This window comes from Xenorhabdus bharatensis, from assembly GCF_037996705.1.
In the GTDB taxonomy this organism is placed as follows: Bacteria; Pseudomonadota; Gammaproteobacteria; order Enterobacterales; family Enterobacteriaceae; genus Xenorhabdus; species Xenorhabdus bharatensis.
Genome location: NZ_JBBMXG010000005.1, coordinates 173014 through 259925, shown reverse-complemented (window position 1 = coordinate 259925; position 86912 = coordinate 173014). Strand labels below are relative to the sequence as shown.

General features: G+C 41.1%; 68 protein-coding genes, 1 tRNA gene, 1 other RNA gene and 1 pseudogene (1 of these 71 running past the window's edge). 33 read left to right on the top strand and 38 right to left on the bottom strand.

The features are described 5' to 3' along the window. Positions 1-444: 444 nt before the first annotated feature. The 14 genes from AAC855_RS07265 to tssK (AAC855_RS07205) all read right to left on the bottom strand — a co-directional run bounded on the left by AAC855_RS07265 (position 445) and on the right by tssK (AAC855_RS07205) (position 17738). On the bottom strand, positions 445-1506 hold the full coding sequence (locus AAC855_RS07265; protein ID WP_340608935.1) for a DUF6708 domain-containing protein: 1062 nt from the start codon (positions 1504-1506) through the stop codon (positions 445-447). Between the two features lie 140 nt (positions 1507-1646). Continuing rightward, positions 1647-2282, bottom strand: a complete 636-nt coding sequence (locus tag AAC855_RS07260) for a DUF6708 domain-containing protein (RefSeq protein ID WP_340608934.1) — start codon at positions 2280-2282, stop codon at positions 1647-1649. After that, complete coding sequence (locus AAC855_RS07255) at positions 2261-2623, bottom strand: hypothetical protein (RefSeq protein WP_340608933.1); 363 nt, start codon at positions 2621-2623, stop codon at positions 2261-2263. The genes AAC855_RS07260 and AAC855_RS07255 overlap by 22 nt, the downstream gene beginning before the upstream one ends. A 95-nt stretch (positions 2624-2718) precedes the next feature. After that, positions 2719-3321: a DUF6708 domain-containing protein gene (locus tag AAC855_RS07250; RefSeq protein ID WP_340608932.1), complete on the bottom strand. Its 603-nt coding sequence runs from the start codon at positions 3319-3321 to the stop codon at positions 2719-2721. Next, entirely contained in the window at positions 3269-3460 is a 192-nt protein-coding gene (locus tag AAC855_RS21600; protein ID WP_422824361.1) for a DUF6708 domain-containing protein, read from the bottom strand. The genes AAC855_RS07250 and AAC855_RS21600 overlap by 53 nt, the downstream gene beginning before the upstream one ends. Continuing rightward, complete coding sequence (locus AAC855_RS07245) at positions 3409-3774, bottom strand: hypothetical protein (protein ID WP_340608931.1); 366 nt, start codon at positions 3772-3774, stop codon at positions 3409-3411. Before AAC855_RS07245 ends, AAC855_RS21600 begins: the two co-directional genes overlap by 52 nt. A gap of 175 nt (positions 3775-3949) precedes the next feature. Then, complete coding sequence (locus AAC855_RS07240) at positions 3950-5011, bottom strand: DUF6708 domain-containing protein (RefSeq protein WP_340608930.1); 1062 nt, start codon at positions 5009-5011, stop codon at positions 3950-3952. A 25-nt stretch (positions 5012-5036) separates the two neighbouring features. Beyond that, positions 5037-7718, bottom strand: a complete 2682-nt coding sequence (locus AAC855_RS07235; protein WP_340608929.1) for a T6SS effector BTH_I2691 family protein — start codon at positions 7716-7718, stop codon at positions 5037-5039. Between the two features lie 56 nt (positions 7719-7774). Further along, the gene (locus tag AAC855_RS07230; RefSeq protein WP_340608928.1) at positions 7775-8635 is read right to left on the bottom strand and encodes a DUF4123 domain-containing protein; all 861 of its coding nucleotides are present in this window, start codon (positions 8633-8635) and stop codon (positions 7775-7777) included. 11 nt (positions 8636-8646) lie between these two features. After that, entirely contained in the window at positions 8647-11055 is a 2409-nt protein-coding gene (locus AAC855_RS07225) for a type VI secretion system Vgr family protein (RefSeq protein ID WP_340608927.1), read from the bottom strand. Beyond that, positions 11052-13727, bottom strand: a complete 2676-nt coding sequence (gene tssH / locus AAC855_RS07220; protein WP_340608926.1) for a type VI secretion system ATPase TssH — start codon at positions 13725-13727, stop codon at positions 11052-11054. The genes AAC855_RS07225 and tssH overlap by 4 nt, the downstream gene beginning before the upstream one ends. 258 nt (positions 13728-13985) lie before the next feature. After that, entirely contained in the window at positions 13986-15719 is a 1734-nt protein-coding gene (locus AAC855_RS07215; RefSeq protein ID WP_340608925.1) for an OmpA family protein, read from the bottom strand. Positions 15720-15726: 7 nt separating this feature from the next. Then, complete coding sequence (gene tssL, locus AAC855_RS07210) at positions 15727-16404, bottom strand: type VI secretion system protein TssL, short form (protein WP_340608924.1); 678 nt, start codon at positions 16402-16404, stop codon at positions 15727-15729. Further along, entirely contained in the window at positions 16401-17738 is a 1338-nt protein-coding gene (gene tssK, locus AAC855_RS07205) for a type VI secretion system baseplate subunit TssK (protein ID WP_340608923.1), read from the bottom strand. The genes tssL and tssK (AAC855_RS07205) overlap by 4 nt, the downstream gene beginning before the upstream one ends. 553 nt (positions 17739-18291) lie before the next feature. Between tssK (AAC855_RS07205) and AAC855_RS07200 the strand changes: the two genes are divergently transcribed. Further along, the gene (locus AAC855_RS07200; RefSeq protein ID WP_340608922.1) at positions 18292-19194 is read left to right on the top strand and encodes a hypothetical protein; all 903 of its coding nucleotides are present in this window, start codon (positions 18292-18294) and stop codon (positions 19192-19194) included. Positions 19195-19324: 130 nt separating this feature from the next. On the opposite strand, the gene AAC855_RS07195 is transcribed toward AAC855_RS07200, so the two are convergent. The 3 genes from AAC855_RS07195 to tssB (AAC855_RS07185) all read right to left on the bottom strand — a co-directional run bounded on the left by AAC855_RS07195 (position 19325) and on the right by tssB (AAC855_RS07185) (position 22275). Continuing rightward, positions 19325-19816: an Hcp family type VI secretion system effector gene (locus tag AAC855_RS07195; RefSeq protein WP_099124064.1), complete on the bottom strand. Its 492-nt coding sequence runs from the start codon at positions 19814-19816 to the stop codon at positions 19325-19327. 383 nt (positions 19817-20199) lie between these two features. Continuing rightward, the gene (tssC, locus tag AAC855_RS07190) at positions 20200-21750 is read right to left on the bottom strand and encodes a type VI secretion system contractile sheath large subunit (protein ID WP_340608921.1); all 1551 of its coding nucleotides are present in this window, start codon (positions 21748-21750) and stop codon (positions 20200-20202) included. 27 nt (positions 21751-21777) lie between these two features. Further along, a complete protein-coding gene (gene tssB, locus AAC855_RS07185; RefSeq protein WP_340608920.1) occupies positions 21778-22275 on the bottom strand; it encodes a type VI secretion system contractile sheath small subunit in 498 nt (165 codons plus the stop codon). Positions 22276-23192: 917 nt separating this feature from the next. Here tssB (AAC855_RS07185) and AAC855_RS07180 point away from each other — a divergent pair. Both AAC855_RS07180 and AAC855_RS07175 read left to right on the top strand, forming a co-directional pair. Beyond that, positions 23193-24263: an AMP-binding protein gene (locus tag AAC855_RS07180; RefSeq protein WP_340608919.1), complete on the top strand. Its 1071-nt coding sequence runs from the start codon at positions 23193-23195 to the stop codon at positions 24261-24263. Positions 24264-24368: 105 nt separating this feature from the next. Beyond that, a complete protein-coding gene (locus tag AAC855_RS07175) occupies positions 24369-24692 on the top strand; it encodes an AMP-binding enzyme (RefSeq protein ID WP_340608918.1) in 324 nt (107 codons plus the stop codon). 150 nt (positions 24693-24842) lie between these two features. Here the strand turns inward: AAC855_RS07175 and oppF are convergent, their stop codons facing one another. The 6 genes from oppF to AAC855_RS07145 form a co-directional block, all read right to left on the bottom strand. Further along, entirely contained in the window at positions 24843-25844 is a 1002-nt protein-coding gene (gene oppF / locus AAC855_RS07170; protein WP_340608917.1) for a murein tripeptide/oligopeptide ABC transporter ATP binding protein OppF, read from the bottom strand. Next, entirely contained in the window at positions 25841-26848 is a 1008-nt protein-coding gene (gene oppD / locus AAC855_RS07165) for an ABC transporter ATP-binding protein (RefSeq protein WP_340608916.1), read from the bottom strand. Before oppD ends, oppF begins: the two co-directional genes overlap by 4 nt. A 9-nt stretch (positions 26849-26857) precedes the next feature. Continuing rightward, positions 26858-27766 (bottom strand): oligopeptide ABC transporter permease OppC, encoded by a 909-nt coding sequence (gene oppC, locus AAC855_RS07160; RefSeq protein WP_340608915.1) that lies wholly within the window; start codon positions 27764-27766, stop codon positions 26858-26860. A gap of 14 nt (positions 27767-27780) precedes the next feature. Next, a complete protein-coding gene (gene oppB, locus AAC855_RS07155; RefSeq protein WP_086953278.1) occupies positions 27781-28701 on the bottom strand; it encodes an oligopeptide ABC transporter permease OppB in 921 nt (306 codons plus the stop codon). Positions 28702-28785: 84 nt separating this feature from the next. Then, the gene (oppA, locus tag AAC855_RS07150) at positions 28786-30426 is read right to left on the bottom strand and encodes an oligopeptide ABC transporter substrate-binding protein OppA (RefSeq protein WP_340608914.1); all 1641 of its coding nucleotides are present in this window, start codon (positions 30424-30426) and stop codon (positions 28786-28788) included. Between the two features lie 123 nt (positions 30427-30549). After that, positions 30550-32190 (bottom strand): ABC transporter substrate-binding protein, encoded by a 1641-nt coding sequence (locus AAC855_RS07145; RefSeq protein ID WP_340608913.1) that lies wholly within the window; start codon positions 32188-32190, stop codon positions 30550-30552. Between the two features lie 893 nt (positions 32191-33083). On the opposite strand from AAC855_RS07145, the gene adhE reads away from it, so the two are divergent. Next, a complete protein-coding gene (gene adhE, locus AAC855_RS07140) occupies positions 33084-35729 on the top strand; it encodes a bifunctional acetaldehyde-CoA/alcohol dehydrogenase (RefSeq protein ID WP_340608912.1) in 2646 nt (881 codons plus the stop codon). 113 nt (positions 35730-35842) lie between these two features. Here the strand turns inward: adhE and AAC855_RS07135 are convergent, their stop codons facing one another. Continuing rightward, complete coding sequence (locus tag AAC855_RS07135; protein ID WP_340608911.1) at positions 35843-36439, bottom strand: thymidine kinase; 597 nt, start codon at positions 36437-36439, stop codon at positions 35843-35845. A 644-nt stretch (positions 36440-37083) separates the two neighbouring features. Between AAC855_RS07135 and hns the strand changes: the two genes are divergently transcribed. Further along, on the top strand, positions 37084-37485 hold the full coding sequence (gene hns / locus AAC855_RS07130; RefSeq protein ID WP_340608910.1) for a histone-like nucleoid-structuring protein H-NS: 402 nt from the start codon (positions 37084-37086) through the stop codon (positions 37483-37485). A gap of 226 nt (positions 37486-37711) precedes the next feature. Here the strand turns inward: hns and AAC855_RS07125 are convergent, their stop codons facing one another. From AAC855_RS07125 to galU, 3 genes are read right to left on the bottom strand one after another with little or no spacing between them, the layout of a single operon-like run. Next, positions 37712-38722 carry an NAD-dependent epimerase gene (locus tag AAC855_RS07125; RefSeq protein ID WP_340608909.1) on the bottom strand — a complete coding sequence of 337 codons (1011 nt, stop codon included), beginning with the start codon at positions 38720-38722 and terminating at the stop codon, positions 37712-37714. An 8-nt stretch (positions 38723-38730) separates the two neighbouring features. After that, positions 38731-40074: a UDP-glucose dehydrogenase family protein gene (locus AAC855_RS07120; RefSeq protein ID WP_340608908.1), complete on the bottom strand. Its 1344-nt coding sequence runs from the start codon at positions 40072-40074 to the stop codon at positions 38731-38733. 24 nt (positions 40075-40098) lie between these two features. Further along, positions 40099-41016 (bottom strand): UTP--glucose-1-phosphate uridylyltransferase GalU, encoded by a 918-nt coding sequence (gene galU / locus AAC855_RS07115; protein WP_340608907.1) that lies wholly within the window; start codon positions 41014-41016, stop codon positions 40099-40101. 450 nt (positions 41017-41466) lie between these two features. Between galU and AAC855_RS07110 the strand changes: the two genes are divergently transcribed. From AAC855_RS07110 to AAC855_RS07095, 4 genes are all read left to right on the top strand, one after another. Beyond that, positions 41467-41928, top strand: coding sequence for a YchJ family protein (locus tag AAC855_RS07110; protein WP_340608906.1), 462 nt, complete (start codon positions 41467-41469; stop codon positions 41926-41928). Positions 41929-41988: 60 nt separating this feature from the next. Beyond that, entirely contained in the window at positions 41989-42837 is an 849-nt protein-coding gene (purU, locus tag AAC855_RS07105; protein ID WP_340608905.1) for a formyltetrahydrofolate deformylase, read from the top strand. A 132-nt stretch (positions 42838-42969) separates the two neighbouring features. Beyond that, a tRNA-Tyr gene (locus AAC855_RS07100) sits at positions 42970-43054 on the top strand. Positions 43055-43094: 40 nt separating this feature from the next. Continuing rightward, positions 43095-43227, top strand: a non-coding RNA gene (locus tag AAC855_RS07095) — RtT sRNA. Positions 43228-43624: 397 nt separating this feature from the next. Here the strand turns inward: AAC855_RS07095 and AAC855_RS07090 are convergent. Next, a complete protein-coding gene (locus AAC855_RS07090; RefSeq protein WP_099108094.1) occupies positions 43625-44488 on the bottom strand; it encodes a LysR family transcriptional regulator in 864 nt (287 codons plus the stop codon). 648 nt (positions 44489-45136) lie between these two features. Here AAC855_RS07090 and xthA point away from each other — a divergent pair. Then, the gene (gene xthA / locus AAC855_RS07085; RefSeq protein ID WP_340608904.1) at positions 45137-45943 is read left to right on the top strand and encodes an exodeoxyribonuclease III; all 807 of its coding nucleotides are present in this window, start codon (positions 45137-45139) and stop codon (positions 45941-45943) included. A gap of 62 nt (positions 45944-46005) precedes the next feature. Here the strand turns inward: xthA and AAC855_RS07080 are convergent, their stop codons facing one another. After that, on the bottom strand, positions 46006-47934 hold the full coding sequence (locus AAC855_RS07080) for a DNA topoisomerase III (RefSeq protein ID WP_340608947.1): 1929 nt from the start codon (positions 47932-47934) through the stop codon (positions 46006-46008). A gap of 151 nt (positions 47935-48085) precedes the next feature. Beyond that, positions 48086-48637 carry an NAD(P)H nitroreductase gene (locus AAC855_RS07075; RefSeq protein WP_340608903.1) on the bottom strand — a complete coding sequence of 184 codons (552 nt, stop codon included), beginning with the start codon at positions 48635-48637 and terminating at the stop codon, positions 48086-48088. 167 nt (positions 48638-48804) lie between these two features. On the opposite strand from AAC855_RS07075, the gene sppA reads away from it, so the two are divergent. The 3 genes from sppA (at position 48805) to pncA (ending at position 52559) form a co-directional block, all read left to right on the top strand. Further along, a complete protein-coding gene (gene sppA, locus AAC855_RS07070; protein WP_340608902.1) occupies positions 48805-50703 on the top strand; it encodes a signal peptide peptidase SppA in 1899 nt (632 codons plus the stop codon). 139 nt (positions 50704-50842) lie between these two features. Then, positions 50843-51862 carry an asparaginase gene (gene ansA, locus AAC855_RS07065; RefSeq protein ID WP_340608901.1) on the top strand — a complete coding sequence of 340 codons (1020 nt, stop codon included), beginning with the start codon at positions 50843-50845 and terminating at the stop codon, positions 51860-51862. Positions 51863-51923: 61 nt separating this feature from the next. Continuing rightward, on the top strand, positions 51924-52559 hold the full coding sequence (gene pncA, locus AAC855_RS07060) for a bifunctional nicotinamidase/pyrazinamidase (protein WP_340608900.1): 636 nt from the start codon (positions 51924-51926) through the stop codon (positions 52557-52559). Between the two features lie 307 nt (positions 52560-52866). Here the strand turns inward: pncA and AAC855_RS07055 are convergent, their stop codons facing one another. After that, on the bottom strand, positions 52867-53430 hold the full coding sequence (locus AAC855_RS07055) for a hypothetical protein (protein WP_340608899.1): 564 nt from the start codon (positions 53428-53430) through the stop codon (positions 52867-52869). Positions 53431-53448: 18 nt separating this feature from the next. On the opposite strand from AAC855_RS07055, the pseudogene AAC855_RS07050 reads away from it, so the two are divergent. After that, a pseudogene (locus AAC855_RS07050) lies at positions 53449-53743 on the top strand (transposase); the annotation flags it as partial. Between the two features lie 115 nt (positions 53744-53858). Here the strand turns inward: AAC855_RS07050 and AAC855_RS07045 are convergent. Then, a complete protein-coding gene (locus AAC855_RS07045) occupies positions 53859-54128 on the bottom strand; it encodes a YeaC family protein (RefSeq protein WP_340608898.1) in 270 nt (89 codons plus the stop codon). Between the two features lie 121 nt (positions 54129-54249). Further along, positions 54250-54657, bottom strand: a complete 408-nt coding sequence (gene msrB / locus AAC855_RS07040) for a peptide-methionine (R)-S-oxide reductase MsrB (RefSeq protein WP_340608897.1) — start codon at positions 54655-54657, stop codon at positions 54250-54252. A gap of 341 nt (positions 54658-54998) precedes the next feature. On the opposite strand from msrB, the gene gapA reads away from it, so the two are divergent. Together gapA and AAC855_RS07030 are read left to right on the top strand one after the other, a co-directional pair. After that, the gene (gapA, locus tag AAC855_RS07035; protein ID WP_340608896.1) at positions 54999-55994 is read left to right on the top strand and encodes a glyceraldehyde-3-phosphate dehydrogenase; all 996 of its coding nucleotides are present in this window, start codon (positions 54999-55001) and stop codon (positions 55992-55994) included. A 182-nt stretch (positions 55995-56176) separates the two neighbouring features. Beyond that, entirely contained in the window at positions 56177-57052 is an 876-nt protein-coding gene (locus AAC855_RS07030; RefSeq protein WP_340608895.1) for a D-hexose-6-phosphate mutarotase, read from the top strand. Between the two features lie 104 nt (positions 57053-57156). Here AAC855_RS07030 and alr read toward each other — a convergent pair whose 3' ends face one another. From alr to fadR, 3 genes are all read right to left on the bottom strand, one after another. Continuing rightward, positions 57157-58224: an alanine racemase gene (alr, locus tag AAC855_RS07025; protein WP_340608894.1), complete on the bottom strand. Its 1068-nt coding sequence runs from the start codon at positions 58222-58224 to the stop codon at positions 57157-57159. A gap of 21 nt (positions 58225-58245) precedes the next feature. Beyond that, positions 58246-59547: a D-amino acid dehydrogenase gene (locus AAC855_RS07020; protein WP_340608893.1), complete on the bottom strand. Its 1302-nt coding sequence runs from the start codon at positions 59545-59547 to the stop codon at positions 58246-58248. Between the two features lie 669 nt (positions 59548-60216). Continuing rightward, on the bottom strand, positions 60217-60939 hold the full coding sequence (gene fadR, locus AAC855_RS07015) for a fatty acid metabolism transcriptional regulator FadR (protein WP_340608892.1): 723 nt from the start codon (positions 60937-60939) through the stop codon (positions 60217-60219). Between the two features lie 363 nt (positions 60940-61302). Here fadR and nhaB point away from each other — a divergent pair, with 363 nt between their 5' ends. The 3 genes from nhaB (at position 61303) to ttcA (ending at position 64729) form a co-directional block, all read left to right on the top strand. Beyond that, positions 61303-62853 carry a sodium/proton antiporter NhaB gene (gene nhaB / locus AAC855_RS07010; protein WP_340608891.1) on the top strand — a complete coding sequence of 517 codons (1551 nt, stop codon included), beginning with the start codon at positions 61303-61305 and terminating at the stop codon, positions 62851-62853. A 265-nt stretch (positions 62854-63118) separates the two neighbouring features. Further along, entirely contained in the window at positions 63119-63637 is a 519-nt protein-coding gene (dsbB, locus tag AAC855_RS07005; protein WP_340608890.1) for a disulfide bond formation protein DsbB, read from the top strand. Between the two features lie 150 nt (positions 63638-63787). Continuing rightward, entirely contained in the window at positions 63788-64729 is a 942-nt protein-coding gene (ttcA, locus tag AAC855_RS07000; RefSeq protein ID WP_340608946.1) for a tRNA 2-thiocytidine(32) synthetase TtcA, read from the top strand. A gap of 245 nt (positions 64730-64974) precedes the next feature. Here the strand turns inward: ttcA and zntB are convergent, their stop codons facing one another. Continuing rightward, positions 64975-65958 carry a zinc transporter ZntB gene (zntB, locus tag AAC855_RS06995; RefSeq protein ID WP_340608889.1) on the bottom strand — a complete coding sequence of 328 codons (984 nt, stop codon included), beginning with the start codon at positions 65956-65958 and terminating at the stop codon, positions 64975-64977. A gap of 19 nt (positions 65959-65977) precedes the next feature. Further along, on the bottom strand, positions 65978-67603 hold the full coding sequence (locus AAC855_RS06990) for a peptide ABC transporter substrate-binding protein (protein WP_422824360.1): 1626 nt from the start codon (positions 67601-67603) through the stop codon (positions 65978-65980). 165 nt (positions 67604-67768) lie between these two features. On the opposite strand from AAC855_RS06990, the gene tpx reads away from it, so the two are divergent. The 14 genes from tpx to AAC855_RS06920 all read left to right on the top strand — a co-directional run. Next, on the top strand, positions 67769-68272 hold the full coding sequence (gene tpx / locus AAC855_RS06985) for a thiol peroxidase (protein ID WP_340608888.1): 504 nt from the start codon (positions 67769-67771) through the stop codon (positions 68270-68272). 614 nt (positions 68273-68886) lie between these two features. Then, a complete protein-coding gene (locus AAC855_RS06980) occupies positions 68887-70839 on the top strand; it encodes a type VI secretion system Vgr family protein (protein WP_340608887.1) in 1953 nt (650 codons plus the stop codon). A 30-nt stretch (positions 70840-70869) separates the two neighbouring features. After that, a complete protein-coding gene (locus AAC855_RS06975; protein WP_340608886.1) occupies positions 70870-73302 on the top strand; it encodes a DUF2169 family type VI secretion system accessory protein in 2433 nt (810 codons plus the stop codon). Positions 73303-73391: 89 nt separating this feature from the next. Continuing rightward, a complete protein-coding gene (locus AAC855_RS06970) occupies positions 73392-74006 on the top strand; it encodes a DUF3540 domain-containing protein (protein WP_340608885.1) in 615 nt (204 codons plus the stop codon). Positions 74007-74015: 9 nt separating this feature from the next. Beyond that, positions 74016-74405, top strand: a complete 390-nt coding sequence (locus tag AAC855_RS06965) for a PAAR-like domain-containing protein (protein ID WP_340608884.1) — start codon at positions 74016-74018, stop codon at positions 74403-74405. Then, positions 74347-75036 carry a type VI secretion system lipoprotein TssJ gene (tssJ, locus tag AAC855_RS06960; protein ID WP_340608883.1) on the top strand — a complete coding sequence of 230 codons (690 nt, stop codon included), beginning with the start codon at positions 74347-74349 and terminating at the stop codon, positions 75034-75036. The genes AAC855_RS06965 and tssJ overlap by 59 nt, the downstream gene beginning before the upstream one ends. Further along, a complete protein-coding gene (tssK, locus tag AAC855_RS06955) occupies positions 75029-76375 on the top strand; it encodes a type VI secretion system baseplate subunit TssK (protein ID WP_340608882.1) in 1347 nt (448 codons plus the stop codon). The genes tssJ and tssK (AAC855_RS06955) overlap by 8 nt, the downstream gene beginning before the upstream one ends. 8 nt (positions 76376-76383) lie before the next feature. Further along, positions 76384-77661 carry a type IVB secretion system protein IcmH/DotU gene (icmH, locus tag AAC855_RS06950; protein ID WP_340608881.1) on the top strand — a complete coding sequence of 426 codons (1278 nt, stop codon included), beginning with the start codon at positions 76384-76386 and terminating at the stop codon, positions 77659-77661. 10 nt (positions 77662-77671) lie between these two features. After that, positions 77672-81361, top strand: a complete 3690-nt coding sequence (gene tssM / locus AAC855_RS06945) for a type VI secretion system membrane subunit TssM (RefSeq protein ID WP_340608880.1) — start codon at positions 77672-77674, stop codon at positions 81359-81361. A gap of 5 nt (positions 81362-81366) precedes the next feature. Further along, positions 81367-82533 carry a type VI secretion system protein TssA gene (gene tssA, locus AAC855_RS06940; RefSeq protein ID WP_340608879.1) on the top strand — a complete coding sequence of 389 codons (1167 nt, stop codon included), beginning with the start codon at positions 81367-81369 and terminating at the stop codon, positions 82531-82533. Positions 82534-82726: 193 nt separating this feature from the next. Next, on the top strand, positions 82727-83281 hold the full coding sequence (gene tssB / locus AAC855_RS06935; protein WP_340608878.1) for a type VI secretion system contractile sheath small subunit: 555 nt from the start codon (positions 82727-82729) through the stop codon (positions 83279-83281). A 3-nt stretch (positions 83282-83284) separates the two neighbouring features. Beyond that, the gene (gene tssC, locus AAC855_RS06930; protein ID WP_340608877.1) at positions 83285-84787 is read left to right on the top strand and encodes a type VI secretion system contractile sheath large subunit; all 1503 of its coding nucleotides are present in this window, start codon (positions 83285-83287) and stop codon (positions 84785-84787) included. Positions 84788-84946: 159 nt separating this feature from the next. Continuing rightward, entirely contained in the window at positions 84947-85444 is a 498-nt protein-coding gene (locus tag AAC855_RS06925) for an Hcp family type VI secretion system effector (RefSeq protein WP_340608876.1), read from the top strand. 87 nt (positions 85445-85531) lie between these two features. Further along, positions 85532-86912 carry the 5' portion of a type VI secretion system-associated FHA domain protein gene (locus tag AAC855_RS06920; protein WP_340608875.1) on the top strand. The gene runs 449 nt beyond the window's last position, so the window shows 1381 of its 1830 coding nt (coding positions 1-1381); its start codon is at positions 85532-85534; its stop codon lies off the right edge, out of view.

Below are 86912 nucleotides of genomic sequence, written 5' to 3'. Positions count from 1 at the left end.
GTGTGGCTGCCATATCTGTAATCCATATTGCACCTCTCGTGCAACACAGTATCGCAGCTAAAGCTGACCGACTAAAGTCGGTGGTTTTAACCTTTCATATGGAAAAATAAAATATAAGTACCAATCTATGTCTTACCATTGAAATCATCAGGAAGAGAATGTATGACATAAATAATATTGAAACAATAGTGTTCGACATTATATAATTCCCTTTAGAAAAGGCCTTCACCATTTTTTATTTTCATAGATAAAGATAAAAAATCATCAATAGTAAAATAACATACTTTTATAATTTACCATCTTAATACTTTCCTTTTATTATTTTTTTTAATACATATGTAATTCCATCAAAACTTATATCTTTTTTCTAGTAAAAAACATCTCATATAAAATTGGATATGCATTAAATAATTAAATAACTATCAAATGCATACCTATATACAACTATGTATTCTGTATTTTATGTCGCTTAGCCACTCGTCTTTTTATACGTTTTACCGCTATCATTTGCTGCTTATAATATTTTACATGATCCTTCATTTTCAAATTAGCCAAAAAATATCGCCATACATATGGAATATTATTTTTATAGCTCACATTAACTGGGTCATCAACTGCAATCTCACATTTTTCCTCAACCTCTTCTGGCCACTGAGGTATCTTACTGGTTTGCATTGCAATATACCGAGAGAATGATTCCAACAGATAGTATGGAACAAGTAGCAATTTATAGAACCAATCCCATTTAGTGTCAACGCGAAGAATGTACTGAAGGCCATAAATGTAGCTTTCTTTTTTTTCAGAAATTGGATGACATAAAAATATAGTTTTAGGAAGTTCATCCAGTACATCTTCTTCCATATAGCAGCGAATAAATTCCCAATAACCCGGAATATTAACTTTGCTATCGTAAATTCCCAAACTAAATGTCTGCAATACAGTTTCTTTATCATCAGCCAGAATATGGCCATCAATTCCCCATCCCAGCCCTATTCCCTTTCCTTGATAAAGTGTAAAAAAAATATTACTCCAAGGGGCTACTAACACAGTCCCATTCACTTGATAAACATATACCATCTGTGTTTTTCGATTAAATCGAATAGGATAATGGGTTTTTCTGAACCACTCTTTTAAAAAAACGCTCGAAGTGGCACATACAGTAAAAAATAAAAAAATAATACAAAACACTATAAGATAAGAATCACCAGATTCTAACGGTTCATCACGTAGAACATGCCTTAAAAAGGAAGTAATGGAAAAACAAATTAGGCCTATAAGAAAAACAATGGTCATCAAAAATGATATAAGGCTAGGGAAACCTTTAAATGTATAATATCTGTCCACAGTTTCCAGATACGTTGAATTCATTTTAATCACTGTATCATCATTAGTAACCAATGGGTTGTCAGGATGTGGCTGGCCTTGACAAAGCCTATCTCTTTTTTCTTGTTCAGTCAGCTTGCGATTAAGTAAATAAGGGGTAAATAACCCCTTGTAAATTGACATAATGTAAATCCTAATTTTCCATAAGCATCAAAGTAGATATTTTTTAAACTATTTTTCCTGAGTTTCAGCGCGTTTAGAAACTATCTTATCTATACGTCTTGCCGCTCTTTTCTTCTTTCTATACAGCTTAATATAGCTATCTAGCTTTTGGTTAGCGAATGTAACCGCCATAAATCTGGGATATTATTTTTATAACTAACATCAACATCAACATCAACATCAACATTATCATTGGGGGAAATCAGACAAGCCTTCTCAACTTCTTTTGTCCATTGAGGGATTTTGCTTGTTCGCATAGCAATATAGCGAGATACTGACTCCAATAGGATCATCGGTAATACAATAAAGCGGATCCAATCGAATCTTGAACACAAGCGAAAACTATACAGTAGTCCAAATTTGTAGCCTTCTTTTCGATCTGCTATCGGAGGACACATAATAATAGTTTCAGCTAATTCTTTTACAACATCTTCCTCCATATAACAGCGGATAAATTCCCAGTAACCTGACAGTTCACGTCTGCTACCGTAATAACCTAAGCTAAATGTTTGTAATACAGTTTTCTTATCCTCTGCCAATATATGCCCATCAATACCCCACTCTGGAAACACCCCCTTTCCTTTAGCATAAGTAAAAAACACTTTATTCCAAGAGATAGATAATACATTACCGCTAACTTGGTAGACATATATCATCTTATTTTTTCTATTAAAACGAATAGGATAGTACGTCTTTTTGAACCATTCTTTTAGTGTTAATTTAAGACAAAAATACAAAATAGGAAAAAAATAGCAAGAGGAAAAACCATATCAAATGTTGATGGCAATTCTTTTCCCCAATAAAAATAACGTTCAAAAACGACTAAATTTCCATATATAAGTCCTCCAAATAAAGATGCGAATATAATAGAGGTAACTAAGCTTGCATTGCCTTTATCAGCATAATACCTATCAACTGTTTCCAGATAGGTTGAATTCATTTTAATGACAGTATCTCCATCTCTGATAAATTTACTCTCACAATGTGCTTTACCTTGATGCAACTGATCTATTTTTTCTTGTTGAGTTAACGGCCGGTTAACTGAATAAGAAGTATATAATCCTGTTAAATGTGACATGATGATTTTACTAAAAAACTCATGGACACTATTATATACAAATTAGACATGTATTCAATACAGAAAACCGATTAAATACATGCTAAAACATATGATTAATAATTTTCTTTATAACGTATTGCTAATTTCTTTCTTATACGCTCTACAGCATCCATTTTTTGTTTATAATCTTCCTCAGTCATACATGCAAAGGTATATCTCCATAAGTTAGAATTGCGAGTTTTATAACTTACATCAATCGGATCATCAGGGCTAATTTCACACAAATTTTCAATTTCCTCTGGCCATTGTGGAATTTTACTGGTTAGCATAGAAATATAACGGGAAAAATTCTCCATTAACGTGAATGGGAGCCCCAATAATCTAATATATTCTATCTTAGATGAATAGCGAAATTGATATTGAAGACCAAATATATAACCTTCCTTTCTATTCGCAACCGGAGGGCACATATAAATAGTTTTAGCAAGATCTTCCAATACATCTTCTTCCATATAACAGCGGATAAACTCCCAATAACCTGAAAGATCTTCCCAATGACTATAATAAGGTAAGCTGAATGTTTTTAATACCGTGATATTATCTTCCGCCAGAATATGGCCATCAATTCCCCAGCCTCTCATATCACTTGTTTTACTGACACCATCATAACATGTAAAAAAAAATCTTGCTCCATGGTGCGGATAAAATAGTGCCATCAACCTGATAAACATGAACCATTTTTGTTTTTCGATTAAATCGAATAGGGTAATGGGTTTTTCTGAACCATTCTTTTAGGGTAATACTTAAACAAAACCATATACCAAAGATAAATATAATCGAAAATATCCCCCCCATAAAATATCATTTAAATTCCAATGATATGTATCAGATAAGATAGAGCGATTAAAAGCGATAGCACAAATTAAAATAAACCCACCAATTAGAACCATAGCAGGAACCCCCATCATTAAGCTAGGGAATCCTTTAGGTCCATAGTATCTGTCAACAATTTCCATATACGTTGAATTCATTTTAATCACCGTATTATTATCATTAACAAGAGGAAATTCAGGGTGAGGACTCCATTGATGAAGTTGGCAGGCCATTTCTTGTTCAGTTAACGACCGATTAATGGCGTAGGGGGTAAATAACCCTTTATATACTGACATTCTAATTCAATCCATTTATAATTTTTTTATTTAATTACGGATATATATTTTAGGTTCAAAAAATACATATGTAATTCTATCAAAAATTATATCTTTTTCCAGTAAAAAATATCTCATATAAAATTGGATATGCATTAAATAATTAATATATTATCAAATGCATACCTATATACAACTATGTATTCTTTATTCTATGTCGCTTAGTCACTCGTCTTTTTATACGCTTTGCCGCTATCATTTGCTGCTTATAATATTTTAAATGATCCTTCATTTTCAAATTAGCCAAAAAATATCGCCATACATATGGAATATTATTTTTATAACTCACATTAACTGGATCATCAACTGCAACCTCACATTTTTCCTCAATCTCTTCTGGCCACTGAGGTATCTTACTGGTTTGCATTGCAATATACCGAGAGAATGATTCCAACAGATAGTATGGAACAAGTAGCAATTTATAGAACCAATCCCATTTAGTGTCAACGCGAAGAATGTACTGAAGGCCATAAATGTAGCTTTCTTTTTTTTCAGAAATTGGATGACATAAAAATATAGTTTTAGGAAGTTCATCCAGTACATCTTCTTCCATATAGCAGCGAATAAATTCCCAATAACCCGGAATGTTAACTTTGCTATCGTAAATTCCTAAACTGAATGTCTGCAATACAGTTTCGTTATCATCTGCAAGAATATGACCATCAATTCCCCATCCCTGCCCTATTCCCTTTCCTTGATAAAGTGTAAAAAAAATATTATTCCAATGGGCTACTAACACAGTCCCATTCACTTGATAAACATATACCATCTGTGTTTTTCGATTAAATCGAATAGGATAATGGGTTTTTCTGAACCACTCCTTTAAAACAACAGTTGAAAACGCGCATACGGCAAAAATTAATAAGGCAACAAATGGAATTATAAAATAAATATCGTCAGATTCTAATAATTCATCACCTAAAACATGTCTTAAAACATAAGTAATACAAAAAGCAATTAGGAACACAAAAAAAATCACTGTCATCATAAAAGACATAAGGCTAGGAAAACCTTTGAATGTATAATATCTATCAACAGTTTCCAGATACGTTGAGTTCATCTTAATCACTGTATCATCATTAGTAACCAATGGGTTGTCAGGATGTGGCTGGCCTTGACAAAGCCTATCTCTTTTTTCTTGTTCAGTCAGCTTGCGATTAAGTAAATAAGGGGTAAATAACCCCTTGTAAATTGACATAATGTAGCTCCTAACTTTCCATTATTTAGCTTAAATCCAAAAAGGCTTCTTTTTCTTGTGCCTCTGTTGACCACATATGAGGAATACTTCTCGTTTCTTTAGGAATCTTTCTCCACATGCATGATAATAACCATTTTTCTATATCATCTTGTCCCTTCAATGCAATATAAATTGCAGAAGCAACAAGTATTGCAGTCAAAACAACTATAGCGATAGGACCACCTAATGTTAACCATCCAACAGCATATAACACAAGTAAACCACTAGAGACTCCTGAAGCACCATATGCTATTACTAATTTATAATCCTTTTTCTCTTTCTCACCCCAATACTCATCAGCAGCATGATAAATATCCCAAGTCGCACTCACGAAACCAGCCCAAGCAAAAAATCTTGCGCCACGTTGCAAATGAATTGACCATTTTTCTAATTTTACCTTATTATCTAACCCTAACCTAGCCGCAAACCTGCCATTTGAATTCTTAGCTAAATAGCGATCTGTCCAATCTGCTAATGTTCCTATAGCTCCCAAAACATTACCACCAAATTTAGTTAAATTTTCGACATTTTTTGTTGCTGCTTCCCACGATGCCAATATAGCATAACTTTGAAAAATAAGTGATGATGCACTCCCAAAATATTGTTTATCTTTTAATTTACCTAAAACCGGTTCACTTTTTGTGTAATTCTGAAATCTCTTAGCCTTGTCACTGTACTTCGCTTTAGTGGTATCTATTTTTGGTTTATAATGTCCATCCAATATATCTTTTCTAAATTCTTCATATGATCTAAATACCCTGTTTAATTTTTTCATTCTTTCTAATTCTGGCATTAATCTTAGTTTATCCGCTTCCTCTCTATCTATCATTAAATAGTAATAAACCTTCCCATTTTGGTTTATCTGTGCATTATTTAACTCTAATCCTCCCATTTGTCTATATAATCTTTCATATAAACGGTCACGCCCAATCCTATTATCCATATCAAAAAGTATTGCACACTCTTTTGCTACTGCTTTAATAAAATTCTTATATTGCCCTGTGCAAGAAACCTCCACAACTGCCTTTCCTCTATTAATTGAAACACCAATCATTAATGGCATTGGGTATTTATTCACTCCTATTTTTGCTGCTTTAAATATAACTCCAAATATATTTCTTATATAAACATCCACTTTATCCACCAACTCTAAATATTGGCTTATACTATCAGTAATAGAATCAAATATTTTATTCCACGGTAAGCCACCATAATTTACACCATAATTTAATGACACATTTATACTTTCAATTAATGAGTCATCATTTTTAAATATTGCACGAAGAAAAAAGTTATCTTTTGAGACCTTTTCTTGCTTTAGTTTATCAACAAGATAGTCCATAACTTCATTCTTCTCTGTCATACCCTCTATACAATCATTTACTGCTTGCACGTATAGCAAAGAACAAACAGCATTATTTGAATCGTAATTATATAAAAACCTTTTTCTTAATACTTCACTATCCAACCAATTTAAATACATAGTAAGCATAGGAGAAAGAACCGACTCAAAATATGAAGAAAGCTTCTTTTTATATTCCATTAAAAATGCATCTTCCTTTTCTCTGTCTATATATTTTTCATATTTTTCATTCCAATAACTCTCTACTCTTTCATCCAAAGATTTTATGTTATCCTTTCTTTTTTTCTTTTTAGATTCCCAAGAGTCATATCCTTCTATTTTAACTCCACCTGCTCTAGATCCTGCAGCCCAAATAATTGCATCTTCATCTTGAATATCTTGTTCTTCACATACCACTCTATACTGAGAACATACAGATTGTTTTAATGATGATAGCATTGAGGATAATGCTAATCCTCTAGAATATTTAGGGTTACTATGAAATGTATGTTTAGCTCTATAATTATAAAGATTTGTGATACTTACTAATATAGCCACGGGGTCAGATAAAAATAAAACTGCCCCTTTTTCAGGATAAAGCTGATTAGCCTCATTAATTACATTATCAGCTTCTTTTTTAACTTTACTTTGAAATTTTTCCCATATTAATTTTTGAATAGGTACAGTAAAAGGCATTAATGCTATATGAGACACATCTGTTATCGTTGATACCAATCCTTTTACAATTTTTTTCGAACCTGTACTATATTCAGCAACTGTATTCTGTAAATTATTTAAAGATTCAACATTTTCATGTTTACTACTACTTAACCATAAATCAACATCAAACGGCTGCATATTTTTGATTCGCTGATCTTGATCTTCATGTCTTTTTTTCATTTTCTCTGACCAAGGAGCATCTGACCATGCAAACCAAACTACACCATTCTCTTGCCCTTCAGGCATAATATATAACGTAATAAAAGACGCTCTAGCCACTTTACTTTCATCATCCATGCATACTGTTTTTTTCTCGGAACTTAAACATTGCGGAGCCCCACCAGCTCCTGGATGTAAATAATAATGACCTTTAGAAGTAACCGTGTAGATCTCCCATAAATTAAATTTTTCATAATAAACATATAAAAAACCTTCCCGTAAAATACGAGCTGTATAAGCGGTTTCACCTTGAGGTTCAACAGGCATTTTGACATTACTAGTCAATATAGGGAATGTATCTGTTTTATCCATAATAGCAGGCCTGGATAAAAATACTGGCAACCCTTTACTACGCTGACAAAAACCACAACCAATTTCCGTATTCATAATTAACATTCCTTTTTATTTTAAAAAATAATTTTCATTTCAGTAAAAATTAACTTTTATGATAATATATTCAATTGCAATAAGTTTTCTTTTACTTCTTTCAACTTAGGATCATTAACATTCAACATTACTCTGGAAAAATATTCTTCATACTCAGCGCTATCTATCAATAATGCTTTAAAATATTTATGTTCATAAAACGACAAACTCACCGTTACACCATAAAGTACAAATGCAACCAAGTCATTCCTATGAGTTAATTTAAATCTCTCAGTCGCCACCTGAAATAATCCTTCAATCTCCACGCTGATTCTTTTGCGTTCTTTAACATCAGAAATTGGTAGCATTTTTACCAGAACCTGATTAATCATACCAATTCTATGAATTCGACTAATCTGAATATGCGCAGGTAAAATTTGATAAGGTTCTTCCTGCGAAAATGAAAGTGTGTGCCATTTACCGGCTAAATAAAATGTCCAATGCTTAATAGCATCAACTGATAATTGATGACGAAAAGTATTGATATCCCATATCCATGATAAATTAAATAAAACTCTGGGATCGTAATAGCGCAATATAAATCCTTTTCTAGATTTATCCTGAATATATAACCCATGCACCAGCCGTTTTTTCATTTCTTCTGGTGGTAATTCACTGTCAAAAAATAAGGAAACCATCGGTTGTCTCTGTTCTTCTATCGATTTATTGATAGCAGAAAATAGATTTACCCATTGCGTTGATGACAATTCATGCATAGAAATTAGCCATGGATATAATTCTGCCTGCGGAGCTAATAATGGAGAGACAACTTCGATAACCGGCAATTCATCATCAAGTTCAGGAAATAATGCCCTGTCAATTAGGGCATATCTGTGATTTTCCAGAGGAAGGGATTCTGGTAGATAAGTTGCGTACATAACGTAATACCTTAGCTTAAGGGAACAGTTGCATCACCACGGCCTGCTGCTTCTGAGGACAGGGTTTCACAGGCGGTAAAGTTAGGATGTGGCACACTGATTGTTGCTGGCCCTGCGTAGTCGAAGTTTGCACTCTGTACTTTGAAATCGCCTTCTGTGCCACTTTCTATCTTGGTCGGATCAATCGTGATATAAGAGCCACCGCACTCAAATGTGATTTTCTTTTTGGCTGAGATAACGATTTCATCATCGGTGCTCGTAATACTGATATTTTTTTTGGCTGTGATTTCCAGCGCATCAGTCTGAGCCTGAATCTGAAGTTTTCCTGCCACTGCGACTAATTTCATACCTAATTCATGGGCCAGAATAGAAACCGCTTTTTTTGCCGCTATTGCAATACGTTTCAGGGCAGAAATTTCGGTATTTCTGCCCGATGTCATCACAATGTTGTTGTTAGCACTGTGTTGAATGTGGTTAGGTGTTGATAATGCAATTCCCCCCGGCGCACTTGCGGCAATCACAGGCTCATTGATGCCATCAACATAACCTTCCAAAAAACGTTCCTGATTGCTGGTATCTAATGGCTCAATTTGCGCTGTTCGCATAATATTTGACAATGACTCAGCCATATCGAGAGCATCAGCTAACTGCTGTTTTATCTGGGTTAGATCCAGCTGTTCACCAAATGCGTGCTCCTGTTCGTCTGCACTAATAAACAACCCTCTCCCCGCCCGAATTGCGCCCCAGCTATCGGTACGTAGTTCGAAGCCTTCACCGCGTTTCTTCTCATTTGAGTCAACAAGATGCCCCAGATTAAGCTGGCTTTTACCGCCATACTCCGTACTCAGTTTGATATGCTCTTGCCCACGGCGGTCTTCCATTCGCAGTTTATTATTGGTCGGGGTACGAATGACGTTGCGTGTACGGTTACGGGCGGTAATGTGATCCGGGTGGTAGGAGTCATGTAATGCATGAGCAATGTAAGGCCGATCAGGATCGCCTTCGTGGAAGGCTATTGCTACTTCCGTACCCTGAATCAACGGGAAGTGAAAACCGTATGTATCACCACCATAAGGTTTAGCCAGCCGTACTGGCATGCTTTCATAACCTTTCTTTTTCTCATCATTATCTGCATCGAATTTAACCCAGTACAATCCATCCAGATTCTGGTGAGCATAGGGATCATTGGCTATAGGGCTGGTTACGCGAGCTGTCAATGTGCCACTGATAACAGGACGTGGTTTTAATGACGGACGCCAGCACAGGCCCTCGGTGTACGGTACTGCTGTTATTTTGACTAATAGCGCTTCTGCCCGGCTACCTGTGAAACGTAGTTGAGTCATTAAGATTTTGGATTGGAACGCTGCCGGCAAGGTAGATGGAAAGGTTCTGTCTTCAATTTCCAGAACTTGTCCCGCCATCAAAGTCGCATCAGTACTCTGCCCGTACAGCAGCGTCTGACGTGCCAGAAAACGCTCGTGGTCAAGCTGTGCCCAAAAATTAGCAGTTTCTGGTTCAGGTGAAAGTCTATCCCCTGTCGTCAGATGGCGCAGTTTATAGTAACTGACATCACCATAAGTGATTTCTTCACCGTCACCACGGGTCATATCAGCCTGTGCCGAGTTCAGAATATGCTGTGCGGTACGAAAGTTATAATCTTTGGTCTGAACAGAATGTTCAACTACCTGATGACGCTGGGTCAGCCCCCAAATGGAAGCCTCACCGTTATCATTCATTCCTGACGGGCTGTTCAGCGGTAGTGTTTTACCGTATTCATAACACCGCTGTTTATCACCAAAATGCATAACTTCTGTTTGTGTATCCGGTTGTAAACGGAAGGTGTAGAAAATTCCCAGCTCCGATAGCAAACGTTCGATAAACTCCCGATCACTTTCATTGACCTGATTAATTTGCTCCCGTTTCGGATAGGTGTTTTTCAGGTTAAATTCAAACTCCCATCCCTTGAAATTGTGTTCCCGTAAAATTTCTTCGACGATTTCCGGTACGGATTTATTCAAGAAGAAACGGTAAGAACGTTTTTGATTGCGTAACAGAGCAAATTTCGGCTCCAGAATAATCTGGTACTGGGCTTCATCACGGGAGCCTCCCAACCGTTTGAAGTCCGTTACAACACCATGCACTACACGCTGTGTCTGTGGTGGCGTGTTGATACCAAAAACAGTTTCGCCCAGTGTTCGCAGGGTGAATGTAGCACTGCGACGCAACATCTGTTGTGGCTGAATATCCTGCTCTGAGCTGGTGAAGGCTATACGGTAGCGATAGGTATCACTCATGGCTTCACGCCCGGTAAAATCCTCCACATCTAGTACAGCATCACAGCCCTGAATCCCCAGAGTGTAACGGTTCAGGGTATTTGCCAACACTGTTCCTGCTTTTTTAGCGGTATCTAATAAATTCATGACCTATCCTCCCCTGATAAGATCTCTTTATCAAATGTTAGCGTGATACCTTCTTCGTCATAACCCAGTGTTAGCGTATTAGCTGCCTGTTGAGTAGCCTGACGCATCAGCAGTTGTTGGCTCAGTACCGGTAGGATTTGCTGGTTCAGCAGGCTATCGATATTACGTGCACCTGTATCTGGTAGCAGGCAGGCTTCCACCAACGTGTTATACAGAGATTCTTCTACTACACAGTCCAATCGGTAATGCAGTTTCAGACGTTTTGCCACCTGTGCCAGTTTCATCTCCACGATGGTGCGCAGCGCTTGTGCTCCCAGCGGACGGTAAATGACTGTTTGAAAACGCGCTAATAATGCTGGCTGGAAGTGATCTCGTAATATCGGCCGCAACAATTCATGCAATGTACTATCCGTTGACTCCGGCTGTTCGTCCAGCAACTGCATCAGATGATCACTGCCCAGATTAGAAGTCATAACGATAACGGTGTTGCGGAAATCGATTTCCCGCCCCTCGCCATCACGCATAAAGCCCCGGTCAAACACTTGGTAGAACAGGTTCATCACGTCACGATGTGCTTTTTCTACTTCATCCAACAACACTACGCTGTAAGGCCGCTTGCGCACCGCCTCGGTCAGAATTCCTCCCTGACCATAACCCACATAGCCCGGTGGTGATCCTTTGAGCTGACTGACCGTATGTGGTTCCTGATATTCCGATAGGTTGATTGTTATCAGTGATTTTTCGCCACCGAACAGGCTGTCTGCCAGTGCCAGTGCTGTCTCAGTTTTGCCAATTCCACTCGGCCCCACCAGCAAAAATACACCCAACGGCCCGTTTTCCGATGCCAGCCCAGTTTTCGCAGCCCGCAAGCGTTGTGCCATACTTTCCAAAGCAGCAGATTGACCAACAACCCGTTTTTCCAGATGCCGTTCCAGTGACAATAGATCGACCTGTTCATCTTTCATCAGGCTGGATAATGGAACGCCAGTCCAGTCAGCGATAACCGTAGCAACCGTGCGCACATCTACATCCAGCCCCAGTAACGGTGCTCCATTCTGAATTTCTGCCAGTTGTTGTTGCAGTTGAGCGTTTTCTCCGGCGTTACTCCCTGCCTGACGATAAGCCAGTAACTGTTCAGTCAGCACTTTTTCTTGCTGATATTGTGCTTCAGTCAATTGAAGCTGGTTTTCCAGTGTTTCTCGCTGTTGGGTGATATCAATCAGGCGACTAACTTCCACTGCATTACCGACAGAATGATCTTCCTGCAAGGCTTCCGCTTCTAAATCCAGTGCTGCCAGCGATGAGCGTAACCGTACCAGCTCATCTGGCTGGGTATCGAGGCTCATTCTGACCCTCGCACTCGCCGTATCCAGCAGATCAACCGCTTTATCCGGTAACTGGCGACCAGTCAGGTAACGGCGGGATAAAGTCACTGCGGCTTTCACTGCATCATCGGTAATATGCACTCCATGATATTTGGCATAACGGGGTTTCAGGCCTCGCAGCATCAGGCTGGCTTTTTCATCATCCGGTTCATCTACTTTGACAATCTGAAATCGACGTTCCAGTGCAGCGTCCCGCTCAAAGTACTGTTTATATTCTGACCATGTGGTTGCTGCGATAGTACGTAGTTCACCACGAGCTAAAGCTGGTTTCAGCAGGTTGGCAGCATCCGCCCCACCAGCCTGATTACCTGCACCGATAATGGTATGAGCTTCATCGATAAACAACAGAATTGGCGTCGGGGATTGTTGAACAGCATCAATGATATTTTTCAGCCGTTGTTCAAATTCCCCTTTTACTCCCGCTCCTGCCTGTAATAATCCTAAATCCAGAGTACGCAGACTGACAGTTTTCAGGCTTTCAGGAACATTACCCTCGGTAATGCGCAAGGCTAACCCTTCCACCAGCGCTGTTTTACCGACTCCCGGCTCTCCCACCAGTATCGGGTTATTTTTACGACGGCGGGATAGAATGTCGATCATCTGGCGGATTTCATCATCACGACCAAAAACGGGGTCAATATTGCCGGCTTTAGCTTTCGCTGTTACATCTAAGGTGAATTTATCCAGTACAGCCAGTAGTGCATCGGATAACGGTTTGTCGGTCAGCGGAGTGGTTCTCGCGGGAGAAGTGGATGGGGGATCCGGAGAGAATGTAGTGCTATCATGGCCTAGCATTGCTTGTTGCTGTACTTCCGGGCGCTCTTCAGACTGGGCATCCAGCACTGGGCGCAGCCGTTGTAACTGAGAAGTTCCTACTGTCAGTAAAGGCCATGCACCTTCGCAACTCACTAATGAAGGCGTTTCCAGCAGGGCTGAAAGTAAATGGATGCTGCGGATATGCCCTTCTCCCTCTTCCAGTGAAGCAGATAACCAGGCATTTTTTATCAAAGTTAATAACGGAGAAGAAAGTTGCGGACGGCTGTGAACGGTTCGGGGATAAGCATCAATATGATCTAACAGAGACTGCCACAAAGCCCCCATATCCCACTCATAACGGCGAGCCAGCACTGTGATATCACTTTCACCCCGCTCCAGAATTTTGAGCAACCAGTGCTCGACGGTGATTTCAGCATGTGCCCGTGTCTGGCACAGGGAGGCTGCGGCTTCCAGTGCCTGTGCGCAGTATGGGTTTAACCGACGCAATAACATTGCAGATGAATTTTCCATAGTTCTTTTCTCCTTGGCTTACTTGTCACGCTTATTAGGCTTGTCGAATGAGCTTCCCGATATTCCGGCACGCTACCGCCATAGCCGTTAACCGAGGCCCATAGGGTGACTAAGATTGATTGTTGCTCCCTTTGCCAAACCTCCGCGTCTGAAATTTTGCAAAAACAGAGGGTTGGCAAAAATAGCCGCTAAAAAAACTGTGTGATGATAAAAGTAAAAAAGCAGGCGGTTTCCCGCCTGCTGAAGATGCCATAGAAATTATTTCTCCATACCTTTACGCGCTTCCGGTGAGGATAAGGTTATTACTACCTGACAGGTATTCTCCTGCGGCACGAGACTGATTTCGACACGGCGGTTCGCTGCACGGCCAGCTTCTGTTTCATTGGATGCAACGGGCTGCTCTGCTCCATGCCCCTGCACCGCAAAACATGCAGCCGGAATATCACTATTTTGTAGCATCCAGTCACGTACCGCTTCAGCACGTTTAAGGGAAAGTTGTTGATTAAATTTAGGATTGCCGGTGTTATCGGTATAACCCGAGATCACAATTTTCTGATCAGGTTTGCCCTTAATTTGCACAAGTGCATTTACCAATACTTTGGTGGCATCTGATTTCAACGTTGATTTACCCACACCAAATAAGGCTAAACTCTCCAAACTGACAATCTGAGCTTTAGGCATAACCGGTGGAGGTGTTGATTCGACAGGCTCTGGCGGTGTGGGTGGTGCCCAGCTAGCAATCGCAGCTTGTACAATCAGGAATACTTTCTGCCCCTGATACAAGCCAAGCGAATGAGAAAGAGGCTCTCCTCTGCGATGCCAGTCAGATAATAAAACTGCATCATCTTTCAGTTGATTCCAGGATTGCGTTTTCGGCTCAGAGGGTTCTTCTACTAAACGTTCAAATAACACCAGATCTCCCTGTATCTGCGTCAATAGATTCCGGTTATTACCATAACTTGCGAATAAAGCCAGCAGTAAGAAAACACCACTCATTGCTCCCGCAACACCGGTATAAATTTCCATATTTGTCAGGCGACTATTTCGGGGTAATTGCGTCAGAAGTACATCCGGAAAGGGCAACTGAGTCGCAATATCTGCAACCATAGGCACTGTTAAGGTCGTTGTATTTTTTAATTGTTGTAACCAAAGATTGTTAGCTACCCCTTGTAATGGCGAAAAATTCAGCGCCATTGCGCAAGGTGCTAAAACGGGTGTCCCCATTTGAGGTAAGGCCAATAGAGGTAAGAAGTGTGTATTCAGCCATTGTACAAACTGATCCAGCCAAACCATTTGAGAACAATGTGTCAGATATTCACCCTGCTTAGGAACCGACCAGACTGACAAGGACTGAATTGTTTGGCTCGCACTTCTTACCTGAACCCCTGCCGTAGTGTCATGTAAGGTAAACCATGTTGCTTCTGCCTGAGATGACACTGCATCTGATGTGACTAACGGGTTAAGATAACCACATAACCAAAATGGCGGCAGATGACCCATCCACTCCTTGCTTTCACCCAGTGCTCGCCGCCATTCCAATACGGATTGCTGTAATTTATCCTGATTATTTAACTGCTCAGGAAGAACACAAAACATAACGGAAAGATTGGCTAAAAGCGCAGGAGAGTTTTCTGCAATATGTTGCACTGCATGAATAAATGATTTTGGCTCTGGCGTCGCAAGATACCATCCCTGTAATGCTTCTCGATGGGTAGAGTCCTGACTGAACAGTCCCTGAGAATAGCCACATACTAGCACCAGTGAACCGCGAAAATCCTCAGCAGGTAAAGAAAGTTGATTAAAATCGCTACTCTGTTCCCGATATTGTTTCGCCTGATGACGCCAACGGAAGATTAAACAGCCCGCTACCGCTAATGCCATTAACGATAAAAGCAGACGTATACCGGTTCCTAATGACCAAAAACCCCATATGAGCCAGAAAATCAGTAAGACAGCCAACAGACACAGCCCTTGTTTGAACAAGATTCGCATCGAGGGATTATCCTTGGTTAAGCAATTGATGAGCGAGTTGCTGTAATGATGCTGAAAGTCCCCACCATAATGCCCCTAACGCAATCATGCCTGTGAGCCAACCCATCCAATACATCCGACGACGGCTGAAATAGCGGGCTGGCTGGACAACTAGCGGTTGAGAAGCAACGAGTGCATAAGGTGGGACTTGGCGCGTTAAGGCGGTCAAAACATCTTCCCTATGATCATTTTCCGGCGTTTGATATTTACCGCTGAATCCCAAGGTCACTACACGGTGAAAACAAATTAGAACAGCCGGATCCGGGGCTGGCTCATGTAATACCGTACGAATGCGATCCCACAGTTTGTCCCCTGCTTCCAGCGTATTGAAATATTTGGTCTGAAGCGGTGATTGCAGCCACTGTGTGTAACCTTCATCCTGCACACCACGATTCATTACACTTTCATCCAATAGTGCGCATTGTGCATACGACATATGCTCAACCGCTGATTTGGGAAAACCCGCCTGCTCCAGAGATTCGCGTGTTTTATCTATCTGTTCACAGGCTCGGCGATAAAGTGCCTTACCGTTTTCGATCGATACCCCATTACGCAGTTGGCATACCATAAGCCAAGTATCAGCAAACAAAGTATCGATAGTGACAGCTATGTCCTGATTTTTATCTGGTTGTATAAAGTTAGTCATGAGCGCAGCACAGCAAATAATTCAAGTTGAACATCACCCAAAGTTCCGGGTACGTAGAAAGCACAATGCCCCGAATCCAGCATGGATTTCGCGGAAATATTATTGAGTTCTAACGCGAAGTATTGATTTTCAAGCCGCATCGGGATCGCTGCCGGAACGTGAGAAAGTGCCTTGAGTGGTACTCCGTTCAGAGCCACATTAACCACATTTGCGACCTCATCCGGGCTACCCACCTTACATAACAATGGAAATTGAGTTTGTAACAGATGCGCTGACAGAGAAGAACGTACTGACAGATAAAAATCGGCCTCTTCACGCAGACGGCTATCATTGAGATCACCTTTCCAAAATTGACCATTTTTCGCCAATTCAATCGGAATAACCCGGGAAGGCAGACTCGCCTCTAACAGTTCATTTAACAAAGCAAACAAAGGTGGGAAAACAGTTCCGGGAGAAAGATGCTGATAGGCAGGAATACCTTCAGGTTGATGCTCGAGTGAAAAAGTCAACAAACTACCCGCCAGACGAACCAGTTCACGGTAAAGTAATTCCGGATGACGAGTCGGGCTTGCTAAGAGTTCAGCTAACACGGGTTCAGCACTATTCAGCGCATTAAGCAGCCAAAACAGTGAAACATCCGCCACTGCAAAATCAGCCATTCGTTCGTTACTTTCCCGACGAATACTCATCAGACGACGACGTTTTGCTTTCAGACGATGCATCAAGTCTGTTAGTGACTCTATGAGTCTTTGGCTGGCTGAACACGCTAACATGGGGGGAATAAAATGACGATCAAAAGTCCACTGCCCTTGAGAGTTACGAATAAGGCGAGCTACCGGACAGACCAGATAAGCCCCATTTTCTTCATGGGCATAACGCAAAGTGATGGCATAACGTTCAATCGCAATATCCGTCAATTCGTTACCAATTAAGTCTTGTACAGGTATCCATTCCTGCTTATAACGACGCGGCCGATCATGATGCCCATCCTGTGCCAGATTACCGCCATTGGCCTGCAATAAAGGTAAGGCGAGCACGATATCAACACTTTCTTTTCCTTCAATAGAAGAGAGATCAACCGCTGGAGGAAGATTATCAGCAATGGTGGTATCAATAACGGAACCATCAGGAAAACGAACGATCAATTTGATTGCATTCAAGCGAGAAATCGCCAATGCACCTTCATCAAATTCTGCTTCCAATACGCCCCAGGGGTTAGCGATAGCTAATTGTGCAACAGTATCCGTCAGATACGATTCCCAACGAGCCTGCTGCTGAAATTGCTGTGGAGCTAAAAAGGCACCATCACTCCATAATGGGCGGTAAATTTTCATATTTGTTCCCGCTTACAATCATTTGTATATGGAAAATGACTCATTTTCACTTGCAGAACTTATTACACTTAACACAATGTAAGATAGTTAATTAAGTGATATTACCAATGAGATATTTAAAAAGGACTGCTGTGGTGCTATATAACAATGCAACAATAAACAATCTATCCAAAATTAATAGAGAATGATTTTCCTCCCTTACGATATTCAGTTAATCATTATGATAAAGTTAAATTATTCTGCGACTCTGAATTCAGAATAAAAAACCCATCGTAACCACTAAAATTAAAGCATATTATTAGCATTTTTAATCAATAGAACTAATTATAAATATCATTGCATTCTTTCCTATTGATAAAATGTAAACCATTCCTCACACAAGACTATTTTTTTTGGGGGTTTTTCATGCAGCCTTCAAGATAGGTGCTAGTTTTAATTACATACACCACGAATTTCAAGTAATTGTGATGAGATAAAACGAATCTTAAATTAACTTAAATGGTGTGAGGATGTCTTTCATAAAATATTAACTCATTATTTTTGGAGAGAAATCATGGTTAACAGTAGACCTAATTCCCCAATTAATTCTCCTGATTCACCACCATCATCATCTTTCGTTCTTGTAGATGGACATGATTATCAAGTTGCATACGACAGGAATACTATGAGAATAATAGACTTTGATTTATTATATGATGTAATGGCAAGAGCTGGTATGCATAAGGATCGCAAAAGTGATCAAAATAAAATAATAACTTTATTAACCTACCACAATCAAATCATCGATCTTATTAAAACAGCTCCAACAACAAAAAATGGTTTTTATGAATTAACTAAATTAGCTAAATCCACAAGCGGACAACATAGCAACCTACTATATAATGTTGTCTTGGGGGTTTCGGCTGCTGGCTCGTATTTAAATAATAATGCTGAATCAATTGGAAAAGGGATGGTTGGCTTAGTGACAGATACAACAATAGGCCTTGCAAATATTGCCTTTGGAGCAAAAGTTGGTCTGATAACTACTGTAATGAACCATATTAGTTCTACTTTTGTTTCACAACCTTCTACTGTTAATAGGGTACTAGGGGTGGTTGGTGATAACGCTAAAAATGGAGTTGGGAGAGCTGCTGTTGCAATAGCAGAGGATGTAACTGCTGCTAGTTTTAGATCACTGGGGGAATACATAACAAATCTTCGTCATTCTTATAATAAATATAATATTACTCTAACATCTAATGACTTTAAAGCTATAGAAGAGCTTTTTGTAATACTAAAACCCAGTAAAGATGAATTGTATAAAGCTGTTTTTCATGTTAAGAAACAGCCACTAACTGATACTCCTTTTGTATTTTTCCCTACAGTGGAAGGTGACGCTTTAGACGAAATCAAAAAGGTGTATTTTAATGACAACTGGGAGTTAGTGGCAGAACAACTTCCTCATCAACCTATTTAAATAATTCATAAATCCCTAAATGGATATTTTATTGTATTCATAAGATATTATCCAAAAATTCGTTCAACAAGGGAAAAATGTCTCTGTTTATAAAAGCAGGCGATTTCCCGCCTGCTAAAATGCACCTTAATTAGGCCGTAGTACGCTCATTCCATGCGTCGGAATGAATGATGTTACCGTCTTTATAAGTCCAGGTGATTTTTTCATAACGCAACTCGATTTCTTCCAGATGGTTATGTTTTTCTTTCGCTGGATCTTTTATGTCGTGCATCTTCGGTGCGACTTTCACGACTTTTACATTTTCCAGAGTGGTATTGAAATATTCCACTTCCTGACCTGCATCATCAATGCGGTACCATTTGAATTCTGCGGTTTTCAGCGTCTGGCCAGTGGTAACCGCTTTATACAGATATGGGCTGGAGGCATCGATTTCTTTAACAAAAATAAATGGGGTGTGGATACGAGTACCTGTCAGTTTGCCGGTATTATTATCCGTTGGGATGTACAGGTTATGATCCTGTGCAACAACTTCGATACTGCCTTCGCGGCTTTGCACATCAACAGAGCCTTTAATATCCGCGCCGCCATCATCTTTCAGCCATAAGTAGACAGGAATTGCCATTTTTATTTCTCCATAATTTAAATAAATTCTTCACAAAGTTCCGGTGAAGATATTCACTTGTTATCTGACAGTGCTAACCTGTAATAACAAATTAATTTTTAATACAATAGGTTGATACAACAACTAACCTCCTGTCAGATGCCGTATCTTTAAATGCAATCGGATAACATCAAAACCGTAATCCCGTATTGCAAAGTAAGTCAGTAAAGTTTCTACTGCTCTTTAATAATTTCAGCCAGTTCCATTCCTAAGAATGCAATGACTAAAATTATTAAGGCGCTCATCTATCCATGATAAGCATCCATTTTTCGTAATATCCCTATCAGTTTTCAAACAGTGACTTTGCTAACCGCACTTTGAAATCAACGGGGTACAATCTTTAATTACGCTTTGGCTTTCGGCATCTGAGAAACCAGTGACAAGTTAATGTCCATTCCCTCAACCTGGAAGTGAGGTACTGCATACAGTTTCACACGGAAAAAACCCGGGTTATCGTCAATATCTTCTACTACAACTTTCGCATCACGCAACGGATGCGATGCCTGTAAGTCATCACTCGGGTCAGTCATTTCTGTTACCAGCCCACGTACCCAATTATTCAGCTCCAACTCCAGCAGGCGTCGATCTTTTGTCGTGCCGATATTTTCACGCTGGATCAGTTTCAGGTAATGTGCTATCCGTGATAACAGGAAGATATATGGCAGGCGCGAGTTAATGCGACTGTTAGCTGTTGCATCTGCCGTATCGTACAATGCTGGTTTCTGGCTGGAGTTAGCAGAGAAGAAACATGCGTAATCACGGTTTTTGTAATACGACAGTGGGATAAAGCCCAGATTAGAAAATTCAAACTCACGAGTTTCTGGGATCATCACTTCTGACGGAATTTTCACCTGACTGCCCGTACCTAAATCGTACAGATGGATGGGTAGATCTTTCACCGCGCCGCCCGCCTGCGGCCCGCGAATTTGTACACACCAACCGTTATTGATGAAGCTTTTCACCATATTCGCGGCAAACGCAAATGTCGCGTTAGTCCACAAATACTTCTCGTGATCCGGCCCTTTTACTTGTTCAACGTAATTGAAATTGCGTACTGGAATTGTATCCGGCCCATATGGCAGACGACCCAATACTCGTGGCATAGTCAGCCCGATATAACGTGCGTCGTCTGAATCGCGGAATGCTTTCCATTTCAGATATTCTGCACGATCAAAGTAGTTACCGATATCCTTGATGGCTGCTACTTCTTCCATTGTTTCCTTGCCAAAGAAGGCAGGCCCTACTGAGCCAATAAACGGCATATGCGCCGAAGCGGACACTTTGGCAATATTACGTAACAGAGCCACATCCTGCGGACTACGATTAAACTCAAAGTCGGATATTATCGCTGCTATCGGTTCACCGCCCGGAGTGTCATACTCCTGAATGTAGGTGTGGTGATACAGTCCGCTTTGAATGATTTCAGGACTATCTTCAAAGTCTTGGCGTAGATCATCTTTCGCCACGTCCAGCACTTCTATTTTCACGTTCTGGCGAAAATCCGTCCGATCCACCAAAAATTTCAGCCCGCGCCACGCTGACTCTACTTTCTGAAATTCCGGATGGTGCATTACTACATCCAACTGGTGACTGATTTGCTGATCCAGCTCCGCAATATGATAGTCCAGCAGGGTCTTATCCAGTCGTTCCACTTTCTGACCCGCAGCCTTCAGACGCTCCAGAAATACCTGCACCGCCGCCGTCACGCGCTCATCTGCTGTCGCATCCGCCAGAGCCGCATTATCCTGGTATACATTGATATCCCCCAGCGTTGAAACTGGGTTCAAGTTGATTTTCTCAAACAACGCCGCATATACACCTTCCGGCACTGTTCCCTGAGCCAGCACCGTCTCTTGTGCCCCTTGCATAGTTTCAGTATTTACAGACATCAGCATAATCCTGTAGTCAAGGTATCCATTAAATTAGTCATGTTTCGGGGCCAGACCGGCCAGTTCACTGCGTAGTTCGTCGCTCAGAGACGGATCTTTCAAAATCGTTTCTAGTTCACGTCGGAATTCTACGTTATCCAGTAGATTGGATTTCAGATCGCGTAGCAGATTACGCATCGCTAACATAGCCCGCAGCTGTGGTATTTGACGGGCTACTTGTTCAGGTTCGAAATCTTTCATGTCCTTGAAGGTCAGGGCCACGTTTTCTTCGCTACCATCACCCGCCAGAGTGTTCTCAACAGTTAATTTAACGCCGGGATGAAAATCAGCAAGTACACTGTTAAAGTTGTTTTTGTTGATGTTGATTTTTTCACGCTCGGAAAGGGGGCGCTGCTCTTGCCCGTTGCTATAATCACCCATCACTAATAATTTCAGGGGCAATTCCACTTTCTTTTGTGCCCCGCCCGTGTGTAAATCGAGCTTAATATTAACGCGAGCCTTGGGAACTTCATTCTGGAAACTGTCTGACATGGTTTTTGTCCTTTAAAACATGTGGCTGTCCGCTGCCCAATAGCAATGACTTTCTTGTTCTCAATCATTTCCTGACTATTCAAAAAACGTAGCTTTAAAACACAAGCAAGCCATAGCACCCTAAGTAACAGGAACCTTATGAGTCATAACTAATTTAAATATCAGAAAGAAATCAAAATTAACAAAACATTAGTTAAATTTATTTTTTCAAATTAAATGAAATTAGCCTCCTGAATGAACATATGTAAAACCTTACCCATTATGGCTTAACATCATACAAAATAATTAACTAAGTGATACTAACTCTTATTCCTTTATGGTATTACTCTCCGCCAATTCAGATAGAAACAGCCTGTAAATGAATACGTTCTATAAAAAAACGCAGCAATATGATACAAAAATTATATCAACCACTCTCAAACCATACTGATAGGGTTAAAATAATCTGTATTAATTACCACACCTGTAAAGATAAATCAGATCATCAAAACAGTTAAGATTAAAGCATATATTAAACATATGTAATTAGTAGATTTAATTAAGTATATACCTGTATTCTTTCCTATTGTTTCGTACAGAAACATGCGATAGGAATCATCATCAAACTCACCTAAATACAATAATAAAACAGATATTTTTTTAATTTAAAAGATGGCCTTCATTATCAAACCAGCAAAAAATATTTATCCAGTGGATTTAGAAAATACACAGATAAATTACAATTTTGACGTTTTCTTTCAAGCTACGTGATTTTTTCATAATTACTCAGAAGTTCGTTTTCAAACTATGGGTGAAAGGAAAATCAGACTTGTATTCAAAATTGATAACATTAATATTGAAATTATAATAATAAGTGATAATTTCAAATTGAAATTAAAAGTTAATATTATCATCCCATCGCCTTATAGGGGGTTAGAATGCTGTCTCATTTCCTGAAGCAAGTCAGTAAGTACCCAGCTAAAGCCGCTATCCTAACGCCTGAAAGAACAATCGATTATCACACGCTTAAACAGCAAGCTGCGACTATAGCGAGTTCACTGCAACTACTTGGAATAACACATGAAGAACCTGTTGCCATTCTGTTACCGCCGGGAATTGAGCAGATCACAAGCCAACTTGCTATCCTTATGGTTTATGGTAGCTGTGTACCTCTCGATCCATCTATGCCCCCCGCACGACTGAATAGCATATTGGAAGATCTGTCAATAAAATGGACTATTACCGATTCTTCAGGCAAATTCCCTCAATTACACACTACATTCATTTCATTTTTTGATCTTTTGGTCGAGGGAGAAGACTTAACTGAAATCAATGCAGAAATAGCTTGTTTGGCTCCACACCATCGAACTCACATTCTTTTTACCTCTGGCACAACGGGTAAACCAAAAGGTGTACAAATCGAGGGGAAAAGTATCATAAGGACCGTCATCGATACGACATATATACGCTTAACGTCAGAAGATCGTATTGCCTGTATAGCCAACCCAATATTTGATGCTTCGTTATTCGAAGTCTGGGGAGCAATCCTCAATGGTGCAACTGCTGTCGTTATCCCCAAAAAGGACTTACTGGACATAGAGTATTTTCAAGCCGAGCTAGCGAGGCGAGCCATTTCTATCATCTTTATTACAGCGACACTCTTCAATCTGGTTGCATCAACATATCCTCGGGCATTCCGTAACATTCGCTATCTCCTGATTGGAGGTGAAGCACTCAACCCCCACATGGTGAAGCTGGTTCTGAAAGCCGACTCTTTACCTCAACATACTCTAAATGCTTATGGCCCAACAGAAAGCACTATATTCGCGCTTTCACATAATATCAGTCCAGATGATCTGGTCGATGGTAGCGTTCCTATCGGACAACCAATCGACCATACCTGTGCATTCATTTTGAATGATAATCTGGAGCCTCTGGCAACAGGCAATATAGGGCAACTCTATCTCGGTGGTGAAGGTCTTTCACGAGGGTACTGGAACCAGCACTAGCTTACGACTGACCGTTTCATACATGCATCTATCCCCGGTTATCCTCAGCCAATGCGCCTTTATAAGACTGGTGATTTGTGCTGGCAACGTGACGATGGTGCTTTCATGTTTTCAGGTCGCATCGACAATCAGGTAAAAATATGCGGTCATCGTATCGAATTGGAAGAAATAGAAGCTCGGATTTTAAACAGCAAAGAAATTCTCTTAGCCAAAGTCTGCGCAGTGAAAAATGAAGGTGAAGATGATTTTCTTGCCGCCTTTGTTATCCCTCGCTCACAAGATACGTTCAACCGAAAACAACTAGCACAAGAATTGGCTGAGTATTTACCTACATACATGCTGCCCCGTCTTTTTATCATTGATAACCTTCCTATGACAGCAAACGGAAAGATAGACTTACATAAACTAATGGCATTGACCTCAAAATGAAAAACTCTTATTTCGTTTCAACGTTTCAGAATGCTGATTTTCCAATTACCTGCCAAAATTGTTTCACAGGATATTTCCACCAAAAATAAGCAAAATCCGCTCGCATAAATGCGAGCGGTATTATTTATCTATTTTTTGTGATGTTGGGTTCTACAGCGGATCAACCTTCAAACAAGAAACGGCATGTTTAAAGCTACCTTCTAGCAATGGCCGGGTTTTGGCGCATTCCGCGTCTGCCAATGGGCAGCGAGTACGGAATACACATCCGGATGGCGGATTGATGGGTGAAGGCAGTTCCCCTTCCAACAATTCAATTTGTTTGTAGCGCTCTTTATCAGGGTCAGGAATCGGTACTGCTGACATCAATGCACGGGTATAGGGATGCAGAGGATTGTGATAAACCTCATCATAAGTCCCCAATTCAACTGCGTTCCCCAGATACATAACCAATACGCGATCGGAAATATGCTTCACTATCGAAAGATCGTGAGCGATAAAAATCAGGGAAAGCCCCATTTCTCGTTGCAAATCCTGCAACAAGTTTACAACCTGAGCCTGAATAGAAACATCCAGCGCAGAAACAGGTTCGTCGCAGATAATCAGTTTAGGTTCCAATATCAAGGCACGGGCAATTCCGATACGCTGGCACTGCCCCCCTGAAAATTCATGAGGATAACGGTTAATCAGGTTCGGTAATAAACCCACCTTCATCATCATTTTTTTGACTTTTTCTTTTATCTCCGCATCTTTCATTTTGGGATAATACGTTTTCAGTGGCTCGGCGATGATGTCACCGATAGTCATTCGCGGGTTAAGAGAGGCCAAAGGATCCTGAAAAATCATCTGGATATCATTGCGAATATCCCGCCACTGTCTGTCATTGAGATCAAAGAGATTCTGACCAAGCCAGGTTACTGAACCACCTGACGCTTTGACTAATCCAATAATTGCTCTGGCAAGTGTTGATTTACCACAACCGGATTCCCCCACTACACCCAGAGTTTCCCCTTCGTATAATCTCAGGGTAACACCATCTACGGCTTTCAGTTCTTTAGAAGGCTGCCAAAACCACTGCTTACCATCTTTGATATCAAAGTAAACTTTCAGATCATCCACTTCCAGAAGGACTTTTTTTTCAGTAACTGTATTCATACTAATTCCTCCTGACGTCTGAAGCAGGCACGCAAGCGTCCGGGATTAAATAGTTCCAGCGGGGGTTCTTCACTCACACAATGTTCAGTAGCAAACTGACAACGAGGCTGAAATGGGCAACCCTTTGGTAAGCGCAGTAAGTTTGGTGGGTTACCCTGAATTGTAGCCAAAGATTCTTCATCGCCATCCAACCGCGGAACAGCATTAAGCAAGCCAATCGAATAAGGGTGTGTCGGGTGGTAAAATATGTCGCGGGCAGTACCATATTCCATCGTTCTGCCTGCATACATAACCAATACCTTATCACAAATACCAGCAACAACGCCCAAGTCATGGGTGATCATAATAATGGCGGTATTCAGTTCTTTTTTAAGTTCATTCAGCAATGTCATGATTTGTGCCTGAACAGTGACATCCAGTGCAGTCGTCGGTTCATCTGCAATCAATAATTTAGGTTGGCACAATAATGCCATTGCTATCATGACGCGCTGACGCATTCCGCCAGAAAATTCATGCGGGAACATTTTCATCCGCTTACGGGCTTCAGGCATCTTAACAGCATCCAGCATCCGAACAGATTCTTCAAAGGCCTCACTTTTGCTCATATTTTTATGTAGCATCAGCACTTCGATAAGTTGCTCGCCTACACGCATATAAGGGTTAAGAGATGTCATCGGGTCTTGGAAGATCATTGAGATTTCTTCCGCCCGCATTTTATTCAACGCTTTTTCGTGCAGGTTAAGAATTTCACGCCCGTTAAAAACTGCAGAACCACTAACATTACCATTACTGGCCAGTAACCCCATTAGTGCAAAGGCTGTCTGAGATTTACCTGAGCCGGATTCACCAACAATACCCAGTGTTTCTCCGGCCTGTAAGTCAAAATTTAGTTTATTCACTGCTGTTACGTTGCCATCAGGCGTACTGAATACCACATTTAAATCTTTCACCGTTAATAGTGATTCAGCGCTTTTAGCATGTTTTATTGTTTCTACGCTATTCATAGGCTCTCCTTAACGGTCTTTAGGGTCGAGGGCATCTCGCAGGCCGTCACCAATAAAGTTAAAACAAAACAGGGTTAACACCAGAAAGCCCGCAGGAAACAGGAGTAACCACGGAGCCACTTCCATTGAGTTGGCACCATCGCTTAATAATGCCCCCCAACTACTGAGCGGCTCTTGCGTTCCCAAGCCAAGAAAGCTCAGGAAAGATTCAAACAGGATCATGCTTGGCACCAACAATGAAGCATAAACCACCACCACACCCAACACATTCGGTACGATATGGCGCAGAACAATGTTCCGGCTGGATACACCACACACCAGTGCAGCTTCAATGAATTCCTTGCGTTTGAGGCTCAATGTCTGCCCCCGGACTATACGCGCCATGTCCAGCCATGACACCATGCCTATCGCAACAAAGATCAGCAGAATGTTTTGTCCAAAAAAAGTCACTAACAGGATGACGAAGAACATAAATGGGAAGGAGTTCAGAATTTCCAACAGGCGCATCATGACCATATCGACTTTACCACCAAGATAGCCTGACATAGCACCATATAATGTGCCGAATATCACAGCAATCAGCGCCGCGGCTATCCCAACCATAAGTGAAATACGCCCACCAATAGCAACACGGACTAACAAATCACGGCCTGATGAATCGGTACCAAAATAATGGTGTGATTCAAAATCAGGGGGCATGGTCATCATGTTCCAGTCAGTATCATCGTAGGTATACTGAGACAACATAGGCGCTAAAATGACAAACAATGTGATGACAAATAATACACATAAACTTGTAATTGCTGCTTTATTATGAATAAAACGACGACGTGCATCCTGCCACAAACTGCGGCCTTCAATTTCCAGCTGCTCAGAAAAATTTTCCAGAGCTTCGCTATTTTTCTTATTCAGTAACATTGCGTGCTCCAGTCTTAGTAACGGATTTTCGGATCGATGACGGCATACAACACATCAACGATAGCGTTAAACATAATGGTTAACCCACCCACCAGAATCGTCAGGCTGAGCACCAATGAATAGTCACGGTTTAAAGCACCATTAACGAACAATTGCCCCAGACCGGGCAAACCGAAGATGGTTTCAATAACCATTGAGCCGGTAATAATGCCGACAAAGGCGGGCCCCATATAGGAAATGACAGGAAGTAAAGCTGGTTTCAGTGCATGGCGGAAAATAATCTTGCGTAATGGCAGCCCTTTGGCTCTTGCTGTTCGGATAAAGTTGGAATGCAGAACTTCAATCATGGAGCCGCGAGTGATACGGGAAATACTGGCAATATAAGAAAGGGATAACGCAACCATCGGCAAGAGCATATATTTAGGCGCCCCACCATTCCAGCCGCCTCCCGGCAACCATTTTAATGTAATTGCGAATATCAGAACCAATAAGGGAGCGACGACAAAACTGGGGATAACAACCCCTGTCATGGCAAACCCCATGACCGTGTAATCCCATTTTGTATTTTGATTCAGTGCCGCAATGACCCCCGCACTGACACCAAATATCACTGCCATAATAAAGGCAGCAGCACCTAATTTAGCAGAAACGGGCAACGCCTCTGCTACCAAATCATTTACACTGTAGTCCTTATATTTAAATGAAGGGCCAAAGTCCCCTTTCGAAAGTTGAATCAAGTAATTGAAATATTGTTTATAGATAGGATCATTTAGATGGTATTTCGCTTCGATATTCGCCATCACTTCAGGCGGGAGTTTTCTTTCTCCGGTAAATGGGCTGCCCGGTGCAAGACGCATCATGAAAAACGAAATGGTAATAAGAATGAAAAGTGTCGGGATCGCCTCTAAACAACGGCGTAAAATAAATTTCAGCATTGCCCGTTCCTATTGTCTGACCAAACCGTGGTCATTAATTATCTGATACACAGGTGGTTTATAACTTAAACCACCTGCTGATTCCTAATGTTTGATAATATAAAGATTTTTGGTATGGAAATTATCCAGCGGATCTTTGCCGGTATAACCACCTACGTAAGGTTTCAATAAAAAAGAGTTTGTATAGTAAAAGAGAGGTACAACAGCAGAATCTTTATCCAATTGTGCATTCGCCTTAGTATAAATTTCGGCGCGCTCTTCATCTGTCTTAGCTTGCAGTGATTGTTTCATTAAAGCATCAAATTCTTTGCTCTTATAATGTGCGGTATTGTTGCTGCTATCAGATAACATCGGATTCAGGAAGGTAGAGGCTTCGTTATAATCAGCACACCAGCCAGCTCGGGCGACGTCGTAATTGGCCTGATGACGGGAGTCCAGGAAGGTTTTCCATTCCTGATTTTCGAGAGAAACTTCAACTCCGATATTCTTCTTCCAGATGGAGGCGGCAGCAATCGCTAATTTTTTATGCAGATCGGAAGTATTATAAAGTAGCTTAACTTTTAACGGATTATCTTTGGTAAACCCGGCTTCTGCCAGAAGTTTTTTTGCTTCTTCATTACGTTGTTGCTGAGTTAATTTAGTATACCAATCCGGTTTTACATCTTTAAAATCAGCAATATAAGGTGGGGTATAACCATAAGCTGTTACATCTCCCTGATTTTTCACCTTATGAGTCATCAGCTCACTATCCATACCCAATTTTAGAGCAGTACGTACCCGAACATCATTAAATGGTGGTCTTTCGTTATTTATTTCATAGTAGTAAGTGCATAATTTCGGGCTAAAACGCAATTGTTCAGGGATCTCTTTTTTTAGTTTTTGAAATAATTCGACAGGTAAATTGGTATAAGTCATCTCGATTTCGCCAGCGCGATAACGATTAACATCAGTAACTTCAGAAGATATAGGTAAAACAATGGTTTGATCAATAACGGTATTTTTATTATCCCAATACATCGGGTTACGTTCGAAAACAAGGCGTTCGTTAATCACCCAGCTTTTCACTTTATATGCACCGTTGCCGACAAAATTCTGTGGTTGCGTCCATCTTTCCCCATATTTTTCAACCGTCGCACGATGGACTGGCGAAGTCGATGTGTGAACCATTAATCGGACTAAATAAGGTACTGGTTCACTGAGTGTTAATTGGAATGTGTAGTCATCTAGTGCCTTAACTCCCAATGTTTCTGGTTTTTTCTTACCTTTAATGATGTCATCAACATTAAGAAGATGGGCATATTGCATATAACTGGCATAAGGGGATGCTGTATTTGGATCGACTGCCCGTTGCCAACTATAAACAAAATCCGGTGCAGTGACAGGATCACCATTTGACCATTTAGCATCTTTACGGAAATGGAATGTCCAAGTTTTAAAATCCGGGCTGTGTTCCCAACTTTCCGCAACACCGGGAATAATGTTGCCATCAGGATCATTAATTACCAGCGTTTCAAACAAATCACGGGCAATATTTGATTCCGGTACGCCTTCTATTTTATGGGGATCCAGTGATTGTGGTTCAGAACCATTGTTGCGCACCAGCGTTTGTTTTTCTGCCAGCTGTACTCCCGCAGGAACCTCCGCTGCAAATGCCTGTGCTCCGATCATCATGCTTAATGCTACTGCAACGCCAGCAGCAATCTTCTTTCTTGTTGTGTTTACCATCTTCTTATTACTCCTATTGATTCATCTGGCTTTCGTAAAAGCCTCCCATTTTCAGGGCTAATTATTTTCTGCATTCCAAAAGGAATCGTTTTATTTACAGCAATAGAATATTTTTAATAACAATCAGTTATCTAATTTCTGAATATATAAATTCTTAAGATCAACATAATCGAGAGGATCCTTTCCTGTCATGCCACCGACAGTCGGGCGAATCAGACGTGTAGAAACCCGGTAATACACAGGAATTGTTCCTGAATCAGCATCAAGATGAGCTTCCGCCTTCTGATAAAACTCTTTACGGTTTTTTTCATCTTTGGCTGTCAGAGCCTGATTGAGGTAATTATCAAAGGCTTCACTGTTATAAAATGACGTATTATTACTGCTATCTGATAAGTAATAATTTAGGAAGGATGAAGGTTCATTATAATCGCCGCACCATGTTGCTCTTACTATGTCATAATTTCCCTGATGACGATTTTGCAATGACGTTTTCCATTCCTGATTTTGTAACGTGACTTTTGCACCAATATTCTTTTGCCACATGGATGCAGCGGCAATAGCCTGCTGTTTGTTTTGTTCTGAAGTGTTATAGAGCAGGCTGAATTTGAGTGGATTACTGGCATCAAAGCCCGCTTCTTTTAATAATTCTCTTGCCCGTTGATTACGCTGTTCCTGTGTCCAACTAGCCCATTCTGGATTAAAAGTCAGGCCACCACCAATAAAGGTAGGAGTGAAGCCGTATGCCGGAATTTGCCCCTGCCCCATAATCTTTTCAGTGACAATATCTCTGTCAAGGCTGAGTTTAATGGCTTCACGCACTCGTTTATCTTTAAATAACGGATTTTTGTGATTAATTTCGTAATAAAATGTGCATAAAAAAGGTACTGTTCGAAGTTGCTCGGGAATATCTTGTTTCATTTTCCGATAGAGTTCTGGCGGAATAGCATCATTAGTAATATCCACTTCCCCACTACGATAGCGGTTTACATCACTAACACCTGAAACAATAGGTAATAAAATACCTTTTTCGATAATAGATTCTTTATTATTCCAGTAATGTGGGTTGCGTGTTAAAACCATTCGCTCATTAATAACCCACTCCTTTAATATATAAGATCCATTGCCAATAAAATTTTCTGGGGAAGTCCATTTAATGCCAAATTTTTCTACAACATCCTGCCGCACAGGTTTCAGTGGAGTATGGCTTAACATGTTAATAAGATAAGGAACAGGGCGACTGAGTGTTACCTGAAAACGCTGATCATCCAGCGCCTTTACACCCAGCTGTTCAGGCGATTTTGTTCCTTGTAAGACATTATCTGCGTTTAATATATAGGTATATTGCAAATAACTGGCATAAGGGGAGCCTACTTTTGGATCAGAAAGCCGACGCCAGCTATAGACAAAATCCTGTGCTGTGACTGGTTTGCCATCACTCCATTTAGCATCTTTACGTAGATGAAAGGTCCATACCTGATAGCCTTCATTTTCCCATTTTTCGGCTACTCCCGGCACAGTTTCGCCATTAAAATCAGTAGTCACCAACCCTTCAAATAAGTTACGAATAACATTGGTTTCTGGACCACCTTCAACGACATGAGGATCTAGTGATACCACCTCAACACCATTATTAATGGTAACTTCCTGTTTTTCTGCTAACACTACCCCCGCGGGAACTTTCGCCGCCATCCCTTGCGCTATGGGAAACGATAATAAAACGATAGAAGAAATCAACTGACTCAACTTTGATGGTGTTTTTCTCATTATTCTCTCCAAGTGATAAACAGCAAATTAATCGTTTTTTAATCTAACAATCCCGATAACCTATTTTATTAAATAAATATAATTTATATGTCTAAAATTCAACCCACACCAAGTTTGTTATACTATTTTTTATAATATGTTTATTAAATCATTAAAGTAATTGTTTGTTCTTAGATATAAGATGTAAACAGAGAAATCAATAACACTTTGATAAAAATAATTTTTCTCATTTGATTTTATCAATCGAATCACACTAAGATTCAAACAAAAAAAGAAAATAAACATTATTTTAACAAAATGCAATCATCACAGATTAAAAGACCGTCCTCATCACAAAATATTGCAACAACATCCAGTAATAGACGGTTGTGGTATGAAATGTAGGTGTAAAAAACAGTATTGCTCAACCCAAAAAAACAAACACTTAAATAAATAATGAGGAGATTTCTAGTAGAAAATAGAAAGGATTTTATTAACTAACCATACTCTTTATTGGATGTCTGTTAATTATTTTTCACTTATTTTATCATAAAATATATTACTAAAATTTATTTAACAAATAATACCGTAAAAGTTAAATAAATATTTAAAATATTCTCTAATAGTTTTTTGATAATCATTATCAAAAAACTATTAGCTGAATGCTATCAGCTTGCTGTTTCCATGATCTAAATCACTATTCAAAAACCATCCGATGATAAGCTGTGTTCAAAAGTCCTTCTTAGAAAAAATACATAAGCTGTTTTTAACAATATGAATTATTAAAGTTTTTTAAGGTAATTGGCACTATTTGTGTGAGTATGTCAGTAGAGAATTTCACGACATGACTTTCAGTACAATAATCGAACTGCCAATTCCCTGAAAAAATTTAACTTTTATTAGGAGTAATCTTTATGGCTGTCACTCAGGTTGCTGAACTGAACGAATTAGTTGCTCGTGTGAAAAAAGCTCAACGAGAATTTGCCAGCTTTTCACAGGAACAGGTTGACCAAATATTTCGTGCTGCTGCTTTTGCTGCTGCTGATGCCCGTATCCCGCTGGCAAAATTAGCTGTCTCTGAATCGGGAATGGGTGTTGTAGAAGATAAAGTCATCAAAAACCACTTTGCTTCTGAATACATTTATAACGCCTATAAAGATGATAAAACCTGTGGAATTTTATCTGAGGATGATACTTTCGGTACGATCACGATTGCGGAACCTGTCGGTATTATCTGTGGTATTGTTCCGACAACCAACCCAACTTCAACCGCCATTTTCAAGGCGCTTATCAGCCTGAAAACCCGTAACGGTATTATTTTTTCGCCACACCCACGAGCCAAAAATGCCACAAATAAAGCAGCCGAAATCGTTTTACAAGCGGCTGTCGCTGCTGGGGCACCAAAAGACATTATCGGTTGGATAGATGAACCTTCTGTTGAACTCTCAAATGCATTGATGCACCACCCTGATATTAATCTCATTCTGGCAACAGGCGGCCCCGGAATGGTAAAGGCCGCCTATAGCTCAGGTAAACCCGCTATCGGCGTTGGAGCAGGTAATACCCCTGTTGTGATAGATGAATCTGCTGACATCAAACGGGCAGTTGCATCGATTTTAATGTCCAAAACTTTCGATAACGGTGTGATATGTGCTTCCGAACAATCCGTTATTGTGGTTGATAGCGTTTATAAACAAGTCCGTGAACGTTTTTCTAGTCATGGCGGTTATATTCTACAAGGGAAAGAACTGAAGGCAGTTCAAAATATTATTTTGAAAAATGGCAACCTGAATGCCGAAATTGTCGGTCAGCCCGCCATCAAAATAGCAGAAATGGCAGGTATCAGCGTTCCTGAAAATACAAAAATTCTTATTGGTGAAGTGACAATCGTGGATGAAAAAGAGCCATTCGCCCATGAAAAATTATCGCCTTTATTAGCCATGTATCGTGGAAAAGATTTTGAAGATGCTGTCGGAAAAGCAGAAAAATTAGTTGAAATGGGGGGGATTGGTCACACCTCTTCACTGTATATCGACCAAGACAACCAAGCTGCTCGTATTAAATATTTCGGCGATAAAATGAAAACGGCACGTATTTTAATTAATACTCCGGCATCTCAGGGTGGTATTGGTGATCTTTACAACTTTAAACTTTCCCCTTCCCTGACGCTCGGATGCGGCTCTTGGGGCGGAAACTCAATTTCAGAGAACGTCGGACCAAAACATTTGATCAATACCAAAACTGTCGCGAAAAGAGCTGAAAATATGCTGTGGCATAAAATCCCTAAATCTATCTATTTCCGTCGTGGCTCATTACCGGTTGCTCTGGAAGAAGTGGCAACAGATGGGGCCAAACGCGCCTTTATCGTGACAGATTCTTTCTTATTTAATAATGGTTATGTCGATCAAGTCATCAGAGTTTTAAAATCTCATAATGTAGAAACAGAAGTATTTTTTGAAGTTGAAGCTGACCCTACTTTAAGTATTGTCCGAAAAGGTGCTGAACAAATGCGTTTGTTCAAACCAGATATCATTATAGCTCTCGGTGGTGGTTCACCGATGGATGCAGCCAAAATCATGTGGGTAATGTATGAACATCCTGAAACTCATTTTGAAGAATTGGCATTACGCTTTATGGATATCCGGAAACGTATCTATAAATTCCCTAAAATGGGCATAAAGGCAAAAATGGTCGCGATTACAACCACCTCTGGCACGGGATCAGAAGTCACACCGTTTGCTGTTGTGACTGATGATATCACCGGTCAGAAATATCCATTGGCAGATTATGCACTAACACCAGATATGGCTATCGTTGATGCAAACCTTGTCATGGATATGCCCAAATCATTATGTGCTTATGGTGGCTTAGATGCTGTAACCCATGCACTGGAAGCTTATGTTTCTGTTTTAGCCAATGAATACTCTGATGGACAGGCTTTACAAGCGCTCAAATTACTGAAAGATTTTCTCCCTGCCAGCTATCAGCAAGGTGCCCAGAACCCAGTGGCCCGTGAACGTGTCCATAATGCTGCAACTATCGCCGGGATCGCTTTTGCCAATGCCTTTTTAGGTGTCTGTCATTCTATGGCTCACAAGCTGGGTTCTGAATTCCATATTCCACACGGATTAGCAAATGCCCTGCTTATCTGTAATGTAATACGCTATAACGCCAATGATAATCCGACCAAACAGACTGCATTCAGTCAATATGACCGCCCTCAAGCAAGACGCCGTTACGCTGAAATCGCAGAACATTTAGGATTAAGTCAAGCAGGCGACCGCACTGCGACTAAAATTGAAAAATTGCTGGCATGGCTAGAAGAATTAAAATCTCAACTTAATATTCCAGACTCAATCCGTGCAACCGGGGTTCAGGAAAGTGATTTCCTGGCAAAAATTGATAAACTCGCAGAAGATTCCTTTGATGATCAATGTACCGGTGCTAACCCTCGTTACCCGTTAATTAGTGAGTTAAAACAATTGTTACTGGATTCCTTCTATGGCCGTAAATTTACAGAATCGCCCATATCACAGGAAGGCGAAAAAGTTGAAAAATAATAAGAAATAATAAACTAATGTAATCTAAAAGGCATCAGAGTATATCCGATGCCTTTTTATTAATTCATTTTTCTAACTTAATCGTATTACCCATACACACGGGCTATACCTGTTCAGCTTTTTTTGGCTTTAGCTTCATGAATGACATCATAATAGTGCCTGCGGCACACTGAGACATATTTTTCGTTACCACCAATATCAACCTGTGCCCCATCATAAACAACATTCCCATCGCTACCAAAACGCAGTACACGGCTTGCTTTTCTTCCACAATGGCAAATTGTTTTCAATTCAACTAATTTATCTGCCCAGGCAAGAAGATATTGGCTGCCTTTAAATAATTCGCCCTGAAAATCTGTTCTTAATCCATAACAGAGAACGGGAATATCATCGTAATCAACAATTTCACAAAGCTGCTCAACATGTTCTTTTGTTAAAAACTGACACTCATCAATCAAAATACAATGAATCTTTTCTGCATCATTCTCACGTCTGATGAGCTCAGCAATATTAATGCCTGGTGAAAACAGTAAGGCATCCGCAGATAGCCCAATACGGGAACTGACCTTCCCTTTTCCAAATCGTGTATCTATTTCTGCTGTAAAAATCAACGTCCTCATTCCTCTTTCGTTATAGTTATAGGAAGACTGTAATAATGAAGTTGATTTCCCTGCGTTCATAGCAGAATAATAAAAATAAAGCTGAGCCATTGGCCCTTCCGTCCTCTAGTCAAATTTAACCAAGCAATATATCCCCGCAAGTTTACCACAAACTTAACTCAAGGTTATCCTTTGTTATTGGCCAAATGGAGTATGAAAGAAAAACGGAATGAAAGTAAAAGAAATATTTTTATGATAGCTATCACATTTGTGCATATAAAATCAGCACGATAAGCGCTTACTGAATGACAAATGAACAAAATTAATATCAGAAGTAAATATCGATTTTATATTCCACAATTTGCATATTAATAATCAAAACGGTTTACTTTTACTCGTTCCACATCGCTATAATCATAACCAGTGGATTACCCATAAAAAAAATTTCATCTCACACTTGAAAACCAACTTATTTTCAGATGAATAGTTAGCATATCTTACAGATTGACTATAAATTAGTTTTATATGTCTAAGTTAATCCTTGAGCAGCTCTGAGTAATCTACGTCTAACCGTTATCGAGAAATGATAAATCCAATAGTAGAATTAAAACACAATATATCGATTATCAAAAAAATTGCATTTTAAAAATGGATCTTTTAGCCTTAGAAAGTAAATTCACTATTGCAGAAAATAAAATAGCATTCTATTATTATCCATACATCAGCCATCATCATTATAATTTGAGACCAGGACAATGAGCGAAAATTTAAAATCCCTAAATAACATCCGTACTTTGCGCGCACAAGCAAGAGAATGTGAACTTGCTACTTTAGAAGAAATGTTGGAAAAACTGACGATTGTTGTTGAAGAACGTCGTGATGAAGAAAGCCAGGCGCGTGCTCAAATAGAAGAGCGCACTCGTAAACTTCAAGAATACCGTGAAATGCTGGAAAAAGACGGTATTGAATTAAGCGATTTAGTAGACGCTTTAAGTGGTAAAGCTTCTGGTAAATCTAAGCGTGCTACTCGCCCGGCTAAATATTCATATCTTGACGAAGGCGAAACTAAAACCTGGACTGGCCAAGGCCGTACCCCAGCAGTAATCAAAAAAGCAATTGAAGAAGAAGGCAAAAGTCTGGAAGATTTTCTGATCTAATCAGTTACTTTGTCGTCTAATAACAAAAATACCCTATGAAGGGTATTTTTGTTTTATGCTTAATAAACCAAACTAAGTTAATTATGGGCTGATGTACGAACACAACCGATTATATGCTTCTTTGCATTCTCGGTGTGAAAAAAACAATTTAACATTAACTTAGTTTTTTATTAACATAGAATTAAAAAAGGAGCTAATAGCTCCTTTTCTTATTATTAGACTAATGTTAAGACATCTGATAAAAATCCAGATACCAATCAACAAATTGTTTCACACCCTCTCTCACTGGTGTATTAGGAGAAAAACCAATTTTCTCGTACAGCGCACTGGAATCCGCGCAAGTAGACAGCACATCGCCATCCTGAATTTCCATAAAGTTTTTCGCTGCTTTTATCCCTAATGAAACTTCAATAGCCTCAATAAAATTACCCAATTTTGTCGGCTGACCATTGCCAATATTGTAAATACGATATGGCGCTGAGCTAGCAGAGACCTGACCAGTTTCAACTGACCAATCTTTATTAGGTTCGGGAATAATAGCCTGTAATCTGATTATAGACTCGACAATATCATCAATATATGTGAAATCCCTTACCATATCTCCATGGTTATAAACATCAATAGGCCGCCCCTCTAACATCGCTTTAGTAAACTTAAATAAAGCCATATCGGGACGTCCCCACGGACCATATACCGTAAAGAATCGTAAACCTGTGGTTGGTAATTTATAAAGATGTGAATAACTGTGAGACATTAATTCATCAGCTTTTTTGGTCGCTGCGTATAAAGAGACCGGATGATCAACCGAATCATCAGTAGAAAATGGTTGTTTCTTATTTAACCCATATACTGAGCTTGAAGATGCATATAATAAATGCTCAACATTGTTGTGGCGACACCCTTCAAGAATATTCATGTGACCAACAATATTGGCATCAATATATGCCATTGGGTTTTGTATTGAATAACGCACACCTGGTTGAGCCCCCAAATGGATAACTCTCTGAAATTGGTGCTTAGTAAACAATTCAGCGATCCCGACTCTATCAGCCAAATCTAGTTTTTCAAATTTAAAACCTGAGTGAGGGAGTAATAAATTTAATCTTGCCTGCTTCAAATTAACATCATAATAATCATTGATGTTATCAATGCCGACAACTTCATAACCCATATTTAATAACCGCTGGCTTACATGAAAACCAATAAAACCAGCGGAACCTGTTACTAAAAATTTCATATCACAACTCAAATAACTGGATTGATAGAGTCACCACGGCCAATGCCATAATAGGTGAACCCTCTGGCTTGCAGGCGCTCCGGATCATAAAGATTACGCCCATCAAAAATAACCGGAGTGTTAAGCGAGTCTTTTATCAGATCAAAATCAGGGGCTCTGAAGTTTTGCCACTCTGTGCAAATAATCAAAGCATCAGCACCTTTTAAGGCAGCTTCTTTTGTTCCCATTAAAGCAAGATCATCGCGTTGCCCATAAATTCGCTGAGTTTCCTGCATTGCTTCCGGATCATAAGCCTGTATTTTAGCACCACTTTCCCACAAGGCTTCCATCAATACTCGACTTGATGCTTCTCGCATATCATCGGTATTAGGTTTAAATGATAGTCCCCATATGGCAAATGTTTTATCAGATAAATCGGCTCCAAAATGATGTTTAACGAAAGAAGGTAATTTTCTTTTTTGTTTTTCGTTAACCAACTCAACTGCCTGTAAAATCTTTGGTGTATAGCCAATTTGCTCCGAAGTACGAATAAGTGCCTGGACATCTTTTGGAAAACATGAACCACCGTATCCACAACCCGGATAAATAAAGTGATACCCAATGCGTGAATCAGAACCAATACCCTGACGTACATGTTCGATATCAGCACCCAGCATTTCTGCCAGATTAGCAATTTCGTTCATAAAGCTGATTTTTGTCGCTAACATGCAATTAGCTGCATATTTTGTCAGCTCTGCACTACGAATATCCATAACTATCATACGATCATGGTTACGATTGAACGGCTCATACAGCTCTCGGATAACATCAACCACACTATCGTTATCACAGCCAATGATAATACGCTCAGGACGCATACAATCAGCAACTGCAGCACCCTCTTTCAAAAACTCAGGATTAGACACAACATCATATGGAATACTCATCCCACGCTCAGCCAAAACAGCCTGCATCACGGCTTTGACTTTATCTGCAGTGCCTACAGGGACAGTTGATTTATCAACCACCACTTTATAACTATCCATATTTTCTGCGATGGTACGGGCTACGGCAGTGACGTACTGTAGATCTGCCGAGCCATCTTCATCAGGAGGTGTTCCGACAGCGATAAACTGTAATTTGCCATGTGCTACACCCGCTTTAGCATCTGTCGTAAAACTCAGACGCCCTTGTGCATAGTTTTTCTTAACCAGAGATTCCAATCCCGGCTCAAAAATAGGGATCTGCCCATTTTTCAGGTTTTCAACTTTTTTTGCATCAACATCAACACAAAGTACGTCGTGCCCTACCTCAGCAAACACAGTTGCCTGGACCAAGCCAACGTAGCCAATACCAAATACAGTTACTTTCATCTCACATCCTAAATTACTAATAGATTATTTTTCAATCTGATCCTGCAAGGTCATAATCCAGTCTCTGAATGAGTCTCCCAACTGCTTATGCTTCATTCCATATTCAACAAATGCCTGCATATAACCCAGCTTGTTACCGCAATCATGGCTACGGCCTTTTAAGTGGTATGCTTCAACCGGCTCTTTTTCCATCAGCATAGCAATAGCATCAGTAAGCTGGATTTCATCCCCTGCACCCGGCGCAGTTTTTGCTAATAATGGCCAGATTTTTTCAGATAGTACGTAACGACCTACAATAGAAAGATTCGATGGTGCCTCTTCAGGTTTAGGTTTCTCAACAACGCGGGCAATAGGCTTACTATCACCAGGCTGTAAATTTTTTCCAAAACAGTCGACAATACCATAGTCAGAAACACTTTCATAAGGAACTGGCTCGACCAGTATCTGACTCGCACCATTCTCGTTAAAACGTGACAACATTTCACTCAGGTTATATTTAGATAAGTCTGTACTGTACTCATCCAAAATAACATCAGGCAGGATAACAGCAAACGGCTCATCCCCAATTAATGGCTTCGCGCATAACACGGCATGCCCCAACCCTTTGGCAATTCCCTGACGGGTTTGCATGATGGTCACGTGGCTCGGGCAAATAGACTGGACTTCATCCAATAACTGACGTTTAACCCTTCTTTCCAGCATCGCTTCCAATTCAAAACTGGTATCAAAATGATTTTCTATCGAGTTTTTGGATGAATGTGTAACCAAAATAATCTCGTTAATTCCTGCTTTAATACATTCATTAACAACGTATTGAATCAGCGGCTTATCAACCAAAGGTAGCATTTCTTTAGGGATAGCCTTGGTCGCTGGTAACATCCTAGTTCCCAAGCCGGCAACAGGGATCACAGCTTTGTTCACTTTGTTATTTGTGACTGACATTACATTGTCTCCTATGGCTATTTGTTACGAAAAACTCCTTTTTGCAGTTTAAACAATAGCACCGACTCTTTAAAAAAACGTATGTATGAAAAATTGAATATGTGAAAAAAATCACATAGTAAAAAATAGCGCGCAAGAGTATATCAGCTAACCTAACCAGATATACAGTTAATGGAAGTTTAATTATATTTTTTATATGACAAAGCATAACATTACCGTAGCAAATATACATATAAGATACATATAGCTAACAAGTACCCGCTTTATTATAGCGAAAGCTGGACATAACAGATCTCCGGCAATTATAGATAATTATGGCTAGGGACGTGCTGGGTAGACATTGCGACTAAGCTCTGTCTTCAGGTATTATCTTGCTAGTTATATTCTTAGTATTCCTACACCCCCTTACAATATTGTTCACATTAACCTTTTTAATTCACCGGAGTTATTTTGACAACAATATGTCCCTGCGGTAGCAACTCATCTTTTGCAGACTGCTGCGCCCCTTATCTTAATAATCATCGCCCTGCCCCGAATGCTGAATCTCTGATGCGTTCCAGATATAGCGCTTATGTAACAAAAAATATTGATTATCTTATTGCAACCTGGCATCCAGATTGTAAAGCAGAAACCTGGAGCTCAGAAATAGAACAAAGTTTTATTGGTGTCGAGTGGCTGGGGTTAAATGTGCTCAGCGCAGATAAAGGGCTGCATAATGACGAAGCCTATGTCGAATTTTCAGCTTGCTTTATTGAACAAGCAAAGCAAGATAGACAACTTATACACGAGCGCTCCCGTTTTTTACGCATTGAACAACATTGGTTCTATATTGATGGTATTCGCCCTCAGATTGGACGCAATGATTCGTGTCCATGTGGCTCAGGGAAAAAATATAAAAAGTGCTGTAGTTAAAAACTATAAATTTCAAACACAATCATTCACACAGTAAAAAAATTTGAGGTTATATCAGTCATGAAAAACGCAATCATACAAAAAAAAATCTTGCGTACAATTTGTCCCGATTCTAAAGGATTAATCGCGAAAATCACCAATATTTGCTATAAACATCAATTGAATATTGTTCAGAATAGTGAGTTTGTTGACCATCTAACTGGCCGTTTTTTCATGCGTACAGAGCTGGAAGGCATCTTTAATGATGAAACATTCCTAACTGACCTAGATGATGCACTTCCTACCGGCTCACGTCGTGAATTACATACAGCGGGCCGACGTCGTATTGTTATTATGGTAACAAAAGAAGCGCACTGCATTGGTGATATATTAGTAAAAAGCGCTTACGAAGGATTGGATGTGGAGATAGCCGCAGTTATCGGTAACCACACCACTCTGCAATCATTAGTTGAGCAATTCGGTATTCCCTTCCATCATATCAGTCATGAAGGTTTAAGCCGGGAACAACATGACAAAGCGCTAATGGCTCAGATTGATCAATATAACCCCGATTATGTTGTACTTGCTAAGTATATGCGTGTTTTAACACCGGAATTTGTTCAGCATTACCCGAATCAAATTATTAATATCCATCACTCATTCTTGCCTGCATTTATTGGAGCCCGCCCTTACCATCAAGCCTATGAGCGTGGAGTTAAAATCATTGGTGCGACTGCACATTACGTCAATGATAATTTGGATGAAGGCCCTATCATCACTCAGGATGTGATTAATGTGGATCATAGTTACACGGCTGAGGATATGATGCGAGCAGGGCGAGATGTTGAGAAAAATGTACTGAGCAAAGCACTACACTCTGTTCTTTCCCAGCGAGTATTTGTCTATGGCAACCGCACTGTAATCTTATAAATGGAATGAAATTTACTCTCAGGGATTAAATAACCAGCACTTGATGCCTGATTTTAAAATATTTACTTTACAGCGGCGGTTCATTTGATATGATTCCGTCCGCTGACAACAACAGCATACAATCCAAAATTTGGTGGGGTTCCCGAGCGGCCAAAGGGAGCAGACTGTAAATCTGCCGTCACAGACTTCGAAGGTTCGAATCCTTCCCCCACCACCATCTAATGATGCGCTTAAATTTATCAGTAAATAAAAAATCAAATAAATCCTCAGCGGGAAGGACGATAACCTTCGACCAAGGTTCGAATTGAGCATAGCGAAATAACAGTACGCGCAGCGTATTGACCCGCAGGGTGAGGAACGAAGTGACGAATCATCCTTCCCCCACCACCATCCAAATAATCCGTTTATCAACTACCTCATCCCTCAGTAAAGTTATTTCCTACTTCATGAAGAGCTATGTTCGCGAATTTCGTTAGGGAATATATTGAAACCATTGGAATACATTCAGATAAACGTAGTGGAATCACGATATGTGCAGCGTTCTGAGCTGAGAGATAAAAAATGTAAGGTGGGTATAAATTGTAGTAGTGCTTCATCCTTCCCCCACCATATTCAAAGTTATATTCCATTATTTGCATTTACTGTCAAAGCTAACAGATATATTGCTTGGGGGAAGAACCATCTAATTTACTCAATGAGTAAATGAATATTATAAAATCGGCGTATTAACAGAACACCAATAGCGGAGCTCTGGAGGGTCTGCAATTCGCTCCGCTTATGCAATCGGTTACTCCATATCACTAACAGAATCGATAAAACGATTCAACACGCTTGAGTGTGACTTAGATTTATAGACGTAACACTGATTAACTGCATCAGCTCGTGAAATTGGAATAAAGCCCAAACTTTTTCCTTCCTCCAATGCGCCAGAACGGGCATCTGTAATAAAAATATAATCTTTAGACTGAATAAAATTAAGACAACACTCCATATTGTCCATTTGTCTTATATTAGCCTTTTCTCCATTTTTCTGCATATCCTCTTCCAAATTCTTTATAAAATCACTTTTATAGAGAACTGGATCGCATAACCATGTTTTATTTTTCAATAGCTGAGTTAAATCACCATTGGATTCATCAATTAACTCCTGACGACAACAAACGCCTAAATTCTGGCCTTCAATTTTCCGCACCAGGCTGAATCTATCACTGAGAATTTTTTCAGAACTTAGGATTATGGTATTTCCCTCATAATCAACTATTTCATCGATGTTATCATAACTGAATCGTAATATATTGACTTGAGCATTATTTCTATCTGCGGCTTTATACAGTGAAATCAGATGCCTATCTTTCCCCCAATCATAGTAAATATTAACACTATTACAAATAGTCCCACTAAAGTGTTTCTTTGTAATTTCTTTTTCTTTCAAGTAAAGTTCTTTTAAGTCATTATATAGTTCCGCTCCGTCTTTAGTCAGTATCATCCCAAACTTCTCCCTTTTAAATAAGCGCTTTCCTAACGTCGCCTCAAAGTCTTTAATTGATTTAGCGACTGGGGGAGTCGTACGGTTCATCACTCTTGCCGCTTTGCTTAAAGAACCCATTTCCACCACCGCCATGAATGCTTCTAATTTACGAGAAAAAAACATAATTCACCGTTCCTATGTAACTTGTGGCTAAAATAATATCCTTGAAATGGCCTTCTCATCAGGTAACCGCTAAATCAAACTTGATATTGTGAAGGTATAATTTTGTACAATAAAAATAGCTATTTTTCAAATGGCATTTATATGAAATGCCAGCCCCTGATGCAAAAATGCGGTTCAGATGAACTATATTATTCACCTGTATCATGATGAATATTCCATCGTGAATGTAAACCATTAATAAATATAAACATGGCCTACAGGTTCAATTTTCTATCAGAGATTGATTAACTCTTCTACTTTTTCATTAATTATTTTTTGTAACGCGTGACATAGAATAAATTTCAAGAATAAAAAATCTCACCTTAAAACATAATATCGAATGTGAATATAACAGAGCATGACTAATTAAATAAGCATTTATTTATTAAATCACAACTTATTAATTGTATGCTTTCTATTATTTAACATGATTACATTCTTAAAATTTGAACAATAAGAGAATTATATTCAATATCACATTACATATATGAGTAAAATAGTGAAACATCTAGATAATCCACCTAAATTTATTATTTAATAAATGGTTACATTCTTATTTATATCTGATAAGATTGAAAATAAAAATATTATTTAGGTGATTATAACAATATGAAATTTGTATCATTCAATATTAATGGACTGCGAGCGCGTCCTCACCAACTTGCTGCGATTGTTGAACAACATCAACCTGATGTTATCGGATTACAGGAAACAAAAGTTCATGATGAAATGTTTCCTTTAGAAGAAGTCAGTCAACTTGGCTATCATATCTTCTACCATGGTCAAAAATCTCATTATGGTGTTGCCCTACTGACACGCCAACAGCCAACTGCTGTCAGAAAAGGTTTTCCAACTGATGACGAAGATGCTCAACGCCGTATTATCATGGCAGATATCGAAACCCCTTCCGGCTTACTGACTGTAATTAATGGTTATTTTCCACAAGGTGAAAGTCGTGATCATGAGGTAAAATTCCCTGCAAAAGCAAAATTTTATCAAGATCTGCAAACCTATCTGGAAACAAATCAATCTCCGGAATCCAATATTCTGATTATGGGCGATATGAATATCAGCCCGGCTGACCTTGATATCGGAATAGGAGAGAATAACCAAAAACGTTGGTTAAAAACCGGGAAATGTTCTTTCCTACCTGAAGAAAGAGAATGGATGGAGCGCCTAAAGCGCTGGGGGCTGGTTGATACATTCCGGGCTCATCATCCGGAAATCAGTGACCAATTTTCATGGTTTGATTACCGCTCAAAAGGGTTTAACGATAATCGTGGGCTGCGCATCGACTTGTTACTTGCAAGCCAGCCATTAGCAGAAAAATGCGTCTCTGCTGGTATTGATTATGATATCCGGGCTATGGAAAAACCTTCCGATCACGCACCAGTCTGGGCTGAGTTTACAATTTAAAATAAAATACAGCATCGTACAATTTCGTTCGGTGCTGTATTTTTCTCTCTGTATTTCTTAAATTATTCAGCTTTATTCGCCTGCTTGGCTTTAGCTTGCTTACTTTTCCCTTTTTTACCTTTCACAGGGGCAGGAGGGAGATCCCTGAAAGCCTTCAAATTTCGATACTGCTTTGCCTGCCAGATCAATTGTTGCAATGTTTCATGAAGAGGCGACATAAAATCCTGATAACGGAATTGCTTCTCACTGATCTGAGTCAGTTTGGATTCCCAATGCGCAGTCATATCAGGCAATACCGCCATATCGGGTAAAACATGGATTAACGCACGACCTGCTGGTGTTGCATGAATATAGCGGCCCTTTTTATACAGAAATTCCCGCTTGAACAATAATTCAATAATTCCGGCTCTTGTTGCTTCCGTCCCCAAACCATCTGTTGCCCGTAACACTTTTTTCAGCGCCTTATCCTGAACAAATCTAGCGATCCCGGTCATAGCAGATAATAAAGTGGCATCAGTGAAATGGCGTGGTGGCTGAGTCTGCCTTTCCACGACTTCTCCTTTCTCACACAAAAGTTCATCACCTTTAGCAACAATCGGCAATGGTGTTCCCTCATTCTCCTCATCCCGCTCTTTGTTGCCCAATAACGTTCGCCAGCCAGCTTCTGCCAGAAATCTAGCTTTAGCGATGAACTTTCCACCAGCAATATCCAGTTCAATTGTGCATTTCCGGAATATAGCATCCGGGAAAAACTGCATCAGATACTGTCTGGCTACCAATCCATAAATATGCCGCTCATTTTCTGTCAGATTGACCTGACTGCTTCGTGCTGTAGGAATAATTGCATGATGCGCATCAACTTTTTTATCATCCCAGCAACGATTCTTTTTTTCCATATCAAGCGCATCTTGTGGCAACAAGTGAGTAGCATGTACCGAAATAGCATTTAAAACAGCCTGACGCCCCGCAAAGTGTTCTTCTGGTAGATAACGGCAATCTGAACGCGGGTACGTAATCAATTTATGGGTTTCATACAGCCGCTGACAAATATCCAGCACATCCTGAGCACTCAGGCCAAAACGCCTGGCGGCTTCGATCTGTAATGAAGAAAGAGAAAATGGCAGAGGCGCTGTTTCTGATTCCCGTTTGTCCTGATAGGCAGCAACATAGGCAGGCTGCCCCATAATACGCATTACTACATGTTCTGCTAAAGGCCGATGAATAACCCGCCCTTCTTCATCCTGAAAATCAACACAGGATTCACTGGGTTGCCATACAGCGGTGAACCGCTCTTCTTTCAGAGTAACAATATGAGCTTTAACCTCAAAGAAATCCTTTGGTACAAAATGTTCTATTTCTTCATCACGACGAACAACCAAACCCAGTACAGGAGTCTGCACTCGGCCAACCGATAATACGCCCTGATAACCCGCATTCCGCCCCAATAAGGTATAAGCCCGGGTCATATTGATCCCATAAAGCCAATCAGCTCTTGCTCTGGCTAGCGCTGAAACACACAGGGGGATAAATTCGCGGTTACTCCTCAGGCGTTCAACGGCTTTAAGTACTGCCTGAGGATTTAAATCGTTAATCAGACAACGTTGAACGTTCTGCTTTTTATTGTCTTCCAGCTGCAAAAAATCCAGCACTTCATCCACCAGCAACTGCCCTTCACGATCCGGGTCTCCGGCATGAATAATTTCATCAGCCCTTGCCAAAAGAGATTTAATCGTATTGAGCTGTTTAGCAACCGCTTCTCGTGGTTTTAACTGCCATTTTTCAGGAATAATGGGCAAATCAGCCAAGACCCAGCGACCATAACGGCTATCGTATACATCTGGCTCTGCTTGTTCTAACAAATGGCCTACACACCAGGTAACTACCTGACTATCACCACACTCAATAAATCCATCTCCCCGACGATGAGGTTTCGGTAAAATATCGGCAATAGCACGTGCGAGGCTGGGTTTTTCTGCAATAAAAAGACGCATGGAATTTGTAATAACTTCAATCAATGCCCTGTCTGAGTGTGGTTAATTCAGTTTACCTAGGCAATAAATTAATGGGATAAGCTGATGTAGTGGTGTTTATCCCGTCCACCACATCAGATAATGATATATCTAGTAACTCTAACAGTAATTTTTAAAAATAGCTGACAAAATCAGTTAAATCTGGTGAAGAGACCTTCATCGGTGATTTAAGTTCTGGTGTACCCAGATAGAGGAACCCAACAATTTTGTCGTGTTCTTCACATCCCAATCCGGCTCTGACTGTTGAGTCTTCAGTCCAAGAACCAGAACGCCATATTCCACCAAACCCTTGAGCTACGGCAGCCATTTGCATGGCATGTACTGCACAGCCTGCTGCTACAACCTGCTCCCATTCTGGCACTTTTACATGTTCAACTACTTTGGCAATAACAGTGATAATCATCGGTGCACGATAAGGGGCATTTTTTGCTTTTTCTGCCACATCTGCACCCATTTCACCATTAATAGCTGCCTGTTCGAGCAATTTGCTGAATTTATCTATTCCTTCCCCTTCCATGACAATAAAATGCCAAGGACGTAATGCGCCATGGTCTGGGGCTCTCATCCCGGCAGCAAGGATATTCTGCAATTCATCCCCCGCAGGAACCGGATTAGTTAAACGTGAAACAGAACGACGATTCAATAAGAGTTCTAAGGCTTTCATAGTTTCCTCCTGAATAAGATTATCTCTCACGACCGGACATTCTCTGTTTATTCGTTACCGAATGAAAGTGTAAATATTATTTTTTCAATTATTTTCGTGATTTCTGGCTGACATTTATCAATTAGCTGATTAGGATCATCTTATTTGATCTCATCATCGGAGATAGTATGCATACTTTATGGAGGCTTATAGCAGGGCTACTTAAATGGAGCTGGAAACTGCTAAATTTCGTCCGCCAATTTATTTCCAATCTATTGTTTATTGTGTTTATCGTATTAGTTGTCATTGGCGTTCTTATTTATAAAGAACAGTTCCCCGCAGATGATAGTGATTACGGTGGAGCATTATACGTCAATTTGTCTGGCACTATCGTTGATCGGGTATCTGCCCGAAATCCGCTGGATCAACTGGGCTGGGATCTTGTCTACCCTTCCAGCAGTACCACTCAACAAACTTCGCTATTTGATATTGTTAACAGTATTCGACGAGCAAAAAATGACACTAAAATTACCGGTATGGTGTTGAAACTGGATGATTTTGCAGGGGCTGATCAAGCATCGATGCTTTATATCGGCAAAGTCATCAACGAATTTAAAAGCTCAGGTAAACCCGTTATAGCTATCGGGCAGAGCTACAGCCAGCCACAATACTATTTAGCCAGCTATGCTGACAAAATACTCCTTACCCCTCATGGTGGTGTCTCACTTAAAGGTTATTCAAATAATCATTTGTTCTATAAATCATTATTAGAAAATCTGAAAATTTCTACCCATATTTTCCGTGTTGGTACATACAAATCAGCCGTAGAGCCAATGATGCGGAATAATATGTCAGACGCTGCCCGCTCAGCCGATTCCCTCTGGCTGAATAAACTTTGGAATAATTACCGGCAGGATATCGCTACCAATAGAAAAATTCCTGTCAGTCAGGTACTCCCTGAACCTTCAGTATTGATTGAAAAACTCCGTAAAGCAGGTGGAAACAGTGCACTCTATGCGCTCCAGAATGGTCTGGTAGATAGAATCGCGCCTCTGAATGTCATTGAACAGAAACTGGAAAAGAAATTCGGCTGGGATCAGAAAAACCAGCATTTCAACTACATCACTATCAGTGATTATATTGCTAAAGAACCCATCCAAGATGCTTATCAGAACGATGGTAATATTGCCGTGGTCGTGGTTGAAGGGGAAATCATGGATGGCAAACAATCCGGCAGTATAGCGGGTAGTGATACCATCGCAGCACAACTCCGTGAAGCGCGTCTGAACCCTAATATTAAAGCCATTATCTTGCGGGTAAACAGCCCCGGCGGCAGTATCAGTGCATCTGAACTTATCCGCAGTGAACTGGTAGCCATTCGGGAAGGTACTGATGCAAATGGCAAAAAAATCAATCAAAAGCCGATTGTTGTTTCCATGGGAGGGCTTGCTGCATCAGGCGGTTACTGGGTGTCCACACCGGCTAACTACATTATCGCCTCCCCGAATACCTTAACGGGCTCAATTGGTGTTTTTGGGGCTATCACGACTTTTGAAAAAAGTCTTGATTATCTAGGCGTAAATACAGATGGTGTTTCAACTTATCCACTGGCTGATATTTCTACAACAAAAGGGATAAACCCTCTGTTTTCTGAAGTCATACAAATATCAATTGAAAGCGGCTATAGCCAGTTTATCGGGTTGGTAGCAAATTCTCGCCACAAAACAACCGCCGAAATTGAAAAAATCGCTGAAGGCCGTGTCTGGAGTGGTAGTGATGCTAAAAAGAATGGTTTGGTTGATCAGTTAGGCGATTTCGATGATGCCGTTAAGAAAGCCGCTGAACTGGCAGGCCTTAAAACCATATCACTAAGCTGGATGCACCCTGAACTTTCATTTACTGAAAAATTGATGTTGGAATTTTCTTCATCAGCACAAGCAATTATGCCGAATCCTTTACAGACAATGCTGCCAGCTCCATTTACTCAGGCAACACAGGATATGAAAAAGCAGGCGGCATTTTATAGCCGCATGAATGACCCACAAAATATTTATGCTTATTGTCTGAACTGTAGCGATATCCGCTAAGCATTCATCATCAGAGCGGGATAATCACAATTAAATATAAAGCCTGATTGCTATATACCAATATCAGGCTTTTTTTATTCCTTATACTCCCTATAATCGGCAGAGAATTTTATTAAAGTACTGTTACTGGGTTCCGACCATGCAGAAGAAATCTATCTATGTTGTTTATACGGGTGGAACAATTGGGATGCAGCATTCTCCCAATGGTTATATTCCCGTTTCCGGCCATTTACAGCGGCAACTGGCACAAATGCCGGAGTTTCATCGCCCAGAAATGCCAATATTCACTATCCGTGAACATCATCCCCTTATTGATTCTTCTGATATGAGTCCAGATGATTGGGGAATTATTGCCAGTGATATTTACCAGAATTACCATGATTACGATGGTTTTGTGATCCTGCATGGTACAGATACTATGGCTTTTACCTCCTCAGCCCTCTCTTTCATGTTTGAAAATCTTAACAAGCCAGTTATCGTGACAGGGTCACAGATTCCGTTAGAAGCCCTGCGTTCAGATGGTCAGACAAATTTACTCAATGCCCTGTATCTGGCAGCCAACTATCCCGTCAATGAAGTCAGCCTGTTTTTCAACAATAAATTGTATCGAGGGAATAGAACTGTCAAAGCCCATGCCGATGGTTTTGATGCCTTTTCTTCGCCTAATTATCCTCCGCTTATCGAAGCGGGTATCAATATTCGGACATTTAATACTGCTCCACTGCTTATCGGTCATGGTGATTTTGTCGTACATCAAATCAGGTCACAGCCAATTGGCGTAGTCACTATCTATCCGGGATTGTCCAGCCAAGTAGTGGAAAATATTCTGATGCAACCTGTCAAGGCATTGATTTTGCGTTCTTATGGTGTTGGCAATGCTCCTCAACGCCCTGATTTATTGAAAATTTTAAAAGAAGCGACTGAAAGAGGCATCATTGTCATCAACTTAACTCAATGTATTTCCGGGCGGGTCAACATGGAAGGTTATGCTAACGGTCATGCACTGGCTGCATCAGGTGTGATCAGCGGCTATGATATGACATTTGAAGCAACGCTGACGAAACTTCACTACCTGTTAAGCCAGCACTATGAAACAGAAGAAATTCGTTCTCTGATGCAGCAAAATCTACGCGGAGAATTGAGTTACTCCGACAAATAATAAGCATATTCAAAATATTAACGGACAGGCTATAAGACGAAAGTATGAATTGAGGAATAGAATGAAAACCGCACTATTACTTATCGATCTACAAAATGACTTCTGTACAGGTGGCGCACTGGCGGTAAAAGAGAGCGAAGAAGTTATCGCCGTGGCAAATGAAGCGATGCAATTATGTCAACAATTCAATGTCAGCATTATTGCAAGCCAAGACTGGCATCCGTCTAATCATATGAGTTTTGCAGTGAATTCAGGCCAGCCAGTTGGCGAGTTAGGCACGCTGAACGGTATTCCTCAAATATGGTGGCCTGTACATTGTGTACAGGGGCAATCTGGCGCAGATTTCCACTCACTCTTAGACCAAACTGCTATCCGGAAGGTTTTCCGTAAAGGTGAAAACCCGCAGATAGACAGTTACAGTGCGTTTTTCGATAACGATCGCAAAAATGCAACCCGATTACACAGTTGGCTATCAGATCAACATATTAATCGCTTGCTTATTCTTGGTATTGCTACCGATTACTGCGTAAAATTCACCGTATTAGATGCCTTAGCACACGGGTATGACACTTACGTCATTACAGAGGGTTGCCGAGGCGTTAATATACACGCGGATGACAGCCAGCAGGCTATTGAGGAAATGGCAGCTAAAGGTGCCAAATTTACTTCATTGAGGGAGATCACGGCCCTTTTTTAACTGTATTTTTCATCCGCTGGCCACCATAAATACATATCCGACATCAGATTAGCCTCGTTCTTCCCTATTGATTGAGCATAAAGAACGAGGTTACCAACTTAATCGACAGGCTCATTCTTCTGATTATGGCTTCAATCTGGCAACCATCTGACTAACATATATTCATTCATTAAAAACAATGAAAAAGCCCCGCGAGTGCGAGGCTTGGATTTATTCCAACCTCTCAGCCTGATTGGTTGAAGTCCCAGACTTAAATCTAAGTAACCAACTGGGGGAAATCGATAATGCAAATTCAGCCATATTTTGCTCACCTAATATTGCCCCAGAAACGACCACCAGAGGGTGGACCGCAGGAAGCAAATGATTGAATGCTATTTTGGGCATCATCTCTTACAATATGGCAAGCAGGGAGATAATTATTCCCGGGCTGTAGATTGATCACAATATTCCCAGCCGGTGAAAAAACAGGCACACCAAAACAATCTGCCAGATCTTGTGGATAATCACGTTGCAAAGCGATACGAGATATAGCGAGAAAGATAGCTTTAATGCGTGTATTTCCATTATTTCTTGCTCTTCTGCTGTGATCGATTGCGTTCCTAATGCTTGCAGAAAACTCGCTCGGAGTTACGGGTATGTTTACATTGATTGTAGGTGTGCGCATAGTCACAAATATATCTGCATCATTTTCTATTGTCTTATCAAGGAAATATGTCAATCCACCTGCCACGTGCCCAGAGGAATCAAACATCGAATAGAAATTTAACTCAGCATAATTTGCATTATTGGCATAAGAATAATGAAGCATACTCTTATAATATTCAGGAATAAAAAGTCTTCCTATAACATTCTCCTTAAAGTTATAAATCATACATAATTCCTCGCACAATCTCCGATTTCCGATTTCGTTATTGCAGATAAAGGGTACGATAATGTAGCCGTCAGGAAAATCGTCAAACGAAAAGGCGCGACATCGGTCCATTCCCTACCGGAACAACAGCCAAGAATCGAATAAAAAGATTGATAAGAAGTTATATCGTTATCGTCATTTAGTGGAAAATGCGTTTGCCAGAATCAAACATTCTCGCGCAATTGCAACAAGATACGATAAATTAGCACGGAATTATGCCAGTATAGTGGCACTGGCATTTATCATCGTCTGGCTACCCGTGTGGTCAGAATAAATGATGAGCACAAAGCGTCAACAGACCCTAACTATCAAAATAAAAAACAAGCTAAATTAAGTCTAAAAATCAATGTATTAATAAAAAGCACATGACTGCACGTGACCATAGATAACTAGAGATAACTAATGAAGTCTATTTCAGATTGAAACATCGCCTTCAGTTCTTGTTTGCTTTTTACAGCAATTTGGCCGTCTGTGCCAATCGTCATATGTTCGGGATCATGATTATGTCTGGCTTGCCAAAGCATTACCATTTGTAGGCTATGCTCTTTTTGCTCAGGTGTTAATGGAACGCCATCCTGCCATTTCCCTAATTCAACAGCCTGAACCAGTCGCTGGTAAATCTCAGGTGTCATGGCAGAGAGTAAATCATCTACATTCATCGGTATTTCCTTAAGGCTATTATTTCTTTAATGCTATATACTAATACCAATAGCTGAATCGATTCGATTTCACTTACCGATTCTCATCATCTTTGGTCAAAAAATGTCGCTATTCATCACATTAACCGGCGGTTTCTTCGCCTGAGTCTTCATCAATGAAGCATAACGCAGCCGAATTAATACAAAAACGCTCTCCTGTAGGTTTGGGGCCATCAGGAAACACATGCCCTAAATGAGCCTGACAATGGCTGCAACGCACCTCTATCCGATGCATACCATAAGAATAATCATCAATATAATTAATGGATTTATCATTAATCGGCTGATAAAAACTTGGCCACCCACACCCGGAATCAAATTTTGTGTCGGAAACAAATAACGGCTGAGAACAGCACAGGCAATGATAAATACCACTTTTTTTGTTGTGTAATAGTTTTCCTGAAAATGGCGGCTCTGTACCTGCTTCTTGCGTTACATAACGCTGCATTTCACTGAGCTGCTCAAGAGGAGAAGAGATATCTTTAGCCATGGTAACCACCTTTTAAGGCCAGTATTTTCAACAAAAGGTACCGGAAACAACAAAAAGTAAAGAGTAAACTGTTAAATCGCATTTTAACCCATTCAACATGATGATTTACTTTACTAATTGTGATAAATCTCACATATCTCATTAATGGTAACTTTAAATATCTCCTTATACCCCGATAATGGTGAGCGTAAAGATTGTTGCAGTTGTATAGCGGGTATTCAAATAGTGGTTTTAAAATTGATCTTTTTCAATTGTTGACACGATTCCGCTTGACGACTGGCAAGATTTTGGTAACTTTAGAAACAACTTTTAATTCACTAAAAAATAGCTGGTGGAATACTATGACTATCAAAGTAGGTATTAACGGTTTTGGTCGTATTGGCCGTATTGTTTTCCGTGCTGCACAAGAGCGTTCTGACATTGAAATCGTTGCAATCAATGACCTGTTAGATGCAGATTACATGGCTTACATGCTGAAATACGATTCAACCCATGGCCGCTTCAAAGGTACAGTTGAAGTTAAAGACGGTCATCTGGTTGTTAACGGCAAAACCATCCGCGTTACATCTGAAAGAGACCCAGCTAACCTGAAATGGAACGAGGTAGGTGTTGATGTTGTTGCTGAAGCAACCGGCATTTTCCTGACCGACGAAACTGCGCGTAAACATATCGCTGCCGGTGCGAAGAAAGTTGTCCTGACTGGTCCTTCAAAAGACGATACCCCAATGTTCGTTATGGGTGTTAACCACAGCGCTTACGCAGGTCAGGATATCGTTTCCAACGCATCCTGCACAACTAACTGCCTTGCTCCACTCGCTAAAGTTATCAACGATAAATTTGGCATTGTTGAAGGTTTGATGACAACTGTTCACGCAACAACAGCGACTCAGAAAACCGTTGACGGCCCTTCTGCAAAAGACTGGCGTGGTGGCCGTGGTGCGGCACAAAACATCATCCCATCTTCTACCGGTGCGGCAAAAGCAGTAGGTAAAGTTATCCCTGAACTGAACGGCAAACTGACTGGTATGTCTTTCCGTGTACCTACTCCTAACGTTTCTGTAGTTGATCTGACTGCTCGTCTGGAAAAACCAGCAACTTACAAAGAAATCTGTGAAGCAATCAAAGAAGCTGCTGACGGTGAACTGAAAGGCATTCTGGGTTACACTGAAGATGACGTTGTATCCACCGATTTCAACGGCGAAAAACTGACTTCTGTCTTCGACGCAAAAGCAGGTATCGCTCTGAACGATAACTTTGTAAAACTGGTTTCTTGGTATGACAACGAAACAGGTTACTCAAACAAAGTTCTGGATCTGGTTGCACACATCTCTAAATAATTGAACCTATCTACCTTATAAATTTCAGGTTGCCGACAACAAAATCTCAACCTGAAAGATAACGGGTATAATCATTGTTCAATAAGCCACCTTTTACGGTGGCTTTTATTTTACCACTCTCTCACAATAGGCTATTCTTGCCTTCATTGACCATCAATACAAGTTTATATAAGGTAATGATAATGCTTGATAAAATTTTCTCTTTGCCAATTGTAAAGCAGATATCTCCTCATATCAGTCAACGGGATATTGATGGATTTCCATTAATTGTAATTACCCATCCTAAAGTCCGCAGCGCAATCAGTATTCAGGGCGCACATCTTATGGCTTGGCAACCCAGTGGTGAAAAGCCGGTATTATGGCTAAGCAATAATACAAAATTCCGAGCAGGAACAGCTATCCGTGGTGGCATCCCTATCTGTTGGCCATGGTTTGGGCCTCAGAACACGCCGAGTCATGGGTTCGCCCGGATTTTACCGTGGGAATTTAAAGGGCATCATGAACATGAAAATGGTGTTATCTTGATGTTCATACTACAAAATAGTGAATATACCCAGCAATTATGGCCACATGAGTTTACACTTATTGCCCGCTTTAAATTAGGTGAAACCTGTGAAATAGAGCTGGAATCCTACGGTGATTATCAAACCACATGTGCTCTCCACTCTTACTTTAATATCAGTGATATAGATGAAATTCAAGTCAGTGGATTAGGCCATCACTTTATCGATTCGATAACAAACAAAAAACAGCAATCAACGAGTGAAAAACTGACGTTTCAGGGGCGAACCGATCGTATTTACACCGACCCAGAAGATTTCAACCTAATTAGCGATAAACAATGGAAGCGTACCATCGAAATTCATCACTACCATCACAGTGATATCGTTTGCTGGAATCCCGGTGCAGAATTATCAGGCAGCATGCAAGATATGGAGAACGAAGGCTATAAAAATATGGTTTGTGTTGAAACTGCCCGTATCAGTAACCCCTTGCATGCCAAAAATGGAAACCCCGGCAAGCTATCTGTCGTTCTTCGTTGCCGCCAAACAAGTTGAATATAACTGATTGTTCAGAATTAAAATTGGATGGACAGGCATTGATTCAAATTGCACGGAAGCAGTACGAAAAAATGCCTGAGAAAATAATCAATCTCTTATCATTAATCAACAATCACCGGAACACGTCTGGCTAAAGCGCACAACAGCTCATAGCCTATCGTTCCTGCAAATTCTGCCACTTCATCCACCGGTAGTTTTTTTCCCCATAGCTCAACTGTGCTACCGATTTTTGCCTCTGGACATGGCGTCAGATCCACCGTCATCATATCCATTGATATAGCGCCCAACACCCGGGTGCGGATACCATCAACAATCACTGGTGCTCCTGTTAAGGCATGACGAGGGTAGCCATCAGCATAACCGCATGCAACAGTACCTACACGGGTTGGAGACTGTGTGGTATAGCGGCCGCCGTAACCAATTTTTTCCCCTTTAGCAAGTTCATGAACCGCAATAATTTCACTCGTCAGGCTCATCGCTGGCCTCAACCCCGAATCGGCAATATCACGCCACTTTCCGCTGGGAGATGCTCCGTATAGAATGATCCCCGGTCTGACCCAATCGCCATGCGTTTGCGGGTGCCATAGAATGGCACCAGAATTAGCCAGACAATGTGGGAGTGCGCCCATTCTGAGCTCTTTAACCACTGTAAATTGCTCACTAACGCCTATTTCATTATCGGAATTCGCAAAGTGAGTCATTAAAGTGACTGAGCTAATATTCTTTATCCTATTTGCCATTGATACTATCTGTGGATATTCAACGGAAGTGAAACCCAGACGGTTCATGCCACTGTTAAGTTTTAAATAGACATCCACAGGTTTATCAAATTCTGCCTCTTCTATTGCCTGAAGCTGCCAGCGACTGTGTACTGTCGTTGTCAGATTATATTTATTGATTACCTGCAAATCTTCGGCTTTGAAGAAACCTTCCAACAACAGGATAGGCCGTTGCCACCCCTGTTCTCTCAAATAAATAGCTTCATTCATATCAAGCAGAGCAAAACCATCCGTCTGCGTGAGTGATTGCCATATTCTATCCAACCCGTGCCCATATGCATTCGCTTTCACTACCGACCAAATTTTACTGTGGCCGACCTTCTGACGGATCGTTGTCAGATTATGGTGGAATGCATCAAGGTGGATCGTTGCCAAAATAGGACGTGGCATGCTGACCCCTTCTAATTAACTTTACGCAGTATGTAAGCGATGCTTCGTCCGAAGCACTTTGGTATTAAACCCATCGATATATCTGAATACAGAAAGATCATCCGCAGCAATATCCGTTTTTTTGCCTGAGATTAAATCAGATAACAGCTTTCCTGAACCACAGGCCATCGTCCAGCCTAATGTCCCATGCCCGGTATTCAGATAAAGGTTAGCGTATTTAGTAGGGCCAACAATAGGTGTACCATCCGGGGTCATCGGACGTAATCCAGCCCAGAATGAAGCTTCAGCAATATTACCGCCGTTGTGGTAAAGATCATTAACGACCATTTTTAGTGTTTCACAACGGCTTTTTAATACATCCAAGTTAAAACCGACGACTTCTGCCATACCCCCAACCCGGATACGATTATCAAAACGCGTAATAGCAATTTTATAAGTTTCATCCAGTATCGTTGACGTCGGTGAGCGAGTTTCATCCATGACCGGCATTGTCAACGAATACCCTTTCATGGGGTAAACCGGAATTGTGACAAGGCCTCTCAATAATTCGGTGGAATAAGCCCCCATCGCTATCACATACTGATCCGCAGTCATCACACCATCATCACACTGAATACCAGTAACCTTATCGCCATCCATCAGAATTTGTTTAACCTGCCGGTTAAATATAAATCTGACGCCCGCTTTTTCTGCCATTTTGGCTAATTCTTTGGTAAAAATCTGACAATCGCCAGTTTCATCATTGGGAAGCTGCAATCCCCCCGTCAATTTATGGGAAGAGTGGGCAAGCGCGGGTTCCACTGATGCTAATTGCTCCGCAGTCAATAATCGATAAGGGACACCTTCCTGCTCCAGTACCGCAATATCTTTAGCTGCACTATCAAACTGCTTAGCCGTTCTGAACAGTTGTAATGTTCCTCCCAGACGCTCCTCATACCGAATACCTGTATCCGCTCTCAACTGCTTAATACAATCACGACTATATTCAGCCAAACGCACCATTCTGCTTTTATTCATCGCATAATGGTCAGCATCGCAATTGCGTAGCATTTGCCACATCCAGCGCAACTGAAATAGTGAACCATCAGGACGAATAGCTAGCGGAGCATGGCGCTGGAACAGCCATTTGAATGCTTTTAACGGGATACCCGGAGCACCCCAGGGGGTGGAATACCCCGGTGAAATTTGCCCGGCATTACCTGCGCTCGTTTCTTCGGCAGCACTCTGCTGACGATCTACGACGATAACTTCATGGCCTTCCTGAGCCAGATACCAGGCGCTGGTGACGCCAATAACGCCACTGCCTAAAATAAGGACTTTCATTCTGCCACCTGCTGATAAGAAATATACGAAGACAAGCATAATATGCTAAATAGAAAAATCCAACCCAGAATAATAGACCACAAAATGATTAATTGAATTTTAGGATTTAAATCACAATTTCATTACAAAATATTGATAAAAATCATTTCTATTATCAGGTGATAAATTGAAAAATAAAATAAAATACAATCATATAGCAAAGAATTAAATGCTATTAATTGATTGTATAAGTATTATAAAAAGTGATTTTTATGGTAAAAAAGCAACATTAAGCTCACAATATGCGAATTTATTTAAATCCAAGATAATATTAAATTTAAGCATTAAATTTTTAACCAATGCAAACTGAACAGTATAATAATTTAAAAATTTGAATTTTACAGCTTAGGTGGGTTTTCATCATTTATGAAGAAATGAGGGAATACCTCATTATAGGTATTATTTTTGAAGGACGGGAAGCAGCAAACTACGCAAAGCAGTTCGCCTTTAAAGAATAAGCTAGATTAAGAAATCAACTTGCTCATTGGATAATGATATACACAATGCGTTTCAAGATGCATCGCGGCGACAAGGAATTAAATCCCCAGAAGCATAGATAACTATGTGACTGGGGTGAACAAGCGTAGCCAACAAAGAGGCAACTTGAAAGACGAAGTGTATATAATTTGATTAATTCTGACGTGCTGCTGTTAAGTCATTGAACATGATACCTTGCATTCCATGCCAAATGGTTCCGCTTTCTTTACCATAATTGCGTACGCATTCCATGATATTATCGTAGGCTTCTTCCCGGCACAGTTCACTCAGTTGCTGATAAAAATTCAGAGCCAGTTTACGGGCCTCGGGGTTCGAAAAATAATAACGACCAACACGAGTATAAAGCCCTTTTAATCCGTTAATGATCAGACCATAAATAGGGTTCCCTGACGCAAACGCTAATCCACGGAAAATATCATAATCCACAGAACTGAAAGACTCCGCAGTGTCTTCTGCTTTATCTTTTTCAGCCAGAACTTCCAGTGCTTTTTCCGGATTATGTCTGAATGCAGTACGGATAAAAATAGCCGCAATATTTGTGCGCACTGATAATAAATTATCGACCAACTGAGGCACACGATCATGATCTAAACGGGCCAGAGTTTCCAGAATATTAAGACCTGATGTTTCCCAGAAATTATTGACCTTCGTTGGTTTTCCATGCTGAATAGTCAACCAGCCATCACGAGCAAGGCGCTGTAATACTTCACGCAAAGTGGTACGAGTGACACCGATTAATTCAGATAATTCACGCTCTGCTGGCAGTATGGAGCCTGGTGGAAAACGATTATTCCATATACTTTCAATGATATACTCTTCCGCAAAACTCGCAGGACTCTGAGCCTTAATTACCATATTTTAACTATTCCAAAACTGTTTTCTTGGCTAATAATAGGTACTGATCATACCAGAATGCGCCAGATCGACATAGTTACATAGTAAATAAACAGTGAAAGAGTGAAAGAGGTCATAAAAAAATATAATTATTACCCAATTAATTATGAGATTATTCCCTTAAATTACGACCAGTTAGAGCGTACGATACTCAATGTATTTCATGTTGCATCAAGGCGGTCAGGAAGCATCCCCAAGGGGAATAACTCACTATATGGCTGGGATAAGTGAGCGCAACCAACCAAGAGTCAACCGGAAAAAACAACGGGTATGTTGTGCTTTAGAAATGTCTCATGTATCCACAGAAGAGGAATATTAATAATAATGGAAATCAGTATCCGACGTGCAGTGGTGAAAAACTTTCTCGGCAATTCGCCGGATTGGTACAAATTGGCTATCATTGTTTTTCTTATCATCAATCCACTGGTTTTTTTCTATGTCAGTCCCTTCGTTGCAGGCTGGATGCTCGTTGTGGAATTTATCTTCACACTGGCAATGGCGTTAAAATGCTATCCGTTGCAACCGGGAGGCTTACTTGCTATTGAAGCTGTGCTTATCGGCATGACCTCACCAAAACAGATAGGACATGAAATCAGCAATAATCTTGAAGTTATCCTGCTGCTGATTTTCATGGTTGCCGGCATTTACTTCATGAAGCAACTTCTGCTATTTGTTTTCACTAAGCTACTTTTAAGCATTCGTTCCAAAAAAATGCTGGCATTGGCCTTCTGTCTGGCAAGTGCGTTTTTATCTGCTTTTCTTGATGCTCTGACAGTTATAGCCGTTGTTATCAGCGTGTCTGTTGGTTTTTATTCTATTTATCATCGTTATCTTTCCAGCCAGAATAATGGCGGCACAGATCTTAACGATGATCAATTCATTGATAATGAAGATAAAAGACAGACACTGGATCAATTCCGGGCATTTCTGCGCAGCCTGATGATGCATGCCGGAGTCGGTACGGCATTAGGTGGTGTAATGACAATGGTTGGTGAACCACAAAACCTGATCATTGCAAAACATGTAGGCTGGGATTTCGTAACATTCTTTATCCGTATGTCTCCTGTGACCATACCTGTTTTTATCTGCGGCCTACTAGTCTGCCTGCTGGTTGAACATTTCAAGCTGTTTGGTTATGGGGCCGAACTACCTGAGCGTGTCCGCTCTGTTTTGGAAGACTATGCAAAAAAAGCGGGTGAAAAACGAACCCGTCAGGAAAAAGCTCAACTTGTTGTTCAGGCCTTAATCGGTATCTGGCTGATTGTGGCTTTGGCGTTCCATCTGGCTGAAGTCGGGTTGATTGGCCTGTCAGTGATTATTATGGCTACTGCTTTTTGTGGTATCACTGAAGAACATGCACTAGGCAAAGCCTTTGAGGAAGCGTTACCGTTTACTGCATTACTGACTGTTTTCTTTTCTGTGGTTGCGGTTATTATTGATCAACAACTCTTTACCCCATTTATTCAGTTTGTACTGCAATCCTCACCCGCTTCGCAACTCTCCCTGTTTTATCTGTTTAATGGCTTGCTTTCCGCCGTATCTGACAACGTATTTGTAGGTACTGTTTATATTAATGAAGCTCTGACTGCACTTAAAAGTGGTCTTATTTCACAGCAGCAATATGAATTTTTAGCTGTAGCCATTAATACAGGTACTAACCTGCCATCAGTCGCGACACCAAACGGGCAGGCCGCTTTCCTGTTCCTGCTGACATCAGCGCTATCGCCACTGATTCGCCTTTCTTATGGTCGCATGGTGTTAATGGCTCTACCTTACACAATTGTAATGACCCTTGTGGGTCTGCTGTGTGTTGAATTTTGGCTACTGCCTGCTACTGAATATCTTGTAAAACTTGGCTGGGTCATCCCACTATAATCCCTTACATTTATTATTAAGGAATTCTGCCGGATAGGGTGTAAAATCCCCCTATCCGGTTTTTTTATCCATTCGAATATCTAATCGATTTCACATTGCTTCCGGCGGAAAAGGAACGAATTTGCACCGCCAATAAAGAGGCTACTTGAAAAAGGATGGGGATAATTTAAAAAAACAACATAATTGATCTTAAATTGATTCTGTTGTGATTTCAGAAACGGCAGAATAAATAGCCACCTATATATACGATACGGGAAGAAGAAGAATGTTACATTTTCTAAAATGGAGTTCCCAAGGGCGGAGCGCATGGTTGTTAATGGCGCTGACAGCTCTTTTATTGGAGTTTGTCGCTCTTTACTTTCAACATGTTATGCAGTTACAGCCCTGTGTAATGTGCATTTATGAGCGTGTTGCTCTGTTCGGTATTTTCGGAGCGGCCCTACTGGGAGCTATCGCCCCCAAAACCCCTCTGCGCTGGCTGGCTATTTTACTCTGGCTGTACAGTTCATGGCACGGATTACAACTGGCATGGGATCATACCATGATGCAGTTATACCCCAGCCCTTTTAATACCTGTGATTTTTTTGTCAGATTCCCGTCATGGCTGCCATTAAATGAATGGCTACCTTCCGTATTTCAGGCTTTTGGCGATTGTTCAATAAAACAGTGGTCATTTCTGACATTAGATATGCCGCAATGGTTAATTGGCATTTTTGCTGCCTATCTATTAGTGGGTGTTCTGGTTCTAATCAGCCAGTTTTTCCGGCTGAAAAATAAGTATTAAGAACAAAAAGGCTGCCTTTTCTGCATGGGGAAAGCAGCCTTTTTCGCTAACTCTAATTGATAATCCCTTCCTATCCGCTATTATTGTTTCCTTTTCATGTTCTCCGCCATAAAATCATCGTAATTTTTAAGGGCCTTTAGCCGAACAGCCATCAGAAACAATAAAGAACAACCAGAAATGAATACTCAAAAAGAACAGTATAATTTTAATAAATTACAAAAGCGCCTGCGTCGTGATGTCGGGCAAGCCATTGCAGATTTTAATATGATCGAAGAAGGCGATCGCATTATGGTCTGCCTTTCTGGTGGCAAAGACAGCTATACCCTGCTGTCTATTTTGCAGAACCTGCAAAAAAGTGCCCCTATTAACTTTTCTCTTATCGCCGTCAATCTGGATCAGAAACAGCCGGGTTTTCCTGAGCATATCCTTCCGGTTTATCTGGATGAACTGGGTGTCGAGTATAAGATTGTTGAAGAAAATACTTACGGTATTGTCAAAGAGAAAATCCCGGAAGGAAAAACAACCTGCTCTCTTTGCTCCCGACTGCGCCGTGGTATTTTATACCGCACCGCTACTGAACTGGGCGCTACCAAAATCGCTCTGGGGCATCATCGGGATGATATCCTGCAAACTGTCTTCCTGAATATGTTTTATGGCGGCAAATTAAAAGGCATGCCACCTAAACTGATCAGTGATGATGGTAAACACATTGTTATACGTCCGTTAGCTTACTGCCGGGAAAAAGATATCGAACGCTACGCAGAAGCAAAAGCATTTCCAATTATCCCTTGTAATTTGTGTGGCTCACAACCGAACCTGCAACGTCAGGTTATCAAGGATATGCTGCGTGACTGGGACAAACGCTATCCCGGACGCATTGAAACTATGTTCCGAGCGGTACAGAACGTGGTTCCATCACATCTCAGCGATTTTAATCTGTTCGACTTCAAAAGCATTAATCACGACAGTGAAATTATTGGTGGGGGAGATCTGGCGTTTGATCGGGAGGAATTACCCGTACAACCTGCTATTGAACCTGATGAACAAATTGATTTTCAAGCAGATCGGCTGGATGTTATCGAAATAAAGTAATAAAAAAATAGCCGATGCTAAGGATTTTAGTATCGGCATAATGTCAATTATAATCGGTATAAAACTCAATATGAGAAACACTACAATCATGGAGCACAACGTTCATCGCTCAACGTTGTATTCACCTGCAGGGTTATAGTGCCTCAACTTGAAAGACTGATTATTGATATATCTCAAATCCGAATGAATTAACCATCAGATTCAATGAACATTCGGTTCAGAGCTCACGACAATCGCAATTTTCCCTATAACCACTTACTTCGCTTTAACCACCATGCGAACCCCGCAATCAATAACGACAGCAGCAGGCTGAATAAACCAAAGCCAAATTCATCCTTATTGCCGGGGATCCCGCCAAGGTTAACGCCAAATAATCCGGTTAAAAAAGTACTTGGCAAGAATATCATTGTTAACAACGACATCATGTAAATACGACGGTTCATCGCATCCGCCATAATCGACGTAATCTCGTCCGCAAGAACCGCCGTCCTTGCAATACAGCTATCCAAATCATCCAGACCACGCCCCAGACGATCAGAGATTTCCTGAATCAGATGACGAGCCTCATCACTCATCCAGGGTAACTTCTCACTGGCTAGCCGTGTCAAAACATCACGTTGGGGTGCCATATACCGACGGAGAACGATCAATTGCTTACGTAATAACACTAACTCACCTCGTCCGGGGATCTTCTGCTCCAGAATGTTATCCTCAAACTCAATCAGGTTATCATGTAACTCTTCAATAAAATCGTTCACTTCATCGGTAATAGCATCGGCGATTTCAACCAGCCAGTGCCCTGTATTTTTTGCGCCTACGCCATTATTTAAATCAGCCAGAACCTGATCAACTGAATAAACTTTTCTATGGCTGCTGGAAATAATTATCTTGTCATTAATGTAGATACGAAATGATACCAAATGATCAGAGCGGGCATTGTCATTGCGATTAATGGTCCGCAACATAATCATCGCCCCTTCACCGGTACGAATGAGTTTGGGCCGAATACTCTCACCCACCAGCCCTTCTTTTACCGGAACGGGTAGTTGGTTCGTTTTCATAATCCATTGATAACTGCCCTGATTTTTATAATCAAGATGCTGCCAGAATGGTTGCCCTGCTGTCGCAGATACACTTTCGCTAAAACCTGTAGTACCACCCTTCCCATTCAATTGGCAGGCATACACAGCATTTGAACCTTTAAATGCTGAGCCATAAATCGTTTCCACATCCGCTCCTGTTCAACATTTAATGTTTTTTAATGATATACATAGTATGGCTATAAGCCACATCTTCAGGATTGGTGATCGGGTATCCTTTTAACCATTTTTTGATTAACCGACCATTGGTGTACTGATAAATAGGAACAATCGGAGCCTGTTCTTCAATCATTTTTTCAGCCTGATTGTAATCCCGGTTTCTGGCTTCATCGTCTGTTTCCAGACTGGCTGCTTTTAACAAAGCGTCATAAGCCGGGTTATGAAATTTAGCCAGATTTCCGCTATGTGTTGATGTCAAAAGAGATAAAAAACTTGATGGTTCATTATAATCTCCAGTCCATGATGCCCGGACTACATCAAAATTACCGGTATTCCGGTTATCAACGTAAGTTTTCCACTCCTGATTGACTAACTTCACCTCAACACCCAGTTTTTTCTTCCACTCTGAGCTGACTGCAATGGCAATACGTTGGTTATTCTCTAAATTGTTATAGAGCAAAGAAAGTTTTAATGGATTATCAGGGCCATAACCCGCTTCTTTTAGCAGCAATCTTGCTTTTCTATCCCTCGCCTGCTGAGTTATCACCTGTTGCTGACTGTTTTCTGGCCGAAATCCGGCGGTAACGTCAGGCGTAAAATGCCATGCGGGTTTTTCACCTGTGCCTAATATCTTTTCTGCAACCAGACTCTTGTCGATGGTCATGGCAAGCGCCTGCCGGACACGGATATCATTGGTCGGTGCCCGCTGGGTATTAAAAGCGTAGTAGTACGTTCCCAGTTGATCCGGCGTGAACACCTCTCCCGGGATATCATGCAGTAACTTGTGGTACATATTCTTAGGGAAAGATTCAGTAATATCCAAATCCCCTGCCAGATAACGGTTAACCGCATGAGATTCCTGATTGATTGGTACAAACGTCACTTTCTTCAGTACTGTTTTCTTGTGATCCCAATAATAAGGGTTAGGCGACAGAACAATTTTTTCATTGACTACACGCCCTGTCAGCATGAAAGCACCGTTACCCACCAAATAGCCTACTTTGGTCCAGTCATTACCGTATTTTTCAACGCTCTGTTTATTCACCGGGTAAAGACTAAAGTGAGTAGTCATATTGGGGAAATAAGGCACTGGGCGATCCAGAGTCACTTGTAATGTATAAGCATCAAGTGCTTCAACACCTAATTTTTCCGGCGGTAATTTACCGTCTATAATTTTCTGGGCATTCTGAATTCCTGACAGAGCAGCAAACCAAGAAAATGAAGAGGCATTTTTAGGATTAACCAGCCTCTGCCAGCTATATACAAAATCAGAGGCCGTAACTTTATCACCATTAGACCAACGAGCATCCTGTCGTAGCGTAAATATCCATGTTTTGTTATCTGTCGTCTTCCAGTTAACCGCAACTCCCGGAACAGGCTTACCATAAGCATCCTGATTGACGAGACCTTCCAGTAAATCACGCAACACTTGCGCTTCTATTAAACCGAAGGACTTAATCGGGTCAAGTGATGCGGGTTCATCTTTCAAATGGCGAACCAGCTCCTGATGAGGGTCTAACTGAGTTCCTACAGGAACATCAGCTGCATAAACAGAAAGCGGCAAGGCAAGCCCTGTCATCAGTAATACAGAAGGGAACAAGGTAAAATTATGCATAAATATTTACTCTTTTGGTCTAATAATTATCCTAAAATAAATTATAAGACACTGTTAATTAAACAATAGATGAGTATTTATAAATATTACAGCTATTTTTGTGGGCAAGATCGCACTATTCCATTACACTGGCACCGCAGTTTACTTATATAGAGGGATAAAACCATGACACAAACCGTCAAGTTCCAAGGTAGCGATATCACTGTAGCCGGGCATTTTCCACAAGCAGGTGAAACAGCAAAAGAATTTACGCTGGTAGCTAAAGATCTTACTGACGTGGCACTGAGCCAATATGTAGGGAAGCGTAAGGTACTCAATATATTTCCAAGCATTGATACAGGCGTTTGTGCAACTTCTGTACGTAAATTCAACCAGCATGCCAGTGAACTGAACAATACTGTCGTACTTTGCATTTCAGCAGACCTGCCTTTTGCACAATCCCGTTTTTGTGGTTCTGAAGGCCTTTCAAATGTTGTCACTCTATCAACACTGCGTGGTGGTGAGTTTCACGAAAATTACGGTGTAGCCATTAGCCAGGGTCCATTAGGTGGATTGACTGCACGTGCTGTCATTGTTCTGGATGAAAACAATAATGTTATTTATAGCCAGCTCGTCGATGAGATTACTAACGAGCCTGATTATGACAGCGCATTAACCGTGTTAAAATAAATTATTTACTGAAAACAATGTACTTCCTTGCTTTCAGGGATCGGCAACACATTGTTTCATTAAGTAATTCTCGGCGGTAATTTGTATAACCTTGTAAAGTACTTTGCATAGTTACCGCCAATCTTTCTTATTCCCCTCCTCCCTACTCTTCTTTATTTCCATCTCTGATCTTACTTTGTCAGCTTCTCTTATTTACCCCTGACACTTATTTATTCCTTTCGACCATACTGGCTGAATGAAAAGCATTCCCATAATTGATCTTGATCACTATTCATTACGAAAACGTATACCCGATTACAAATATTAACCCAAATAAAGGCAATTAATATTTAAAAAATAACAAGTTTCATATAGAGATTATTTTTTAGACAAGTCCTAAGACAAAACCATAATCACCTTACTAAAAAAACATCACTTTGTGATATTGCGCCCCATTTTGTAAAAATTAAGTTAATGAGTGATAATTTTGTTGCGTTATGGTTTGCATAATGGAATATTGTTGACTGGTTGTAGTTAATTAAAAGCAGCAGATGGTAGTGAAAATTTAACGTCTTAATCAGGCCCTTTATTACAAGGTTCATGCGGTAGCTTTTAATTTAAAAAAGGTACTCACAATGGAAAGATATATTATTGCTCATACTCCGCTGGGTGAAGATGATTTGATTTTTAACTCATTAGAAGGTGAGGAAAAGCTATCAACAATCTATAGCTTTAATACTGTGTTAATAAGTAAAAAAAAAGATATTGATATCAAATCACTAAGAGGACAATCAATTTCCATCGAGATAACCTCTCCTCATAACCCGTCAGCAAAAGCACGTTATCTGAACGGTATAATAAGTGATGCGATTGTTTGCGATTTTTATAACCAGTATTTCTACCAATATAAATTTATTCTTAAGCCAAAATTATCAATTTTGCAAAATAGTAAAGGGTGCCAGATATGGCAAAATAAAACTGCGCCTGAAATCATTAAAGATGTATTGGATAAACACAATATTGATTTTAAAAACGAATTAACCTCAAAATACCAACAAATTGAATACTGTACTCAATATCGTGAGACTGATTTCAACTTTATCAGCAGGATAATGGAGCAAGAAGGTATTTATTATTATTTTCAACATACTATTGAAGATCATACTCTTGTTTTAGCTGATTCTCCGCAATCTCATTCATCCTTATCTGGTTATTCAGACATAGAATATTATCCAAATCATTTTCCTCCGGTACATAATAAGGAAAAGAACTATTTGTATGATTGGAATGTAAGTTATTCTATTGCACCAAAAGTCTATGCAACGAATGATTACAATTTTCTTCAACCCCGGGCTCAGTTACTGGAAACTCAACAAAACCCTGACACTTCAGTCCATAATACAAAAATATATGAATGGCCCGGGAACTATACTCAAGCATCTCAAGGAAAGTCTTATATTCTGGTTTTACAACAATCCTATACAGCTGATTGCCATCATATTAAAGCCAAAAGCCTTGAAGCTGGTATCGCCCCGGGATATACCTTTACCCTCTCTAACGCATTCAGGAAGGAAGATAATGGTGAATATCTGATTGTGGGTGCCACCTATAACCTTTCTGAACAAAGCAGTTCTTTTGGTGATGACGATACATTCAAAATTGAAACCAGTTTCTCCGCTATCCCAGCCAAAATAAACTGGCGAGCTCCTCGCTTAACCTCATGGCCAGTCGCCAATATAGAAACAGCTGTAGTCGTTGGCGCGAATGACAAGGAAATCTGGACAAATGAATATGCTCAGATCAAAGTTCAATTTCATTGGGATCAAGAAGGTGCCAAAGATGATACAAGTTCCTGTTGGATACGTTGTTCTAACACTTGGGCCAGCACTAGATACGGGGCAATCCAGCTCCCAAGAGTCGGGGATGAAGTTTTTGTCAGTTTTATCAATGGGAACCCTGATAGGCCAATGATAATCGGCAGTGCTTTTAACAAAGAAAATATGCCGCCGTGGGAATTGCCGACAGAAGCAACAAAAATGGGTTTTATGTCCCGAAGCATACAGGGAGGAAATGGTAATGCCAGTTATTTATTTATTGATGATGCACAAGATAAAGAATCTTTTTCTGTGCATGCCGAAAAAGATATGGATATCTCTGTTGAGAATGATCAAAAAATTTCCATAGACGGTTCGCGTACAACCGAGATAAAGAAAAAACAAGACGATACTGTAGAACAAGATGCAAACTTTACCTATAAAGCAAAACGCAATACGACTGTTGAACAAGAAGAAACATCAACTTTCAATAATAAGCAAAAAACAACCGTGGCTAATGGTAAAGAAATTGAAGTCACCAGTGGTGGAATTGAATATAAGATAACAGGCGATTATAAATCAGATATTAGTAGTAACAAAGAAGAATCCATTAAGGGAAATGAAGAAAGTAACGTTGAAGGAACTTGGAACAAGTCTGTCACCAAAACTATTGAAGTAAAGGGCGGATCAAGCATCACCTTCAGCTCATCCACTATTGAAATGGACGGCTCTACAAAAATAGCCCTATCCAGTGCATTAATCATGATTGGTTAATTCTCTACTGATGCAATTTGTAGGTGTTCAATGAAAGTTATCAAGCCATTACGTTTAAGTCTACTTTATCGACCCTATCGCTGGATGCAAAGAAATCACCTTGGGATCTCTGTCATGGCTCTGACTGATATGGGCGCAACTCCCTGCCTGAGACCGGAACCTGAGCTTTGGCAACTGGCAGAAAAAGAATTGAAAATTTGTAATGGGATCATTGATCTTGCCATGCCTAAATCCCTCCCTGAATTTCTGGCAACCGGTTATGCCTATACCAACCATCAGGAAGATAAAACCGCTTGCACAGCACGCATTAAAGTTGAACAGTTAGAAAAAAAATTAGCTGTCTTTGGTGATCGTCACTGGATTGGAGACACACCTTCAAAACCACGGGCTTTTGAACAAATGCGACTGGACTGGAGCCGGGCTTTTGGGGGAGAAGATTATGATGATAACCCACACGGCATTGGCTTTACACCCGAAATGCTGGAAGTCGACACTAGAATTCATCCATTACCTAATATTGAAACATTCAACAAGCAACTGTTATCACCGGAAGATACACCTGAACCTGCCAGTTTTTGTCCGCTGGATTTTACATGGCCACGCCGCTTTGAGCGTATTGGTAGGCAATATGATAAGGAATGGCTGGAAAACGAATTTCCGGGCTATGCCCATGATATTGACTGGCGGTTATTCAATGCCGCTCCACAAGATCAATGGTGGGAGCAGTTGCATACCCTGCCCGCTAATGCGGCATGGCGTATTGAGAATATGCACCCTAAAAAGCCGGTGCAGGAAGGCTGCCTGCCTGCCTGGAACGCCCGTTGCTTTATCAAGCGATTACGTCTTGATCAAGAGATTGTCGAAGAAGTTATCATGCGCCAGACAACCGTGTGGTTTTTCCCTCATCTGGAACAAATGATCCTGATATGGCATGGCTGTTTAATGATCAATGAAGGCGATGCTACCGATGTATCACAAATCATCTCCGCGCTGGAACAGCAGGATAATCCGAGACCAGCCGAGCATTATCTGGAAGTAGCCAGACAGCGCACAGATAAAGAAAAACGCATGTTGTATACATTCAGGGAAAAAGATCTTATTCCTGAGGAAATTATCGGCCCGTGGATAGATACAGAACTCCCAACAGAAAGCAGTCCGATACAGGAACGTGTACTTAATCGTGAAAAGCATCTCCGCGAACAACATCTGCGTGAACAGCAAAAAGAGCGTTTGCCTGAACAGAATGTTGATATCAATGCGATTGTTCCCCCTGCTTTTCCGTCTGCCATGCCTTCACCTCATCCCAGAATGGATGAACTGCCTGAATTTGTGGAAAAAATCGAACAGGAAGCGGCTAAAGAACGCGCCGAGGTGGAACTGCAACAGGCCGACATGATGGCTAAAGCCGAACAACAAGGTATTAATACAAAACTCGCCACTATAGAAAAGCAAGATACCGGATTTGACAAACAAAAAATGGCACAAGAGATCATGGCGCAAGGAGGTAATTTCAATGGGATGAATTTTACTGGTGCAGATTTATCCCATATGGATCTGCGCGGCGCTAACTTTTCCGGCGCATTGCTGGAAGGTGCCTGCTTTAATTATAGTCAACTGGATGAAGCCGATTTCAGCGAAGCAAACCTGACCAGAGCGGAGTTCTGTCATGCTTCCCTGTCTGATGTGAAACTGAATAAAGCCAATCTGGCTCTGGTTAAGTGTGAACAGAGTAACTTTTCTGCCTCTCATTTCAATGAAACGCAATTAGAAGAAGCCCGGTTTACTCACTGTCAATTCAACCACACCCTATTCACGGATCTTTTCCTGAAACAGGTCCTTATTACACATTGTGACTTTCAATATTCACAGTGGAATAACTGCACTCTGACAGAACTGGAACTCCCCGCTCTCTGCTTTAATCACGCAATGCTGAACAACGTCACATTTTTCTATTGTCAACTGAGCAATACCATTTTTGACGTGGCACAACTTGAAAACTGTTCATGGATAGAAACGAAAGCAGATTACATCAGATTTTGTTCAGCCCGCCTGTTGAATTGTGCTTTTGTAATGAACAGTACGCTTAATCAGGCCGATTTTACACAGGCAACACTGACAGAATGTAACTTACGTCAAATGCCTCTGATACAGGCTCGATTTCATTGTGCAACGCTGAATAACAGCGACTTGAGCGAAGCGGACTGCCGATCGGCAGAAATGCAAGGTCTGAATGCGGTAAAAAACCTCTTTATCAGAACTGATTTGCGGGATGCCTGCTTAAACCGGGCTAACCTCATGTGTACTCTGATGCAGAAATGCCTCCTTAACGGCACAGATTTACGGGGCGCAAATTTGTTCCGAACCGATATCTCCCAATCTGTGATTGATGATGCAACCCTGTTTGAAGGGGCTTATCTGCAAGGCATCAAGACGCTGCCTAAGCGTGATAAGGAAGTCATATGAATTTATTACCAGCAGATAAGCTGCTCGCAAACATCGAACAAGGAAACACCATTATAACTATTGGGTTCATGACTATCAGGAGAATTTAAATGTTAGACCCTTCTTATGCGTTTTATTCACCCTTACTCATGGATGAACCTTCACAACAGCTGGCAGGCCAGATTATCAGACGCCTTCAGGACGGCAGTTTCATGATAGAAAGTTCAGGTGAGAGATTGCACTGTCGGCGGGCTGCCAGCTGCTTATTGACTCCTGAACCGGAAGATACCGTATTAGTCACAAAAGTGGCGGGGCAATTCTGGGTGCTGGCTATATTAGAACGTCCTGAACAACAATCGGCAGAAATAAGTGTATCCGGTGATCTGACTATTGCATCTAAGGGTAATTTAACCTTAAACAGTCATGAATTGAATGTTGATGCCAACAGCGGAAACTGTCAGATCAAAAAAATGCAATATATGGGGGAGTCTCTGTACGCATGGGTATCAATCACCCAATTCATAGGCAATAAATTAGAATCGGTTTGGCAGACTGTCACTCAACTCAGCCACCGCCTGTTTCGTCATACCGCTCAGACAGAACAGGTGCGAGCAGGTCAGTTAGATATTCAGACTGAAAACTATCTCCGCCTGCATGCCAAAAATACGATCATATCAGCAAAAGCCATCACCAAAATAGACGCTGAACAAATTCATATCGGTTAAGGAGATATTATGTTTGCCAATACGCAAGACGGGGGAATAGATCAGGCTTCACCGGATGTCTGCCTGACTCCCCCTACACCAACCCCCACCCCGTATTCTAATAGCGCTCAGGGAAAGACTTATATTACTAACGTCACGAACATCTTATTTGCAGGGGCTACTGCCCACAATATAATGGCAACCAGTGCCATGACAACGGGCGATGAAGCCGGGATAAATATGGGTACAACATCTGGTACGGTGAAAGGCCCATCAAAACATACATCAGGAGCGAATAAGGTTTTAGTTAACAAATCGCCTGTAACACACATGAGTTGTCCTACAATGCAGAACTCAACCAATGCTACCGGCAGCCGTACTAGTCCCAGCCAGAATAAAGTCCAGATTTCAACAGCCTAATTGCTTCTCAACCTTTATTTTATTCCATACTGGCTATACGAGAATAATCAATGAAACTGATGATCTATATTCTATGCTGGAAAAAGTCTTTTTTATAAAAATGCAGTATTCAATTCACGCCGCAATGAAAAAATGTCTCTTATTCATATTGCTACTAATCATGACTAGCTGCATGTCACAATCGGAGAAACGCCCCCCCTATCAATTAATTTTTTATCTCGTTCAGAATGTCAATGATGCCGCTCCCCTGAAAGTTGATGTGCTCTTTCTTAAATCAAAAGAAGAATTTATGAATTCTGATTTTTTTTCACTACAGAGCAACACCAATGGCTCCCTTGGGGATAAATTGGTTAATGAGGATCAGTTTTTTATCCTGCCAACCAAACAGCCCCATATCCTACAGGAGAAAAGCCAGCCGGATATCAAATACATTGGCATTATTGCCGAGTACAGTAAGTGGGATGAGAAAAAATGGCGTATTGCTCTTCCGGCGCCACGACCTGAAAAGCCCCCCTTTTATAAATTCTGGCGCTCTGCCCCTGACAAACTACAGGTGTGCATTAAAGTGACCAACGAAGGTTTAACTCAGGATCTAAATTGCGCTACATGGACTGAAAAACATCATGAATAAATCCGAAAAAGTCATTTGGACAGAAGGGATGTTTTTGCGCCCTCATCACTTCCAGCAAGCTGAAAGCTATCTGGAAGCCTATGTCCGTGATTGGGGGAAAGCCCAACTGTCTTATTATTGGGGCTTTCTGACGCTCGAACTGAATCAGGAATTTCTCAATCAAGGGAAAGTCATGCTTTCCTCTGCAAGCGGTATATTTCCGGATGGTACCCCGTTCAGTTTTGATGGTGCTAACGCGCCAGAGCCTTTACAACTCGCTGAAAATCAAACCGATATTAATGTCATGCTGGCGCTTCCCCACTTTCGTCGGGGTAGAGAAGAGGTAATTTTCAGTGAACAGAAAAATTCACTGGCGCGTTTCATCAGTTTTGAAACTGAGGTCAATGACTTTAATGCCATGTCCGTGGGCAGTGCAGCTTTGCAATTCGGCAGGATGCGCCTGCGCCTGATGGCGGAATCGGATTTAACGCCGGAATGGACGGCATTGAAAATGGTTCACGTCGTAAACAGAACCAGTGATAATAAAATATATCTTGATCAACAGTTTATTCCTCCTCTGCTCAACTGTTATGCCAGCCCGCAGGTAGCCGGATTTGTGACGGATATACAGGGATTACTGGAACAACGCCGCCAGCAGATAAGCAAGCGTTTATTACAGTTAGGACAACACAATGATTCAGAAGTCATGGATTTTCTCTTACTGTCTCTGGTCAATCGTTACAGTGGTCAGGTTAATCACGCACGCAATTTACCGTTATTGCATCCGGAAAGGTTATTCAGTGAATGGCTGCAATTTGCCAGCGAACTGGCAACATTTTCTCCAAACCGCTTACCTGACGAAAATCTTCCCTTCTATAAACATGACAATCTGACCCAGTGTTTCAATCAGCTGATGTTCCACCTGCGTCAAGGATTGTCCATTATTCTGGAAGAGCACGCTATCCAGTTGCCGCTGACCGAATATTCTCATGGCTTGAATATCGCCACACTACCTAATGCCAATATGGTGAATACCTTCAGCTTTATTCTGGCGGTTCAGGCCGATATTTCCAATGAAACCTTAATGAGCCACTTTCCGGCTCAGATGAAAATTGCGCCTGTTGGCCGCATCCGTGAATTAGTACAGTTGCAGTTACCCGGTATTCCAATACGGGCCTTGCCATCCGTGCCGAGACAAATTCCCTGGCACTCAGGATATATCTATTTCGAACTAATAAAAGATGGCGATTTGTGGAAACAAATGGATAAAGCCGGGGGTATTGCATTACATCTGGCGGGTGATTTTCCCGGTTTAAATATGGAGCTTTGGGCTGTCCGTAACCAGCCTAAACAGAAGTGACAATGCCTATGATGAGACAAAAAGAACCACATATTGATCAGACATGGCTTTCTGATGAAATCTGTGATAATCCGTTGGTAACGGCAGCCAATCCTCTGCTGAATACGATCCCGAAAATCCGGCATACCACCTCTCACCCGAATCCCACAAATTTACGACAACATCTGATCGATGAGATACGGCACTTTGAAGTCGCATGCCAACAGGCCGGTCTCTCCTATGAAGTCATTATCGGGGCGCGTTATTGCCTATGCACCGCCTTAGACGAGGCTGCTGCACTGACGCCATGGGGAAGTCGTAGTGTCTGGTCAGGTAGCGGATTGTTGGTTACATTTCACAATGAGACCTGGGGCGGTGAGAAATTCTTCCAGCTTCTGGCTAAACTCTCACAAAGCCCCAAAGAAAATTTATTCCTGCTGGAATTAATTAATTTTTGTCTTCAGCTCGGATTTGAGGGGCGCTACCGTATCATGGATAACGGCCGCTCTCAGCTAGAAACACTCAAACAACGCCTGTACCAGTTAATTCATTCAATTCGTGGTCATTATCCGACTAAATTGTCCCCAAACCTGCATTCGCTTAAAAAACCCAATAAATCCTGGAAGCCTTTTTTGTCCATATGGTTTTGTCTGCTGTTTCTGTGCTTTTTGAGTTGCATCCTGTATATCAGCCTGAACTGGCGACTGAGTAATATCATTACCCCAGTTGTGTCTTCTATTTACCAAATCAGTCTGCCTGATGTCTACGACAGAAGAATTCAGCCCGATGTCTATGACAGAAGAATTCAGCCCGATGTCGACGACAGAAAAATATCACCACCACCTCCGCCTCCTGAGCCAGTAAAAGAAAAAAAACTGAACCTGCAAGATAGATTACAGAATGAAATCTTTGCTGGGCTCTTAACGATTTCAGGTAATGTGATTACTCTGAAAGGTGATGGTGTATTCAAATCTGGTTCCGCTCAAATAAAAAAAAGTTACTTAAACGTTATTCAGCGTATTGCCGAGGAGATGAATTATTATCCCGGCGAAATTTTAGTCATCGGGTATACCGATAACATTCCCATTGCTTCAGCCCCTTTTAAATCTAATTACGCATTATCGCTGACCAGAGCCAAATCGGTCCAAGAAGAGCTCCAGCGCTATCTGGATCAACCAGAGCGGGTCAAAACAGAAGGAAAAGGTGCCGAAAACCCTCTGGTACCCAATAACACACCCGCCAACCGGGCTAAAAACAGACGAGTAGAAATCACGCTGTCAGTGGCTCCTGATTCGCAAACAAAGTGAAGGAACGAAGATGTTGAATGTACTCCTTGCTATTATCACCAGTCGGCTGACATGGAGCTTTATCGGAATAACAATCATTGCCTTCATTATCGGTTTCTGGGGTCCCATTATTTCTGTTGATAAAATTATCCCGTTTCAATCAATTGAAATACGGGTCGCCACTATTATCGCTCTTTATCTTATCTGGCTCCTTAGTTTACTCATCCCTCGTTTATACCGGTCCTGGCTGAACAAAAAACTGGCTAACCAACTGAATAGTATCAAAGATGATGATTCAGAAGAGGCACCGGAAAAACCGTACGATGAATCATATCTGACCTTGCCAGAGCGTTTTTCTGAGGCCGTAAAGTTATTGAGAAAAGCATATTTTTCTGCCCTGAATGGTAAAAACAAACCCACGCTAAGGGGGCTTTTCAGCCGTCAATATCTGTATCAGCTACCCTGGTATCTGGTTATCGGCGCGCCGGGTTCCGGCAAGACAACCACCGTCGCGAATTCCGGCCTGAATTTTCCCCTGTTAGATTATTTCGGCAAATCAGCCCCCGACAATATGCAGGACAGGAATAGCTGTAACTGGTGGTTCACAACGGAAGCCGTTCTGCTGGATACAACCGGACGCTATACCATTCAGGATAATACGGCCCAAAAATCCAATTTCAGGGAATGGAAAACATTTATTCGCCTGTTAAAAAGATACCGTCCCCGTCAACCCATTAATGGGGTTATCCTGACACTCAGTGTGGAAGACCTGATGAACCCATCAACAGATGCCCGTGATCAACATGCCTACATGCTGCGCAGACGCTTATCAGAATTACATGAAAAATTTAAGATTCAGTTTCCGGTGTATCTCTTTATAACAAAAACCGATTTATTAAACGGCTTTACTGCCTATTTTACAGGCCTTGATAAAACATCACGCGAGCAAATCTGGGGATTTACCTTTCCGCAGAACAACAACTTTCCACAGAACAACAAAATGGATTGGAAGATCAAGACTGTCTTTGACGAACAGTACCACCAGTTACAGCGGCGACTGAACGCTGAGTTACCCTATATTTTGCTGAATGAATCCAATCCACGCCAGTCAGCTGAAAGTTATCTGTTTCCCCAAGAGTTTGCTGCCCTGCATCCGCGCATTGCCCAGTATCTTGAGATTCTCTTTGCCCGATCCGGGTTCGAAGCCCCCAGTTATCCCCGAGGGCTCTATTTCACCAGCGGTAAACAGGAAGGTGTACCGCTTGATCATGTGATGGCTAAATTTAATCAAAATGTTCAGTTACCTACGGATAACAACAATCTTTCCATGTCGTGGAGCAGTGACGAGGATAAAGGAATACGCTATCGCTCTCAGGCTCACCAGCCGTACTTTCTGAAAAATTTACTGGAAAGTATTTTTCAGGAAGCCGGACTGGCCGGTTATAACCGTTGGTGGATATACAAAAATCGCCTGTTTAACGGGTTAGGTTACATAGCGCTAATCACGATTCTGGGCGCGGTAATCACTTTTTTTCTGACCAGTTACCACAATAATAAAAATTATCTTGCTGAAACTCAGGCCAAAATACCCTCGATTGTGCAACTGAGCAATGAATTAAAGCAAAACAGTGCTGATACTGATGAAGCCCATAATATCTATAACTTATTGCCGCTATTGAACAATCTGGCTGGTCTGGCCCAAAGCCAGTACTTTTCGCTGGACGACCCACCGATATCTTATCGCATGGGCTTGTACACGGGTGAACTGGTCGACAATGCGGGACATGACTTGTATACAAAGGCACTACAGTCATTGCTACTACCATATGTAACAAGGCTTATCACCGATCAGCTACAACAGGTCGGTAATAATGATATCGATAAGACCTATACCACATTAAAGGCATATCAGATGTTATATCAACCCGCCCATTATGATGGTAATTTCCTGCGTAACTGGGTCATGCGATACCTGAAAGCAGATTTAGCTTCAGATACGTCCCAGATACAATTCCAGCAACTGGGCTGGCATCTCAGCCAGTTACTAGGTGACCAACCTGTCACGTCACCCTATGTCTATGATCGCTCACTGGTTGAAAGCAGGCAGGCGTTCATCAGCAGTACACCTCTTGCAGTACGAATCTACGCCAGATTACAAAACACGCTGCTGAACAGCCCCGATTTAGCACCGGTCAATTTAGTTACTCTTGCCGGCCCACAGGCTGATCTGGCATTTTCTCATATCAGTAGTGTACCCAGTGAAGTACCGAGGCTGTTTACACCAGCCGGCTATCAAAAAATCGTCAAAGAGATGGTTGAGGTGATTGAGACTTACTATACACAAGATAATTGGGTGCTGGGCTCTTATGCCAAGAAACAGGCGATTAAACGGATAGAACAATCTGTCCGGCAAATTTACATCAATGACTATATTTATCAATGGGATAGCTTTCTGAATGATATACGTTTAAAACATATCGATGACTTAACGGAACGGGCCGACACTGCACACTTGCTCTCTTCTCCGAGTTCACCCCTGCGTCTTCTGCTGGTCAATATCAGTAAAAATCTGACATTGAACGATCCATTTAATAACCTGATGAATAAAGGAAATAACATAGGAAAACTGGGAAGTTTAAGCAACAAGACCAGTAACCTAGCCCAAAAAGCCAATAACCAGCCAAATCTGGCTCCCCAACAGATGATATTACAGAATAACGGGCAACTCTCACCGGAATATCAATTAGAAACGCATTTTGCCCAAATTACCGCTTTGGCAAAAAATCCGGATGGAAAAAGCCCGCAAATACCTTTCGATGATATTTTGAGAAAAATTGGTGAGTTATATCAGTATCTGGCTTCCGTACAGGATGCCGTTAATTCCGATCCTGTTTTTCCTCCCAATAAGATTATCACTCAACTTCAGACAGCCTCGGAATCTCTGCCAGTACCGTTCCGGGATATGGTCTCCTCACTGGCCACCGGTGCCAACAGTGATACACGACTCAGTGATATGAAGACTATCGTTAAACTTTTCATCTCAGATATCGGGAGTTTTTGCCGTCAGGCCATCTTGAATCGTTATCCGCTGATGCCTACTTCACATGTCGATATCAAACCAGATGATATGGCTCACATGTTTGCTCCCGAAAAAGGCCTGATGGATAGTTTTTACAAAAAAAACTTAGAGGGCAAAGTCGATAAATCCCAATCAAAATGGCAGCTTATTCGCAGTGCAGATGATAACGTTCTGCCCGGGGAGACAAAATTACTCTGGCTTTTTCAGCAAGCAGAGCTCATTAGTAACACGTTTTTTACTAACAACGCCGCCACACCATCATTTACTGTCACAATTCAGCCAGTCAGCATGGATAACCAAATACTGAGCATGGTTCTGGATGTCGGAGGACAGCGATTACAGTACAGCCACGGCCCTCAGATCTCACAACTCATCAACTGGCCGGGATCTGCCGGTGTGGATCAGACCAGCATTCAGCTGAACTTAGTGGATGGCACAACAGCGACCTTATCCACTTCCGGCCCCTGGGCACTGAACCGGTTATTAGATAAAGCCAAACGAGTCAGGCATGTTGATACTGGCCTGCTACAGGCCACGTTTAATATCAAAGGCCATACCGTCGTACTGGCATTTACACCAAACAGTATTTTCAGCCCGTTTAATCTACCTGAATTTTCCTGCCCGGATATGAAGAGCATATAAACGCTATGAGCCACGAAAACAGCACGAATATTGAAGCATTACTTGCGCCAATCAGCAACGAGTCTCCCTGCGGAGAGAATCTCGAATATGATGATGATTTTCTGCAATTAGAGCAAAGCCTCATTGGTAAAACAGAACAGCAATTTGGTGATTTTATTAGCCCGGCAGAGCCACCGAATTGGCGAGAAGTGGAAAAACAGGCCACGAACCTGCTGCTGTCCCGAACGAAAGATCTGCGCATTATCATTGCCCTGATGCATGCATGGGTAGAAATACGGGGATTATCCGGGTATGCCGACGGTCTGGATCTTCTCAGACAAACGTTGGAACGCTATTGGGATGAGGTGTGGCCAAAACTGGAGTTTGATGGTGAATACGACCCAGTATTCCGTCTTAACTCACTAGCCGATATTGAGGATGGTTCTCCTTTGATGTTAAAAGTACAGCATGCCATTCTGTTGAAAGGGGTTATACAGGAATTATCATTCCATGATGTCTATTCATTATTAGACGGTTCAATAACATCAATCAATGGTTATACTGGTGGGCGTCCTTTCTTGCTCGATGAATTAAAACAGGCAAATAATTATCATGAAATATCCGTGTTAGCCACCATTCGTGATCATATTACAGCCCTATGTGATATTATCTGCCAACGCTTATCCGCCGGTCATATGCCAGAACTCTCAAGGCTTATAAAACATCTGGATACAGTAATTGAATTCAGTATGTTAAATGGATCTTTAACTAACACTCCGATTACTGCTGACAATCAAACAACACCTGAATCAGCATCAACGATAAAAAAAACAACATTACAAATTCCCACGGAACAACTATCAACAAATACAGGCGATCCGACAAATTCGTTTTCATCTAATGATTGGTATCAAGTAGAAATCAATAATCGTGATGAAGCACGTATGTTGTTAGAAAAAGCAAAAAACTATTTTCTCACATATGAACCAAGCCATCCTGCTCCAATGATGATTGATCGTATTCAACGCCTGATTGATCGTGATTTTATCAATATTATCTACGATCTTGCGCCAGAAGGGCTACATCAGCTTGCCATTATCTTTGGTAATACCGACAACTCTACCGATGACTCTACTAATTACTCTAATAATTACTCTAACGATTACTCTGATGATTACTCTGACACAGATTAATTAGTTCTTATATTTATCCCAAGAGTTATTTCACTTCACTCTTAATCTTTCTATCTATATACCTTTTCATAATAGTGAGAGTATCCGCATGCGGTATCCCTTACCCCGCGTGCCACGCGGGGTAAGGGATACTCCTATCATTTTAAAAAACTATTTAGCCAGTAACTATCTAGCCAGTATTGGAGAATTTGTCATGAAATCCAGTGGACAAAAATTTATCGCTCGAAATCGCCCTCCCCGTGTCCAGATTGAATACGATGTCGAGCTTTATGGCTCAGAAAAAGTGATTCAATTGCCGTTTGTCATGGGGGTTATGGCTGATTTGGCAGGGAAATCCACAGAACCCCAGCCAGAGGTTCCTGATCGGAAATTTCTGGAAATCGATGTTGATAACTTTGATGAACGCATGAAGTCAATAAAACCCCGGGCTGCCTTTCAGGTTGATAACACCCTGACGGATGATGGCAAACTGAATGTTGAACTGGTTTTTGAAAGAATGGAGGATTTTCAACCAGATGCTATTGCTAAAAAGGTGGAGCCTTTAGCCAATCTGTTGGAAGCACGTACCCAACTGGCAAACCTGCTGTCTTATATGGATGGCAAAACAGGGGCAGAACAACTGATTGCCGAAATCCTGCAAAACCCAGCCCTGTTGAAATCACTGGCAGAAGCGCCAAAACCTGAAGACAGTATTTCATCTGAAGGCAACACGCCAGAATCAGATGAAAGTGCGGAAACTAAGGAGTAATTGATGAGCACGCCTGAAGAAGAAACCTTGTCTCAACAAGAGCAGACGCCGAAAGAATACACGGTTGATGAGTTAAGTGTATTGCTCGGTAAGGAATTCCGTCCGCAAAGTGATCAGACCCGTAGTGCCGTTGAAAATGCGGTCAAAACACTGGCGCAGCAGGCACTGGAAAATACCGTGACGCTCTCTGGTGATACCTACCGTACCATCCAGTCACTGATTGCCGAAATTGATACCAAAATCTCGCAGCAAATGAACCATATCCTGCATCATGAGGAGTTTCAGACGCTGGAAGGTGCATGGCGGGGTCTGCATTATCTGATCAACAACACAGAAACGGATGAAATGCTGAAAATCCGTGTGATGTGTCTGTCCAAAAAAGAACTTAGTAGCACCTTAAAACGCTTTAAGGGTATCAGTTGGGATCAAAGCCCGCTGTTTAAGAAAATCTATGAAGCGGAATATGGCCAGTTTGGTGGTGAACCTTTCGGCTGTCTGGTGGGGGATTACTATTTTGACCACACTGCACCGGATGTTGAACTGTTGCGCGAGATTGCACAAATCAGCGCTTCCGCACACTGCCCGTTTATTGCCGGAGCTGCGCCCAGTGTGATGCAGATGGATTCCTGGCAGGAGCTGGCTAATCCGCGGGATCTCACCAAAATTTTCCAGAATACGGAATACGCCCCCTGGCGGAGTTTACGTGAATCAGAAGACATTCGTTACATCGGATTAGTCTTGCCGCGTTTTTTGTCCCGTTTACCGTATGGTGCGCAGACCAATCCCGTTGATAACTTCAATTTTGAAGAGAATACCGATGGGCCTACCCACGAAAATTATACCTGGGTAAACGCAGCTTATGCGATGGCCGTTAATATCAACCGCTCCTTTAAGCTGTATGGCTGGTGTACATCCATCCGTGGCGTCGAATCCGGCGGCATTGTGGAAAACCTGCCTTGTTATACTTTCCCCTCTGATGACGGCGGCGTGGATATGAAATGCCCCACCGAAATTGCCATCAGTGACCGCCGTGAGGCGGAATTAGCCAAGAATGGCTTTATTCCGCTCCTGCATCGCAAAAATACCGATATGGCTGCGTTTATTGGTGCCCAGTCACTGCAAAAACCAGCGGAATATTATGATTCTGATGCAACAGCCAATGCCAACCTTTCGGCTCGTCTGCCCTATTTGTTTGCCTGCTGCCGCTTTGCCCATTATCTGAAATGTATCGTCCGTGACAAGATCGGGACATTTCAGGAGCGCAGCGATATGGAACGCTGGCTGAATGAGTGGATCATAAATTACATCGATGGTGATCCGGTCAATTCAACACAGCTCACTAAAGCCAAGAAACCGCTGGCCGCGGCAGAAGTTCAGGTGGAAGAAGTAGAAGGCAACCCGGGATATTATCAGGCTAAATTTTTCCTGCGGCCGCACTATCAATTAGAAGGCCTGACGGTTTCTCTGCGTCTGGTTTCAAAATTACCCTCACTAAAAGGAGCATGATACTCATCAATTATTTTTTAACACAAAATCCAATATCCCTATATTGATGATTTTTTTGTCGTAACCCCTCCTCTATGTGTATCCCAATAAATCGCTCTGGGATGCGAATGTTAGGTACAAATCTTTCACTCAACTTTATTATGATCAAGGCGAAAAATTATGTCTACTCATTCTCCAGCATCTGATGCATATCTTAACCTCACTGGTATTCAAGGTGAAACAGGTGATAAAGAACATAAAAACTGGGTTGCTGTCCATAACTTTGAGCTTATCTTGAGTACCCAAGTCCATAAAGCCACTCAAGGGCCTGGTTTGGGCGCAGGTATCGTTAGCGTCGGCGATCTTCATTTAAATCTTCTGTTTGATAAATCAACCATAACCTTGCGGCAATATGTTGTCACAGGGAAGCATATTGCCGAAGTTAAACTCCATGTTCGTCGGCAAGGTGAAAAACAAATTTCTTGGTATGAGCTAGTCCTGAAAAACGCTATGGTTGCACACACCAGAATTATATACGCAGGAGAGGGCTCTTTCTATTGTGACGCTACTATTGCCTTCCAATCACATACAGAAACCTATTACCCACAAGATTCCAAAGGTCAAAAAGGTGCTGCAGTTACCTACAGCTGGGATTCCTACACACAGGAACAGAAATAATACACCGTGGGTTTTACTGATAACCTCCTTGAAACAAGGAGGTTATCCTCATCCAATTATCCTTATCAACAATAAGGATCCACGCTTATGCGATTTACCATTGTTAAAAACGACAGTACAAGCCAACCCACACAACTAAGTTATGAATTTTCTCCTCCGGGAGGGACTATTGGGCACAGTAAGGATAACAACTGGGTTTTACCTGATGAAAAACAAAGTTTTTCCCAAGTTAAGGTCATTGTAACGAGCCTAACAAACGGCAAATGCCATATCATCAATCTGGGTTCTGCAACTAAACTTTTGCTGAATACAATACCTGTAGAACCGAATCGTCAGGTTGAAATCCAGGATGGCGATGTACTGAATATTGGTAGTTATCAGATTCAGGCCACTGATATTAAGAAAGCTGCACCTCCACAAGCTATGTCTCATGTTATCAGCCCTTCTTCTGAATCAGAGACTTTTGAGCCTCATATTCCTCATAAGGTCTGGGACGGTCTGGAGAAGATTTTCATGTTCCCTGAGACTCCGCCTCCTACTGACACACATAAGGCATCATCGGAAGGAAATACGCCTAATCCGCTATTTTCCTCCGAGCAACAGGAAAATGATGAGCGGAATCCGATCGATCCATTAGCAAAAATCAAAACAACTGCTGATCTGGAAACACTCCAGCGACGAGCGAAAGATCCGGTGACTATGTTCAATTCAGACCCCCTCTTCCGGCAGGAGGATATTCTTAATGACAATACGCCGACAACCTTATTTCAGAATGATAAAGAATATGAACTCAAGCTCAGTGATAAGGAAAACGAAGTCGATCCACTGGCATTATTCTCTGACCACCCTGTTAAACATAAACAACATCCTAAAAATGAAGATCCTCTGGATTTGATGTTAGGCACTGCCACACCACTCACATCGCCTGATCAACCTAAAATTGCCGAACCTAAATCCGCTTCTGTCACACAATCGGCCTCTGATCATCATACACAATCAGAAGCTCATCCCTCTCCTTTACCTCCGCTCTTCACAACAGTAGAGCTATCCAAAGAACTGAGTCAAGATTTAGTCACAAACCAGTTCGACACAGAAACAGAAGAAACAGCGGGAAAAGATCTCTTCTTTTTTACCCCACTCAATAAGAAAACAGATAAAAATTATCAGACTGATATTAATCAGCAGATTAAACAACTTAATACACCACCACATATCAGTGATGATGACCCTATTTATGAGCGGCTGAATATCGACCCGATCAGCGATAGCGCCGATGAACATGTCACAGAAGGTGTCAAACTGGAAGGAAAATTACTGGCCGCTCTATTGGAAGGCATGGGACTCAAAAACCTCCGCCAGCCACATTTTGATGAACACCGTATGTACCAGTTAGGCCAGCTTATCAGCCAGTTATCCCAGGGACTTGTTGCACTCAATACGTCACGTACCCTACTGAAACGGGAAGCGG

What these genes read in the sequence shown, in the direction of transcription:
- AAC855_RS07265 (WP_340608935.1), bottom strand. Translation starts at nt 1,506, where the DNA reads ATGTCAATTTACAAGGGGTTATTTACCCCTTATTTACTTAATCGCAAG.
- AAC855_RS07255 (WP_340608933.1), bottom strand. Translation starts at nt 2,623, where the DNA reads ATGTCACATTTAACAGGATTATATACTTCTTATTCAGTTAACCGGCCG.
- AAC855_RS07250 (WP_340608932.1), bottom strand. Translation starts at nt 3,321, where the DNA reads ATGGCACTATTTTATCCGCACCATGGAGCAAGATTTTTTTTTACATGT.
- AAC855_RS21600 (WP_422824361.1), bottom strand. Translation starts at nt 3,460, where the DNA reads ATGGGGGGGATATTTTCGATTATATTTATCTTTGGTATATGGTTTTGT.
- AAC855_RS07245 (WP_340608931.1), bottom strand. Translation starts at nt 3,774, where the DNA reads ATGTCAGTATATAAAGGGTTATTTACCCCCTACGCCATTAATCGGTCG.
- AAC855_RS07240 (WP_340608930.1), bottom strand. Translation starts at nt 5,011, where the DNA reads ATGTCAATTTACAAGGGGTTATTTACCCCTTATTTACTTAATCGCAAG.
- AAC855_RS07235 (WP_340608929.1), bottom strand. Translation starts at nt 7,718, where the DNA reads ATGAATACGGAAATTGGTTGTGGTTTTTGTCAGCGTAGTAAAGGGTTG.
- AAC855_RS07230 (WP_340608928.1), bottom strand. Translation starts at nt 8,635, where the DNA reads ATGTACGCAACTTATCTACCAGAATCCCTTCCTCTGGAAAATCACAGA.
- AAC855_RS07225 (WP_340608927.1), bottom strand. Translation starts at nt 11,055, where the DNA reads ATGAATTTATTAGATACCGCTAAAAAAGCAGGAACAGTGTTGGCAAAT.
- tssH (WP_340608926.1), bottom strand. Translation starts at nt 13,727, where the DNA reads ATGGAAAATTCATCTGCAATGTTATTGCGTCGGTTAAACCCATACTGC.
- AAC855_RS07215 (WP_340608925.1), bottom strand. Translation starts at nt 15,719, where the DNA reads ATGCGAATCTTGTTCAAACAAGGGCTGTGTCTGTTGGCTGTCTTACTG.
- tssL (WP_340608924.1), bottom strand. Translation starts at nt 16,404, where the DNA reads ATGACTAACTTTATACAACCAGATAAAAATCAGGACATAGCTGTCACT.
- tssK (WP_340608923.1), bottom strand. Translation starts at nt 17,738, where the DNA reads ATGAAAATTTACCGCCCATTATGGAGTGATGGTGCCTTTTTAGCTCCA.
- AAC855_RS07200 (WP_340608922.1), top strand. Translation starts at nt 18,292, where the DNA reads ATGGTTAACAGTAGACCTAATTCCCCAATTAATTCTCCTGATTCACCA.
- AAC855_RS07195 (WP_099124064.1), bottom strand. Translation starts at nt 19,816, where the DNA reads ATGGCAATTCCTGTCTACTTATGGCTGAAAGATGATGGCGGCGCGGAT.
- tssC (WP_340608921.1), bottom strand. Translation starts at nt 21,750, where the DNA reads ATGCTGATGTCTGTAAATACTGAAACTATGCAAGGGGCACAAGAGACG.
- tssB (WP_340608920.1), bottom strand. Translation starts at nt 22,275, where the DNA reads ATGTCAGACAGTTTCCAGAATGAAGTTCCCAAGGCTCGCGTTAATATT.
- AAC855_RS07180 (WP_340608919.1), top strand. Translation starts at nt 23,193, where the DNA reads ATGCTGTCTCATTTCCTGAAGCAAGTCAGTAAGTACCCAGCTAAAGCC.
- AAC855_RS07175 (WP_340608918.1), top strand. Translation starts at nt 24,369, where the DNA reads ATGTTTTCAGGTCGCATCGACAATCAGGTAAAAATATGCGGTCATCGT.
- oppF (WP_340608917.1), bottom strand. Translation starts at nt 25,844, where the DNA reads ATGAATACAGTTACTGAAAAAAAAGTCCTTCTGGAAGTGGATGATCTG.
- oppD (WP_340608916.1), bottom strand. Translation starts at nt 26,848, where the DNA reads ATGAATAGCGTAGAAACAATAAAACATGCTAAAAGCGCTGAATCACTA.
- oppC (WP_340608915.1), bottom strand. Translation starts at nt 27,766, where the DNA reads ATGTTACTGAATAAGAAAAATAGCGAAGCTCTGGAAAATTTTTCTGAG.
- oppB (WP_086953278.1), bottom strand. Translation starts at nt 28,701, where the DNA reads ATGCTGAAATTTATTTTACGCCGTTGTTTAGAGGCGATCCCGACACTT.
- oppA (WP_340608914.1), bottom strand. Translation starts at nt 30,426, where the DNA reads ATGGTAAACACAACAAGAAAGAAGATTGCTGCTGGCGTTGCAGTAGCA.
- AAC855_RS07145 (WP_340608913.1), bottom strand. Translation starts at nt 32,190, where the DNA reads ATGAGAAAAACACCATCAAAGTTGAGTCAGTTGATTTCTTCTATCGTT.
- adhE (WP_340608912.1), top strand. Translation starts at nt 33,084, where the DNA reads ATGGCTGTCACTCAGGTTGCTGAACTGAACGAATTAGTTGCTCGTGTG.
- AAC855_RS07135 (WP_340608911.1), bottom strand. Translation starts at nt 36,439, where the DNA reads ATGGCTCAGCTTTATTTTTATTATTCTGCTATGAACGCAGGGAAATCA.
- hns (WP_340608910.1), top strand. Translation starts at nt 37,084, where the DNA reads ATGAGCGAAAATTTAAAATCCCTAAATAACATCCGTACTTTGCGCGCA.
- AAC855_RS07125 (WP_340608909.1), bottom strand. Translation starts at nt 38,722, where the DNA reads ATGAAATTTTTAGTAACAGGTTCCGCTGGTTTTATTGGTTTTCATGTA.
- AAC855_RS07120 (WP_340608908.1), bottom strand. Translation starts at nt 40,074, where the DNA reads ATGAAAGTAACTGTATTTGGTATTGGCTACGTTGGCTTGGTCCAGGCA.
- galU (WP_340608907.1), bottom strand. Translation starts at nt 41,016, where the DNA reads ATGTCAGTCACAAATAACAAAGTGAACAAAGCTGTGATCCCTGTTGCC.
- purU (WP_340608905.1), top strand. Translation starts at nt 41,989, where the DNA reads ATGAAAAACGCAATCATACAAAAAAAAATCTTGCGTACAATTTGTCCC.
- AAC855_RS07090 (WP_099108094.1), bottom strand. Translation starts at nt 44,488, where the DNA reads ATGTTTTTTTCTCGTAAATTAGAAGCATTCATGGCGGTGGTGGAAATG.
- xthA (WP_340608904.1), top strand. Translation starts at nt 45,137, where the DNA reads ATGAAATTTGTATCATTCAATATTAATGGACTGCGAGCGCGTCCTCAC.
- AAC855_RS07080 (WP_340608947.1), bottom strand. Translation starts at nt 47,934, where the DNA reads ATGCGTCTTTTTATTGCAGAAAAACCCAGCCTCGCACGTGCTATTGCC.
- AAC855_RS07075 (WP_340608903.1), bottom strand. Translation starts at nt 48,637, where the DNA reads ATGAAAGCCTTAGAACTCTTATTGAATCGTCGTTCTGTTTCACGTTTA.
- sppA (WP_340608902.1), top strand. Translation starts at nt 48,805, where the DNA reads ATGCATACTTTATGGAGGCTTATAGCAGGGCTACTTAAATGGAGCTGG.
- ansA (WP_340608901.1), top strand. Translation starts at nt 50,843, where the DNA reads ATGCAGAAGAAATCTATCTATGTTGTTTATACGGGTGGAACAATTGGG.
- pncA (WP_340608900.1), top strand. Translation starts at nt 51,924, where the DNA reads ATGAAAACCGCACTATTACTTATCGATCTACAAAATGACTTCTGTACA.
- AAC855_RS07055 (WP_340608899.1), bottom strand. Translation starts at nt 53,430, where the DNA reads ATGATTTATAACTTTAAGGAGAATGTTATAGGAAGACTTTTTATTCCT.
- AAC855_RS07045 (WP_340608898.1), bottom strand. Translation starts at nt 54,128, where the DNA reads ATGAATGTAGATGATTTACTCTCTGCCATGACACCTGAGATTTACCAG.
- msrB (WP_340608897.1), bottom strand. Translation starts at nt 54,657, where the DNA reads ATGGCTAAAGATATCTCTTCTCCTCTTGAGCAGCTCAGTGAAATGCAG.
- gapA (WP_340608896.1), top strand. Translation starts at nt 54,999, where the DNA reads ATGACTATCAAAGTAGGTATTAACGGTTTTGGTCGTATTGGCCGTATT.
- AAC855_RS07030 (WP_340608895.1), top strand. Translation starts at nt 56,177, where the DNA reads ATGCTTGATAAAATTTTCTCTTTGCCAATTGTAAAGCAGATATCTCCT.
- alr (WP_340608894.1), bottom strand. Translation starts at nt 58,224, where the DNA reads ATGCCACGTCCTATTTTGGCAACGATCCACCTTGATGCATTCCACCAT.
- AAC855_RS07020 (WP_340608893.1), bottom strand. Translation starts at nt 59,547, where the DNA reads ATGAAAGTCCTTATTTTAGGCAGTGGCGTTATTGGCGTCACCAGCGCC.
- fadR (WP_340608892.1), bottom strand. Translation starts at nt 60,939, where the DNA reads ATGGTAATTAAGGCTCAGAGTCCTGCGAGTTTTGCGGAAGAGTATATC.
- nhaB (WP_340608891.1), top strand. Translation starts at nt 61,303, where the DNA reads ATGGAAATCAGTATCCGACGTGCAGTGGTGAAAAACTTTCTCGGCAAT.
- dsbB (WP_340608890.1), top strand. Translation starts at nt 63,119, where the DNA reads ATGTTACATTTTCTAAAATGGAGTTCCCAAGGGCGGAGCGCATGGTTG.
- AAC855_RS06990 (WP_422824360.1), bottom strand. Translation starts at nt 67,603, where the DNA reads ATGCATAATTTTACCTTGTTCCCTTCTGTATTACTGATGACAGGGCTT.
- tpx (WP_340608888.1), top strand. Translation starts at nt 67,769, where the DNA reads ATGACACAAACCGTCAAGTTCCAAGGTAGCGATATCACTGTAGCCGGG.
- AAC855_RS06980 (WP_340608887.1), top strand. Translation starts at nt 68,887, where the DNA reads ATGGAAAGATATATTATTGCTCATACTCCGCTGGGTGAAGATGATTTG.
- AAC855_RS06975 (WP_340608886.1), top strand. Translation starts at nt 70,870, where the DNA reads ATGAAAGTTATCAAGCCATTACGTTTAAGTCTACTTTATCGACCCTAT.
- AAC855_RS06970 (WP_340608885.1), top strand. Translation starts at nt 73,392, where the DNA reads ATGTTAGACCCTTCTTATGCGTTTTATTCACCCTTACTCATGGATGAA.
- AAC855_RS06965 (WP_340608884.1), top strand. Translation starts at nt 74,016, where the DNA reads ATGTTTGCCAATACGCAAGACGGGGGAATAGATCAGGCTTCACCGGAT.
- tssJ (WP_340608883.1), top strand. Translation starts at nt 74,347, where the DNA reads ATGCTACCGGCAGCCGTACTAGTCCCAGCCAGAATAAAGTCCAGATTT.
- tssK (WP_340608882.1), top strand. Translation starts at nt 75,029, where the DNA reads ATGAATAAATCCGAAAAAGTCATTTGGACAGAAGGGATGTTTTTGCGC.
- icmH (WP_340608881.1), top strand. Translation starts at nt 76,384, where the DNA reads ATGATGAGACAAAAAGAACCACATATTGATCAGACATGGCTTTCTGAT.
- tssM (WP_340608880.1), top strand. Translation starts at nt 77,672, where the DNA reads ATGTTGAATGTACTCCTTGCTATTATCACCAGTCGGCTGACATGGAGC.
- tssA (WP_340608879.1), top strand. Translation starts at nt 81,367, where the DNA reads ATGAGCCACGAAAACAGCACGAATATTGAAGCATTACTTGCGCCAATC.
- tssB (WP_340608878.1), top strand. Translation starts at nt 82,727, where the DNA reads ATGAAATCCAGTGGACAAAAATTTATCGCTCGAAATCGCCCTCCCCGT.
- tssC (WP_340608877.1), top strand. Translation starts at nt 83,285, where the DNA reads ATGAGCACGCCTGAAGAAGAAACCTTGTCTCAACAAGAGCAGACGCCG.
- AAC855_RS06925 (WP_340608876.1), top strand. Translation starts at nt 84,947, where the DNA reads ATGTCTACTCATTCTCCAGCATCTGATGCATATCTTAACCTCACTGGT.